The 107,405-nt window shown below is 67.3% G+C and carries 120 protein-coding genes and 1 other RNA gene; 61 read left to right on the top strand and 60 right to left on the bottom strand.

Annotated elements, in window-relative coordinates:
- Window positions 1-153: 153 nt before the first annotated feature.
- The 4 genes from mscL to BZF57_RS21075 all read left to right on the top strand — a co-directional run bounded on the left by mscL (window position 154) and on the right by BZF57_RS21075 (window position 2,138).
- Window positions 154-576 carry a large conductance mechanosensitive channel protein MscL gene (gene mscL / locus BZF57_RS07255; protein WP_086736282.1) on the top strand — a complete coding sequence of 141 codons (423 nt, stop codon included), beginning with the start codon at window positions 154-156 and terminating at the stop codon, window positions 574-576.
- Window positions 577-736: 160 nt separating this feature from the next.
- Window positions 737-1,110, top strand: a transfer-messenger RNA (tmRNA) gene (ssrA, locus tag BZF57_RS07250).
- Between the two features lie 176 nt (window positions 1,111-1,286).
- On the top strand, window positions 1,287-1,760 hold the full coding sequence (locus BZF57_RS07245) for a GNAT family N-acetyltransferase (protein WP_086736280.1): 474 nt from the start codon (window positions 1,287-1,289) through the stop codon (window positions 1,758-1,760).
- 204 nt (window positions 1,761-1,964) lie between these two features.
- On the top strand, window positions 1,965-2,138 hold the full coding sequence (locus BZF57_RS21075) for a hypothetical protein (RefSeq protein WP_156076235.1): 174 nt from the start codon (window positions 1,965-1,967) through the stop codon (window positions 2,136-2,138).
- 14 nt (window positions 2,139-2,152) lie between these two features.
- Here BZF57_RS21075 and BZF57_RS07240 read toward each other — a convergent pair whose 3' ends face one another.
- The 5 genes from BZF57_RS07240 to BZF57_RS07220 all read right to left on the bottom strand — a co-directional run bounded on the left by BZF57_RS07240 (window position 2,153) and on the right by BZF57_RS07220 (window position 6,396).
- Window positions 2,153-2,461, bottom strand: coding sequence for a hypothetical protein (locus BZF57_RS07240; RefSeq protein WP_086736277.1), 309 nt, complete (start codon window positions 2,459-2,461; stop codon window positions 2,153-2,155).
- Window positions 2,462-2,468: 7 nt separating this feature from the next.
- A complete protein-coding gene (locus BZF57_RS07235) occupies window positions 2,469-2,723 on the bottom strand; it encodes a hypothetical protein (protein WP_086736274.1) in 255 nt (84 codons plus the stop codon).
- A gap of 92 nt (window positions 2,724-2,815) precedes the next feature.
- Complete coding sequence (locus BZF57_RS07230) at window positions 2,816-4,063, bottom strand: N-succinylarginine dihydrolase (RefSeq protein WP_086736272.1); 1,248 nt, start codon at window positions 4,061-4,063, stop codon at window positions 2,816-2,818.
- 129 nt (window positions 4,064-4,192) lie between these two features.
- Entirely contained in the window at window positions 4,193-5,209 is a 1,017-nt protein-coding gene (locus BZF57_RS07225; RefSeq protein WP_086736269.1) for an arginine N-succinyltransferase, read from the bottom strand.
- Window positions 5,206-6,396 carry a hydrolase gene (locus tag BZF57_RS07220; protein WP_240505885.1) on the bottom strand — a complete coding sequence of 397 codons (1,191 nt, stop codon included), beginning with the start codon at window positions 6,394-6,396 and terminating at the stop codon, window positions 5,206-5,208. The genes BZF57_RS07225 and BZF57_RS07220 overlap by 4 nt, the downstream gene beginning before the upstream one ends.
- Before the next feature lie 126 nt (window positions 6,397-6,522).
- Here BZF57_RS07220 and BZF57_RS07215 point away from each other — a divergent pair, with 126 nt between their 5' ends.
- Window positions 6,523-8,622, top strand: a complete 2,100-nt coding sequence (locus BZF57_RS07215; RefSeq protein ID WP_086736267.1) for a malate synthase G — start codon at window positions 6,523-6,525, stop codon at window positions 8,620-8,622.
- Here the strand turns inward: BZF57_RS07215 and rsmA are convergent.
- The 4 genes from rsmA to BZF57_RS07195 form a co-directional block, all read right to left on the bottom strand.
- Window positions 8,619-9,440, bottom strand: coding sequence for a 16S rRNA (adenine(1518)-N(6)/adenine(1519)-N(6))-dimethyltransferase RsmA (rsmA, locus tag BZF57_RS07210; protein ID WP_086736265.1), 822 nt, complete (start codon window positions 9,438-9,440; stop codon window positions 8,619-8,621). The genes BZF57_RS07215 and rsmA overlap by 4 nt on opposite strands.
- A gap of 86 nt (window positions 9,441-9,526) precedes the next feature.
- Entirely contained in the window at window positions 9,527-10,549 is a 1,023-nt protein-coding gene (pdxA, locus tag BZF57_RS07205) for a 4-hydroxythreonine-4-phosphate dehydrogenase PdxA (RefSeq protein WP_086736263.1), read from the bottom strand.
- Window positions 10,546-11,913, bottom strand: coding sequence for a peptidylprolyl isomerase (locus BZF57_RS07200; protein ID WP_086736261.1), 1,368 nt, complete (start codon window positions 11,911-11,913; stop codon window positions 10,546-10,548). The genes pdxA and BZF57_RS07200 overlap by 4 nt, the downstream gene beginning before the upstream one ends.
- A gap of 217 nt (window positions 11,914-12,130) precedes the next feature.
- On the bottom strand, window positions 12,131-14,407 hold the full coding sequence (locus BZF57_RS07195; protein WP_086736259.1) for an LPS-assembly protein LptD: 2,277 nt from the start codon (window positions 14,405-14,407) through the stop codon (window positions 12,131-12,133).
- A 136-nt stretch (window positions 14,408-14,543) separates the two neighbouring features.
- Between BZF57_RS07195 and BZF57_RS07190 the strand changes: the two genes are divergently transcribed.
- The 4 genes from BZF57_RS07190 (at window position 14,544) to BZF57_RS07175 (ending at window position 17,225) form a co-directional block, all read left to right on the top strand.
- Entirely contained in the window at window positions 14,544-16,004 is a 1,461-nt protein-coding gene (locus BZF57_RS07190) for a leucyl aminopeptidase (RefSeq protein ID WP_086736257.1), read from the top strand.
- Between the two features lie 12 nt (window positions 16,005-16,016).
- Complete coding sequence (locus BZF57_RS07185; protein WP_086736255.1) at window positions 16,017-16,166, top strand: DUF2256 domain-containing protein; 150 nt, start codon at window positions 16,017-16,019, stop codon at window positions 16,164-16,166.
- A gap of 49 nt (window positions 16,167-16,215) precedes the next feature.
- Window positions 16,216-16,659, top strand: coding sequence for a DNA polymerase III subunit chi (locus BZF57_RS07180; protein ID WP_086736253.1), 444 nt, complete (start codon window positions 16,216-16,218; stop codon window positions 16,657-16,659).
- 71 nt (window positions 16,660-16,730) lie between these two features.
- On the top strand, window positions 16,731-17,225 hold the full coding sequence (locus BZF57_RS07175) for a hypothetical protein (RefSeq protein WP_143738403.1): 495 nt from the start codon (window positions 16,731-16,733) through the stop codon (window positions 17,223-17,225).
- A gap of 3 nt (window positions 17,226-17,228) precedes the next feature.
- Here BZF57_RS07175 and BZF57_RS07170 read toward each other — a convergent pair whose 3' ends face one another.
- Window positions 17,229-17,867 carry a dioxygenase family protein gene (locus tag BZF57_RS07170; RefSeq protein WP_162290958.1) on the bottom strand — a complete coding sequence of 213 codons (639 nt, stop codon included), beginning with the start codon at window positions 17,865-17,867 and terminating at the stop codon, window positions 17,229-17,231.
- Between the two features lie 167 nt (window positions 17,868-18,034).
- Between BZF57_RS07170 and ndk the strand changes: the two genes are divergently transcribed.
- Window positions 18,035-18,457 carry a nucleoside-diphosphate kinase gene (gene ndk, locus BZF57_RS07165; protein WP_086736247.1) on the top strand — a complete coding sequence of 141 codons (423 nt, stop codon included), beginning with the start codon at window positions 18,035-18,037 and terminating at the stop codon, window positions 18,455-18,457.
- A gap of 54 nt (window positions 18,458-18,511) precedes the next feature.
- On the opposite strand, the gene BZF57_RS07160 is transcribed toward ndk, so the two are convergent.
- From BZF57_RS07160 to purM, 4 genes are all read right to left on the bottom strand, one after another.
- Entirely contained in the window at window positions 18,512-19,720 is a 1,209-nt protein-coding gene (locus BZF57_RS07160; RefSeq protein WP_086736245.1) for a sulfotransferase family protein, read from the bottom strand.
- Window positions 19,720-19,980, bottom strand: a complete 261-nt coding sequence (locus tag BZF57_RS07155) for a hypothetical protein (RefSeq protein ID WP_086736243.1) — start codon at window positions 19,978-19,980, stop codon at window positions 19,720-19,722. The genes BZF57_RS07160 and BZF57_RS07155 overlap by 1 nt, the downstream gene beginning before the upstream one ends.
- Window positions 19,981-20,012: 32 nt before the next feature.
- The gene (purN, locus tag BZF57_RS07150; RefSeq protein WP_086737057.1) at window positions 20,013-20,930 is read right to left on the bottom strand and encodes a phosphoribosylglycinamide formyltransferase; all 918 of its coding nucleotides are present in this window, start codon (window positions 20,928-20,930) and stop codon (window positions 20,013-20,015) included.
- A 150-nt stretch (window positions 20,931-21,080) separates the two neighbouring features.
- Complete coding sequence (purM, locus tag BZF57_RS07145; RefSeq protein WP_086737055.1) at window positions 21,081-22,199, bottom strand: phosphoribosylformylglycinamidine cyclo-ligase; 1,119 nt, start codon at window positions 22,197-22,199, stop codon at window positions 21,081-21,083.
- A 68-nt stretch (window positions 22,200-22,267) separates the two neighbouring features.
- Between purM and BZF57_RS07140 the strand changes: the two genes are divergently transcribed.
- Genes BZF57_RS07140 through BZF57_RS07125 form a run of 4 tightly spaced genes read left to right on the top strand, consistent with a single transcriptional unit; the run spans window position 22,268 to window position 25,431 of the window.
- Window positions 22,268-23,557, top strand: a complete 1,290-nt coding sequence (locus BZF57_RS07140) for a hypothetical protein (RefSeq protein ID WP_086736241.1) — start codon at window positions 22,268-22,270, stop codon at window positions 23,555-23,557.
- A 13-nt stretch (window positions 23,558-23,570) separates the two neighbouring features.
- A complete protein-coding gene (locus tag BZF57_RS07135) occupies window positions 23,571-24,224 on the top strand; it encodes a P-loop NTPase family protein (RefSeq protein WP_086736239.1) in 654 nt (217 codons plus the stop codon).
- Between the two features lie 56 nt (window positions 24,225-24,280).
- Entirely contained in the window at window positions 24,281-25,057 is a 777-nt protein-coding gene (epsC, locus tag BZF57_RS07130; RefSeq protein ID WP_240505884.1) for a serine O-acetyltransferase EpsC, read from the top strand.
- 8 nt (window positions 25,058-25,065) lie between these two features.
- Window positions 25,066-25,431, top strand: coding sequence for a DUF2794 domain-containing protein (locus tag BZF57_RS07125; RefSeq protein ID WP_169712936.1), 366 nt, complete (start codon window positions 25,066-25,068; stop codon window positions 25,429-25,431).
- A gap of 15 nt (window positions 25,432-25,446) precedes the next feature.
- Here the strand turns inward: BZF57_RS07125 and BZF57_RS07120 are convergent, their stop codons facing one another.
- From BZF57_RS07120 to BZF57_RS07100, 5 genes are all read right to left on the bottom strand, one after another.
- Window positions 25,447-25,839, bottom strand: a complete 393-nt coding sequence (locus tag BZF57_RS07120; RefSeq protein WP_086736235.1) for a hypothetical protein — start codon at window positions 25,837-25,839, stop codon at window positions 25,447-25,449.
- Between the two features lie 179 nt (window positions 25,840-26,018).
- Window positions 26,019-26,669, bottom strand: a complete 651-nt coding sequence (locus tag BZF57_RS07115; protein WP_240505883.1) for a DUF4328 domain-containing protein — start codon at window positions 26,667-26,669, stop codon at window positions 26,019-26,021.
- 114 nt (window positions 26,670-26,783) lie between these two features.
- Window positions 26,784-27,425, bottom strand: a complete 642-nt coding sequence (locus BZF57_RS07110) for a DUF4328 domain-containing protein (RefSeq protein WP_086736231.1) — start codon at window positions 27,423-27,425, stop codon at window positions 26,784-26,786.
- A 436-nt stretch (window positions 27,426-27,861) separates the two neighbouring features.
- A complete protein-coding gene (locus tag BZF57_RS07105; RefSeq protein ID WP_086736229.1) occupies window positions 27,862-28,791 on the bottom strand; it encodes an SDR family NAD(P)-dependent oxidoreductase in 930 nt (309 codons plus the stop codon).
- A gap of 128 nt (window positions 28,792-28,919) precedes the next feature.
- Window positions 28,920-29,615, bottom strand: coding sequence for an HAD hydrolase-like protein (locus BZF57_RS07100; protein ID WP_086736227.1), 696 nt, complete (start codon window positions 29,613-29,615; stop codon window positions 28,920-28,922).
- A 75-nt stretch (window positions 29,616-29,690) separates the two neighbouring features.
- Here BZF57_RS07100 and glmU point away from each other — a divergent pair, with 75 nt between their 5' ends.
- The 4 genes from glmU to BZF57_RS07080 all read left to right on the top strand — a co-directional run bounded on the left by glmU (window position 29,691) and on the right by BZF57_RS07080 (window position 32,946).
- The gene (glmU, locus tag BZF57_RS07095) at window positions 29,691-31,061 is read left to right on the top strand and encodes a bifunctional UDP-N-acetylglucosamine diphosphorylase/glucosamine-1-phosphate N-acetyltransferase GlmU (protein WP_086736225.1); all 1,371 of its coding nucleotides are present in this window, start codon (window positions 29,691-29,693) and stop codon (window positions 31,059-31,061) included.
- A gap of 4 nt (window positions 31,062-31,065) precedes the next feature.
- Window positions 31,066-31,995, top strand: coding sequence for an alpha/beta hydrolase family protein (locus tag BZF57_RS07090; protein WP_086736223.1), 930 nt, complete (start codon window positions 31,066-31,068; stop codon window positions 31,993-31,995).
- Window positions 31,988-32,263, top strand: coding sequence for an HNH endonuclease (locus BZF57_RS07085; protein ID WP_086736221.1), 276 nt, complete (start codon window positions 31,988-31,990; stop codon window positions 32,261-32,263). The genes BZF57_RS07090 and BZF57_RS07085 overlap by 8 nt, the downstream gene beginning before the upstream one ends.
- Before the next feature lie 86 nt (window positions 32,264-32,349).
- Window positions 32,350-32,946 carry an SOUL family heme-binding protein gene (locus BZF57_RS07080; protein WP_086736219.1) on the top strand — a complete coding sequence of 199 codons (597 nt, stop codon included), beginning with the start codon at window positions 32,350-32,352 and terminating at the stop codon, window positions 32,944-32,946.
- An 11-nt stretch (window positions 32,947-32,957) separates the two neighbouring features.
- On the opposite strand, the gene BZF57_RS07075 is transcribed toward BZF57_RS07080, so the two are convergent.
- Both BZF57_RS07075 and BZF57_RS07070 read right to left on the bottom strand, forming a co-directional pair.
- Complete coding sequence (locus BZF57_RS07075) at window positions 32,958-33,200, bottom strand: DUF1153 domain-containing protein (protein WP_086736216.1); 243 nt, start codon at window positions 33,198-33,200, stop codon at window positions 32,958-32,960.
- Window positions 33,201-33,446: 246 nt separating this feature from the next.
- Window positions 33,447-35,558: a prolyl oligopeptidase family serine peptidase gene (locus BZF57_RS07070; protein ID WP_086736213.1), complete on the bottom strand. Its 2,112-nt coding sequence runs from the start codon at window positions 35,556-35,558 to the stop codon at window positions 33,447-33,449.
- 19 nt (window positions 35,559-35,577) lie between these two features.
- Between BZF57_RS07070 and BZF57_RS20605 the strand changes: the two genes are divergently transcribed.
- A complete protein-coding gene (locus tag BZF57_RS20605) occupies window positions 35,578-35,826 on the top strand; it encodes a hypothetical protein (protein ID WP_143738401.1) in 249 nt (82 codons plus the stop codon).
- A gap of 28 nt (window positions 35,827-35,854) precedes the next feature.
- Here BZF57_RS20605 and BZF57_RS07065 read toward each other — a convergent pair whose 3' ends face one another.
- The 10 genes from BZF57_RS07065 to BZF57_RS07020 form a co-directional block, all read right to left on the bottom strand.
- The gene (locus BZF57_RS07065; protein ID WP_086736210.1) at window positions 35,855-36,352 is read right to left on the bottom strand and encodes a GNAT family N-acetyltransferase; all 498 of its coding nucleotides are present in this window, start codon (window positions 36,350-36,352) and stop codon (window positions 35,855-35,857) included.
- Window positions 36,349-36,606 carry an ATP synthase F1 subunit epsilon gene (locus tag BZF57_RS07060; protein WP_086736207.1) on the bottom strand — a complete coding sequence of 86 codons (258 nt, stop codon included), beginning with the start codon at window positions 36,604-36,606 and terminating at the stop codon, window positions 36,349-36,351. Before BZF57_RS07060 ends, BZF57_RS07065 begins: the two co-directional genes overlap by 4 nt.
- Window positions 36,607-36,622: 16 nt before the next feature.
- Window positions 36,623-37,231 carry a hypothetical protein gene (locus BZF57_RS07055; protein ID WP_086736204.1) on the bottom strand — a complete coding sequence of 203 codons (609 nt, stop codon included), beginning with the start codon at window positions 37,229-37,231 and terminating at the stop codon, window positions 36,623-36,625.
- A gap of 6 nt (window positions 37,232-37,237) precedes the next feature.
- Entirely contained in the window at window positions 37,238-38,692 is a 1,455-nt protein-coding gene (gene atpD / locus BZF57_RS07050) for a F0F1 ATP synthase subunit beta (RefSeq protein WP_086736202.1), read from the bottom strand.
- Between the two features lie 18 nt (window positions 38,693-38,710).
- Entirely contained in the window at window positions 38,711-38,938 is a 228-nt protein-coding gene (locus BZF57_RS07045) for a hypothetical protein (protein ID WP_086736199.1), read from the bottom strand.
- Between the two features lie 62 nt (window positions 38,939-39,000).
- On the bottom strand, window positions 39,001-39,870 hold the full coding sequence (locus tag BZF57_RS07040) for a F0F1 ATP synthase subunit gamma (protein ID WP_086736197.1): 870 nt from the start codon (window positions 39,868-39,870) through the stop codon (window positions 39,001-39,003).
- A 12-nt stretch (window positions 39,871-39,882) separates the two neighbouring features.
- Entirely contained in the window at window positions 39,883-41,412 is a 1,530-nt protein-coding gene (atpA, locus tag BZF57_RS07035; RefSeq protein ID WP_086736195.1) for a F0F1 ATP synthase subunit alpha, read from the bottom strand.
- Window positions 41,413-41,424: 12 nt separating this feature from the next.
- Window positions 41,425-41,979, bottom strand: a complete 555-nt coding sequence (locus tag BZF57_RS07030; protein WP_086736193.1) for a F0F1 ATP synthase subunit delta — start codon at window positions 41,977-41,979, stop codon at window positions 41,425-41,427.
- 170 nt (window positions 41,980-42,149) lie between these two features.
- Window positions 42,150-42,683 carry a hypothetical protein gene (locus BZF57_RS20600; protein ID WP_143738399.1) on the bottom strand — a complete coding sequence of 178 codons (534 nt, stop codon included), beginning with the start codon at window positions 42,681-42,683 and terminating at the stop codon, window positions 42,150-42,152.
- Complete coding sequence (locus BZF57_RS07020; protein ID WP_086736189.1) at window positions 42,680-44,236, bottom strand: S1 family peptidase; 1,557 nt, start codon at window positions 44,234-44,236, stop codon at window positions 42,680-42,682. Before BZF57_RS07020 ends, BZF57_RS20600 begins: the two co-directional genes overlap by 4 nt.
- 122 nt (window positions 44,237-44,358) lie before the next feature.
- On the opposite strand from BZF57_RS07020, the gene BZF57_RS07015 reads away from it, so the two are divergent.
- The 4 genes from BZF57_RS07015 (at window position 44,359) to BZF57_RS07000 (ending at window position 47,533) form a co-directional block, all read left to right on the top strand.
- Window positions 44,359-44,826 carry a DUF1203 domain-containing protein gene (locus tag BZF57_RS07015; protein WP_086736187.1) on the top strand — a complete coding sequence of 156 codons (468 nt, stop codon included), beginning with the start codon at window positions 44,359-44,361 and terminating at the stop codon, window positions 44,824-44,826.
- A 3-nt stretch (window positions 44,827-44,829) separates the two neighbouring features.
- On the top strand, window positions 44,830-45,873 hold the full coding sequence (locus BZF57_RS07010; RefSeq protein ID WP_086736185.1) for a bifunctional transcriptional activator/DNA repair enzyme AdaA: 1,044 nt from the start codon (window positions 44,830-44,832) through the stop codon (window positions 45,871-45,873).
- Window positions 45,874-46,701: 828 nt separating this feature from the next.
- The gene (locus BZF57_RS07005) at window positions 46,702-47,124 is read left to right on the top strand and encodes a hypothetical protein (protein WP_143738397.1); all 423 of its coding nucleotides are present in this window, start codon (window positions 46,702-46,704) and stop codon (window positions 47,122-47,124) included.
- 106 nt (window positions 47,125-47,230) lie between these two features.
- Window positions 47,231-47,533 (top strand): GIY-YIG nuclease family protein, encoded by a 303-nt coding sequence (locus tag BZF57_RS07000; protein ID WP_086736182.1) that lies wholly within the window; start codon window positions 47,231-47,233, stop codon window positions 47,531-47,533.
- A gap of 58 nt (window positions 47,534-47,591) precedes the next feature.
- On the opposite strand, the gene BZF57_RS06995 is transcribed toward BZF57_RS07000, so the two are convergent.
- Complete coding sequence (locus BZF57_RS06995) at window positions 47,592-48,227, bottom strand: glutathione S-transferase family protein (protein ID WP_086736180.1); 636 nt, start codon at window positions 48,225-48,227, stop codon at window positions 47,592-47,594.
- Window positions 48,228-48,327: 100 nt separating this feature from the next.
- On the opposite strand from BZF57_RS06995, the gene BZF57_RS06990 reads away from it, so the two are divergent.
- A complete protein-coding gene (locus tag BZF57_RS06990) occupies window positions 48,328-49,218 on the top strand; it encodes a CPBP family intramembrane glutamic endopeptidase (RefSeq protein WP_086736178.1) in 891 nt (296 codons plus the stop codon).
- Here the strand turns inward: BZF57_RS06990 and BZF57_RS06985 are convergent.
- Both BZF57_RS06985 and BZF57_RS06980 read right to left on the bottom strand, forming a co-directional pair.
- Window positions 49,215-50,771, bottom strand: a complete 1,557-nt coding sequence (locus BZF57_RS06985; protein ID WP_086736176.1) for a cryptochrome/photolyase family protein — start codon at window positions 50,769-50,771, stop codon at window positions 49,215-49,217. The genes BZF57_RS06990 and BZF57_RS06985 overlap by 4 nt on opposite strands.
- Before the next feature lie 39 nt (window positions 50,772-50,810).
- The gene (locus BZF57_RS06980; protein WP_086736174.1) at window positions 50,811-52,979 is read right to left on the bottom strand and encodes a primosomal protein N'; all 2,169 of its coding nucleotides are present in this window, start codon (window positions 52,977-52,979) and stop codon (window positions 50,811-50,813) included.
- A gap of 55 nt (window positions 52,980-53,034) precedes the next feature.
- On the opposite strand from BZF57_RS06980, the gene BZF57_RS06975 reads away from it, so the two are divergent.
- Window positions 53,035-53,736: a DUF4197 domain-containing protein gene (locus BZF57_RS06975; protein ID WP_086736172.1), complete on the top strand. Its 702-nt coding sequence runs from the start codon at window positions 53,035-53,037 to the stop codon at window positions 53,734-53,736.
- A 1-nt stretch (window position 53,737) separates the two neighbouring features.
- On the opposite strand, the gene BZF57_RS06970 is transcribed toward BZF57_RS06975, so the two are convergent.
- Window positions 53,738-54,388 carry a DUF2490 domain-containing protein gene (locus BZF57_RS06970; protein WP_162290957.1) on the bottom strand — a complete coding sequence of 217 codons (651 nt, stop codon included), beginning with the start codon at window positions 54,386-54,388 and terminating at the stop codon, window positions 53,738-53,740.
- Between the two features lie 68 nt (window positions 54,389-54,456).
- Between BZF57_RS06970 and fsa the strand changes: the two genes are divergently transcribed.
- The gene (gene fsa / locus BZF57_RS06965; RefSeq protein WP_086736168.1) at window positions 54,457-55,110 is read left to right on the top strand and encodes a fructose-6-phosphate aldolase; all 654 of its coding nucleotides are present in this window, start codon (window positions 54,457-54,459) and stop codon (window positions 55,108-55,110) included.
- A 5-nt stretch (window positions 55,111-55,115) separates the two neighbouring features.
- On the top strand, window positions 55,116-56,960 hold the full coding sequence (gene cobT, locus BZF57_RS06960; protein WP_086736165.1) for a cobaltochelatase subunit CobT: 1,845 nt from the start codon (window positions 55,116-55,118) through the stop codon (window positions 56,958-56,960).
- Here the strand turns inward: cobT and BZF57_RS06955 are convergent.
- Window positions 56,957-57,406 carry a hypothetical protein gene (locus tag BZF57_RS06955; RefSeq protein WP_086736163.1) on the bottom strand — a complete coding sequence of 150 codons (450 nt, stop codon included), beginning with the start codon at window positions 57,404-57,406 and terminating at the stop codon, window positions 56,957-56,959. The two genes, cobT and BZF57_RS06955, sit on opposite strands and share 4 nt — an antisense overlap.
- A gap of 305 nt (window positions 57,407-57,711) precedes the next feature.
- On the opposite strand from BZF57_RS06955, the gene BZF57_RS06950 reads away from it, so the two are divergent.
- The 4 genes from BZF57_RS06950 to cysS all read left to right on the top strand — a co-directional run bounded on the left by BZF57_RS06950 (window position 57,712) and on the right by cysS (window position 61,310).
- Window positions 57,712-58,314 (top strand): hypothetical protein, encoded by a 603-nt coding sequence (locus tag BZF57_RS06950; protein ID WP_086736161.1) that lies wholly within the window; start codon window positions 57,712-57,714, stop codon window positions 58,312-58,314.
- A gap of 3 nt (window positions 58,315-58,317) precedes the next feature.
- Window positions 58,318-58,815, top strand: coding sequence for a hypothetical protein (locus BZF57_RS06945; protein ID WP_086736158.1), 498 nt, complete (start codon window positions 58,318-58,320; stop codon window positions 58,813-58,815).
- A gap of 165 nt (window positions 58,816-58,980) precedes the next feature.
- Window positions 58,981-59,640: a nitroreductase gene (locus BZF57_RS06940; RefSeq protein WP_086736155.1), complete on the top strand. Its 660-nt coding sequence runs from the start codon at window positions 58,981-58,983 to the stop codon at window positions 59,638-59,640.
- Between the two features lie 152 nt (window positions 59,641-59,792).
- Window positions 59,793-61,310 (top strand): cysteine--tRNA ligase, encoded by a 1,518-nt coding sequence (cysS, locus tag BZF57_RS06935; protein ID WP_086736152.1) that lies wholly within the window; start codon window positions 59,793-59,795, stop codon window positions 61,308-61,310.
- On the opposite strand, the gene BZF57_RS06930 is transcribed toward cysS, so the two are convergent.
- Window positions 61,307-61,909: a 2OG-Fe(II) oxygenase gene (locus BZF57_RS06930; protein WP_086736149.1), complete on the bottom strand. Its 603-nt coding sequence runs from the start codon at window positions 61,907-61,909 to the stop codon at window positions 61,307-61,309. The genes cysS and BZF57_RS06930 overlap by 4 nt on opposite strands.
- Before the next feature lie 98 nt (window positions 61,910-62,007).
- Here BZF57_RS06930 and BZF57_RS06925 point away from each other — a divergent pair, with 98 nt between their 5' ends.
- The 5 genes from BZF57_RS06925 (at window position 62,008) to BZF57_RS06905 (ending at window position 66,911) form a co-directional block, all read left to right on the top strand.
- On the top strand, window positions 62,008-62,364 hold the full coding sequence (locus BZF57_RS06925) for a hypothetical protein (protein ID WP_086736147.1): 357 nt from the start codon (window positions 62,008-62,010) through the stop codon (window positions 62,362-62,364).
- Window positions 62,365-62,374: 10 nt separating this feature from the next.
- Window positions 62,375-63,313, top strand: a complete 939-nt coding sequence (locus BZF57_RS06920) for a D-2-hydroxyacid dehydrogenase (RefSeq protein ID WP_086736145.1) — start codon at window positions 62,375-62,377, stop codon at window positions 63,311-63,313.
- Between the two features lie 113 nt (window positions 63,314-63,426).
- Window positions 63,427-65,082, top strand: coding sequence for an acetolactate synthase large subunit (locus tag BZF57_RS06915; RefSeq protein WP_086736143.1), 1,656 nt, complete (start codon window positions 63,427-63,429; stop codon window positions 65,080-65,082).
- A gap of 41 nt (window positions 65,083-65,123) precedes the next feature.
- On the top strand, window positions 65,124-65,417 hold the full coding sequence (locus BZF57_RS06910) for a GIY-YIG nuclease family protein (RefSeq protein ID WP_086736141.1): 294 nt from the start codon (window positions 65,124-65,126) through the stop codon (window positions 65,415-65,417).
- A gap of 51 nt (window positions 65,418-65,468) precedes the next feature.
- Complete coding sequence (locus BZF57_RS06905; protein WP_086736139.1) at window positions 65,469-66,911, top strand: aldehyde dehydrogenase family protein; 1,443 nt, start codon at window positions 65,469-65,471, stop codon at window positions 66,909-66,911.
- Between the two features lie 149 nt (window positions 66,912-67,060).
- On the opposite strand, the gene BZF57_RS06900 is transcribed toward BZF57_RS06905, so the two are convergent.
- Together BZF57_RS06900 and BZF57_RS06895 are read right to left on the bottom strand one after the other, a co-directional pair.
- Window positions 67,061-67,483 carry a hypothetical protein gene (locus BZF57_RS06900; RefSeq protein WP_240505882.1) on the bottom strand — a complete coding sequence of 141 codons (423 nt, stop codon included), beginning with the start codon at window positions 67,481-67,483 and terminating at the stop codon, window positions 67,061-67,063.
- Window positions 67,483-67,659, bottom strand: coding sequence for a hypothetical protein (locus tag BZF57_RS06895; RefSeq protein WP_420810173.1), 177 nt, complete (start codon window positions 67,657-67,659; stop codon window positions 67,483-67,485). The genes BZF57_RS06900 and BZF57_RS06895 overlap by 1 nt, the downstream gene beginning before the upstream one ends.
- A gap of 166 nt (window positions 67,660-67,825) precedes the next feature.
- Here BZF57_RS06895 and BZF57_RS06890 point away from each other — a divergent pair, with 166 nt between their 5' ends.
- The 3 genes from BZF57_RS06890 to BZF57_RS06880 are packed head-to-tail and all read left to right on the top strand — an operon-like array spanning window position 67,826 to window position 69,663.
- Window positions 67,826-68,506, top strand: a complete 681-nt coding sequence (locus BZF57_RS06890) for a LexA family transcriptional regulator (RefSeq protein ID WP_086736135.1) — start codon at window positions 67,826-67,828, stop codon at window positions 68,504-68,506.
- An 11-nt stretch (window positions 68,507-68,517) separates the two neighbouring features.
- Entirely contained in the window at window positions 68,518-68,961 is a 444-nt protein-coding gene (locus tag BZF57_RS06885; protein ID WP_338029854.1) for a hypothetical protein, read from the top strand.
- A gap of 60 nt (window positions 68,962-69,021) precedes the next feature.
- Window positions 69,022-69,663, top strand: a complete 642-nt coding sequence (locus tag BZF57_RS06880) for an MBL fold metallo-hydrolase (RefSeq protein ID WP_086736133.1) — start codon at window positions 69,022-69,024, stop codon at window positions 69,661-69,663.
- Window positions 69,664-69,789: 126 nt separating this feature from the next.
- Here the strand turns inward: BZF57_RS06880 and BZF57_RS06875 are convergent, their stop codons facing one another.
- The gene (locus BZF57_RS06875; RefSeq protein WP_086736131.1) at window positions 69,790-70,119 is read right to left on the bottom strand and encodes a metalloregulator ArsR/SmtB family transcription factor; all 330 of its coding nucleotides are present in this window, start codon (window positions 70,117-70,119) and stop codon (window positions 69,790-69,792) included.
- Between the two features lie 91 nt (window positions 70,120-70,210).
- Here BZF57_RS06875 and BZF57_RS06870 point away from each other — a divergent pair, with 91 nt between their 5' ends.
- Window positions 70,211-71,128 carry an acyl-CoA desaturase gene (locus BZF57_RS06870; protein WP_086736128.1) on the top strand — a complete coding sequence of 306 codons (918 nt, stop codon included), beginning with the start codon at window positions 70,211-70,213 and terminating at the stop codon, window positions 71,126-71,128.
- Here the strand turns inward: BZF57_RS06870 and BZF57_RS06865 are convergent.
- Window positions 71,125-71,520, bottom strand: coding sequence for an MAPEG family protein (locus BZF57_RS06865; RefSeq protein WP_086736126.1), 396 nt, complete (start codon window positions 71,518-71,520; stop codon window positions 71,125-71,127). The genes BZF57_RS06870 and BZF57_RS06865 overlap by 4 nt on opposite strands.
- Before the next feature lie 222 nt (window positions 71,521-71,742).
- Here BZF57_RS06865 and rpmF point away from each other — a divergent pair, with 222 nt between their 5' ends.
- From rpmF to BZF57_RS06840, 5 genes are all read left to right on the top strand, one after another.
- The gene (gene rpmF / locus BZF57_RS06860) at window positions 71,743-71,919 is read left to right on the top strand and encodes a 50S ribosomal protein L32 (protein WP_086736123.1); all 177 of its coding nucleotides are present in this window, start codon (window positions 71,743-71,745) and stop codon (window positions 71,917-71,919) included.
- Between the two features lie 38 nt (window positions 71,920-71,957).
- Window positions 71,958-73,061: a phosphate acyltransferase PlsX gene (plsX, locus tag BZF57_RS06855; RefSeq protein WP_086736120.1), complete on the top strand. Its 1,104-nt coding sequence runs from the start codon at window positions 71,958-71,960 to the stop codon at window positions 73,059-73,061.
- Window positions 73,058-74,020, top strand: a complete 963-nt coding sequence (locus BZF57_RS06850) for a beta-ketoacyl-ACP synthase III (protein ID WP_086736117.1) — start codon at window positions 73,058-73,060, stop codon at window positions 74,018-74,020. The genes plsX and BZF57_RS06850 overlap by 4 nt, the downstream gene beginning before the upstream one ends.
- Before the next feature lie 140 nt (window positions 74,021-74,160).
- Window positions 74,161-74,460, top strand: coding sequence for an integration host factor subunit alpha (locus tag BZF57_RS06845; RefSeq protein ID WP_017665718.1), 300 nt, complete (start codon window positions 74,161-74,163; stop codon window positions 74,458-74,460).
- Between the two features lie 19 nt (window positions 74,461-74,479).
- Window positions 74,480-74,911 carry a MerR family transcriptional regulator gene (locus BZF57_RS06840; RefSeq protein WP_086736114.1) on the top strand — a complete coding sequence of 144 codons (432 nt, stop codon included), beginning with the start codon at window positions 74,480-74,482 and terminating at the stop codon, window positions 74,909-74,911.
- Window positions 74,912-74,921: 10 nt separating this feature from the next.
- On the opposite strand, the gene BZF57_RS06835 is transcribed toward BZF57_RS06840, so the two are convergent.
- From BZF57_RS06835 to BZF57_RS06815, 5 genes are all read right to left on the bottom strand, one after another.
- Entirely contained in the window at window positions 74,922-75,704 is a 783-nt protein-coding gene (locus BZF57_RS06835) for a nucleotidyltransferase domain-containing protein (protein ID WP_086736112.1), read from the bottom strand.
- A 2-nt stretch (window positions 75,705-75,706) separates the two neighbouring features.
- Entirely contained in the window at window positions 75,707-79,129 is a 3,423-nt protein-coding gene (locus BZF57_RS06830; protein WP_086736110.1) for a chromosome segregation SMC family protein, read from the bottom strand.
- A gap of 31 nt (window positions 79,130-79,160) precedes the next feature.
- Window positions 79,161-79,910 carry a thioredoxin domain-containing protein gene (locus tag BZF57_RS06825; protein ID WP_086736108.1) on the bottom strand — a complete coding sequence of 250 codons (750 nt, stop codon included), beginning with the start codon at window positions 79,908-79,910 and terminating at the stop codon, window positions 79,161-79,163.
- A gap of 107 nt (window positions 79,911-80,017) precedes the next feature.
- The gene (locus tag BZF57_RS06820; protein WP_086736105.1) at window positions 80,018-80,800 is read right to left on the bottom strand and encodes a DsbA family protein; all 783 of its coding nucleotides are present in this window, start codon (window positions 80,798-80,800) and stop codon (window positions 80,018-80,020) included.
- Entirely contained in the window at window positions 80,797-81,336 is a 540-nt protein-coding gene (locus BZF57_RS06815; protein ID WP_240505881.1) for a DUF721 domain-containing protein, read from the bottom strand. The genes BZF57_RS06820 and BZF57_RS06815 overlap by 4 nt, the downstream gene beginning before the upstream one ends.
- Before the next feature lie 29 nt (window positions 81,337-81,365).
- On the opposite strand from BZF57_RS06815, the gene BZF57_RS06810 reads away from it, so the two are divergent.
- On the top strand, window positions 81,366-82,409 hold the full coding sequence (locus BZF57_RS06810; RefSeq protein WP_086736100.1) for an A/G-specific adenine glycosylase: 1,044 nt from the start codon (window positions 81,366-81,368) through the stop codon (window positions 82,407-82,409).
- Here BZF57_RS06810 and BZF57_RS06805 read toward each other — a convergent pair.
- Window positions 82,406-82,627 carry a hypothetical protein gene (locus BZF57_RS06805; protein ID WP_086736098.1) on the bottom strand — a complete coding sequence of 74 codons (222 nt, stop codon included), beginning with the start codon at window positions 82,625-82,627 and terminating at the stop codon, window positions 82,406-82,408. The genes BZF57_RS06810 and BZF57_RS06805 overlap by 4 nt on opposite strands.
- 114 nt (window positions 82,628-82,741) lie before the next feature.
- Here BZF57_RS06805 and BZF57_RS06800 point away from each other — a divergent pair, with 114 nt between their 5' ends.
- The 5 genes from BZF57_RS06800 to BZF57_RS06780 all read left to right on the top strand — a co-directional run bounded on the left by BZF57_RS06800 (window position 82,742) and on the right by BZF57_RS06780 (window position 87,087).
- Window positions 82,742-84,064 (top strand): serine hydrolase domain-containing protein, encoded by a 1,323-nt coding sequence (locus BZF57_RS06800; protein ID WP_086736096.1) that lies wholly within the window; start codon window positions 82,742-82,744, stop codon window positions 84,062-84,064.
- The gene (gene nudC, locus BZF57_RS06795) at window positions 84,064-84,957 is read left to right on the top strand and encodes an NAD(+) diphosphatase (protein WP_206073218.1); all 894 of its coding nucleotides are present in this window, start codon (window positions 84,064-84,066) and stop codon (window positions 84,955-84,957) included. The genes BZF57_RS06800 and nudC overlap by 1 nt, the downstream gene beginning before the upstream one ends.
- Window positions 84,954-85,643, top strand: a complete 690-nt coding sequence (locus BZF57_RS06790) for a DsbA family oxidoreductase (RefSeq protein WP_086736093.1) — start codon at window positions 84,954-84,956, stop codon at window positions 85,641-85,643. Before nudC ends, BZF57_RS06790 begins: the two co-directional genes overlap by 4 nt.
- Before the next feature lie 273 nt (window positions 85,644-85,916).
- On the top strand, window positions 85,917-86,438 hold the full coding sequence (locus BZF57_RS06785) for a hypothetical protein (protein ID WP_086736090.1): 522 nt from the start codon (window positions 85,917-85,919) through the stop codon (window positions 86,436-86,438).
- A gap of 85 nt (window positions 86,439-86,523) precedes the next feature.
- The gene (locus BZF57_RS06780) at window positions 86,524-87,087 is read left to right on the top strand and encodes an HdeD family acid-resistance protein (protein WP_086736087.1); all 564 of its coding nucleotides are present in this window, start codon (window positions 86,524-86,526) and stop codon (window positions 87,085-87,087) included.
- 8 nt (window positions 87,088-87,095) lie between these two features.
- Here BZF57_RS06780 and BZF57_RS06775 read toward each other — a convergent pair whose 3' ends face one another.
- The 5 genes from BZF57_RS06775 to mgtE are packed head-to-tail and all read right to left on the bottom strand — an operon-like array spanning window position 87,096 to window position 91,622.
- Window positions 87,096-87,488 carry a DUF1489 family protein gene (locus tag BZF57_RS06775; RefSeq protein WP_086736084.1) on the bottom strand — a complete coding sequence of 131 codons (393 nt, stop codon included), beginning with the start codon at window positions 87,486-87,488 and terminating at the stop codon, window positions 87,096-87,098.
- Between the two features lie 31 nt (window positions 87,489-87,519).
- Entirely contained in the window at window positions 87,520-88,893 is a 1,374-nt protein-coding gene (locus tag BZF57_RS06770) for an aromatic ring-hydroxylating oxygenase subunit alpha (RefSeq protein WP_086736081.1), read from the bottom strand.
- Window positions 88,890-89,387 (bottom strand): nuclear transport factor 2 family protein, encoded by a 498-nt coding sequence (locus BZF57_RS06765; RefSeq protein WP_086736078.1) that lies wholly within the window; start codon window positions 89,385-89,387, stop codon window positions 88,890-88,892. The genes BZF57_RS06770 and BZF57_RS06765 overlap by 4 nt, the downstream gene beginning before the upstream one ends.
- Window positions 89,384-90,142, bottom strand: a complete 759-nt coding sequence (locus BZF57_RS06760; RefSeq protein WP_086736075.1) for a glucose 1-dehydrogenase — start codon at window positions 90,140-90,142, stop codon at window positions 89,384-89,386. The genes BZF57_RS06765 and BZF57_RS06760 overlap by 4 nt, the downstream gene beginning before the upstream one ends.
- Before the next feature lie 34 nt (window positions 90,143-90,176).
- Window positions 90,177-91,622: a magnesium transporter gene (gene mgtE, locus BZF57_RS06755; RefSeq protein WP_086736073.1), complete on the bottom strand. Its 1,446-nt coding sequence runs from the start codon at window positions 91,620-91,622 to the stop codon at window positions 90,177-90,179.
- Between the two features lie 103 nt (window positions 91,623-91,725).
- Between mgtE and BZF57_RS06750 the strand changes: the two genes are divergently transcribed.
- The 4 genes from BZF57_RS06750 (at window position 91,726) to miaB (ending at window position 95,262) form a co-directional block, all read left to right on the top strand.
- Entirely contained in the window at window positions 91,726-92,187 is a 462-nt protein-coding gene (locus tag BZF57_RS06750; protein WP_086736071.1) for a peptidylprolyl isomerase, read from the top strand.
- Window positions 92,187-92,618 carry a hypothetical protein gene (locus tag BZF57_RS06745; RefSeq protein WP_086736069.1) on the top strand — a complete coding sequence of 144 codons (432 nt, stop codon included), beginning with the start codon at window positions 92,187-92,189 and terminating at the stop codon, window positions 92,616-92,618. The genes BZF57_RS06750 and BZF57_RS06745 overlap by 1 nt, the downstream gene beginning before the upstream one ends.
- A 134-nt stretch (window positions 92,619-92,752) precedes the next feature.
- Window positions 92,753-93,748: an alpha/beta hydrolase gene (locus tag BZF57_RS06740; RefSeq protein ID WP_086736067.1), complete on the top strand. Its 996-nt coding sequence runs from the start codon at window positions 92,753-92,755 to the stop codon at window positions 93,746-93,748.
- Window positions 93,749-93,927: 179 nt separating this feature from the next.
- Window positions 93,928-95,262, top strand: coding sequence for a tRNA (N6-isopentenyl adenosine(37)-C2)-methylthiotransferase MiaB (gene miaB / locus BZF57_RS06735; RefSeq protein ID WP_086736065.1), 1,335 nt, complete (start codon window positions 93,928-93,930; stop codon window positions 95,260-95,262).
- Here miaB and BZF57_RS06730 read toward each other — a convergent pair whose 3' ends face one another.
- The gene (locus tag BZF57_RS06730) at window positions 95,263-96,078 is read right to left on the bottom strand and encodes a hypothetical protein (protein ID WP_086736063.1); all 816 of its coding nucleotides are present in this window, start codon (window positions 96,076-96,078) and stop codon (window positions 95,263-95,265) included.
- A 224-nt stretch (window positions 96,079-96,302) separates the two neighbouring features.
- Here BZF57_RS06730 and BZF57_RS06725 point away from each other — a divergent pair, with 224 nt between their 5' ends.
- The 5 genes from BZF57_RS06725 (at window position 96,303) to BZF57_RS06705 (ending at window position 100,938) form a co-directional block, all read left to right on the top strand.
- Window positions 96,303-97,337, top strand: coding sequence for a PhoH family protein (locus BZF57_RS06725; protein WP_086736061.1), 1,035 nt, complete (start codon window positions 96,303-96,305; stop codon window positions 97,335-97,337).
- A gap of 123 nt (window positions 97,338-97,460) precedes the next feature.
- On the top strand, window positions 97,461-98,480 hold the full coding sequence (locus BZF57_RS06720) for a hypothetical protein (RefSeq protein ID WP_086736059.1): 1,020 nt from the start codon (window positions 97,461-97,463) through the stop codon (window positions 98,478-98,480).
- A gap of 43 nt (window positions 98,481-98,523) precedes the next feature.
- The gene (ybeY, locus tag BZF57_RS06715) at window positions 98,524-99,006 is read left to right on the top strand and encodes an rRNA maturation RNase YbeY (RefSeq protein ID WP_086736057.1); all 483 of its coding nucleotides are present in this window, start codon (window positions 98,524-98,526) and stop codon (window positions 99,004-99,006) included.
- 83 nt (window positions 99,007-99,089) lie between these two features.
- Window positions 99,090-99,959, top strand: a complete 870-nt coding sequence (locus BZF57_RS06710) for a hemolysin family protein (protein WP_420810170.1) — start codon at window positions 99,090-99,092, stop codon at window positions 99,957-99,959.
- A 94-nt stretch (window positions 99,960-100,053) separates the two neighbouring features.
- Complete coding sequence (locus BZF57_RS06705; protein WP_086736053.1) at window positions 100,054-100,938, top strand: LysR substrate-binding domain-containing protein; 885 nt, start codon at window positions 100,054-100,056, stop codon at window positions 100,936-100,938.
- Here the strand turns inward: BZF57_RS06705 and BZF57_RS06700 are convergent.
- The 7 genes from BZF57_RS06700 to BZF57_RS06670 all read right to left on the bottom strand — a co-directional run bounded on the left by BZF57_RS06700 (window position 100,935) and on the right by BZF57_RS06670 (window position 105,270).
- Complete coding sequence (locus BZF57_RS06700) at window positions 100,935-101,795, bottom strand: lysophospholipid acyltransferase family protein (RefSeq protein WP_086736051.1); 861 nt, start codon at window positions 101,793-101,795, stop codon at window positions 100,935-100,937. The two genes, BZF57_RS06705 and BZF57_RS06700, sit on opposite strands and share 4 nt — an antisense overlap.
- Window positions 101,788-102,210, bottom strand: coding sequence for a Fur family transcriptional regulator (locus BZF57_RS06695; protein WP_069311290.1), 423 nt, complete (start codon window positions 102,208-102,210; stop codon window positions 101,788-101,790). The genes BZF57_RS06700 and BZF57_RS06695 overlap by 8 nt, the downstream gene beginning before the upstream one ends.
- Before the next feature lie 153 nt (window positions 102,211-102,363).
- On the bottom strand, window positions 102,364-102,813 hold the full coding sequence (locus tag BZF57_RS06690) for a Ros/MucR family transcriptional regulator (protein WP_086736049.1): 450 nt from the start codon (window positions 102,811-102,813) through the stop codon (window positions 102,364-102,366).
- 116 nt (window positions 102,814-102,929) lie between these two features.
- A complete protein-coding gene (locus tag BZF57_RS06685) occupies window positions 102,930-103,406 on the bottom strand; it encodes a GNAT family N-acetyltransferase (protein ID WP_086736046.1) in 477 nt (158 codons plus the stop codon).
- Entirely contained in the window at window positions 103,403-104,035 is a 633-nt protein-coding gene (gene tsaB / locus BZF57_RS06680) for a tRNA (adenosine(37)-N6)-threonylcarbamoyltransferase complex dimerization subunit type 1 TsaB (RefSeq protein ID WP_086736044.1), read from the bottom strand. Before tsaB ends, BZF57_RS06685 begins: the two co-directional genes overlap by 4 nt.
- 48 nt (window positions 104,036-104,083) lie before the next feature.
- Entirely contained in the window at window positions 104,084-104,692 is a 609-nt protein-coding gene (locus BZF57_RS06675; protein ID WP_086736042.1) for a malonic semialdehyde reductase, read from the bottom strand.
- On the bottom strand, window positions 104,689-105,270 hold the full coding sequence (locus tag BZF57_RS06670) for a NifU family protein (RefSeq protein ID WP_086736040.1): 582 nt from the start codon (window positions 105,268-105,270) through the stop codon (window positions 104,689-104,691). Before BZF57_RS06670 ends, BZF57_RS06675 begins: the two co-directional genes overlap by 4 nt.
- 125 nt (window positions 105,271-105,395) lie before the next feature.
- Here BZF57_RS06670 and BZF57_RS06665 point away from each other — a divergent pair.
- Window positions 105,396-107,405, top strand: a 2,010-nt coding sequence (locus BZF57_RS06665; RefSeq protein ID WP_086736037.1) for a M16 family metallopeptidase, incomplete at its 3' end; no start/stop codon positions are given.

The following is a 107,405-nucleotide window of genomic DNA, read 5'->3' as shown; positions in this document are numbered from 1 at the left end:
GCCAATCCTCCTGAAAGCGGCATCCGCTTCTGTATTGCGCATATAGCACACCACTTGCGCCGTTCAAGCGGTGGACGGAGCCGCGCGCGCGGCTTGGCAGGGGGAAAGGGCGCTGGCAGAACGTGGTAAACGACAAACAAGAAGGGGACGTTCATGCTGTCGGAATTCAGGGCCTTCATCGCCAAAGGCAATGTCATGGACCTCGCGGTCGGGGTGATCATCGGGGCGGCGTTCGGGACGATCGTCAAGTCGCTGACCGACGACATCATCATGCCGCTGGTCGGATGGGTCTTCGGAAGTATCGACTTTTCAGACCGTTACATCATCCTCTCCGGCGATGTGATAGAGGGGGCCCCGCTCGAGGCCGCACGTCAGGTGGGCGCCAATGTGCTGGCGGTGGGGGCCTTCGCCTCGACCATCATCAACTTCCTGATCCTGGCCTTCATCATTTTCCTGATGGTGCGCTATGTGAACAAGGTCACCGCCCAGCTCTCCAAGCCCGAGGAGCCGGCGGCACCGGCCGGGCCGACCGAGATCGAACTGCTCGCCGAAATCCGCGACGCGCTGAAGAAGTGATTGACCAGCCCCCTCGCGCGGCGATGTTTCACGTGAAACCGCCGCGCGAGGGGCAGGCTAAGCCGCGCCGAACAGGGTCTGGACGGCGCCGAGAGGGGTCTGGAGGGGGTCTGGCTCCGGTCTGGCCCCCTGCTGGCGCATGACGCCCCGGCTCCGGCGTCCACTTCACATTCAGGAATGCCGCGCTATATGGGTCGGTGCCGGTTTCGACCGGCTATGACGATAAACTGCTGCGTGCAATAGATGCAACGGACCCGGGGGCAGTACCCGGCGGCTCCACCATCTGCGCCACGGTCGACACGCGTGGACCGCGTGCCGACCGAACGGCTCAGCTGACGGGGCCGAACCAGGATCGACGTGTGTTGAAAAGCGTAGTTTTCGTCCGGGCTGAGTAACCCGTTAAAGGCTCAAAACCAATAAGTGCCAACGACAACGAAGCACTTGCTCTCGCCGCGTAATGTGACGGCCTAGCGGCCTGAATTTACAAAGCTTTGAGCACGGTTCGGACCGAACCGGGTAACAGAATCGGAAACCGGGGGCCCGGGGCGGGCCTAGCAACAGAACCGCCCCACCTTTACCGGAGATTTTTTGCTTACAACCGCATCCATCCGCTGACCTTCTGAACGGTCAGCCTCTGCACCAGCCCGCGCCGGCGCACCGCGTCTTGGCGGCGGGTTTCTGTTAAGCAAAATCTACCGAAAGACTTTCCCATGACACATATTGCCATCCGCCCGCTCGTGCGCGGCGATCTGCCCCGCGTTGCCTATCTGGTCGATGCCAACGCGATGTTTCCCTCCGAAATGCTCGGCGACATGACCGCGGCGTTCTTCGCTGGTGACAGCGACACACATCGCTGGATCGTGGCCGAGCGGGAAGGGAGCGTCGTCGAAGGCGTCGCCTATACCGTCCCCGAACCCCTGACCGAGGGCACCTGGAACACGCTGTGCATCTGCGTCGATCCTGCCGCCCACGGTCGGGGGACGGGGTCTGCGCTGATGGGCCACATCGAGGATCAACTGCGCGGCGAGGGTGCTCGCGTGCTGCTGGTCGAGACCTCGGGCACGCCCGGCTTCGCACGCACCCGCGCCTTCTATGACGGGCTCGGCTACGAGCGCGAGGCGCGGATCCGCGATTACTACACCGCCGGAGACGACAAGATCATCTTCCGCAAGGCGCTGATCTGACCTGAACGGCGCGAAGGGCGGGGCGGGCCGGCGACAAGTAACCGGTCCGCCCCGCTTCGCCGCACGGGGCCTTGCGAAAGCCTGCGCCCCGGCCTGCTGAATCCGCCCGTGTTGCACGCCATCCGCCTGACTTGACTAACCTAAGATACTTAACGAAAGATAGGAAAGGGTCGCAGTCCGCCTTGTCGCCAAGGGGTTCTTTTCATGCTCAGCGAAAACGGAGAAAGCCGCGCCGTCCGAAAGGGATATGTCACGCCCCGGCTGGCGATCTACGGAAGCTTCACGCGAATCACGGCCTCGGGCTCGGGCGCGATGGTCGAGAACGGCGGGGGAATGGGCATGGGCGCGGGATCGCCGCAGCCTAACCGGCGGCCCTGACGGCCGCTGCGGCTCTAGCGCGCGAAACCGTTCACCAGCAGCACGCCCGCCGTCGCGATCGGCCCGGCCAGCAGCGCAAGGCCCGTCGCGCCTTCCCGTCCCCGCCGGTGGCGCAGCACCGCAAGGATCGTCACGGCGAGATAGAAAGCGGGAAAGAACAGCCCGATACGCTTCTGGCCTGCGCGGCAGGCGAGCACTTCGGGTGCGGGAGAGCCCGGGCAATCCCCGAGGTTCACCACGCCCATCATGAAGAAGGCGAGGAAGAACCCGCCGATCAGCGCATAGAAGAACCCGGTTGCGAAGACCGGGCGCGGCTCGCCCACGGGCTGCCTATTCGGCGGGCGCGGTCTGCGCCTCGCGCAGGGCGGCGACTTCGGCTTCGAGCTTGAGGCAATCGAGGATCTTGGCGCCCCCGAGGAACACCGCGCCGGTGGTGGCAAGGAACAGCAGCTTGCCGCCGAAGCCCGGATAATCGTGGAGGTAGATCATGCCCCGCGCGCTCGATCCGAGGGCCAGGGCATAGATGATCAGAAACGCCTCGATCCGCGTCTTGATCACGAACAGCCTTCCCAGCTTGCGCAGCATGGCGTCTCCGAACCCTTGCGCGACCCGCCAGCGCTGAGTCGCTTTAACATTGGGGTAACCTTACGCCTGCCGGGGCTGAGTCGCCAAACGCGTTAACCAAGCTGTGCCAGATCGAGCGCCTCGAGCAGGGCAAGGCGTGCGGCAATCACGCTGTCCGCCAGAGCGGGCGTGCCGATATCGGACGGGTCGATCTGCAAAGGCCAATGCGCGGCGATGACGCTTTCGAGCAGATCGGCCTTGGCCTCGGTCAGCAGGAAGCGCGGGTCTACGTGCGCGGGATTGCACACCACGCGAAGGCGCAGGCAGGCGGGGCCGCCGCCATTCGCCATCGACTGGCGCACGTCGACCGGGATGACCTGCCGGATCGGGCCGTTCCCTGCGAGCATCGTCTCGACCCAGCCCCACACAGCGGGGCTCTCGCGGCATTCCTCGGGCACGATCAGCGCCATGCTGCCATCGGGCAGCGTCAGGAGCTGGGCGTTGAACAGATAGGTGCGGATCGCCTCCTGGAGGCTGACCGCGGAGGAAGGCACCTCGACCACTTCCAAGGCGGGGAAGGCCTTGCGGATCGCGTCATAGGCCCCCTGCTGGTCGGCAAAGGCCTCGGCATGGGTGAAGAGCACGCGGCCGTTCGCCACTGAAACCACGTCATTGTGGAAAGCCCCGGCCGCGATCGCCTCGGGGTTCTGTTCGATGAAAACGGTGCGCTCGGGCGAGAGGCCGTGGGCGCGGGCGACGAGGCGGCTGGCCTGTTCGTGCTGGCGCGCGGGGAAGCGGCCGCCCGGCCTGCCATAGACGAAGACCTCGACGCCCGGGGCATCGTGGCTTTCGCACAGGCGCATATGGTTGGCCGCGCCCTCGTCGCCGAAGGTGGGGGGCACCGCGTCGTGGATCGCGAAGTGCTTCGTGTCGCCGAAAGCGATCCTGAGCTGCGCCTGCGTGTCGGGCCACTCCTGCGCGCGGTGGAGCATGGTGACGAGGTTCGCCGGCGTCAGATGGCAGCGGCCGTCGGCGGTGTCGGGGGCGGGGGAGACCGTCGCGGCATTGGCGGTCCACATAGAGGAGGCCGACCACGGCGCGGCGCGCAGCTGCGGCGGCTCGGTGCCGTCGAGCGCCAGCGCCGCCGTCAGCGCATGGTTGGGGCGGGGGAGCGGCAGGAGGAAGCCCTGCACGCCCAGCCGCGCAAGATTGCCGCGCATCTTCGCCACGCCCTGAAGCGCCGCCGCGCGCGGATAGGACGGATCGCCCGCATGGCTCGCGCTGGCGATGTTGCCGAGGCTCAGCCCGGCGTAGTTGTGCGAGGGGCCGACGATCCCGTCGAAATTGATTTCGGTGAGCATTCTAACCGTCCACTTCGTCATTGCGAGCGACCGTCAGGTCGCGCGGCAATCCATGGTCGAACCGTGCTGCAAGCGGGCGGGCCATGGATCGCCGCGTCGCTGCGCTCCTCGCGATGACGAGGGGAAGTCTTACCGCCCCACGCTCCACACCATGTCGCCCTCGCACACGTCGAGGAGGTCGGCGCTGGCAGAGTCGATCGCGATCCCGCCTTCGCCGTCGAGCACCCGCGCGCCGAAGCAGGCGCGGAAGGTGCCGAGGTGGCCGGTGGCAAGGATCGCGCGCTCGCCTTCGCTCACGTCCAAGGCGGTGACGCGGGCGTTGACCGCGTTCTTCACGCTGGTGACGAGGTCGGTGCGCGCTGTCATCGTCGGGCCGCCGTCGAAGATGTCGACATAGCCCTCGGCGCGGAAGCCTTCCTCCTCCAGCATCCGCATCGCCGCGCGCCCCGTGGGGTGGGGCACGCCGATCACCGAGCGCGCGTCCTCGCTCAGCATGGCGATGTAGACCGGGTGCTTGGGCATGAGGTCGGCGATGAACTGGTTGCCGTTGATGGCGTTGAAGTAATCCGCCTCCTGGAAGCCCATCCCGAAGAAGCGCCCCGCGACCCCGTCCCAGAAGGGCGATCCGCCGCGCTCGTCGATGATGCCGCGCAGCTCGGCGAGGATGCGGTCGGCGAAGCGCGCGCGGTGCATGGCGATGAAGACGTAGCGCGAGCGGGCGAGCAGCAGGCCGAGGCCCCCGGCGCGCTCGCCCGGGTGGAGGAACAGCCCGCCGACCTCGCTCGACCCCTCCAGATCGGTAACGAGGCTGAGCAGCTCCGCGCGCACCGTGCGGTCGAGTTCCTGCGAATACTGGGTCAGCGTGTTGAGGCGGTAGGAGTAGAACGGCCAGCGCTGGCCGACCTGCGTCATCAGCTGGCAGGTGCCGCGCACCGCGCCGGTGCGGGCGTTTTCGAGCACCAGCACGAACTGCTCGTCGGCGAGCGTTTCGTCCTCGCGGGCGAAGGCCTTCTCGGCACGCTCCAGCTTGCCTTTCAGCGCGGCGCGGTCGGGCGGCAGGTTGGTGAACCCGCCCCCTGTGAGCTTGGCCATTTCATACAGCGCCTCGAGATCGGCGGGTCGCGCGGCGCGCAGGCGGAAGGTCAATTGAGGGCTCCTTGAGCAAGGCGCGTGATGACGCGGGCGGAAAGCGCCGCGCGGGTCACGAGGCTGGGGACGATCAGATATTCGTCCGGTGAATGGATCGCGCCGCCGCACACGCCCATGGTGTCGACCACGGGGACCCCGCAGGCGGCGATGTTGTTGCCGTCGCACACCCCGCCGGAGGATTGCCATCGGATGTCCTGCCCGAGCTCCGCGCCGCATTCGCGCACGAGATCGAACAGGGCCTGCGCGCGGGCGTCCACCTTCTTGGGCGGGCGGGTGACGCCGCCGTGGCGGTGAGTCGCGACTTGATGTACGGCCTGAATATCGACCAGCAAGTGATTGAGCGCATGGTCGAACGCCGCCCCCGCCTCGACCGTGCGGGGGCGCACGTTGAAGCGCAGCACCGCGTGATCGGGCACGACATTGTTCGCCGCCCCGCCTTCGAGTTTGGCGGGGTTGATGGTGATCTCCGCCGTCTCCAGCGCCTTCAGCCGCAGGATCAGGTCCGCCGCCGCGACGATGGCGTTGCGCCCCTCGTGCGGGTTGCGGCCGGCATGGGCGCTCTTGCCGGCAAAGGTGATCGAGTAGTTCCCCGTCCCCCCGCGCTCGTGCGCCAGCGTGCCATCGGGCAGCGCCGCAGGCTCGTAGGTCAGCGCGGCGAGCTTGCCCTGCGCGAGTTCTGCGATCAGCGCGGCGCTGGCGAGCGAGCCGGTCTCCTCGTCGGAATTGATCAGCACATCGTATCCCAGCGCCGCCGCATGGCCGCTCGCCTCGAAGGCCATCAGCGCGTGGAGCATCACCGCGATCCCGCCCTTCATGTCGGCCACGCCCGGACCGTTCAATGTCTCGCCGTCGAGCCAGGTCTGGCGCTGGAAGGGGTGATCGGACGGAAACACCGTGTCCATGTGTCCGGTGAGCAGGATCCGCCGGTTCGCCTGAGGGCGTACGCGCACCACCAGATGCTGCCCGTGGGGCTTGTCGAAAGCGCTGCCATCCGCCGCAATCGCGGTCACCGGAGCGGGATCGACCAGCGCCACCGTGCCGGGCAGCACCGCGAAGGCCTCGGCCAGCATGGCGGCCTGCTGCGCCAGCCCGGCGAGATTCGCGGTGCCGGTGTTGAGAGCGCTCCACGCCTGCACCTGCGCCAGCATCGCGGCGCGATCGAATGTGCCTGAGGTCCCGTCCATCCCCACCCTCTAGCCGCGCCAGCGCGCGGGGCCAAGGCGTTGCAATCGCCTCTCCCCTTTGCCATAGGGCGCGGCGTCCTCTCCTCCCCGGGTTCGGCTTTTCGCGCTTACCACACGAGGACTACCATGACTGACATGACCGACCGCGCCGGCGTGAGCATCGACTCGCGGCTCGCGACCTTCCTCGAAAGCGAGGTGCTGGGGCCGCTCGGGCGCGATGTGGACGCCTTCTGGCAGGGCTTTGCCGCGCTGCTCGCGGACTTCGCGCCGCGGAACCGCGCGCTGCTGGAGAAGCGCGAGAGTCTTCAGGCGCAGATCGACGCATGGCACACCGAGCGCGCCGGAAAGCCGCATGACGCGGCCGCCTACAAGGCGTTCCTGACCGAGATCGGCTACCTCGTCCCCGAGCCCGCTGATTTCACCATCGGCACGCAGAACGTCGACCCCGAGATCGCGACGATGGCCGGGCCGCAGCTGGTCGTCCCGATCCTCAACGCGCGCTTCCTGCTCAACGCAGCGAACGCACGCTGGGGGAGCCTCTACGATGCCTTCTACGGCACCGACGCGCTCGATGCGTCCCCGGCGCGGCCGGGCGGCTATGACGAGGTCCGTGGCGCAGCGGTGATCGCGCGCGGGCGGCAATTCCTCGATGCGACCTTCCCGCTCGCGGGCGGGGCAAGCTGGGTCGACCTCGCGGGCCGCGAAGGCATTGCGCTCGCCGATCCGGCGCAGTTCGTCGGCACCACCGACAAGGGCTTGCTGCTCAAAAACAACGGCCTGCACGTCGAAGTTGTGTTCGATTCGAACACGCCGGTGGGCGCCACCGACAAGGCCGGCATCGCAGACATCAATGTCGAAGCCGCGCTCACCACTATCGCCGACTGCGAGGATTCGGTCGCGGCGGTCGATGCCGAGGACAAGCTGCTGGCCTACACCAACTGGCTCGGGATCATCCGCGGGGACCTGTCGGAGAGCTTCGAGAAGGGCGGCAAGACGCTCATCCGCACGCTGGCGGGCGACAAGAGCTACACGGCGAAGGATGGCACCGCGCAGACCCTAAAGGGCCGCAGCCTGATGTTCGTGCGCAATGTCGGCCACCTGATGACCAACCCCGCGATCCGCCTGCCGGACGGCTCCGAAGTGCCCGAGGGCATCATGGACGCGGTCTTCACCAGCGCGATCAGCACGCTCGACGTCGAAGGCCACGGCAAGTTCGGCAACTCGCGCAAGGGCTCGATCTACATCGTGAAGCCCAAGATGCACGGGCCGGAAGAATGCACCTTCACCAATGACTTGTTTGACGCGGTTGAGGATTTGCTCAAACTCCCGCGCCACACGATCAAGGTCGGCGTGATGGACGAGGAGCGCCGCACCTCGGCCAATCTCGCCGCCTGCATCCACGCGGTGAAGGACCGCATCGTCTTCATCAACACCGGCTTCCTCGACCGCACGGGCGACGAGATCCACACCTCGATGCGCGCCGGGCCGATGCTCAGGAAGGGGGCGATGAAGAGCTCTGCGTGGCTCAAGTCCTACGAGGCGCGCAACGTCGCCATCGGCCTCGCGCATGGCCTTTCGGGCAAGGCGCAGATCGGCAAGGGCATGTGGGCCGCGCCCGATCTGATGGGCCAGATGATGGTCGAGAAGGTGGGGCACCTCAAGGCGGGCGCGAACACCGCATGGGTGCCGTCGCCGACGGCCGCGACGCTTCACGCGCTCCACTACCACCAGATCGACGTGTTCGACGTGCAGAAGCACCTGCCCGAACCCGCCGGCCTCGACGACCTTCTGGCGATCCCGCTCGCCGAGGGCGCGAACTGGTCGGAAGAGGAAATCCGCGAGGAGCTCGACAACAACTGCCAGGGCCTGCTCGGCTACGTGGTCCGCTGGATCGATCAGGGCGTTGGTTGCTCCAAGGTGCCCGACATCAACGACGTGGGCCTGATGGAGGACCGCGCGACTTTGCGCATCTCCTCGCAGCACATCGCCAACTGGCTGCTGCACGGGGTTATCACCGAGGCGCAGGTGCTGGATTCGCTGCGGCGGATGGCGGCGAAGGTCGATGCCCAGAACGCGGGCGACGCTTCTTACGTGCCGCTCACCGGCAACGAGAGCGGCGCGGCCTTCAGCGCGGCGAGGGACCTGATCTTCAAGGGCGTGGAACAGCCGAGCGGCTACACCGAACCGCTGCTGCACGCTTGGAGATTGAAGAAGAAGGCGGGCTAGGTCAGCGCCTTCGCCAGCGCGACGAACTCCGCCACGCTGACCGTCTCGGCGCGGCGGGTCTCGTCGATGCCTAGGGTGGCGAGTGCCTCCAGTGCGCCCGGCACGCCCTTCAGGCTCTGGCGCAGCATCTTGCGGCGCTGGCCGAAGGCGGCCTCGGTGAGGCGTTCGAGCATCCTTGCGCTGACCCCCTCGGGCATGGCGACGGGGGTCACGTGGACGATCGCGCTCATCACCTTGGGCGGCGGGGTGAAGGCGCTGCGGTGGACCTTCATCGCGAGCCGCGCCTCGGCGCGCCACTGGGCGAGCACGGCGAGGCGGCCATAGGCGTCCTCTCCGGCCTGCGCGACGATGCGGTCGGCAACCTCGCGCTGGAACATGAGAGTGAGCGATTGCCACAGCGGCGGCCAGCTCTCGCCGCCGAGCCAGCGTACGAACAGCGCGGTGCCAACGTTGTAGGGCAGGTTCGAGAGCACGTGGAACGGCGCGCCGCCCATCAGCTCCGCATGATCGAGCTTGAGCGCATCGCCTTCGATAACAGTGAGTTGGCCGGGGAAGCTCTCGCCCAGTTCAGCAAGGGCCGGAAGGCAGCGTCGGTCCATCTCGATTGCGGTAACGCGCGCGCCCGCGCGCAGCAGCGCCCGCGTCAGCCCGCCGGGCCCGGGGCCGACCTCGAGCACCCGCGCGCCATCGAGGCTCCCCGGCAGCGCGGCGATGCGGGCGAGCAGCTGCTCGTCGAGCAGGAAGTTCTGCCCCAGCGCCTTGGACGCGGCGAGGTTGTGGCGGGCGATGACCTCGCGGATGGGGGGGAGATCAGGCACAGGCCCACCCCGCTGCGACTAGGCGGCAAAGCCGCCAAGTCTCGCTCCCCTCCCGCTTGCGGGAGGGGTCGGGGGTGGGCACGCGATCAGGCACGGGCCGCCGCCCGGGCCGCAGCCATCTCGCTCGCCATGACGATCGCCGCGGCCATTGCGCCCGGGTCGGCGAGGCCCTTGCCCGCGATGTCGAAGGCCGTGCCGTGGTCGGGCGAGGTGCGGATGATGGGAAGGCCGAGCGTGACGTTGACGCCCTCGTCGAACTCGAGGGCCTTCAAGGGGATCAGCGCCTGGTCGTGATACATGCACAGCGCCGCGTCATAGCCCGGGCGCGCGCGCGGCGTGAACAGCGCGTCGCCGGGGACGGGGCCGGTGACGGCGATCCCCTCGGCCGCGAGGGCGGCGATGGCCGGCGCGATGATGCGCGCTTCCTCGTCCCCGAACTGCCCGCCTTCGCCCGCGTGGGGGTTCAGCGCGGCGATGGCGAGGCGGGGCTCGGAGATGCCGAAATCGCGGGTGAGGCCAGCGGCGACGATGCGCGCCTTGTGGACGATCAGCTCGGCCGAGAGCAGCTGCGGCACCTCGGCCAGCGCGACGTGGACGGTGAGCGGGACGGTGCGCAGAGACGGCCCGGCCAGCATCATCACCGCATCGCGATAGGGCCGCGCGCAGGCATCGGCGAGGAATTCGGTCTGGCCGGGATAGTCCCACCCGATGGCAGCGAGCGCGCCCTTGGACACGGGTGCGGTGACCACCGCGCTCGCCACGCCCCCAAGCGCGCACTTGGCGGCAAGCTGGAGCGAGGTGAGGGCAAGGCGCGCGCCTTCGGGCGAGGGGCTGGCAGGGTGCCACGGCCCGTCGAGCAGCGCCAGCACCGGCAGCCCGATGGCGCTGGCAAACAGCGCCTCGGACGGGTCGGCGATGGGGACGATCGGGCAATCGATCTGCAACGCCTCGGCGGCGCGGCGCAGCAACTCGGGCCCGCCGACCACGAAAGCGGGCGGCGGAGTGCGGCGCTGCGCCCGCAGCCGCGTCCATGCGCCGAGGATCACCTCGGGGCCGATCCCCGCCGGATCACCCAGCGTGATGGCGAGAGGCGCGGGCGCGGCCGTCAATTGTATTCGATATAGGCGTCGTTGCGCAGGTCGCGCAGCAGGCGCTGGGCGCGCTTCTGGACGCGTTCCTGCTCGATCTGGTCCATCACCGCCGCAAAGGTCGGAGCGCCCGCATCCTTGGGATCGTCACGCCCGCACAGCATCAGCACGCGCACGCCTTCCTGTATGCCGCCGAAGGGCGGGGTCGTCTGGCCGATCTGGAGGCCGAGGATGATGTTGCGCAGCTGTTCGGGCAGGTTGGCGGCCTTGATCTGGTCGTTCGAGACGACCTCGGCACCGATCGCCTTGGCCCCCGTCTCGACATCGCCGCAGCCCTTGAGCCCGTCGATGAAGGCGCCGAACTGGTTGACCTTGGCTTCGGCCTCGGCCTGGGTCACGCCCTGGGGGAAGCTGATCGAGATCTGCTTGAGGCTGAGCACCGCCTCGTTGGGATCGGCCATCAGCACCTGGCGCTTGTTGATGAGGTAGATGATCGAGAAGCCGCCCGGGATCTCGATCGGGCCCTGGAGCTGGCCGGCCTGCATCGTGCGCACCGCGGCCGCGAGCTGCGGCGGGAGCTGGCCGAGCCGCAGCCAGCCGAGGTCACCGCCGACCACCGCGCTGCTCGCTTCGGAATATTGCCGCGCATAGCCCACGAAGCTGCCGCCCTGCTGGAGCTGCTGCATGATTGCCTGCGCGTTGGCGAGCACCGTGGCGCGGTTTTCGGTGGTGGCCGAGAGGTAGATCTCGCCCACGCGGTATTCGTCGGCGCCCTTGGCCTCGTTCATGCGCTTGAGGAACTCGTTCACCTCTTCGGCCGACACGTTGACGAAGGGGATGATGTTGCGGCGCTGGATGTTCTCCCACGCCACTTCGCCTTCGATCTGGCGCTTGAGCGAGGCGGCCGAGGAGCCGATCGAGGTGAGGTAGGCGTCCATCTTCTTGGGATCGCCGCCGAAGTTCTGCGCGGCGAGCTGCTGGTAGGTCTGCTCGATTTCCTCGCGCTTGGGGCCGATCTCGTCGGCTTCGGCCTTCTGGATCTTGAGCGTCTCGTCGATCAGGTTGCGCAGCACCTGCACCCGCAGGCGGAGCATTTCATCCTCGGGAATGGGCGCGTCCGAGGCCGCCGTCACCAGCGCCACGCGCTGGTCGATATCGGTGCCGGTGATGACGAAGCCGTTGACGATCGCGGTCGCGGTGCGCTTGTCCGGATCGGCCTTGGCGAAAAGGTTGATGTCGGACGGCAGGCCGAAGGGGTTATCGGCGGTCGGCACGGCGACGGTCTGGGCGCCCGCCGTCATGGGCGCGAGCGCCAGACCGACGATGCCGGCCACCGTCAGCACGGTTCCGGTCCTGGCAAAGAGCGCCTTGGTAAACAGCTTCACACTCACTCGTTATGTCCCGCCTTCTGGCCTAGTCGTCCGCGCTGGTTCGCGCGGGGTCAGCTTGCCGATGCGTCGCACCGGCTGAATGGAAGCTGAGTCCCCTCCGATCCCGCGGGGGCGCTCCGCTTCGTTATGGCGTGCCCTTTAACGCCATTTGCGCGTCCTGCCAATTCTTGCAGACGCGAGATCGGGGGGCATCGGCGCAGCGGGCCGGAGGTTACCGGAAGCCGAGGTTCCGCAGGGCAAAGAACAGCTGGAACGCATTGCCGCGCCGCGCGTCGCCCGCGTCGATGAAATCGCGCCGCCAGGTCGCGCCGAACTCGATGCAGTCGTCGGCATAGGCCACGCCGAGGCGCGTGCGGATCGGCTGGAAGCCGTCGGGCTGGAACACCGGGTCTTCCTGCTCGTCGGTGAGGTTGAATACGCCCGAGCCGAACACCGACCACTTGCGCCCGATTGCCACACGCGCGGCGGCACGCACTTCCTCGCGGTCGCGCAAGTCCTCGACCGTGGCGATGTCGCGGTTCAGACGCAGGTAGCCGACCTCGACATAGGTGCGCCGCGAGCCGACGGTCGCGTCGATCTCGTTGCGGCGGATGGCGAAGTTGTCCTTGTCGAGCCGGAAGCGATGGGTGAACTGGACGAGATTGCGGAAGCGCACCTCGGTGCGGCCGACGAAATCGGTGACCTTTTCGGACAGGCCCGTGCCTTCGGGGAACAGGCCGGGGCGGGGTGCCTCCAGCCGGAAGGACTGGCCGATGGTCGACTTGATGCGCCAGCCGGGGCGCTGCAATTCCCAGTCGACCCCCCAGGTCACGCGGCTGCCGTCTTCGACGCGGTCGTAGCCGGGGAAGCGGTTGAGGGCGAAGAGGTTCGAATCCTCGAGATCGATCGCGCGCGCGTCCTCGTTGGGGACGGCGAGGTTGCGGATCTTGGGGGAGGCGACGAATTGCAGGCGCGGCTTGAAGATCTGCGTGCCGCCGAAAGCCTTGCCGACGAAGGGCCATTCGATGTCAAGCGCGGCGGTGGCGATGCCGCGCGTGGTCCAGCCCTCGGTCCCGCGATAGGCCAGCGTGGTGGTCGCGAGGCTGTTGTTGGTGTTGTAGATGTCCCCGCGCACGAGGCCGGTCAGCGTCACCACCTGCCCCATGCCGGTGACGCGCTTCAGATCCCACTGCGCGCCGGCGAAGGCCCGCTGCGTGTCCTGCCCGTCGTTGCGCAGCAGGGCGAGGCTGTTCGCCTGCACCATCAGCGTGCCCCCGAGGATTTGTTCGCCGATGCGCTGGCGATAGTCGATCGCTGGCAGCGCGAGCGGCACCTGTCCCTGATCGGCGTTGAGGCGCAGCGTTTGCGTCGCCCAGCCGGCGATCGAGAAATAGGACCGGTCGGTCACGCGCTCGAGATTGATGGTCGAGCGCAGGCGGTCATCGCGGCTGATATCGTAGCGCCTGAGGAAGGTGCGGTCGCTGGCGAGGCGGACCGATCCGGTCAGGCTCCAGTCGGGCGAGAACTGGAAGCGGCCGTTGGCATCGAGATAGCCGCGCGGGTCGTTGCGCAAGGATTGCCCGCCGGTGAAGTCGGTCGCGCGGTCGGAGAAGGTGGCGTAGCCGCTGACCTGATAGGCGCCCTTCTCGGTCAGGTGCCGCCACTTGGCGCTCGCCATCGGGGCGACGTTGGAGAAGACATAGGTGCCCAGCGTCAGATCGGCATTGTCGGCGACGCGCCAGTAATACTCGCCGCTCAGTTCCAGCCCGTTGACCTGCGTCAGGCGGACATCGGGGACGAGAAAGCCGCTCTCGGCCTTGCCGTCGGTGCGGATCGCGAGGCCGGGCAGCGGCAGGATGCGCGCGCCGAACAGTTCGAGCATCGCGCCTTCGAAACGGACGCGCGATTCCTTCTGGTCGTAGATCACGCGGCGCGCGGTGACGCGCCAGCTCGGGTCCTGTCCGCAGCCCTCGGCATCGGTGACGGGGCAGGCGGAATAGGCCGCATCGGTCAGCACCGCATTGCCATCGGCGCTGCGCATCGCCGAGCGCGCCGCGAGCCGCCCGCCGGCGCGCATCGCGATCAGCAGCTCGCTCATCGCGCCGGTGTCGAATTCCTCGGTAAGCTCGATCTGGTCGGTGAAGAGCTGGTTGCCTGCCTCGTCCACCAGCCGGATGTTGCCGGTGGCGATGATCTTGCCGGTCTTGCGGTCCCAGCTGACCTCGTCGGCGCGCACCGAGCGGTCTTCGGAGCGCAGGATCACGTTGCCGCGCGCGGTGACGACATCGGTCTGGTTGTTGTAGCCGAGCTCGGTCGCCTCGAAGTCGATCTTGCGGGCGGCCTCGCTGGTCGCGACCGGAACCGGGCTAGCCTGCTCCTGCGCGGCAAGCGGGGCGGCGGCGGCGAAGAGGGCAAGCGCGAGGGCGACATGCGACGCCGCCCCCCGCGCCGGGAAGCGCTGGGCAGGGCGCGTGGGCTCACGCGGTGCGTCTGGCAGGCCTCCCGACATGGCCTTGCCTATTGCACCGCTCGCGCCTAATCGCAATCGCCATTGCGCCCCTGCCGGCTGTGGTTCGTCGCGGCGGTGCAGCGCCCTGCCAGCGCCGCCTTTCCTCCCGCGGCGCTTCGTGTTGTTCGGAGTTTCCATGCAGATCCATCTCACCGCCGCCGCCCCCGCCGATATTCGCCTCCACGCGCGGATCGTGAACCAGGGGCAGGCGCTCTCCGGTCTCGATGCCGCGCTGGTCGAAGGCGCGGCCGCCTCGCGTTTCTCGGGCCGGGCGGGGCAGCTGTTCGAGGGCTTCGCCAGCGTCGATGGCGGGGTGAAGCGGATCGCGCTCGCCGGTGCGGGCGAGGCCGACGCCGCCGACCGCCGCGCCAATTGCGAGCGCGCGGGCGCGGCGATCACCGCCAAGTACCTCGTCTCGGGCGAGACCGCGCTGGTGCTCGATCTGGCGGACGCGGGCCTTTCGGCTGACGATGCCGCCGCGGTGCTGCTCGGCCTGCGCCTGCGCGGCTGGCGGCACGACACCTATCGCACGCGGCTTTCGGCCGACAAGCGCCCCTCGCTGACCACGGTCCACGTCACCGGCGCGCCCGAGGGCACCGCCGCCGCGTGGGAGCGTGAGGCGGCGATCGCCAAGGGCGTCGAATTCACCCGCGGCCTCGTGACCGAGCCCGCCAACATCATCTACCCCGCCACTTTCGTCGAAGCCTGCGAAAAGGCCTTCGCGGGCACCGGCGCGGAAATCACCGTGCTGGGCGAAGAGGAAATGGCACAGCTGGGCATGGGCGCGCTGGTCGGCGTGGGCCTCGGTTCGGAGCGCGAATCGAAGCTCCTCGCGATCCGCTGGAACGGCGGCGCGCCGGGCGAGAAGCCGACCGTCTTCGTCGGCAAGGGCGTGACCTTCGACACCGGCGGGATCTCGCTGAAGCCCGGGCCGGGCATGGAAGACATGAAGTGGGACATGGGCGGCGCGGGTGCTGTCGCGGGCGCGATGCTCGCTCTGGTGAGCCGCAAGGCCAAGGGCAACATCATCGGCGTGATGGGCCTCGTCGAGAACATGCCCGACGGCAAGGCGCAGCGTCCCGGCGACATCGTCACCACCATGAGCGGCCAGACGGTCGAGGTGCTGAACACCGACGCGGAAGGCCGCCTGGTGCTGTGCGACGCGCTCCACTGGGCGCAGGAGCAATATGCCCCCGCGCGCATCGTCGACCTCGCCACGCTGACCGGCGCGATGATCATCAGCCTCGGCAACGAATATGGCGGGATGTTCGCCAATGACGACACGCTCGCCGCCCAGCTGACCGCCGCGGGCCAGACCAGCGGCGACAAGCTGTGGCGCATGCCGCTCGGCCCCAATTACGACAAGCTGATCGATTCGCCCGTCGCCGACATGAAGAACATCGGCCCGCGCGAGGGCGGCTCGATCACCGCGGCGCAGTTCCTCCAGCGCTTCGTCAAGGACGGCACCCCCTGGGCGCACCTCGACATCGCGGGGATGGTCTGGTCGAACAAGCCCGGCCACACCTGGGAAAAGGGCGCGACCGGCTACGGCGTGCGCCTGCTCGACCAGTTCGTGCGGGATGTGGTCGAGGGTTAACGCGAGCGCCTCATGCCGAAAATGAGGCGTAAGTCGGATCTGCCGACCAAAACCTGCCTGACTTGCGGGCTGCCCTTCACATGGCGCAAGAAGTGGGAGCGGGATTGGGACAATGTGAAGTATTGTTCCGACCGCTGCCGCAGGGGGAAGAACGCGTCATGAACTCGGCTATCGCTCATCCCATCCTCAAGTAGCGAAGCGGTAGGATGGGATGACAACAAAACTCGATTTCTGGCAGGTCACCGACGATCCGGTCGAGAAGGTCGTGACCCTGATCGCCAAGCGCGCGGTCGGGCAGGGGGAGCGGGTGCTGGTGGTCTCGGCCGATGCCGAACAGCGCGCGAGCATCTCCCGCGCGCTGTGGCAGGCGGGGCCTTCCGAGAGCTTTCTGGCGAATGGCGAGGCCGATAGCCCCGGTGCGGACCGCCAGCCGATCCTGCTTTCCGCCGAGCCTGCCGCCGCCAATGGCGCGAGCCACCTGATCCTTGCCGACGGCACCTTCCGCGACGTCCCCGGCTTTGCCCGCGTGTTCCTGCTCTTCCCCCCTGACCTCGCCCCCGCCGCCCGCACGGCATGGCGCGCGCAGGACGGGCGCGAGGGGGTGGAGCGCGCCTATTTCGCGCAGGAAGAGGGCCGCTGGGTCAAGAAGGGCTGAACCTTCAGGCCCTTGCCCGAATCTGCCCGATGCGAGATGCTCAGCCTTGGTGGCGGGGCGGGGCACACTCCATGCACGACAGGGCTTTGCGGATGGCACTTGCGGCGGCGCTGGCTGCGAGCCTTGCCGCCTGTGACGACGCCGGCGACGCGGCGCAGCCGACCGCCGAGCACACGGTCGATCCCGCCACCGGCGAGACCCGCATGACGATCCACGGCAAGGATGGCCCGGCGACCTTGCACGCAGGGCCCGCCGTTCCGGTCAGCTTGCCGCCGGGCTTCACGCTGCCGCCGGGGGCGCGGGTCACGAGCAATGCGCTCGCCGCGCGGCCGGGCGGGCAGGGCGTACTCCTCTCATTCGAGACGGATGCCCCCGCGCCCGAGGTGATCGCCCACACCCGGCGCGAGGCCGAGGCGGCAGGGTTCCGGATCGAGATCGACCTCGACACCGCCGAAGCGCGCACCATCGCGGGCGTCCGCGCGAAGGACAGGGCGACTGTCTCGCTCACCGTCACGCAAGGCACCCCCGCGACCGCGCAGCTCGCGCTCAGCGCAGGCGGCGGCTAGAGCTTAGCTGTCGCCCAGCACGATGTCCCAGCGGTAGCGGTCAGCCTCCTGCTGCTGCGCCATAGCGGTCACTGCATCCTCGCCGAGTTCGTTGTAGAGCGCGTCCTTGGAATTGGTCGCGTAGTCCTCGGTGAAATACATCTGGGTGATGAGCCGCGCCTGCCGGCCCTTGATGTCGAAGTGGATGTGCGGGGTGCGCCAGCCGATCGGGCTGTCATAGCCCGAGGGCTTGATCGTGCGCACGCGCCACTCGCCGCTCGCGCCGGTCATCAGCCGCGCAAAGCCTTGGAAATTGGGATCGAGCGGGGCAGTCGCCACATCGCCCGGGTGGGCATAGCGGCCCGCGGCATTGCACTGCCACAGTTCGAGCTCGGCCCCGCTGACGGGATTGCCCTTGCGGTCGAGCACGCGGCCCGTCACCTCGATCACGCGGCCGAGCGCGCGGCCGGTCTGACCCCTGATCTGGGTCATGTCGAAATCGTCGTCGCCCGGCCGGATGATCGGATAGAACGGCCCCAGCGGGCCACCTGCTGTCCGCGCCGGTGCCGCCGCACGCGCGATGCTGCCACCGGCGACGAGGCCGACCGCCGTCAACGCGGCACCGGCGAAAAGACGGCGCGAAAGTCTGTGATCGTGGTCCATGATGTCTCCCCCCTCATGCGTCCCCACAGGCGACATACCACGCGGACGGCGGGAGGGGAACCGGGGCGGAGGCAGCCCCGCGCGCAGGTCTTGCCATTCTGCACCGCACCATCTAGGGGCCGCGGCCAAATCCCTCTCCCATAAAAAGACGTTCACAGGAGCATACCATGGCGGTCACCCGCACCTTCTCGATCATCAAGCCCGACGCCACCCGCCGCAACCTCACCGGTGCGGTCACCAAGATGCTGGAAGAGGCTGGCCTGCGCGTCGTCGCTTCCAAGCGCATCCACATGACCCGCGAGCAGGCCGAAGGCTTCTACGCGGTCCACAAGGAGCGCCCCTTCTTCGGTGAGCTCGTCGAATTCATGATGAGCGAGCCAGTGGTGGTGCAGGTGCTCGAAGGCGAAGATGCCGTCGCCCGCAACCGCGAAGTGATGGGCGCGACCAACCCGGCCGACGCTGCCCCCGGCACGATCCGCAAGGAACTCGCGCTCTCGATCGGCGAGAACACCGTCCACGGTTCGGACTCGGAAGAAAACGCCGCGATCGAAATCGCGTACTTCTTCAAGGACGAAGAGATCGTCGGCTGAGGCCTTCCGGTCTGACGAGATTGAAAGGGCCGTCCCGATGGGGCGGCCCTTTTGCTATCCGGTCGCCGAAAACCGCGCCAACTGCTCGGCATGCTGGCGGTGGTGGCCGTCCTCGCTCGCGGCCATGACCTTGTGCATCGCTGCGCGCGCTTCGGGGGTGAGGGGCAGGCCGAGGCCTTCATAGACCCCCGCGATCGCGCTCTCCCAGTTAGCGTTCAGCGCATCGAAGCAGGCGCGCGCCTGCGGGCCGTGCCAGCCCTCCAGCGCCGCAGCCATGCGCGCCTCGCGCAGGGCGATCTTGTGCCGCCAGCGCGCCTCGATCGCCTCGAGGCAGCAGGCGTCCGACTGCATCGCCATCTGGTTCGCCGCGAGGCTGATCGCGCTCTTGAGCACGGCCTCGTGCTCGCGCTCGGCCAGCACCAGACGGGCATCGGGGAACAGCGCGAGGAGCGTCGCCAGATCCTCTGCAAAGGCCGGGACCTTGAGCACGCGGGGGCGATCCGCCAGCCCGCGATGTGTCGCGTCGGTCTGCAGGATGCGCCGGAACTCGCGGTAGACCGGTAGGGGATCGCGCGCCTCGCTCCATGCCGAATAACTCGGGATATGCCACTGGCTCTCGTAGATCGAATGGTGGAGCGCGGCGGAAATCCACGCCAGCTCTTCCTCGACCGCGGCGGGCGCCATCGGGTGGATCGACTGCAGCCACGGGTTGAGCAGGCCGAGCATCGCCAGCTCCATCGCCGCCTTCACCCGGTTCATCCCGAAACGCGCAGGGACAGGGTGATAGGCGTCGCAATAGCGGGTGTGCGAGTGCGCCGGATCGGCGGCGAGCAGGGTGTGGATGCGGGTCGTGCCCGATCGCATATGCCCGATGACGATGATCGGCGCAGGCAGTGGGGTGTCGAGCAGTTCGGGCCGCTCGAGCCACAGCGCGCCGAGGGCGAGGCGGTTCTTCACCACCCGTGCGAGCTGCCCCCATGCCAGCGTGCGCCCGAGCGGGTTGAGCGCAGCCTCCCCCTCGACCGCGGCGAGCATCCGCGCCAGCCGCTCGCGGAAATCGGCGACGTCTTCCTCCGGGCGCCCGCCATGCTCGGCTGCCTCCGCGCGCGCGCCATAGGGCTTGGCGGCCAGCGCCCAGAGCTCGTCGGGACCAAGCTCGGGCGGAGGAAGCCAGCCGCGCTCCCACGCTTTGCCGAGGAAATCGTTGGCTTTCTCGGCAAGTGGCCCGCGGGCGAGCAGGTGATTGCGGGTGGGGGGCGGCATCAGAATTCGATCCCTCGCGATCGGAGCCATCCGCTCAGTCCTTGCGCGGACAGAACGAAGGCCAGCACGGCGAAGCACCAGGGGATCGGTGCGAGAAATCCTTCGCGGATGATCGTGGACCGGTTTTCGATCTTGTGCCGGATTGCAGCTTCGCATTCGCGCGTGCCGGGGTCAGGGCCGTGTCCCTCGCTGTCGGCGCAATCTATCGGTGCGGAATAGGTCTGCCATCCTGACAGCGCAGACAAGCCGAGTGTCAGCATCAGGACAACGGCCAAGGTTAGGAAGGCCCTCTTCAAAACTCGTCCGCCACGTCCATCAGCCGCGTCAGCCGCTTGGGCGCCGCGCCGCGCCAGCTGCGCTCCAGCCATGCGGCGACCGCGTCCCAGTCCACGCCCGGGCGATTGAGGATGATCCCGACCCACCCGCTCGCGCCGTAATAGGCGGGCTTGAAATAGACCTCGGGCTGATCTTCGACCAGCGCGAGGAGCTCGTCCATCGATCCGGTGCGGACCAGGAGCGCGATGTGCGGGGTGCCGTGGTGCTGGTCGGCGAAATAGGCGAAATATTTGCCGGTCTTGTCGCCGCCCACGCGGAAGCCGGGGCTGCCGTGGCTCTCGCGTTCGTCGGTTTCGGGCAGCGCGAGGGCGAGCGCGCGCACGCGAGCCAGCAACGCGGCGGGATCGCGCCAGCGGCTGACATAATCGGCCACGGCGCGCGGGTAGAGCTGGTGCTCTGCGAGTTTTACCCGCGCGGCGAGGGTTTCTGGCGTTTCGCCGGTGGCGATGGCCACCGCGAGCTGGCCGAGGATCGGCCCTTCGTCGAGTGCTGCGGTCACTACATGGACGGTGCAGCCGGCGTGGCTGTCACCGGCCTCGATTGCGCGGCTGTGCGTATCGAGCCCCGGGTATTTGGGTAGCAGCGACGGGTGGATGTTGAGTATGCGGCCTTCCCATCGCGCAACAAATTCCTCCGGCAGAATCCGCATGAAGCCTGCCAGCACGATATAATCCGCGCCGCTTTGATCGATCACCAATTCCAGCGCCGCGAAGAACTGGCTTTTGTCTTTCGGTGTGGGTCTGGGAATACGAACCACCGGGACGCCTTCGGCCTCGGCCAGATCGAGTCCTGTCGCATTGGGCCTGTCGCCCGTGACCAATACCACCTCAAAGGGGCACTCCGGCATGCGGCTGGCATAGACCAGCGCCGCCATATTGGTGCCCGCGCCGGAGATGAGGACGGCGATTTTGGCCTTCACTTCTCCCCTCCCGCTTGCGGGAGGGGTTGGGGGTGGGAATGCGGGGGGGACGATGACTTGCCCACCCCTAACCCCTCCCGCAAGCGGGAGGGGGACTTGCGGGCATCACCCCGCATGCGTCGCGCTCCAGTCGCTCTTGGCGGACCACGTTTCCACCGAGCCGCGCACGGTGCAGCCCTTCTCGCCGCTCTCGATCCGGCCGACGGTGACGACCGTCTCGCCCGCCTCTTCGAGCTTCTCGGTGACCTCGGCGACATTGGCTTCGCTGACGGCGAGCACCATGCCGACCCCGCAGTTGAAGGTGCGGGCCATTTCCTCGGGCTCGATGTTCCCCTGCGCCTGCAGGAAGGCCATCAGGCGCGGCTGGGGCCACAGGTCGGCATCGACATGGGCGTGCGCGCCGTCCGGCAGGATGCGCGGGATATTCTCGAGCAACCCGCCGCCGGTGATATGGGCGAGGGCATTCAGCAACCCCGCGCGGATCAGCGGCAGGAGGCTTGCGACATAGATGCGGGTCGGCGCGATCAGGGCGTCGATCAGCAGTTGCTCCTGATCGAACAGGGCAGGGCGATTGAGCTTCCAGCCCTTGTCCGCCGCGAGCCTGCGCACCAGCGAATAGCCGTTGGAATGGACGCCGCTCGAAGCCAGCCCCAGCAGCACGTCGCCCGGCGCAACCTTTTCGCCCGTCAGCTGCTCGCCGCGCTCCACCGCGCCGACGCAGAAGCCTGCGAGGTCGTAGTCGCCCGGCGCATACATCCCCGGCATTTCCGCCGTCTCGCCCCCGATCAGCGCGCAGCCGGCCTGCTTGCAGCCCTCGGCAATCCCCGCGATCACGCGCTCGGCGACCCCGTTCTCGAGCTTGCCCGTGGCGAAATAGTCGAGGAAGAACAGCGGCTCGGCGCCCTGCACGATGAGATCGTTGACGCACATGGCGACGAGATCGATGCCGACGGTGTCGTGCCGGTCGTGCTCGATCGCGAGCTTCAGCTTGGTGCCCACGCCATCATTGGCGGCGACCAGCAGGGGGTCCTTGTAGCCCGCCGCCTTGGGGTCGAAGAACCCGCCGAAGCCGCCCAACTCGCTGGTCGCACCGGGCCGCGCGGTCGCCTTGGCGAGCGGCGCGATGGCTTTGACCAGCGCATTGCCCGCAGCGATCGACACGCCCGCATCGGCATAGGTGTAGCCCGAGCCTTGCGGCTTGCTCTCGTTTGTCCCCGAAGTCATGCGCAGTCCCATAGCCTTTCGCGCTTGGAATTCCACCCGCCTTTGGGCAAAGGACTTGGGCTTTTCCCATGCGCGTATCGCTTTCCCTTCCCGGCACGTTCGCCACCCCCTCCCGAGCATCGCGGCGCTGGCTGGCCGGTGCGGCGGCGGCGCTGGCGCTGCTGGGGGGCGGCTATGCGCTGGTCGCGCAGGTTGCGGGCGAGCGCGGGATCGCGCCGACTGCCGCCAGCTCCGACATCGAGGTCAAGGGCATCAGCGTCGACGTGCAGGGCAAGAGCGCCGAGGACGCGCGCACCAACGGCTGGCGCGAGGCGCAGCGCAAGGCGTGGGAGAAGCTGAAAGGCCCCAAGCTTTCCGACAGCCAGCTCGACGGGCTGGTCTCGGCGATCGTGATCGAGAAGGAGCGGCTCGGGCCGCGGCGATACATCGCCACGCTCGGCGTGGTGTTCGACCGCCAGCGCGCGGGCGCCTATCTCGGCGGGGCGGCGCAGGCGACGCGCTCGGCACCCTTGCTGCTGATCCCCGTGGTCGAGAGCGGCGGGGCCTACATCACCTTCGAACAGCGCAACCCGTGGCAGCGCGCCTGGGCCGAGTTCAATCCGGGGGCGAGCCGGATCGATTACGTGCGCCTTTCGGGTGCGGGGGGCGATTCGCTGCTGGTCAATTTCGGCCAGACCGGTCGCCACAGCCGCGGCTGGTGGCGCTCGACCCTCGACCAGTATGGCGCGACCGACGTGCTGATGGCCTATGCGCGGCTCGACCACCAGTTCCCTGGCGGGCCGGTGAGCGGCACCTTCACCGCGCGTTACGGCCCCGACAGCCGCCCGCTCGATACCTTCACCCTCAAGGCCGACAACCCCGACGCCGTGCCCGAGATGCTGGCGCAGGCGGTGGAGCGGATGGACCAGATCTTCACCGGCGCGCTCGCCTCGGGCAAGCTCAAGCCCGACCCGAGCCTCAGGATCGGCGCGGGCGGGGCGATTGACCCGGCCATCGAGCGCCTGATCGAAATCGGCCGCGCCGCGCAGGCCCGTCGCGCAGCCGAGGCCGCCATCGCCGCCGGCGCGGTGCCGCGGATCGAGGCGCTGCCCGTCACCGGCGTCGAGCCGGGCGAGGCCGCGGTGCGCAACATCACCGTCCAGTTCGCCACCCCCGATGCGGCCTCTTACGACGCGGCGCTCGGCGCGGTGCGCGGCACGGGCGGCGTGCGGGGGCTCGGCGTCACCAGCACCGCGATCGGCGGCACATCGGTGATGAGCGTGAGCTTTGCCGGATCGCTCGACGAACTCGCCGCCGCTCTCGAAGCGCGCGGGTTCAACGTGCGGCGCGGAGCGAACGCGCTCGCCATCAGCCGCTGAGGGCGCGCAGCCGGTGAGCGAGCCGTCCCAGATCGCCCTGCCGCTATCCGCGCGCGCGCCCGCCGGGGCGGCGCAGCGGATCGTGGTGGGCGATGCCAATGCCGCGGTGATCGAGGCGCTCCAGGCCCCGGAGCGCTGGCCGTTCCATGTCGCCGTGCTGACCGGCCCGCCGCGCTCGGGCAAATCGCTGCTCGGCCGCTGGGCGCAGGGGCTCCACGGCGAGACGCTCGAAGTGATCGACGATGCCGAGACCCTCGACGAGACCGCGCTGTTCCACCGCTGGAACGCGGTGCAGCAGGGCGGTACACGGGAGGGCGGGGCGCTGCTGCTGATCGCCAACCGCGATGGCGAGCACGGGGGATGGCGCATCACGCTCCCCGACCTTGCCTCGCGCATCGGCGGATCGCTCCAGCTCGAAATCGCCGCGCCCGACGACCTCATGGCAGGCGAGCTGATCCTCGCCCATGCCGAGCGGCGCGGGCTCGCCCTGTCCGAGGGTGCGGCCGATTACTGCGTACCGCGCACCACCCGCAGCTTCGCCGCGATCGAGGCGCTGGTCGCCGCAATCGACCGCATATCCCTTGAACGCCAGACACCTGCCACCATGTCTGTGTGGCGCGCGGCGCTCGAGGCCCTCCACGGGCCCGAGCAGCAGCGCCTGCTCTGAAGGTCTGCGCACGCGCGATTGCATCGGCGGCGCATTGGTGGGAAAAGCGAGGGGCGATGTTCGAGCAACTGGTCAGCTATCTGGACTCCGTGCGCGCCCGCGACCCCGCGCCGCGTTCGCGCTGGGAGATCCTGCTCTACCCCGGCGTCTGGGCGCTGGGCTTCCACCGCATCGCGCACTGGCTGTTCGAGGCGCGGATGTATTTCCTCGCTCGGGTGGTGAACCACATCTCGCGCCTGCTGACCGCGATCGACATCCATCCGGGCGCGACCATCGGCAAGAACTTCTTCATCGACCACGGCTTCACCGTGATCGGCGAGACCGCGGAGATCGGCGACAATGTCACGATCTACCAATGCGTCACGCTCGGCGGGACCAATCCGGCCAACGGCAAGGGCGGCAAGCGCCACCCGACGCTTCAGGACAATGTCATCATCGGATCGGGCGCGCAGATCATCGGGCCGATCGTCGTGGGCGAGCGTGCGCGGGTGGGGGCCAATGCGGTCGTCACCGACGATGTGCCCGCGGGCGCGACCATGATCGGCCTCAAGGCCCGCTCGACCCTCGTGCCTGCCGACCAGTGGCTGCGCGAATTCATCCCCTATGGCACCCCTTGCGATGATCCGCCCTGCGACGAACAGGGCCGCTCGAACCGCGACTGCGTGGAGAAGCTCGAGGCCGAGATCGCGGCGATGCGCGAGGAAATGGCGCTGATGAAGGCGATGCTGGCAGAGCGTGAGGCGCCCGAACCGGCGGTCGATCCGCACACCCACCCGCTCGGCCCCAATGTCGAGCCGGCGGTGCGGCTGCGCAAGCGCGCGGCGAAGGACTGAGCGCCGGCATGGCCGTACCCCAAGCCCCGGGACTTCCCGGACAGGTGGTTCCCTTCCCTGCACGCGGTGCCGATCAGGTCGGCTTCGAACGCGCCGAACTGATGCGCATCCTCGATCTCTACGGCCGCATGGTCGCCGCCGGAGAATGGCGCGACTACGCAATGGACTTCACCCGTCAGGCCGCCACCTTCGCCGCCTTCCGCTGCGCCGCCGAACGCCCGCAGGCCCGCGTCGAGAAACGCCCCGCGCTGCGCGGCAAGCAGGGGATGTGGACGCTGTTCGGCGAGCACGGCCAGGTGCTGAAGCGCGGGCACGACCTCGCCAATGTCCTCGCCCCGATGGAGCGGCGGCTGCTCAAGGCGGTCGAGGAGTAGCGGGCGAAAGCCCCCTCAACGCCGCCGGTACAGAAATGCCGCGGTGACGATCGAGGGCATGATCAGCCCCTTGAGGTAGGACAGCGGATGGCGGCCGATGGTGAAGTCTGCCTGCACCATTCCGAAATGCGCCCAGTAATGGGTCGCGATCAGGCTGAGGATGCTCGCCCACATCGTCCACAGCGCCCAGCGCCTGCCAAGCGCTACCAGCGCGAGGCTGGCGATGATCCCCACCCGCAAGGCCGCCTGCACGCCGTTGTAGAGCGCGTCGTCCGTCAGGTGATGCCCGCGCGCATATTCGGCCAGCATCGTGATGTGGTAGAAGATGAAAAGGCCCGCCAGCGCGATGATGACGAGGCGCTGGAGCAGATGCGGCGGGTTCCCGGGCAGGGCAGCAGGGGTGTTCATGGGCCGCGTCTCCCGGCTGCTTGATCGGGTAAGTGCTACGCCTAGTGTATTGCTGTGTCAATACAGCAAGCAGCACTGCCCGGAGCCGTCACGCAAGCAGGGCTCCCCCGCATCGCTGCAAGGGAGCCCTCGTCCGGTACCGGCGCGCACTGTCAGCCCCGGAAGAGCTGCCGTTGCGGCTATTCGAAGATCTGCGCGGCCACGAAGCCGTTGGCCTGTGCGGCGGTGACTTCGCGGATGATCCGCATCAGCAACCAGGCCGAGCCGACCATCGCGACGCTCGATACAAGGCCGATCACCAGCGCCACCTGCACATTGGCGCCGTCGCCCATCAGGCTCACACGGGTGCTGATGTTGCCGGCCAGAACGCCGACGATCCAGAAGCCCCACCAGCCGCTGAGGGTGGCGGGCGGCGGCGCGCTGTAGCTGTCCCCGGTCTGGAAGCTCTCGCGCCACAGCTCCTTCATCGCCTGATAGGGCTTGAACAGGAAAGCGATGGGGATGAAATACCAGCCCACCGCCCAGCCTAGGGTGAACTCCAGACCGGGCAGCGCGGCCGCGTGAAGATTGGCGTGGGCGCGATAGATCCACATCGCCACCGCGATCACCGAACCGATATAGATCACGAAATTGACCAGCAGGATGACCGCATAGATCATGGCCAGCGGCTCTTCCGCGCCATAGGTCAGATCGATCACCCCGGCCAGCTCGAGCACTTCGCCCACCGCCGTGAGCGCGAAAATCGCCATCGTGGCATACATCGCGAACACCGCGATCTTCTCGCGCTGGCGCAGAACGCCAATGCCGGCAACAACACCTTCTTCCTGCATGATCGACCCCTGTTGACGGGGCCATGCACCATAGCGAAACCCCCGCGCAATTCTGCACGGGTGCGTCAGGTTTTCAAGTCATTTGAGGCGTCTGGCCGTGCAGGCCGACGGCGGCTATTCGAACAGGCTCAGATCGATCGAGCCGCTGATCTGGTGATCGGTCACCCGCCGCATCACCTTGATCAGGAAGAAGGCCGAGCCGGCAAAGAGCGCCTGCCCGAACATCTGGATGCCGACGATCACCGGCACCGGTGCGACCACCGCGATCCCGGGCAGGGCATCGACCATCAGCATCGCGGTCGCCAGTGTCATCACCAGTGCCGCAGCGATCCAGCAGCCCCACCAGCTGAACACCTCGTCGACCGATGAAGCGGCGAATTCCTCGGGCTCGCCCGCGCTGCGGTTGGCAAGCTCGCGCATCGCGGTGAAGGGGACGAAGAGGTTGGCGACCGGCACGAAGAAGCTGAAGGTCGCCCAGCCGGGGGAATAGTTCAGCCCGGTGATGCCCGCCCGGCGCAGATTGGCGTGGGCGGTGTAGACCCACATGAGGACGGGGATCACCGACCCCAGAAACACCGCATTGAGTGCGAAGGTCGTAAGGACGAGCAGGCCCGCCAGCGGATTGAGTTCGTTGTAGGGATCGCGGAAGCTGAACCACGCCACCATCACGATCATGCTCAGCACCGCAAGCGCGATCACCATCCACGCGCCGATCGTGCCCAGCAGCGCAAGGATGCGCAGGTTTCCGGTTTGCATGCGAGCCCCCTTCAAGGGCTACCGAACTGCGAAAGCCCTCGACGTATTTCTGCACGAAAGCACACGCGTTTCAAGGGCTTTGCCGGGACTGCGATCGCCTTGCCGCACAGTCCATGCGGGCGAAATGTTCACCGGAAAATCGCGAAGGCGAGCTGACCGTGCCCGCCTTTCCTACACGCCTGCCCGCAGCTAACATCGGCCCCGGCTCTTTCCCATCGTTCTGCCCGGCCTGCGAGGCCGTAGGATGCATCAGGCGTGATTTTGCGCCCGTCTCCCGTGTCCGTCCGCTCGCACGAAGCGGTCATAGAGCGCTGAAAGTGCTGGTGAAATAGCGGATTCATCAAGCGGACACGGTGTCCGCTTTGTCCGCTTGCAAAGTAAAAGGCCCGCCCCCTCGCGGGGACGGGCCTCCTGAATTCCGTTGCGGGAAGCCGGATCAGCCGCGGGCCGAGGTCGGCCCGGTGCCGGTGACCTTCTGCATCGCGCGCAGGATGTTGCCCGACTGCTCGCTGCCCGATTGGGGCGCGATCAGGTTGGTGAAGGAATTGATCTCCTCCCAGCGCGCGGCGAAGCCTTCAAGGGTGCGCTCGCCTTCGGGCAGCCACACGGCGTCGTTCATCACCGTCCACGAGGAATGGTAGCCACCCGCACCCGCGCCGACGATGGCGTTGGTCGGCGCGTCTTCGCTGACGAGGAACAGCGCGGCCGGGACCACGTTCTCGGGCGCGAAGAGCTTGAAGGCTTCCTCGGGGAAGAGGTCTTCGGTCATGCGGGTGCCCGCGACCGGCGAGAGGGTGTTGACGCGCACGTTGTACTTCGCGCCTTCGAGCGCGAGGGTCTTGGTGAGACCGGCAAGGCCGAGCTTCGCCGCGCCGTAGTTGGCCTGGCCGAAATTGCCGAACAGGCCCGTCGACGAGGCGGTCATCAGGATGCGGCCGTAGCCCTGCTCGCGGAAGGTTTCCCAGCAGGCCTTGGTGGCGAAGGCCGAGCCGGTGAGGTGGACCTTGACGACGAATTCGAAGTCGGCCGGCTCCATCTTGGCGAAGGTCTTGTCGCGCAGCACGCCCGCGTTGTTGATGAGGACGTGGACGCCGCCCCACTTTTCCTTGGCCTGGGCGACCATCGCTTCCATCTGGTCGAATTCGGTCACCGAGTGGCCGTTGGCGATGGCTTCACCGCCTGCGGCGAGGATTTCCTCGACCACCTGCTGCGCGGCGTCCGAGGTGCCGGTGCCATCGCGCGAGCCGCCGAGGTCGTTGACGACAACCTTCGCGCCGCGACGCGCGAGTTCGAGCGCATAGGCCTTGCCGAGCCCGCCGCCCGCACCGGTGACGATGGCGACCTTGTCCTTGAAGCTGATGGTCATGATGTCTCTCTCCTGTCCTTGGCCATGCGGCGCGCTTTACGCCCGCGTAAACTGGAATGCGGCGCGCTGCGTGGCACTTTCATGAGCGCCTTGCAACAGCCGAACTGACAGGGGGCTATGCCGTAGGGTCAGGCGGCGGCGGAAAGGCCCCTGAGGGCGGGAATCAGCCCGTCGAACGAATCGATCACCGCGTCCGCGCCGAGCTCGTGCGGGGGGCGGTCGCAATAGCCATAGGCCGCCGCGATCACCGGCACGCCCGCCGCCTTGGCCGCGCCCACGTCGTAGGTCGAATCGCCGAGGAACACGAAGCTGCCGCCCCCCAGCACCGCGCGCGCCTCGAGGACGGGGGCGGGGTGGGGCTTGGCGAGGAACTGCCCGTCCTCTCCCTTGCCCATCGAATCCCCGCCGATCACGGTCTCGAAGGCATCGATCAGGTCGAGCTGGGTGAGGACATTGCGGGCGAAAGCCTCGAACTTGTTGGTCACCACCGCCATCCGCACGCCCTGCGCGGCGAGTGCCTCCAGCGTCTCGCGCACGCCGGGGTAGGGGACGGTGTGGACCGCGTTGTTCTGCTCGTAATAGGCGAGCATCGCCTTGTAGAGCCGCTTGAACTCGTCCTCCGGCAGGCCGCCCTGCGCCTCGACCGCGCGGGCGAGCATGATCTTGGCCCCGCCACCGATCAGGTCCTTGGAAGTCTCGACCGAGACCGCGTTGAAGCCTCCCAGCACCAGCGCATGGTTCACCGCCGCGCCGAGATCGCGGAAGGTGTCGAGCAGGGTGCCGTCGAGGTCGAAGCCGATTGCGCCGAAGGGGATGTCCGTCATGCGCGCGGGGTGGCCGATGCATCATCAAACCGCAAGCATTTGCTGGCAGGCGCTCCATTGCTTACAGGGGCTTCCATGACCACGACGACACATCCCTTCGCCGCCATCATCCTTGCCGCGGGCAAGGGCACCCGCATGAAGAGCGACACCCACAAGGTGCTCCACAAGATCGCCGGGCTGCCCATGCTAGAACACCTGATGGCGAGCGTCGCGGAACTCGGGCCGGAGCGCACCGCGGTGGTCGTGGGCGCAGGGCGCGAGCAGATCGAGAAGGCGGTGGAGGGGCGCGCGACGACCTGCCTTCAGGAGCCGCAGCTCGGCACCGGTCATGCGGTGCAGCAGGCCGAGGGCGCGCTGGAAGGCTTCGCGGGCGACGTGCTGGTGCTCTACGGCGACGTGCCTTTCGTGAAGGCGGGCACCATGCGCGCCATGCTCGAACGGCTCCACGGCGCGGATAGCCCGGCGGTGGTGGTGCTCGGCTTCGAGCCCGAAGACCCGCTCGCCTATGGCCGCGTGATCGCCGACGATGCGGGCGGCATCCTCAAGATGGTCGAATTCAAGGATGCGGACGAGGGCGAACGCGCCTGCCGGTTGTGCAACTCCGGGCTGCTGGCGGCGCGCGCGCAAGACCTGTTCGCGCTGCTGGCACGGGTCGGCAACGACAATGCACAAGGCGAGTACTACCTCCCCGACATCGTCAACATCGCGATTCGAGACGGGCGGCCTTGCGCGGTGATCGTGGCGGAAAGCGCCGATGAGGTTGCCGGGATCAACTCCCGCGCCGAACTCGCCGCCGCCGAAGCCCGCTGGCAGGCCGCGCGCCGCCTTCAGGCGATGGACGAAGGCGCGACCCTGATTGCGCCCGACACCGTGTTCTTCGCCCACGACACGGTGCTCGGCCGCGATGTCACGATCGAGCCCAATGTCTTCTTCGGCCCCGGCGTTCGCGTGGCGGACAAGGTGCTGATCCGCGCCAACAGCCACATCGAGGGCGCTTCGCTGGCGAGCGGCGTCAAGGTCGGCCCCTTCGCCCGCCTGCGCCCCGGCACGGTGCTTGAGGAGGACAGCTTCGTCGGCAATTTCGTCGAAGTGAAGAACGCGGTGATGCACAAGGGCGCCAAGGCGAGCCACCTCACCTATCTGGGTGACGCCACCATCGGCGCGGGCGCGAATATCGGGGCAGGGACCATCACCTGCAATTATGACGGCTACTTCAAGTACAAGACCGTGATCGGCGAGCGCGCCTTCATCGGCTCGAACTCCGCGCTGGTCGCCCCCGTCACCATCGGCGCCGACGCCATCGTCGCGGCAGGCTCCACCGTGAGCCGCGACGTCGCCCCCGGAGAGCTGCGCATGGTCCGCGCCGAGCAGCTGGTGAAGGACGGCTGGGCCGACCGTTTTCATGATACGATGAAGAAGAAAAAGGCAGCCGAGAAGAAGGGGTGAGGGGATGATGGCAGGTTTCGGAAAGACGCTGCTGGCGCTGGCGGCGGCGGCCGGATTGCTCGGCGTGGCGGCAGCGCAAACGGCGAGTGCGCCGCAGACCCTCGCCGAGGCGCGCGCGGGCCAGACGGCCAATCTCGGCACCAAGGCGCGCCAGCGGGACAAACCCGAAACCCCGCCCGTCAGCTGGATGAAGCTCGTCGGCTATCCCGGCCCGCTCGGCACCATGGCAGGTTATCTCGCCGGTGTGCCCGAGACCGAAGGGCGACGCCCGGCGATCATCTGGATCAGCGGTGGCAATACCGCGATCGGCGATTTCTGGACGCCCCAGCCGCGCGCCAACGACCAGTCCGCTTCCGCCTTTCGCGAGGCGGGGATGGTGGTGTTCTATCCGGCGGTGCGCGGTCTGAACGGCAATCCCGGGCAGATCGAGAGCTATTTCGGCGAGCTCGACGATCTGGTCGCCGCGACGCGATGGCTCAAGGCGCAGCCTTTCGTCGACCCCGAGCGCGTCTATCTCGGCGGGCATAGCAGCGGCGGCACGCTCGCGCTGCTGGCGTCGGAATATGCCTCCGAATGGGCGGGCGTGGTCGCTTTCGGCCCGGTGACCGATCCGCAGCTTTACGGCAACGGCCTATGGGGCGTGCAGCCGGTCGGCGCGAAGGACAAGGCCGGCCAGCGGCTGCGCGCGCCGATCCACTGGCTGGCATCGATCACTGCGCCCACGCTGGTGCTGGAGGGGCGTGACGGCAACGCGGTCGATATCGCCGAATTCAGCAAGGCGAACGCCAACCCGCAGGCGCGCTTCCATGTGGTCGAGGGCTGCTCGCATTTCTCGATCCTGCGCCCCGGCAGCGAGCTGGTTGCCGCCGCGATGAAGGACGAAAGCTTTGCCGATCTGCTGAAGCGCGACGGTTTCGAGCTCGCCTGTGAGTGACGATCCCCAGACCCTCACCTGCTGGCTGTGCGAGCGCCCCCTGGGCGACATTGTCCAGTGGCATCACCCCGTGCCGAAGTCCAAGAAGGGCAAGGTGAAGGTGCCGATCCACCCGATCTGCCACAAGACGATCCACGCCAACTTCACCAATAATGAATTGGCGCGCATCGGCGAGGATGCGGAGAAGATCCGCGAGCATCCCGCGATCGCCAAGTTCGTCGCGTGGATCGCCAACAAGCCCGCCGATTTCGACGCGCCGACCCGATAAGTTGACGCGCCAGACCGACGAACGCCGGAACGCAGCGCCGGTCTGTAACGTAACAATGGCAGGAACCTGACCAAAGGAGACTGCCGATGAAAGCCGCCCGATGGATCGCCGCAGGCGCAGGCCTTGCTGCCGTGGGGGCGGCGGCGGCCTATGCCCAGTATCGCCAGACCGAGCAGCCCGATTTCAAGCTCGTCCGCGCCGATGAGGACTTCGAGCTGCGCGACTATCCCGCACTCGTCGTCGCCGAGGTCAGCAACGCCGGCACCCGCGAAAGCGCCAGCGGGCCGAGCTTCCGCCGCCTTGCCGCCTACATCTTCGGTCAGGACCGCCCCGAAGGCGGCGAGAAGATCGCCATGACCGCGCCCGTGTTGCAGGACGAGACCCGCCCAGGCCAGTGGCGGATGCGCTTCGTGATGCCCTCGAAATACACGCTCGCGACCCTGCCGCCTGCGCCTGCCGACATCACGCTCACCGAGACCCCGGCGCGGCGCATGGCCGCGATCCGTTTCTCGGGCAATGGTTCGGGCCGTGATCTGGCGCTGATGGAAGCGCGGCTGCGCGACTGGATGATGGCGCAGCGCCTGATGCCCGCGGGCGAGGCCGAATACGCCTTCTACGACGCGCCGATGGTGCCCGGCCCCCTGCGCCGCAACGAGGTGCTGATCCCCGTCGCGGCGCAATAGGCCAGCCGGCCTCAGGCGTCCTGGGTGCGCTCCACTTCGCCGCCACCGGCGAGGTAATCGGCTTCCCACTGCTCGAACTCGCTACGGCTCAGCAGATAGCGCTCGCGCGCCTCGTGGAAGCTGATCGCACGGTCGCGCACGGCCCGCACCACTTCGTCCTTGCGGGCCTTGGACCAGTGGACACGGTGGGTTCTGGGAAGCTGGTAATAGCTCTTGATCGCGTCGGCGATCGAGATGTTACGGTCATAGGCCATCGGTGATGCTCCTCGTCGCTGGTGTCATCGCCCCCGATGGCTTGAGTGTTGACGGGCAGCCCTAACGAGTTGCTGCCAGACATGGTTAAGCAGGCATTGATGAACTACTCCGTGCCGCGCACGCGACGAACCGAAGGCAAAGTGTCGGGCCGCTTTACAGGCAGCTGCGTTGCCTCACGGAGTTAACGCAAAAGGGGCGGCTCCCGCGAGGGAACCGCCCCTTGTTTGAGGCTCTTGAGAAGCGGCTTACTTCGCCGGCCGCTCGTCCATCAGGCGCTTCATCAGATAGATGAACTGGAGCGCCTGGAGCTTCGCACGCTGGTCGTTGTCGACCCCGCCCGAGTGGCCGCCGGTGGTGTCCTCGAAGTAGTAGTAGGGCTGGCCCAAAGCCTTGAGCTTCGCCGCCGCCTTGCGCGCGTGGGCGGGGTGAGTGCGGTCATCCGCGGTCGAGGCCCACAGGAACGGCTCGGGATATTCCACACCCGCGACGATCTTCTGGTAGGGCGAATAGCCCTCGATCCACTTGCGCTGTTCGGGGATGCGCGGATCGCCGTACTCGCCGATCCACGAGGCCCCGCGGCCGATCAGGTGATAGCGCAGCATGTCGAACAGCGGGATCTGCACGATTGCCGCGCCCAGGAGGTCGGGGCGCTGGGTGAAGAAGGTGCCGACCAAGAGGCCGCCCTGCGAGCCGCCCTGGATGCCGAGATGTTCGGGCTTGGTGAAGCCGCGCTTGATCAGATCCTCGCCCACCGCGATGAAATCGTCCCAGGTGCGCTGCTTGTTTTCGCGGATCGCGGTCTGGTGCCACTGCGGGCCGAACTCGCCCCCGCCGCGCAGGTTGGCGAGCACATAGGCCCCGCCGTTCTCGACCCACAGCTTGCCCGTCGAGCCGAGATAGGCAGGCAGGCGCGGCACCTGGAAGCCGCCGTAGCCGGTCAGCAGCGTCGCGGTCGAACCGTCGGTTTTCATGCCCTTGGGCTTGACGATGAAGTAGGGGATCTTGGTCCCGTCCTTGCTGACCGCCTCGTATTGCTCGACGCTGGCGCCTGCGGGATCGAAATAGGCCGGGCTCGTCTTCAGCACCGCCGGCGGTGTGGTCCCGTCGGTGTAATAGAGCGTGGTGGGCTCGAGGAAGCCGCTCACGGTGTACATGATCTGGTCGGTCTCGTCCGAGGACGCGGCGATCCCGATCGTGGCGTTGTCGGGCAGGGCCACCTGCGTGCTCGACCACTTGCCGTCGGCGAACTTGAACTTCAGCACCTTGCCGACGACGTTGTCGAGCAGCGCGACATAGAGCCCGCCGCCGGTGACGGTGCTGCCCTGCTTGGTCTGGCGATATCCCGGGGCCCACACCAGCGACTTCTTCGCGCCGTTGGGGTTGGCCTTCCATTCCGCTAGATCGACTGCGACGAGGCTGTCGGCGGGGAAGGTCTGGCCGTCCACCGTCCAGTCGACATCGGGCGAGAACAGCATATGACCGTCGGCAATGCCGACCGGGCTCGCCTTGGTGGGCAGGTCGAGCTGGAGCCACTGGCCGTCCTTCCAGACATACCACAGCCGCTCGTGGAAGCTGATCCCGCGATAGGCGATGCGGGCGTGGATTACGCTGTCATTGTCGCGCAGCAGCGCCGCGCCCGAGGAGACGTCCTTGGCATCGCCGCGGAAGATTTCGGGCGCGTCCTCGATTCTGGTGCCGCGCTTCCATTCGCGGGTGGTGAAGGGGTATTCGCTCTCGGTGAGGGTGCCCTCGCCGAAGTTGCGGCCGACTAGCAGGGTGTTCTCGTCCACCCACTCGATGCCGCCCTGGCTCTTCTGGTCGAGCACGAAGCCGCCTTCGACGAAGGACTTCGTCGTCATGTCGAACTCGCGCATGATGGTGGCGTCCTCGCCCCCGTCCGAGAGCGCGATCATGCACTTGTTCAGCGCGGGCGGCAGGCAGGTCGAGCCCTGGTAGACCCACTCCTTGCCCTCGGCCTTGGCGAGCGCGTCAACGTCGAGGATCACCTCCCACTTGGGGCTGTCGGTGCGATAGCTTTCCAGCGTGGTGCGGCGCAGGACGCCCTTGGGGTTCGCCTTGTCCTGCCAGAAATTGTAGAGCCCGTCGGGGCGGAAGCTGACGAAGGGGATGCGGTCGTTGCTGTCGAAGATCGCCAGCGCATCGGCCTTGAGCTTGGCGTAGCGCGGATCGGCCTCGAAGGCGGCGAGGGTGCGCGCGTTTTCCTTGGCGACCCAGTCCAGCGCCTCGGGGCTGCGGGCTTCTTCGAGGAAGATGTAGGGATCCTGCTCGGGGCCGGGGATACCGGGCACGGGGGTTTCGTCGGCGGCCGCTGCGCCGGTGGTGCTAGCGATGGTCATTGCGAGAGCCAGTGCGAAAGTGGAGACAAGTTTCAAGCGTCCTCTCCTCAGGAGCGATTTCGAGCGCACGCCAGTGCGCGGCTCGGAAGTCGCGTCAGATAACAAAGAAAGCGATATCCCGCTTTCTGAAATGCTGGCGCTTGTTCTGGCGGGAGAGGGGCGGAAAGGGAAGGGGATACAACGAAAAAGGGCGGACCAGGCGGCATGCTCTGCATTGTCCGGTTCCGCTCGGCAATCCGCGCAGGCAGGCGGCGGCAATGAACCGTGACGTGATCCCGCAGTCCCTTGCAGGACGATCAGCCGAGCGCCTTCGTGAGATAGCGGACGGTTTTGCCGGGGCCGAGGGCTGCATTACCCGCCTCGACAAAACCCATCGCCGCGTGAAAAGCGTCGGATCCAGGGTTGGGCGGCATGGAATTGACCTCGCAAGCGACCAGGCTGTGCCCGGCTTGGCGAGCGAGATCGAACAGCTGCGCATAGAGCTGTCGCGCCAGCCCGAGCCCGCGCGCCTGTTCGTCGACAATGATCCGGTCGATATAGACGAACCGCGAGAACCGCTCCCTGAACCAGAGGAAGTTGGGGCTGTCGTAACTGGCGCTCTGGTCAAATGTCAGCAGCAGCGCCTGCGCTTCGGGTACATGCAGCGCCGCGAAGGCACGTTTGACCATCTCCTCGAACCGCGCTGCTTCAAGCCAGGACGTTTCGACCGCACTGCGATTGTTCAGCGCCAGAAGGCTTTCGAGGAGGCTCTGGTCGCGACCCAGAACTTCAGGATCGAGCGTGTGCCCGATCATGCTTCCACGTGTTCGGCGAGGACCGTGAGGCCCTTCTCGTTCACCTCGGCAAAGCCGCCGCGCACCTGGATGATTTCCGGCGCGGCATTGGCGCTGGCGAAGACCTGCACCGCACCGTCGCGGATCGTGCTCATGAAGGGCGCGTGGCCTTCCAGCACACCGAATTCGCCCTCGGTCCCGGGGACGACCACCATGTGGACTTCCTGCGAGCGGACGAGCTTGGCGGGAGTGACGAGTTCGAAGTGGAGGGGCATGTTGGTGTTCCTGTCTTCAATCCGATGCGAGCCGCTGGAATTGCCAGCTCATCTGGACGCCTTTCCTGTCGGCATCCTTGCCTAAACCTTCAATGACCAGCCTCATGCCATCCTTGACGAGGCTCGCCGACCAGAACGGCGCGGCAGTGTCAGCGATCGGCCGCTCTATCGCCCAGCCATCCTGCTCCATCTTCGCCATCGACCGGTCGCGCAGCGCCAGATGATCGGTCACTCCGGTCACCATGACATCGCATGCGTCCGTCCGGGGGTAGGACACCACCCAGACCTTGCCCGAGAACGCGAAGTAATCGAACAGCACCGGGTCGACATCCGTCCGCCGCGCCGCCGGCTGGGTCGCAGCATATCGCGCAACCGGCGGCGGCAGGTCCGACGTGGTCAGGCCCACGAACTTCGCCTGACCGGTCGCCTTCAGCTGCCTAACAGCAGCGGGAGGGATCGGCTGGTAGTAGTCCACCCCTACGGGAATGGTGACCGTCCCGTCGACACCCGAGGCATCGAACGCGCAATATGCCAGCGCCTGCTCAAGCCAAACTCCGGCGTCCGGTGTCTGCGCCGCGTCGGGTGCAGACAGAGCCAGTGCCGGCAGGAGCAGGCGGGCAATCACCGCGCCTTACGCCTCCTCGGCCATCTTCTTGGCCTTCTCGACCGCCTGGTCGATGCCGCCAACCATGTAGAAGGCCTGTTCGGGCAGGTGGTCGTATTCGCCGTCGACGACCGCCTTGAAGCTCTTCACGGTGTCCTCGATCTGCACGAACACGCCCGGGATGCCGGTGAAGACTTCCGCGACGTGGAACGGCTGCGAGAGGAACTTCTGGATCTTGCGCGCGCGGGCGACGGTCAGCTTGTCCTCTTCCGAGAGCTCGTCCATCCCGAGGATCGCGATGATGTCCTGCAGGCTCTTGTACTTCTGCAGGATTTCCTGAACGCGGCGGGCGGTTTCGTAGTGCTCGGCACCGACGACGCGGGGTTCGAGAACGCGGCTGGTCGAGTCCAGCGGGTCGACCGCCGGGTAGATGCCGAGTTCCGAGATCGCGCGGCTGAGCGTGGTGGTCGCGTCAAGGTGCGCGAAGGAGGTCGCGGGCGCCGGGTCGGTCAAGTCGTCCGCGGGGACGTAGATCGCCTGCACCGAGGTGATCGAGCCCTTGGTGGTCGAGGTGATGCGCTCCTGCAGCTTGCCCATGTCGGTCGCGAGGGTCGGCTGGTAGCCCACCGCCGAAGGAATACGGCCGAGCAGCGCCGACACTTCCGAGCCCGCCTGGGTGAAGCGGAAGATGTTGTCGACGAAGAACAGCACGTCCTGGCCTTCCACGTCGCGGAAATACTCCGCCATGGTCAGGCCCGAGAGCGCGACGCGAGCACGGGCGCCCGGGGGCTCGTTCATCTGGCCGAAGACGAGCGCCACCTTGGAACCTTCCGGGGTGGCAACGCCGTTGGCATCCTTCTTGATGACTTCGGCGTCGAGGAATTCGTGGTAGAGGTCGTTGCCTTCGCGGGTGCGCTCACCCACGCCGGCGAACACCGACACGCCGCCGTGTCCCTTGGCGATGTTGTTGATCAGTTCCTGGATCAGCACGGTCTTGCCGACGCCCGCGCCGCCGAACAGGCCGATCTTGCCGCCCTTGGCGTAGGGCGCGAGCAGGTCGATCACCTTGATGCCCGTCACGAGGATTGCGGCGTCGGTGGCCTGGTCGACGAAGGCCGGGGCCTCGGCATGGATCGGCATGGCCTTTTCCGCGCCGATCGGGCCGAGTTCGTCGATCGGCTCCCCAATCACGTTCATGATGCGCCCAAGAACCTTCGGGCCGACCGGCACCGAGATCTGCGCACCGGTGTTGATCACTTCGCTGCCACGCACGAGACCTTCGGTTGCGTCCATCGCGATGGTGCGCACGGTGTTCTCGCCAAGGTGCTGAGCGACTTCGAGCACCAGCGTCTTGTCGCCATTCTTGGTTTCGAGCGCGGTGAGGATCGCGGGCAGTTCACCTTCGAACTGCACGTCGACGACGGCGCCGATGACCTGCGAGATCGTGCCGTTGGTGGTCTGGTTGAGAGCGGCGGTGGCCATTTCTAACTTCCTATGGCTTCACTGCACTTGGCAGTGGTGGGGTATGTCAATCAGGACGAACTTGTCGCCGTCGGCGGCGATAAAGGTCTGCTGCGGAACACCTTCAAGACTCCCGTCACGGAGACGGTAATTGCAAGAGAACTCCGAAGGATCATCCGTTGCTCGGCACTGGGCGTCATAAACGACCGGCTTGCCAGCACAGACAGACAGAGCTTGCTGCACTTCTTGCAAGCCGGGTGCATCCATGGCGGCGCTGCCTTGTGCAACGCATGCCGTCGAAGCGAGAACAAGAAGGGCTGCCAGATGCCTCACAGTGCCTCCGCGCCCGCGATAATTTCGATGAGTTCGGTGGTGATCGCGGCCTGACGGCTGCGGTTGTACTGGATCGTGAGCTTCTGGATCAGCTCGCCTGCGTTGCGCGTGGCGTTGTCCATCGCGGTCATCGAGGCGCCCTGTTCCGAAGCCTCGCGCTCGAGCAGCGCGCCGAACAGCTGGGTGCGCACATAGCGCGGCAGCAGCTCTTCGAGGATTTCCTCCTCGCCCGGCTCGTACTGCACCACGGCGTCGGCCGCGGGGGCTTCGGCGGGGGCGGGGACGGGGATCAGCTGCTTGACGGTCGGATCCTGCGCCAGCGCCGACTTGAAGGTCGGGTAGATCAGGTGCGCGATGTCGAACTGGCCCGCGTCGAACATGGCGATCAGCTCGTTGGCGATCGCTTCCGCCTCGTCGAAGCCCGGGGTCTTGACCGTGCTGGTGTCGAAGCCGGTGCCGATCAGGTTCGGGAACTCGCGCTTGAGCGGCGCGCGGCCCTTCTTGCCGACGAGGTAGAACTCGACGCTCTTGCCCGCCGCCTGAAGCTCGCGCGCCTTGGCCTTCGCGGCCTTGACGAGGTTCGAGTTGAGACCGCCGCACAGGCCCTTGTCGGTGTTGACCACCACCAGAAGGTGCTTCTGGTCAGCGCCGGTGCCGGCCAGCAGGCGCGGCGCGGCCGAGCCCGAGACCTTGCTGGCGAGCGAGGCCATCACCGCAGACAGGCGCGTGGCATAGGGCCGGCCGGCCTCGGCCGCAGCCTGGGCACGGCGCAGCTTGGCCGCCGCGACCATCTGCTTGGCCTTGGTGATCTTCTGGGTCGACTTGACCGAGTTGATCCGGCCCTTGAGTTCCTTGAGTGAGGGCACGTCAGGGCGTCCTTACGCGAACTGCTTGCCGAAGGCTTCGAGCGCGGCCTTGGTCTTGTCCGCGACTTCGCCTTCGAACTTCTTCGAGGTGCGGATTTCGGCCAGCACGCTGCCGTGTTCGCGGCGCATGAAGTCGAGCATCTGCGCTTCGTATTCATTCACGCGGTTCACCGGGATCCCGTCAAGGAAGCCGTTGGTGCCGGCGTAGATCGACACGGTCTGCTCTTCGAACGGCATCGGCGAGAACTGCTTCTGCTTGAGCAGCTCGGTCAGACGCGCACCGCGGTTCAGCAGCTTCTGCGTGGCGGCATCGAGGTCCGAGCCGAACTGCGCGAAGGCCGCCATTTCGCGGTACTGCGCAAGGTCGAGCTTCATCGAGCCCGAAACCTTCTTCATCGCCTTGGTCTGGGCGGCACCGCCGACGCGGCTCACCGAGAGGCCGACGTTAATGGCGGGGCGGATGCCCTGATAGAACAGGCCGGTTTCGAGGAAGATCTGGCCGTCGGTGATCGAGATCACGTTGGTCGGGATGTAGGCCGACACGTCGCCCGCCTGGGTCTCGATGATCGGCAGCGCGGTGAGCGAGCCGTGGCCGTTTTCCTCGTTCATCTTCGCCGCGCGCTCAAGCAGGCGCGAGTGCAGATAGAACACGTCGCCGGGGTAAGCTTCGCGGCCCGGAGGACGACGCAGCAGCAGCGACATCTGGCGATAGGCGACGGCCTGCTTGGAAAGGTCGTCATAGACGATCACGGCGTGCATGCCGTTGTCGCGGAAGAACTCGCCCATCGCGCAGCCGGTGTAGGGCGCGAGGTACTGGAGCGGCGCGGGCTCCGAAGCGGTCGCGGCAACGACGATGGTGTATTCCATCGCGCCGTTTTCTTCGAGCTGCTTGACGATCTGCGCCACGGTCGAACGCTTCTGGCCGACGGCGACATAGACGCAGTAAAGCTTCTTGCCCTCATCGTCGCCCTGGTTGGCTTCCTTTTGGTTGATGAAGGTGTCGATCGCGACGGCGGTCTTGCCGGTCTGACGGTCGCCGATGATCAGCTCGCGCTGGCCGCGGCCGACGGGGACGAGCGCGTCGATCGCCTTGAGGCCGGTCTGGACGGGTTCCGAGACGGATTCGCGCGGGATGATGCCCGGCGCCTTGACTTCGACGCGGCTGCGCTTGTCGGCCACGATCGGGCCCTTGCCGTCGATCGGGTTGCCGAGCGCGTCCACGACGCGGCCGAGCAGGCCCTTGCCGACCGGCACGTCGACGATGGTGCCGGTGCGCTTGACGACATCGCCTTCCTTGATCTCGGCGTCCGAGCCGAAGATCACGACGCCGACGTTGTCGGCTTCGAGGTTGAGCGCCATGCCCTGCACCCCGTTGGCGAACTCCACCATCTCGCCGGCCTGCACCTGGTCGAGCCCGTGGATGCGGGCGATCCCGTCACCCACCGACAGCACGGTGCCGGTTTCGCTGACTTCGGCCTCGGTGCCGAAATTGGCGATCTGGTCCTTGATGACCTTCGAGATTTCTGCGGCGCGGATTTCCATTTTTCGTGTCCTTTAAGCCTGCATGGCTTTGGCGAGCGAGTTGAGACGGGTGCGGATCGAGGCATCGATGCGCTGCGATCCGATGGTGACGACGAGGCCGCCGAGCAGGTCGGGATCGACCGAGGCGGTGAGCATGACAGTGCGGCCTTCGCGCGCGGTCAGCTTGGTCTTGAGCGCGGCGAGCTGGTCGTCGCTGAGCGGGTGGGCACTGGTGACGGTCGCGGTCACTTCGCCGCGCTGGGCAGCGGCAATCGCCTTGAAGGCGCTGATGATCGCGGGCAGCTTGCCGAGGCGGCGGTTGGCTGCGAGCACGCCGAGGAAATTGGTGGTCAGCGGGCTGAGCTTCAGCTTCTTCGCGACCGCCGCCATCGCCTTGCCCTGCGCATCGCGGGCAAGCTCGGGGTTGGTGGTCAGCGCCGCCAGATCGGCCGATTCGGCGAGCGCAGCGCCCAGCGTCTCGAGATCCTTCTCGACCGCGGTCACCTTGCCATTCTCGGCAGCCAGATCGAACAGGGCCGAGGCATAGCGTCCAGCCAGGCTAGCCTTGATACCGGCGGAAATATCCACGCGCGTCTCGTCCTCTCGGAAAACTCGTAAAGGGGTCTTGCTTGAGCCTTGGCGTAAGAGCGAGCGCAAGGGCTGCCCGCAAGGTTGGCGCGCGCCTAGCAATTGATTCCCGATCCTGCAAGCCGCGAGGCTGGGGAATTGTGCAGGTGCGAAGCGGGGAGGTGATCGCCTCAGCCCGCGCAGCCGCCCTGCACGGCAGGAGCACTGACTTTCTCGCCGGCCTTCAGGCGTCGCAGGATGTTTTCGGCTGCGGCATTCGCTCTCTTGTTCGCGCGCGTCTGGCTGGCGTCGTCCAATTCGAGAAATTCGCCCTCGGCATTGAGCGCCGCGGTGTACGCCGCCTCGATCGCGCGTGCTTCGTCCCTCGTACAGATGTCCGAGCCATATTCGGTCACGATGCATTCCACGCCCGCATAGGTGGGGATGCAATCCTCCGAAGGCGCCCATAGGCACATGACGGTCGTCTGGGTGACGTCCTTGTCCGCCATGGCTGCATTGTAATCTTGCCAGCAGGCGTTGCGTCCCGCCTCTCCTTTTTCTCGAGCGCAACGACAGGCCGACGTAGCGAGGGCTTGCAAATGGGCGACCTCTTTCTTCGCGGCAGCAGTGGCTTGGGCATCGACGGCGCGCACTCCAAGCCAGCCTCCGCCCAGTATCAGCCCGAGAACCACGGCAATCAGGGCGAGGCGGCGAGCGCGCTTCACTTGCCTGCGCCCTTGGCCGTGCAGCTATAGACGAGCCGCTCGTTGGGCCGCTCGGGCAATTGCGCGATCAGGGCCGATTGCTGCTCGCCCAGCGTGCGCGCCGCGTCGCTCACCCCGCATGCCGGGGGCGTGTAGGCCGAGCGGGCGGCGCGCGCGGCGGCGAGGGCGTCCTGCCCCAGCAGATAGCGGTCGGTGCGCAGGGTGCGGGTTTCGGGATCGTAGGTGTTCACCGCGACCGCCGCGTCCTCGTCGGCGGCGAAGACCCGCTGCCATTCGCCCGCCTGGCCGAGCCCGTATTGCGTGCGCCCGTTGACGCAGCCGTCGGCCGACCATTCGAAGGCGACGTCGTCCGTCTTGGCCGAGGTGACGCGGCTGCGCTCGGGCACGAGAGTGCAGATCAGCGCGCCTTCCGAGGCGCCCGCAGCGCCGGCAGGGGCGGGGGCATCCTTGCCCTCGGCCTTGGCCAGCGCGGCGGCGACCCGCTCCTCGATCTGGGCGAGGCCCGGGCGGGTGAACCACAATATCAGCGCCGCCGCCAGCGAAGCGGCCGCAAGCGCAGCGGCGATGCGGGTGTGGGTGCGCCGCGCCTCGTTGCTCTTCCACACCAGCGCCGCATAGCCCCCCCCGATCGCCGCGATCAGCGCTATCAGCGCCAGCGCCATGCGGTTCTCGCGCTCGCCCAGCACCTCCATCTGCGCGGTGAGCTGCGCCTTCTCGCGCACTTCGCGCAGGGTCTCGCTGCGCTGTTCGAGCGCCGCACGGGCCTGGCTCTGCTGGGCTTCGAGGCGCTGGCGTTCCTCGGCGTTCAATTCGTCGATCGAGCGGCAGGGCAAGGCATTGGTGACCGGCTCCACCCCGTTCTTGCGCAGGAAGGGGGCAAGCTCGCGCAGGGAGACCGCGAAGTAGAATTCCGCGTCCCCGCTCTCGGCGTCCGAGCTGAAGGAGTTGACCCCGATCACCCGCCCGCACGGATCGAGCAGCGGCCCGCCCGAATTGCCGCGGGCAATTGGCGCGGTGTGGAGGATGGTGTCGAACTGCCGCGAAGGCCGCTCGCCCGACAGGAAGCCGCGCGACTTGACCGGCGGCTGGGCGCGGAAGATGTCGCCCATGTCGAGGCCCTGCGCCAGATCGACATTCATGGGATAGCCGACCGCCGAGACCTCGCCGAGATCGCTGCTGACGCTCCCCGCCAGCGCCAGCGGGGGCAGGCGGAGGCTGCCCTTGGCGATTTCGAGCAGGGCGAGGTCGTTCCTCGGGCTCACCGCCACCACCCGCGCAAAGGCGCCGCCTTCGCCTTCGGACGGGACGATCCCGATCCGCAGCGTATCGTCCTGCACCGCCTCGGCCACGACATGGGCGTTGGTGACGATCCGCGTGGGCGTGACGGCAAAGCCGGTGCCGTGGCTGACGGGAGTGGGCTGGCCGTTCTCGCTGCCGATGATCACCACCCGCACCACGCCGCGCGAGGCCGCATCGACATCGCCCGGATCGGCCGAGGCGGGGAGGGCGAGGAGGGTCAGGAGCAGGGCAAGCGCGCCGAGAAGCCGGGTCATGGCGCGGGTTATAGCCGCTTTTTCCGCCAGAGCGAGATCGGGCGCGACATTGAACGCAAGGATGCCGGATGCACCGGCCGGCCTGCGGGTCTAACCCGGGCGGCACAACCGGAGGAACCGCGATGGACTACCTGATCGAGGGGATCGACCCCGCCCCCTATGCCCACCTGTTCGGGCTCGACGATGCCGCTCTTGCCGCGCACGGCGCGGTGCGGATGGTGGCGGACAAGGCGCCGGGCTACCCTTGCCGGGTGAGCCTCGAGGATGCCGCCCCGGGCACGGCGATGCTGCTGGTGAACCACACGAGCCGCACGGACGCGGGGCCTTACCGCGCCTCGCACGCGATCTTCGTCACCGAGGGCGCCGAGCTCCCTGCGCGCTTCCGCAACACCCTGCCGCCCGTATTCGGCCCGCGGGTGCTGTCCTTGCGCGGCTTCGATGCCGGGGGCATGATGGTCGACGCGCGGCTGGCCCAGCCGGGCGAGGCCGAGGCGGCGCTGCTGGCTCTCTTAGCGGACGAGCGCATCGCCGAGGTCGATGTCCACAACGCGGTGCGCGGCTGCTTTGCAGCGCGGGCGCGGCGGGCATAAGGAATGTTTCACGTGAAACATTACGAGAACATCACCGACGAGGAGCGCTGGCAGATTGCGCTCGCAAAGGACCGCCGATTCGACGGGGCCTTCGTCACCGGCGTCCATTCGACCGGCATCTATTGCCGCCCCTCCTGCCCGGCCCGCGCGCCGCTGAGACGCAACGTTCGCTTCTATGCGACCCCCCAAGCGGCGGCCGAGGCGGGGCTGAGGCCGTGCAAGCGGTGCTCGCCGAACACCCAGAGCGCCGAAGAGGCCTGCGTGCTCGCCGCGATTGCCGCGATCCGCGATTCCGGGCCGATGACGCTGGATCAGCTCGCCGATCTGACCGGCTATGCCCCGACCCACTTCCAGCGCCTGTTCAAGCGCACCGTGGGCCTGTCGCCCGCCGCCTTCGCCCGGGCCCTGCGCGAAGAGCGCGTGAAAGCGGCGCTTGGCAGGGGTCTGGGAGTGACCGAAGCCCTGTCTGAGGCGGGCTACGGGGGGTCTGAGCAGTTCTATGCGGAAACGAAAGGCAGGCTGGGAATGAAGCCGGGAGACTGGAGCCGGGGCGGGGCGGGCAAGCGGGTGCATTGGGCGATCCTGCCGACCTCGCTCGGGGAGATGCTGGTCGCTGCGACCGAGGTCGGCGTGTGCTGCCTCGCTTTCGGCGAGGGCGAGGCGGAATTGCGCGCCCGCTTCCCGCGCGCCGAGCTGGTGCCTGCGGGCGAGGACTTCCGCGGTCTGTTCGCGAGGGTGGTCGAAGCGGTCGAGCAACCCGGCCCCGGCAGCGCGGCAATCCCGCTCGACGTCAAGGGCACCGCCTTCCAGCAGCGCGTCTGGGAAGAACTGCGCCGCATCCCCCACGGCGAGACCCGCTCCTATGGCGAGCTCGCCGCGGCGCTCGGCAACCCCAAGGCGAGCCGCGCGGTCGGCGGCGCGAACGGGGCGAATCATGTCGCGGTGCTGATCCCCTGCCACAGGGTGATCGCCGCCGACGGCACGCTGGGCGGCTATGCCTATGGGCTGGAGATCAAGGCGGAGTTGCTCAGGCGCGAGGGGCGGTGAGGGCTGGCGCGGCCGCCGGATACTAGGGAAGATCGGGCCTGATATGCTCGCGCAATAGCTGCGGGCAGAGAAACTCCGACGTGAACATCCGGTCCCACCACGGCAAGGGTTGACGAGCGGATAGATCATCGCACCCTCGGCGAAATAGGCCGCGTCCAGCAGCCGGCTGCGGGCCTGCTCGAACGGCATTCCACGCACCTCGTCGATGCCCTCGATCAAAGCCTTTATCCGATCGATGTCCTCCGGTTCCTTGCCGTAGTCGAGAAGGAAGGCCTCCGCCTCGGCATGCCAGTTCAGCCGGTGAAGCTCGTCATCGCCGATTTCGCCGGCAAGCCACCGTTCCGCAGCTCTCAAACCATTGCGCAGACCATCCTGCGGGATGAGGTTCTGTTGCTTCCAGCAGCAGGCGATCAGGAACCGATGAATGTCGCGGACCCGGGACCTGAGAAATCGTGGTTGCGCAGCGTGGAGCTTGGCCAGCATGTCGCTGGCGGATTGCGAGTTGAGCCACTCGTCCTTGGTCATGTCGGGCCGCCAGGCGGTATGCTTGCGCGGTCTGCGCCCCCTTGCGTGCCACAACCGTGCATGGCGTTTGCGGATCATTCAACACCTTGGGCAGATTGCCATTTGTGGCCCTGCTCCGATCGCGATCTTCAAGCGAAGACAGCGGGGCCCCCGGCTCGGCGGCCGGGGCGGGGCAGATTTTTCCGCTTCGTCATTACGAGCCGAAGCCGAAGCAAGCCACGGCCCGTGGTCTCTGCCTGCCGGACGGTTCGGGCAGGGGGCACGCGATTGCCTTTGCAGTCGCTTTCGCATAGCCTTCAAAACATGCGATTTCCCGACCGCCTGCGACCCTGGTTCATGCTGATCGCGTTGCTGCCCGCGATGCTTGTGGTCAACTACACCGCACCGCTTGATACTACAGCCGCGATCCTGCTGCTCCTCTACGGCATCACGATCGGCGAGATCAACGAGCGGCTGTACCCGCGTGCCGCCCGCGAAAACCTCGACAAGGTCGGCCCATCGCTGCCGTGGAACCGGATGGGCGCGGGCGACAAGCTCGAATACTTCCTTCCGGGGATCGCTATTACCGCGATGGGCGCGCTTATGCTTTCGGTCGTATGGATGGCCCGGGGTGAAGGCTTCCGGTACTGGACCATACTCGCGGCCGGGCTGTTCGTCACGGCAGCCGGCCTATGGGAACTGCGCCGCCGCTGGCACCGACGCTGGGCCGCGCTGGAAGTCGAGTGAGGTTCAGGCGGCCCCGCGTTCTGGGGGTGACGCGTATTGAACTCTGTACCGAAACTCTCGTCGCCCCGGGCTTGACCCGGGGTCCCGCTTTCTTTTCAATCACCTGATGGATCGCGAGACATTTGGCGGCTGGGTCTACATCATGGCCGATCGTTACCGCGGAACGATGTATGTCGGCGTTACTTCCGACATTGCTGCGCGGGTTAGCCAGCATCGCTCGGGTGCAGGCTCGGATTTCTGCGCGCGCTATGGGCTCACACGGCTGGTATGGGCAGAGCTGTGCGGCTCCATCGACGCCGCCATCGCGCACGAGAAACGCGTGAAGCGCTGGCGGCGCGAATGGAAGTTTGCACTGATCGAAAAGGCCAACCCGGATTGGGATGACCTATTCGACCATTTGCTTGGCTGAAGAAGCGGGGCCCCGGATCAAGTCCGGGGCGACGGTTACTTGAGGTTTGGACTTCCCCTCAATCCAGCTTCGGCGGCATCCCCGGCTCGCACTTGGCCATCGCGCGCTGGTAGGCTGGGCGTTCGCCGATGCGCTTCAGGTATGCCTGGAGATTGGGCAGGTGGTCGATCTCCATGCCGCTCATGGCGCGGCTGGTGGTGAGCTGGAAGCCCATCATGATGTCGGCCGTGGTGAGCTGCGCGCCGCCGAAATAGTCGGCCTCGCCCAGGCGCTTCTCGACGATGGCCCAGCCCTTCTGGACGCGGTCTGCCACAAAAGCGGGCAGCTCGCTCGCGCCCATGAACTGCGCCACCAGCGCCATCATGCCGTTGGTCATGAAGGTCGCGTTGGCCCAGTGGTAGTAGAACAGGTGGTCGGCGAAATCGGGGTGATCCGCGCCCGGCACCAGCGGCGTGCCGGGGGCATATTTGGCGACGATATAGTCGATGATCGCCCCGCTCTCGCCCAGCACGAAATCGCCATCGGTGATCACCGGCGCGATGCCCATCGGGTGCAGCGCCTTGTATTCGTCGGGCGCGAGGCGGTTGTCGGTGCGGCGGTTGTAGAGCTTGAGATCGTAGTCGATCCCCAGTTCCTCGGCGAGCCAGACAATGCGTTCGGATTGCGACAGGCGCAGGTGGTGGATGGTCAGCATGGTATAGGCTCTCCGTCGATTATTGTGCGGCAAGACCTAGCCAAGCCAGCGCGCTCGCGCCATCCCTTGGGGCACACAAAACAAGGGGGCATCGCCGATCATGGACACTGTAACTGCCGCCCAGCTGCCGCTGTGGAAGCGTATCTGGAACTTTCCGCTGGTGGCGATGCTCGCCGCGATAGCGGTGACGGTGGCTGTTCTGGCGGTGATGAACCTCATCGGCGATCTGCTGCGCGGCGTGCTCGACCGCGATGTCCGGGGCGCGCTGATGGTGCTCGCGACGATGGCTGCACTTATCGCCGCGCAAAAGCTGGTGCTGCGGCGATTGGGGGAGCGGAAGCACGACGATCTGCCGCTTGCGGGCGCGGCGCGCGGGCTGGCTGTCGGGACAGGAGTGGCCTTCGTGCTGTTCAGCGCGATCGTGGGCATTGCGGCACTGCTCGGCGCCTATTCCATCGTCGGCTGGGGCGGCATGAGCAACTGGCTGATGCTGTTGTTCACCGCCGGCTTGCAGGCCGCCTTCTTCGAGGAGCTTCTGTTCCGCGGCATCCTATTCCGCTGGATCGAGGAGTTCGGCGGAAGCTGGGCGGCGCTGCTGGTCACCTCGGCCCTGTTCGGCCTCGCGCATATCGGCAACGACAACGCGACATGGTTCTCCTCCTTCACCATTGCGGTCGAGGCCGGGCTGATGCTCGGCGGGGCCTATATGCTGACGCGCAGCCTGTGGGTGGCGATCGGCCTGCACTTCGGGTGGAACATGACGCAGGGGCTGATCTGGGACGTGCCGGTCTCGGGCAATGATGTCGACGGACTGGTCGATGCGCGGCTGGCGGGCGATCCGCTGGTCTCGGGCGGGGCCTTCGGGCTCGAGGCCTCGGTGATCGCGCTGGTGGTCGCGGGCGGCTTCGGCGTGTGGCTGATCTGGCGCGCCGCGCAGAAGGGCGAGGTGATGGCCCCCTGGTGGGTGCGCCGCCGCGCCGTCTCGGGCTAGTTCCGCGCCCAGCCGGGGCGGGCGGGCTCGAGGCTGTCGAGGAACCGCTCCGCGCTCTCCAGATACTCCCGCTGCTTGGCCTCGCCCATCTTGTCCCACGTGGCATAGATGCGCCCGATGCGGTGGTTGTTTTCGAGCCGCGCGCGGTTCCGGTCCATGAAGTGCCAGTAGAGGGGCCCAAAGGGGCACGCCCTCGGCCCGGTCTTCTCGGCGACCTTGTAGCGGCAGCCCTTGCAGTAGTCGGACATCTTGTTGATGTAATTGCCGCTCGCCGCATAGGGCTTGGTCGCGAGCCTGCCGCCATCGGCATAGAGCACCATGCCCGCCACGTTGGGCAGTTCGACCCATTCGAAGGCATCGGCATAGACTGCGAGATACCAGTCGGCGACCTGCGCCGGGTCGATCCCCGCAATCAGGCAGAAATTGCCGAGCACCATCAACCGCTGGATGTGGTGCGCGTAGGCATCCTCGCGGGTGGTGCGGATGCAGTCCGAAAGGCAGCGCATGTCGGTCGCGCCCGTCCAGAAGAACTCCGGCAGCGGTCGCGTCGCGCCCAATTCGTTGGCAGCCGCGAGCCCGGGCATCTGGTGCCAGTAGAACCCCCGCACATATTCGCGCCACCCGATGATCTGGCGGATGAAGCCCTCTACGGAATTGAGCGGAGCCCTGCCTGATTTATAGGCAGCCTCGGCCGCGCGGCACAGCTCCAGCGGATCGAGCAGCCCGATATTGAGGCTGGTCGAGAGCATCGAGTGGTAGAGATCGTCCGACCCGTGGACCATCGCGTCCTGATAGGGGCCGAACAGGCTGAGGCGGCGCGCGAAAAAGGCCTCGGCAGCCTCCAGCGCTTCGGCGCGGGTGACCGGCCAGCCGAAAGGTTCGAGATCGCCGAAGTGGTCGGCGAAGCGCTCGCCCACCAGCGCGATGACCGCCTGCGTGATCGCATCGGGAGCGAATTTCGGAGCTGGCGGGGCGCGCAAGCCTTCCTTGGGCGGCTCGCGGTTTTCCGCATCCAGGTTCCAGACACCGCCGACCGGCTTGTCGCCCTGCATCAGCAGCCCGGTCTTACGCCGCATCTCGCGATAAAAATACTCCATCGTCAGGTGCTTGCGACCTTCCGCGAACTTGCGGAACTCGGCGTGGGTGGCGACAAAGCGGGTGTCGGGCAAGATCGAGACGGGGCAGGGGAAGCGGCCTTCCCATTCGAGCATGGCCTCGTGCACCCGCCACTCGCCGCTTTCGGTGACGCGCACTTCGGACGGCGCGTGGCGCTCCACCGCGCGCGCGACCTCGCCGGTGAAGCTGCCGGAGTTGTCCGCGTCGTCGAGGCGCACGTAATCGACCTGCCAGCCCTCGGCGCGAAGCTCATCGGCGAAGTGGCGCATCGCCGAGAAGATCAGCACGATCTTCTGCTTATGGTGCTTCACATAGGTCGCCTCGTCCCACACCTCCATCATCAGCACGACGGTGCTTGCGGGGTCGAGACCCTCAAGGCTGCTCAGGTTGCGCGACAGCTGGTCGCCGAGGATCGGCACGAGAACGGGACGGGTCATGCGGAGGGATACGCACTGCCCAGTGCTTTGGTTTCGAGGTCAGACGAAGGAATAGGGGTCCACATCCACCCCCACGCGCACGCCGGGGGCGAAATTCACCGCGCCGATCCAGTCACGCAGCATCGCCTGCAAGTTCGCACTCCGCCGCGCGTTGACGAGGAAACGGTAGCGGTAGCGCCCGCGCAGCAGCGCCAGCGGGGCGGGGGCAGGGCCGAGGATCTGGACATCGGCGAGGCGCGGGCGGACATCGCCCAACCGCGCGGCGGCCTCGCGCGCTTCCTTTTCGTCCTCGGAACTGAGGATAATCGCCGCCCAGCGCCCGAACGGCGGTGCGCCGGCGTCGCGGCGGCCTTGGGTTTCAGCCTCGTAAAAGGCGTCACGGTCGCCATTGGCGAGGGCCGCGATCACGGGGGCATCGGGGTGGCGGGTCTGGATCAGCACTTCGCCCGGCTTGGCCCCGCGTCCTGCGCGGCCTGCGACCTGTGCAATCTGCGAGAAGGTCCGCTCGCCCGCGCGCAGGTCCCCGCCTTCGAGGCCCAAGTCGGCGTCGACGACACCCACGAGGGTCAATTCGGGGAAGTGAAACCCCTTGGTGACGAGTTGCGTGCCGATGATGATGTCGATCGCCTTGGCCTCGGCCATCGCGATGAACTCCGCCGCACGGTCGGGGGTGTTGAGGGTGTCGCTGGTCGCTACCGCCGTGCGCGCGCCGGGGAACAGGTCGGCGACCTCGGCCGCGATCCGCTCCACGCCGGGGCCGCAGGCGACGAGGCAGTCGCGCTCGCCGCATTCGGGGCAGGCCTCGGGCACGCGGGTCTCGAAGCCGCAGTGGTGGCAGGCGAGCCGCGCCGAGAGCCGGTGCTCGACCAGCCACGCGCTGCACGAGGGGCATTTGAAGCGGTGGCCGCAATTCCTGCAAAGCGTCAGCGGCGCATAGCCGCGGCGGTTGAGGAACAGCAGTGACTGCTCGCCCTTGTCGAGCCGGTCGCGCAAGGCTTCCACCAGCGGCCCTGCGAGCCAGCGCTGGCTGCCCGGTTTCTCCTCGGTGAGGTTGACGAGGCGCACCGTCGGGAGCGTCGCCCCGCCGAAGCGAGCGGGCAGATCGAGCTTGGTGTAGATGCCCTGCGCCGCCATGTGCAGGCTTTCGAGCGCGGGCGTGGCGCTGGCGAGGATCACCGGCACGCCTTCGAACCTTGCGCGCATCACCGACACGTCGCGCGCGTTGTAGCGCACGCCGTCATCCTGCTTGAAGCTGATCTCGTGTGCTTCGTCGACGACGATGAGGCCGAGATTGGCATAGGGCAGGAACAGCGCCGAACGCGCGCCGACCACGACCTGCGCGCTGCCATCGGCAATCGCGCGCCACGCCCGGCGGCGTTCGGTCGATTTCAGGGAGGAATGCCACAGCACCGGCTTGGCCCCGAAGCGCGCCTCGAACCGTGCGAGGAAGTTCTCGGTCAGCGCGATTTCGGGGAGGAGCACCAGCACCTGCCGCCCCATCCGCAGCGCGGCAGCGACGGGTTCGAAATAGGTCTCGGTCTTGCCCGATCCGGTCACCCCGTCGAGCAGGAAGGGCGCGAAGCTGCGCGCCTTCACCGCCTCGACCAGCGTGGCGGCAACCTCGGCCTGCGCCTGCGACAGGTCGGGCTGGTGGAAGCCGGGATCGGCTGGCGGGTAGGGGCGGTCGATATTGACCGTCACCGGCCCCAGCAGCCCCGCACCCGCCATGCCGCGCAGCACGCCCTCCGATACCCCGGCAATCGCCGCCAGCTCGCGCATCGTGCCCTGCTGCCCGGCGAGCTTCTCGAGCGCGGTCTTGCGCTGCGCGGTCAGGCGTCCCGCGGCCTGTGCGCCCGAGAGCCGGTATTCGGTCATCGTCGCCGGCCCGCCGAGCGCCCCGCCGCTCGCCAGCGCCATGCGCGCGACGCTTGCGAGGGGCGCGCAGTAATAGTCGGCGGTCCACTCGATCAGCCGCCGCAGCGGGTCGGGCAGCGGGGGGACGGGCAGCACCTCGAGGATCGGGCGCAGCCGCTCGAAGGCGATTTCGTCCCCCGGCAGTCGGCCTTCGTCCCAGACGATCCCCATCACCTTGCGCGGCCCCAGCGGGGCGACCACCACGCTCCCCGCAGGTGCGCTCATGCCGTCGGGCAGGCGGTAGTCGAGCGCGCCCAGCGCAGCGTTGAGGACAAGGAGGCGGACGCGGTTCATCGTGGGGTTATATGGAGACGGGCATAGGCCGAGGGCAAGATTGGAGACTGGACCAATGACCGCAATTGTCACGAACACGCTCGCGACCCGCCGCAACCTGCTCGCCGGAGTCGCGGGCGGCGCCACGTTGCTGCTGCTCCCCGGCTGCGCCACCACCGGCGGCGGGTTCAGCCTGGTCGAGGCGGTGCGCCGCCTTCTGCTGCTTGCGAGCGAGAACGCCTTCGCGCGTCTCACCGCGCCCGGTGGCTTCTGGGACGAGCAGGTCGCGCGGATCGGTCTGAACAATGTCCTCGGCGCGCGCGGCGATGTGCTCTCGCGCATCCTCACCTCGCAGCTTTTCAAGGACCGGCTGGAGGAGCGCTTCGCCACTTTCGCGATCGACGCGAGCTTCCGCGCCGCGCCGGTGGTGACCGATGCGGTGCGGGTGATCGGGTTCGAGAACGCCATCGCGCTGGTGCGCGGCGGGCCGGATGCGGCGAGCCTCTACCTCAGGCAGGAAGTCGGCACGGCGCTGCTCGATGCGATGGTGCCCGAACTGGGCGAGGCGATCCGGCTCAGCCGCGATCCGCTGGTCGGTCAGGCGCTCGGCGCGCTGACGGGCGTGGATGTCGCAGGGGTCGCGGACCGCTTCGGCCGCCAGATCGACGATGCCATTTGGGGCGAGATCGGCCGCGAGGAGGCCGCTATCCGCGCCAACCCCGAGGCGACGCGCGATCCGGTGCTGATCGGCGTGTTCGGGCTCGGCAGCCGGATCTGATCTAGAAGCGGTAGTTGATCGCCACCTGCGGCACGTGGCTGATCCCGTCGGCGCGGGCGGCGCGGGGGGAATACCACAGCAGGTAGCCCGGCTGCACCTCGAACCCGCCACCCACATCGAAGGCGGCGGCGGCGAGGAAGCGCACCTGCTCGGTCCCGTCCGGATCGCGTGCGGCGCTGCGCGGGTTGATGACGCCGAACCATTCGACCGAGTCTATCAGCTCGACCTTTTCCAAGACCTCGCTGGTGTATTGCACCCGCTGGCGGATGCGCCATTCGGTGCGTTCGGCCCCGGGGATCATGCGTTGCTCGAGCCGGGTGCGCACGTCCCAGCCGTTGTTGATGTAGCGGAGCTGCTGGTGCGGGCGGAACTCGGTCTGCCCGTCGGTCTCGAACACCGAGGCACCGCCGCCGATCCTCAGGCCATCGGCCACTTCCTTCTCCACCGTGACGCGGAAAATCTGCTGGTCGGGCCCGATCTGCGATTCGCGCAGGCGGTAGGAGGTGTCGATGGTGAGGTAGACGTCCTCGTCCAGCTTGCCCCGCACGAAGCCGGCAAGCCAGAATTGGGTATCTTCGTCGGCCGCTAGCGCACTCGATGGTTGCCAAGCGGCAAGCATGGCGGCAAGCAGCGTCGCAAATCGCATCGGCATCCGTGTCATGCTCGCCTTTTGGCCTGTGCACCCTCGCCGGCCAACGCACAAAAGCTTGGAGTGACCTCATGAAATTCTTCGTCGACACCGCCGAGATCGACGCGATCCGCGATCTGGCCGCCACGGGCCTGCTCGACGGGGTGACCACCAATCCCTCGCTGATCGCCAAGTCGGGGCGCGACTTCAAGGAAGTGACCGCCGAGATCTGCGCGATCGTCGATGGCCCCGTCAGCGCCGAAGTGGTCGCGCTCGACCACGCGACGATGATGAAGGAGGCCGAAGTCCTCCGCAAGATCGCCGACAATGTGTGCATCAAGGTGCCGCTGACGGTCGATGGCCTCAAGACCTGCAAGGCGCTCTCGTCCGAGGGCACGATGGTCAACGTCACGCTGTGCTTCTCGGCCAACCAGGCGCTGCTGGCGGCCAAGGCAGGCGCGACTTTCATCTCGCCCTTCGTCGGCCGGCATGACGATAACGGCTTTGACGGGATGGACCTCATCGAGGACATCCGCCTCATCTACGACAACTACAACTTCGCCACCGAAATCCTCGTCGCGAGCGTGCGCCACACCACGCACGTGCTTCAGGCCGCCAAGATCGGCGCCGATGTCATGACCGCGCCGCCCAAGGTGATCCACGACCTGTTCAAGCACGTCCTCACCGACAAGGGGATTGAGGGCTTCATGGCTGACTGGGCCAAGACCGGGCAGTCGATCCTCTAAGCGCGATGGCCGACCAGTCCCCGCTCGATCTGTTCAAGCAGGCGCTCACCGGAGCGAGCCGCGCGATCGCGCGCGATGCCGAGGTCGAGGTCGCGTGGAGCGCGGATGTGCCGGGCGCGGCGGGCAACCGCTTCCGCGTGCCGCTGCCGGGGCGCGATCTGCCGGCCGATCAGGTGACCGAGGCGCGCGGCTTTGCCGACAGCTTCGCCTTGAAGCTGCGCCACCACGACGCGGCGCTCCACGCCAAGTCCGCGCCGCCCGAGCCGATTGCGCGCGCCTGCTACGACGCGATCGAGCAGGTGCGTTACGAAGCCTTGGGCGCGAACCGCTTCGGCGGGATCAAGGCCAATCTCGACGCCGCGACGGAGATGCGCACCGCCTCCGACAAGATCGTGCGCGCGCAGAATTCCTCCGAGGTGCCCTTGCAGACCGCGCTCGCCCTGCTGGTGCGCGAGGCGCTGACGGGCGAGGCGGTGCCGGCCAAGGCACAGGGCGGGATCGAGCTGGTGCGCGATTTCCTCGAGGAGAAAGTCGGCGGGGATTTCGCCGGCCTCGCCGCAAAGATCGGGGATCAGGAAGCCTTCCAGAAACTCGCGCTCGACATGCTGCGCGAGCTCGATTTGACCCGCCCGACCGACGCGCCCGACGAAAGCGACACCGACGACGCGGATGACGACGACGCGCCGAGCGACGAGGATCAGGGCGACGACGATTCCTCGAGCGAGGGCGATCCGCAGTCGGCGGAAATGGCCGGCGACATGGCCGAAGGCGAGGGCGAGGGGGAGGAATCCTCCGACAGCCAGACCGACAGCGACATGTCCGAAGGCGAGCCGAGCGAGGATGGCGATGCCTCCAACGCCCCCGTCCGCCCCAACCGCCCGCAGGCCGAAGTCCCCGCGAGCGTCGATTACAAGGCCTTCACCACCCGTTTCGACGAGGAAGTCGCCGCGCCCGACCTGTGCGATTCGGAGGAACTCGACCGGCTGCGCGCCTATCTCGACAGCCAGCTGACCGGCCTTCAGGGTGTGGTGACGCGTCTCGCCAACCGCTTGCAGCGGCGGCTGATGGCGCAGCAGAACCGCAGCTGGGACTTCGACCAGGAAGAGGGCGTCCTCGATGCCGCGCGGCTTGCCCGCGTGATCATCTCGCCAGGCACCGCATTGAGCTACAAGGTCGAGCGCGACGTCGAGTTCAAGGACACGATCGTCACTCTGCTGATAGACAATTCGGGCTCGATGCGCGGGCGACCGATCTCCATCGCAGCGATCAGCGCCGACATCCTTGCGCGCACGCTCGAGCGCTGCGGGGTCAAGACCGAGATCCTCGGCTTCACCACCCGCGCGTGGAAGGGCGGGCAGAGCCGCGAGGCCTGGCTCGCCGATGGCAAGCCGCAGAACCCCGGCCGTCTCAATGACTTGCGGCACATCATCTACAAGCAGGCCGACGAGCCATGGCGCCGCGCGCGCCGCAATCTCGGGCTGATGATGCGCGAGGGGCTGCTCAAGGAAAACATCGACGGCGAGGCGCTGATCTGGGCGCACAGCCGCTTGCTCTACCGCCCCGAGGAACGCCGCATCCTGATGGTCATCAGCGACGGCGCGCCGGTCGACGATTCGACGCTGTCGGTGAACTCGGCGGGCTATCTCGAAGCGCACCTGCGCGGCGTGATCGAGTGGATCGAAAAGGTCTCCCCTGTCCAGCTGGTCGCCATCGGCATCGGCCACGATGTCACGCGCTACTATCGCCGCGCAGTGACGATCATGGACGTCGAGCAACTCGGCGGCACGATCATGGAGCAGCTCGCGGAGTTGTTCGAGGACGAGAAGGGCGTGAAGGGGCGGGGGCGTTAGCTATCGGCGTGAACGAGCGTTGCTTCTCCATCCTTGAAGCAGACGGTGTAGAGGAACCCCTCTGACTCCAGCTCGAACGACATATCCCAGTCCACGGGTTCGCGGCCAACGGTATTCATGCCGAAGCCGGTGAGCTTCAATTCGTTGAATTTCTTTTCGTGACCAAAACCTTGGAGCGTTTCTCGCAGTTTCGGTTCAGCCTTGGCCTTCCAACCATTGATGTCCGCAAGGATCGCCTGCCATGACGTGACAAGCTCTTCCGACGGGCCTTCCGCCGTTCCGTCGATCGTCATATTTAGCGGACCGATGGGCGTGTCGAAATCTTCGTAAGTCTGCCAGTAGATGCTGCCATCATGGCTTTTGTACGAGGCCATTATCCCGAAGATGGGATGCACGAGTTCAGGCTCGCGGGGTTTGGATTTGAAGAGGTGCGACAGCCAGTTCATGCATTGAAATTGCTACAAATAAATTGAGGAATTGTGAATGAACGTCACCGAAGCCGTCACCACCCGCCGCGCCGTGACGATCATGGACGTTTAGCAGCTCGGCGGCACGATCATGGAGCAGTTCGCCGAACTGTTCGAGGACGAGAAGGGCGGCAAGAAGCGGTGAGTGCTTCCCGCCACACGGCCCCGGATCTCATCTGCCCCATGTAAAACCCCATTGACCGCAGGCCCCGCTTCTAGGATGTCTTGGCGCTCACCCAGTTGAGGGGCAGGGTCGCTTGATTTCACCGCTATTCGCGCTGCTTATGCAGCCCGCCGTCGTCGCCGCTGAGCCGGCTCCCGTGGCTGCCGAGGCTCCGGTCGAGGCCGCAGCGCCTGCCGCCGAGACGCCCGCACCCGCGCCCGCAGGGCTGCTGCTTCCCAAGACCACGCCGCTCATCATCGCGATCGACAAGGAGCTCGGCTCCAAGATCAGCGTGACCGGCGAGACCTTCCCGATCCGCCTTGTCGAAGCCGTGTCGGTCGACGGGGTCGAGGTGCTGCCCGCCGGGATCACCGGGCAGGGCGAGGTCGTCCATGCCAAGAAGGCGGGACTCGCGGGCGCTGCTGGCGAGCTGGTGCTGGCCGCGCGCTATCTCGATCTCAATGGCCGCCGGATCGAGCTGCGCAGCTTCCGCTTCATGGAGGCGGGCGAGAGCTCGCTCGGCAAGGGGCAGGACAACACCGGCGTCTCCAACATAACGACCGCGGTCGCAGGGCCGATCGGGTTCTTCATCGGCGGGGGCAACACCAATGTCCTGCCGGGCACCGTCGCCAACGCCAAGACCCGCAATGACGAGCTTTTCGAGCTGCCCGCTGCAGAGGCGCCCGCACCTGCCGAACAACCGGTTCAAAACGAGGGAGGATAATCCATGAAGAAGCTGCTTACTGCTGCCGTGCTCGCCGCGACTGCGCCGCTCGCGCTGACCGGCGCCGCGCCTGCCGCGATGGCCGAGGAAGCCGCCGCCGAGCTCAAGATCCCGCCGCCGCCGCCGGGCAAGGGCCAAGTGCTGTTCTACCGCACCGGCGGTCTCAGCGGCGCCGCGCTCGGCTGCGCGGTGTTCGACGTGGGCGCGGAGGACAAGCTCTCCTCGCTCGGCGCGGGCAAGTATTTCATCCTCGTCTCCGATCCCGGCCCGCGCAGCTTCACCGTGAAGTCGCTCGAGACCAAGGACGCGCTCACCCTCGAGATCGAGGAAGGCGAGACCCAGTTCGTGCGCTGCAAGATCAAGACCGGCTTCATGTCGGGCCGCGCCGACATCGGCCCGAGCACCGAGACCGAGTTCCGCGCCAAGCACAAGAACCCCAAGCTGGTCGATGCCGAGGACATGTCCCCGGCGGTCAAGGCCACCAACTACCCGGGCCAGTAATCCCGCAGACGTCTGCCGGGGCGGCATCCTTCACAAAGGCGCCGCCCCGCCACGGCCTCGCATTTTCGCGAGGGCCGCAAAAAGAGGTTGCGATTCGCAACTTATCTGATGCATGCCACGGGTCGCACGATGTCTGCAGCCTGCGGACCAGTCTGAGAGACCAGCATGAACGTCACCGAAGCCGTCACCTCCCGCCGTTCGATCCGCGCCTTTCTCGACAAGCCGGTCGATCTCGAAACGCTCACCCGCGTGATGGACAAGGCGCGCTGGGCGGCCTCGGGGTGCAACTACCAGCCGTGGGAAGCGAGCATCGTCACGGGGCAGGCCCTGAAGGACCTGCAAGCCAAGATGCTCGCCGATGGCCCCAAGGCCGCCGAATACGACTGGGCCGCTCCGGGGCAGGAAGCCGCCTACAAGGCGCGGCTCGATGCGGTCTCGGCGGGCATGTTCGGCGCTATGGGCATCGCCCGCGACGACGGCGCGGGGCGCATGGCGGCGATGGGCCGCAACACCACCAGCTTCGATGCGCCCGCGGTGCTGTTCGTCTATTTCCCGCGCCTGATGAAGGAGCCGCAGTGGTCGGACGTCGGCATGTGGCTCCAGACCGTCGCCCTGCTGCTGCGCGAGGAGGGGCTCGATTCCTGCTTCCAGGAATACATGGCGATCTTCGCGCACACGATCCGCGAGTTCCTCGGCCTCGATCACGAGCGCTACATGTTCTTCTGCGGCATGGCGATCGGCTACCGCGATCCGGACGCGCCAGTGAACAACTTCGAGCGCCAGCGCGTGCCGCTGGAAGAGCACGTGAAGTTCATCGGGTTCTGACCGGCCTCGTCATTGCGTGGAGCCGAAGGCGACGCGGCAATCCATGAACCGACGGCTGCGCTTGTCGACTGCCTCGTCCATGGATTGCTTCGCCAGCGGCTCGCAATGACGAGGGAATTGACGGCGCGTGCTCTGCTGGCCAAAGCGCCAGCATGACCGATACGCCGCTCAAGCTGTTCAACTCGCTCACCCGCCAAGTCGAGGTGTTCGAGCCCGTCCATCCGGGCGAGGCGCGCGTCTATACCTGCGGGCCGACGGTCTACAACTACCCCCACATCGGCAATATGCGCGCCTATGTCTTCGCCGATGTGCTGGGGCGGACGCTGAGCTGGAAGGGCTTGAAGCTCACCCACGTCATCAACATCACCGATGTGGGCCACCTCACCGACGATGCCGACGCGGGTGAGGACAAGATGGAGAAGATGGCGGCGCAGCAGGCGCAGTCGATCTGGGACATCGCCGAGCATTACAAGCAGGCCTATTGGGCCGATGTGCGCGCGCTCAACATCCGCCAGCCGGCGCAGTGGACGGTCGCGACTGACTACGTCCCGCAGATGATCGAGTTCGCGAAGGGCATTGCCGACAAGCACTGCTACGAGCTTGAAAGCGGGCTCTATTTCGATGTCTCGACCGTCGCCGATTACGGGCGGCTGGCGCGCGCGCAGACCGAAGAGGGCGAGGGCCGGATCGAGGCGGTAGAGGGCAAGCGCAACGCCGCCGACTTCGCGATCTGGCGCAAGACTCCGGCGGGCGAGACGCGGCAGATGGAATGGGATTCGCCGTGGGGCAGGGGTGCGCCCGGCTGGCACCTCGAATGCTCGGTGATGAGCGGCGAGGTGCTGGGCTTCCCCTTCGACATCCACACCGGCGGGATCGACCATCGCGAGATCCACCACCCCAACGAGATCGCGCAGAATCAGGCCTATTGCTGCACCAACGGCCTTGATGATCCGAGGAATTCGGGCGCGAAGATCTGGATGCACAACAACTTCCTCGTCGAGCGTTCGGGGAAGATGTCGAAGTCCTCGGGCGAGTTCCTGCGGCTGCAATTGCTGATCGACAAGGGCTACCACCCGCTCGCCTACCGGATGATGTGCCTGCAGGCGCATTACCGTTCCGAGCTGGAGTTCAGCTGGGAGGGCCTCGGCGCGGCGCTGACGCGGCTGAAGCGGATGGTAATGGCGGTTGAACAGCTCAAAGCCCGTCATGCTGAACTCGTTTCAGCATCCATCGAGCCTCAGGCTCCGGCGCTCTCGGAAGGATGGACCCTGAAACAAGTTCAGGGTGACGATTGGGGTAAGCTGGCGCCGGCCCTCGAGAAGTTCGACGCGGCGATTGCCGACGATCTCAACACGGCCGTGGCCCTTACCGCGCTCGACGATGTGCTGGCGGCCAAGAAGGTCGACATTGCAAAGAAGACCGAACTTGCCGCTGCAATGGATGCCGTTCTCGGCCTGAACCTCTTCGGCCTCACCCGCGCCGACCTGCGCATCCGCCCCAAGTCCGCGACCATCACCGAGGACGAAATCGAAGCCGCGCTCGCTCGCCGCAAGGAGGCGCGCGCGGCCCAGGACTTTGCCGCCTCCGACGCGATCCGCGATGAACTCGCGGCGCAGGGCGTCGAAGTGATGGACGGCGATCCGCTCGGCTGGGAGTGGAAGCTCGGCTAGCCCTCGGGGCGCCGCAGCCACGAGACCAGCGCGAAGCGCGCGTCGGCGAAGCGGTTGCCGGGGACGGCTACCCGCGCGATCTCGTGCGGGGCGAAGGAGGGGAAGGCCACCAGCCGGTCGTGCCGCGGCTCGATCACCTGCCGAGCGTCGCCCATCATCGCATACATCACCAGCTCGCCGCCGCTGAAGGCGCGCGGGGTGCGGTGGCAGTAATAGACCAGCGAGACCGAGCGCTGGTCCCGCACTGCCCCGTCGGCCCGGCCCGTCAGCGTATCGATATGGCGCGGCAGGTGCTGCCCGTCGCGGTGGGCGGCCATGTGGAGCTCGCTCGGCTGGCGCGCGAACTGGCTGGTGCCGACCTCGGCCGCGATCCGGTCGTAAGCCGCATCCAGCGCGGCGTGGAAGGGCGCGATCACGGGGCCGAATTCGCCCGTGAAGGACACATTGTCGCGGAAGCCCTGATCGATGGTGTTGCGCGCATCGTTGGTGTGCACCCGCGCAGGCGCGAAGCGCGCCTCGTTCGCCAGCGCGAAATCGACGAGCGCTGCGGAGGCCTCCGGCCCCAGAAAATCGTCGATGATACAGACAGGAAACAGCACGGAGGCGAGAATGCGGGGCGGGGGCGGGGGGTGTCAAGCATCCGGCTGCTTCTGCGCGTCACTCTTGCCAATGGGGCAGGTCATGCTAGAAAAGTTGCATGATGCAACCTATCCTGTGGCTTACCCTTGCCGCGATCCATGCCATGCCCGCGCTGGCGTTCTTCCGTCCCGCAACGCTGACGAGCCTTTACCGCTTGCAGCCGGACAATCCGCTGTTCCTGCTCATGCACCACCGTGCGGGGCTGTTCGTGGCGGTGTTCGCCGCCTGCATCTGGGCCGCCTTCGTGCCCGAGGGACGCAAACTCGCGGTGCTCGTGGTCGGAATCAGCATGGTGAGTTTCCTCGCGCTCTACTGGCAGGCCGGATCGCCTCCGGCCTTGCGCAAGATCGCAAATGTGGACCTTGCGGGCCTGCCTGTTCTTGCAGGGGTGGCGTGGCTCGCTTTCCGGCAGTAAGTCCGTCCCCATGACCATACTCGCCGTCTCCGGCCTGATCCGCCCGATGCTCGAACCGCGCCTGCCGCAAGGCCTCGACGTGCGCTGGTTCATGTCCGCCGAAGAAGCCATCGACGCCGTCGCCGAGGCCGAGATCGGCTGGTTCGACATGAACGACAAGGAAGCGATGGCCGCGACGCTGGTGGCGGCGAAGAAGCTCAAGTGGCTCAATTCGATCTACGCCGGGCTCGATTTCCTGCCGATGGACGTGCTGATCGAGCGCGGGATCACCGTCACCAACGGGGCCGGGATCAACGCCATCACCATCGCCGAATATGTCGTGATGGGGATGCTCACCATCGCCAAGGGCTACCGCGAGGTGGTGCGCGCACAGGACCGGCACGAATGGCTGTTCGACAGTCCGGGCAAGCGAGAGCTGGCCGGATCGAAGGCGCTGCTGCTCGGCTACGGCGCGATCGGCAAGCTGATCGAACCGCGCCTCAGGGCCTTCGATGTGGATGTCACCGTGGTCCGCCGCAGCGGGGGCGAGGGCACGCTCGGCCCCGAGGAGTGGCGCGACCGCCTTGGCGATTTCGACTGGGTGATCCTCGCTGTGCCCGCCACGTCCGAGACCGACGGCATGATCGGCGCGGCCGAGCTGGCGGCGATGAAGCCCGATGCGGTGATCGTCAACATCGCCCGCGGGGCGGTGATCGACCAGCCGGCGCTGGTGGCGGCATTGCAGGCGAAACAGATCGCGGGCGCCTTCCTCGATGTCACGACCCCCGAGCCGCTGCCTTCCGACGACGTGCTCTGGACGCTGCCCAACGCGCATATCTCGATGCACCTGTCGGGCCGCGCGCAGGACAAGATGTTTGTCCGTAGCGGCGAGCGTTTTCTCGACAATCTCGGGAAATATCTGCGCGGCGAGCCGGTCGCGCCGGTGTTCGATCCGCGGCTCGGCTACTGATCGCCGCGCGCTTGCGCGGGGCCGCTTTTCTGCAATACTCCCGACCTAGGGACGGGCTAATCCGCGCGCGCCGATCCGCCGCGGGCCGCGCCGCATAGGGGGAAATTGCAGATATGAGCGAGTTGAAGAAGGCATCGGACCTGTTCATCGAGTGCCTCGAGGCCGAGGGCGTCGAATACATCTTCGGCGTGCCGGGTGAAGAGAACCTCGATTTCCTCGAAAGCCTCTCGCACTCGAAGAAGATCAAGCTGATCCTCACCCGCCACGAACAGGGCGCGGGCTTCATGGCGGCGACCTATGGCCGCCACACCGGCAAGACAGGGGTGTTTCTCGCGACGCTCGGTCCGGGCGCGACAAACATGGTGACCGCGGTCGCCTATTCGCAGCTCGGCGGGATGCCGACGCTGGCGATCACCGGGCAGAAGCCGATCAAGAAATCGAAGCAGGGGCGCTTCCAGATCCTCGATGTCGTGGCGATGATGAGCCCGATCACGAAGTACGCCCACCAGCTCGCCAGCGCCGACAACATCCCGAGCCGGGTGCGCGAGGCGATCCGGCTGGCCGAGGAGGAAAAGCCGGGCGCGGTGCATCTCGAATTCCCCGAGGATATCGCGGAGGAGAAGACCACCAGCCGGCCGCTCGCGGCGAGCCTCGCGCGGCGCCCTTCCGCCGAGGCCAAGGCCGTGCGCCAGGCGGTGCTCGCGCTCGAGCAGGCCAAGGCGCCGGTGCTGGTGATCGGCGCGGGCGCGAACCGCAAGATGACCGGTCGCATGTTGCGCCAGCTGATCGACAAGACCGGCATCCCCTTCCTCACCACCCAGATGGGCAAGGGCGTGGTCGACGAGCGCCATCCGCTGTTCCTCGGCTGCGCGGCGCTTTCGGCGGGCGATTTCGTCCACCGCGCGATCCAGGATGCCGATTGCATCGTCAACATCGGCCACGACGTGATCGAGAAGCCGCCCTTCTTCATGCAGCCCGGCGGGCCGACCGTGATCCACGTCTCGACCCGCACGGCCGAGGTCGATCCGGTCTACTTTCCGCAGGTCGAGGTGATCGGCGACATCGCCAACGCGATCTGGCAGATCAAGGAAGACATCGTGCCGCAGGGCAAGTGGGACTTCCGGCGGATGCTGGAATACCGCGCCGCCGAGGTCGCCCACACCGACAGCCTCGCCGCCGACACCCGCTTCCCGATCTTCCCGCCGCATCTGGTGGCGCAGGTTCGCGGCGCGATGCCGGAAGACGGGATCATCTGCCTCGACAACGGGGTCTACAAGATCTGGTTCGCGCGGGGTTACACCGCTTACCTCCCCAACACCGTGCTGCTCGACAACGCGCTGGCGACGATGGGCGCGGGCCTGCCGAGCGCGATGATGAGCGCGATGCTCTATCCCGAGCGCAAGGTCATGGCGATCTGCGGCGATGGCGGTTTCATGATGAACTCGCAGGAGATGGAGACCGCGGTGCGCCTCGGCCTCAATATCACCGTGCTGATCCTGCGCGACGATGCCTACGGGATGATCCGGTGGAAGCAGGCCAACATGGGCTTTGCCGATTTCGGCCTGACCTATGGCAACCCCGACTTCGTGAAATACGCCGAAAGCTACGGCGCGATCGGGCACCGCGTGACCTCGGCCGAGCACCTCACCGACCTGCTGCAGCACTGCCTCGCCACGCCGGGGGTGCATCTGATCGATTGCCCGGTTGACTATACCGAGAACGACCAGATCCTGAACCGCGACATCAAGCGGCTGAGCGCGGAGCTCTGATTATATGTCATCCCCGCGAAAGCGGGGACCCAGGGGCGGCGATGGAAAAAGTCTACTTCGTCTACATCCTCGCAAGCGATCGCAACGGAACGCTCTACGTCGGGATCACGTCCGACATTGCTGCGAGGGTGTGGCAGCATCGAACCGGTGCCGTGCCGGGGTTCACCAGCCGGTACGGCGTCCACCGGCTTGTCCATATGGAGGCTTTCTCGGACGTCGACGAGGCGATCCTGCGGGAAAAGCGGATCAAGAAATGGCGACGGGCGTGGAAGCTCGAGCTGATCGAGCGGGACAATCCGCAATGGCTTGATCTGTATGAGCGGATCAATGCCTGACGCTTGCCGCTCTGGGTCCCCGCTTTCGCGGGGATGACAATAAGTTGGAGAATGCGCGTGCAGCTCAAGTCCACCTACCCCCTCTACCTCAACAACAAGGCGGTCCAGCCCAACACCGATCTGGAGGTGACCGACAAGTACACCGGCGAGGTCGCCTTCCGCACGGCGCTGGCGACGCCCGATGTGATCGAGGCGGCCATCGCGGGCGCGGTGCGGGCGGTCGAGCCGATGGCGCGGCTCGCCAGTTTCGAGAAGCAGGATGTGCTGATGCACTGCGTCCGCCGCTTTCGCGAACGCTTCGACGAGCTCGCCTATGCCCTGTGCGTCGAGGCGGGCAAGCCGATCAAGGATGCCGAGGGCGAGGTCACGCGCCTGATCGACACCTTCCGCATCGCCGCCGAGGAAGCGGTGCGGAACTACGGCGAGGTCCAGCCGCTCGACATTTCGGCGCGGGCCAAGGGCTATATGGGAATGTGGAAGCGCGTCCCCATCGGGCCGTGCAGCTTCATTTCGCCGTTCAACTTCCCGCTGAACCTCGCCGCCCACAAGATCGCGCCGGCGATCGCGGTCGGCTGCCCCTTCGTGATGAAGCCCGCCTCCAAGACGCCGCTCGGCGCGATCATCATGGGCGAGGTGCTGGCCGAGTGCGACATCCTGCCCGAGGGTGCGTTCAGCATCCTCCCCGCCAGCCGCGACGGCGCGGACCTGTTCACCGAGGACGAGCGGCTGAAGCTGCTCTCCTTCACCGGATCGCCCGGGGTGGGCTGGGACTTGAAGGCCAAGGCGGGCAAGAAGAAGGTCGTGCTCGAACTCGGCGGTAATGCGGCGGTGATCATCGACCGCGACGCCGACCTTGCCGATGCGCTGGAGCGGGTGATCTTCGGGGCCTTCTACCAGTCGGGCCAGTCCTGCATCGGGGTGCAGCGCATCCTGATCCACGCCGAGGTCTATGACCGCTTCAAGGTGATGCTGGTCGAACGCGCGGGCAAGCTCGTCGCGGGCGATCCCAAGGACCGCGCCACCTTCATCGGCCCGATGATCTCGGACGGCGAGGCCAAGCGCCTCAAGGGCTGGATCGACGAGGCGGTGGCCGCCGGCGCGACCCTGCTGTGCGGCGGGGGTCTCAGCCGCGGCAACATGCTGGAAGCGACGCTGCTCGAAGGCGTGCCGGAGGACGCGAAGGCGAAGAACGAGGAAGCCTTCGGGCCGCTGGCCATCCTCCAGAAGTTCGACCACTTCGACGAAGCGCTGGAGGAGGTGAACAACTCCAAGTTCGGGCTGCAGGCGGGCATCTTCACCCGCGACCTGTTCCAGATGTTCGCCGCCTGGGACCGGCTCGAAGTGGGCGGCGTCGTTATCAACGACGTGCCCAGCTACCGGGTCGACAACATGCCCTATGGCGGGGTGAAGGACTCAGGGCTGGGCCGCGAAGGCATCCGCTTCGCGATGGAGGACATGAGCGAGATCCGGAATCTGGTGATCAGGCGGACATAGTCACCCCTCCTCTTGGGAGGAGGGGCAGCGAGACTTGGTCCGGCACTTGCCGGGCCTAGTCGCAGCGGGGTGGTGCCTGTTTCCGGGCGCAGCGCTTCGCGCCGCGCAACCACCCCCAGCCCCCTCCTTTGAAAAGGAGGGGGCTCCTTCTACCCCTCCTCCAGCAGCAGCAGCACCGCAGTCACCTCGAGCCGCTCCATCGCGCCGAAGCGGTGGTCGACCTTGGCGATGGTCGCGTCGGCGACGAGCTGGCCGGGGAGGGTGAATTCGTGGTCGGGCAGCTGCTCGATCAGCTCCTCGCCCGCCGCGACCGCTTCGGGGCCGCAGAATTCCATCACCACCTCGTGGCGCGTGCCCGAGAAGGTGATCGAGGCCCAGCACTTCTCCTCGTGCGACAGAACCGTGCCATCGCCGCCGGTGATCAGCAGCAGCGCGGCACGCACCCGGTCGGCGAGCGTCCGGCGCGGGCGCTGGAAGCGGGTGAGGCCGAGCAGCGGCGCGGACTTCACCTCGATCTGGTCGAACCCGGCGTTGAGGTGGGCGTAAGGGTCGCGGAAACTTTCGGTCAGCATCAGGCCATCTCCCCGGCTTTGGCATGGGTCTCTTCGGCTGCGGCCCCGGCGCTGTAGCCCTGCATCCAAGCCCGCGTGCGCAGTTCGGTGTCGCGGCGCGGGGTGCGGCCCAGACGCAGGTCGAGCACGAAGCGCGGATCGTGGGCGGCGAGCCGCCCGAACCTGGTGGCGGGCATGGCATGCGCCCTGAGGAATGTTTCGATGGACCGAAGCAGCATGGTTTTGCGTCCCTGTTGGTTGCTGATTGGGGCGAGTCGCACCGGACGAATCGCCCGATGTTCCTGATTTGTTTCACTACATTTCCTACTTGTCTAGGAAAAATCCTTCACGTAGGATGATTGCATGTCGGAAAACCCTCTCCCGCTCCGTGAAACCCCCGATGGACCGCGCGCGCGGTTGCTTGCGCTGGCGCAGGCAAGAGGGGTGAGCCTCGCCGCGTTATCCGAGTTGCTCGGGCGTAATCCGTCCTATCTCCAGCAATTCATTCGCAAAGGTAGTCCGCGTAAGCTCGAGGAGCAGGACCGCGCGACGCTCGCCCGTTTTCTCGGTGTGGGCGAGGAGGAGCTGCGCGAGCCGCAGGAAAATTCCTATGTGAAACCACCTAGGCGGCGGAACGAGGGCGAGTGGGTCGAGGTGCCCCGGCTCGATATCGGCGCGGCTGCCGGGGCAGGGCGGGTGCCGGGCGGCGAGGCGGCCTTCGACGCCTTCCGCTTTTCGCGCCGCTGGCTCGAGGAACAGGGCCTCGGCCGCGCGCAGCTTTCCGCAATTCGCGTGGAGGGGGATTCGATGGAGCCGCTCCTCAACGACGGCGACGAAATCCTCGTCGACCGCGCCCCGCGCGCCTTCCGCGACGGCATCCACGTCGTCCGCCTCGGCGACACGCTGATGGTGAAGCGCGTCGCGAGCGCCGGGCCGGGGCGGGTGGCGCTGTTGTCGCAGAACTTCGCCTACCCGCCGGTCGAGGTCGCGGCCGAGGAGGTCGAGATCATCGGGCGGGTTGTGTGGAAGGGGGGGCGGGTCTAGCAGCGTCGGCCATGACCGGTCTCGTCAGCGACATCGCCATGGCCGACCACGCCAAACAGGTGCAGGCGGCGCGTTTGCCCAAAGCCGAATGGACCCATGAAGGCCATTTCGCCTACGCCCTCTGGTGCCTGCGCCATGCGCCCGACAGCGCGACGCCGGAGGCGATGCGCGAGACCATCATGGCGCTCAACGATGCGCACGGAACGCCCAACACCGATAGCGCGGGCTACCACCACACCATCACCATCGCCTCGCTCCACGCCGCACGGCTGGTGCTTGAGGCGCGTCCTGGCGCGCCGCTCGGCGACATCCTTGCGGCGCTGATGGCGGGACGGTTTGGGCGTTCGGACTGGATCCTCGATCACTGGTCGCGCGAGGTGCTGTTCAGCCCCGCAGCGCGGCGCGACTGGATAGCGCCCGACCGCGCCCCACTCCCCACCGCGCACTTTGGGTGATTGCATTTGGCCCGAGCGGGCGGCATTTGCGTGAGCATGACCGACCAGCCCCAACTCCCCATGCGCGCCGCGATCATTCCGGTGACGCCGCTCCAGCAGAACTGTTCGCTCATCTGGTGCACGAAGACGATGAAGGGCGCGCTGGTCGATCCGGGCGGGGATCTGGACAAGCTCAAGGAAGGCGTTGCCAAGGCGGGCGTCACGCTCGAAAAGTTGCTCGTCACCCACGGGCACCTCGACCATTGCGGGCAGACGGGGATGCTGGCCGAGGAGCTGGGTCTGCCCATCGAAGGCCCGCACGAGGATGACCGCTTCTGGATCGACCAATTGGACGATGATGGCCCGCGCTGGGGGATGGTGGCCAAGAGCTTCACGCCCACCCGCTGGCTCAAGCACGGCGACACGGTGAGCGTGGGCGAACTCACCCTCGATGTGATCCACTGCCCCGGCCACACGCCCGGCCACGTGGTGTTCTTCCACGAGCCCAGCCGCTTCGCCATCGTCGGCGACGTGCTGTTCCAGGGCTCGATCGGCCGCACGGACTTCCCGCGCGGCAACCATCAGGATCTGATCGACTCCATAACCCAGCGCCTCTGGCCGCTTGGCGAGGACGTGATGTTCATCCCTGGCCACGGCCCGACCAGCACCTTCGGCCGCGAGCGCAAGACCAATGCGTTCGTGAGCGATTATATGTTGTCTTGATTGCGAAGGCGCCTCCGCGCCTTCGTCCTCGGTGTTGTTCCCTCCGCTTCGCTGCGGGGCACCTGCGGCTCGCGCCGTGCGCTCGCGGCCCGTCCTTTGGCGGGCCGATGCCAACGCTAGCGGCGATCAGTTCTCGCCCTCGCCGCCGCCCTTCGCCGCTTCGCTCAGCGCCTTGCTTTCCTTCTTGAGCGGGCGCGAGACCGGGCAGACTTCCTGCACATAGGAATTGAGCGTGTTCGCGAGGTTCTCGCGCACCAGCCGGTAGTGCACGAACTGGCCGCGCTTCTCGCTCTCCACCAGCCCCGCGTTCTCGAGCACCGAGAGATGCTGCGAGACAGCGGGCTTCGAGATGTCGAACCGCTCGGCGATCTGGCCCGCGGTCAGCTCGGATTCCGAGAGATAGGCAAGGATCTTCCGGCGGACGGTGGAGGCGAGGGCTTCGAACACTTTCTGCATGGGCCAAGCGTATAAGGGCTTGCTTAAATGCTTTCCAGTGCTAGTCATCAATTAAGTGATACGTTAATTATCTACGCAATGGAGAGCGGTCATGGGGCAGGCAGAAGCGCGGGACCGGTGCGAGGTGAACTGGATCGTCGACACGCCCGGGGCCGATCCGATCAGCGGGCGCGTGCGCTGGGATGCAGGGCACAGCTTGTGGAACGGCGGGATGTTGCTCGGCGCTCTGGGGCTGACGCCGTTCTTCACCACACCGGCCGCCGTCATCGTTGGGATCGGCCTGACGGGCGCGATGCTGTTGCTCGGCCATTCGGTCGGCTTTCACCGCCTGCTGATCCACGGCAGCTTCCGCACGACGCCGGAATGGCGCGCCTTTCTGGTCTGGTGCGGCACCGTGGCGGGGATGAGCGGGCCGCTGTGGATCGTGCGCACCCACGACCTGCGCGACTGGGCGCAGCGCCAGCCGCTGTGTCACGATTATCTCGCCCATCGCCGCCCCATGCTGGTCGACGCGTGGTGGCAGCTTCACTGCCGGCTCGATCTCGACCATCCGCCGCGCTTCGATCTGGCGCGGCTCGAGGCCGATCCTTTCATCCGCTGGCTCGAGAAGACCTGGATGCTCCAGCAGCTGCCGGTGGCAGGCGTGCTCTATCTCATGGGCGGCTGGCCCTTCGTGGTGTGGGGCGTCTTCGTGCGCGTCGCGCTGACGGTCCACGGACATTGGCTGGTCGGCCATCTGGCCCACCGCCGCGGACCGCAGAGCTGGCAGGTCGCCGATGCCGGGGTGCAGGCGCATGACGTGCCCTGGGCGGGCCTGTTGACCATGGGCGAGGCCTGGCACAACAATCACCATGCCTATCCGGGCAGCGCGCGGATCGGCCTTCATGCGGGCCAGAGCGACTGGGGCTACCGCTTCATCGCCCTTCTCGAGAGGGCGGGGCTCGCCTGGGACATTTGCCTCCCCTCGGACATGCCCGAGCGGGCGGGCAAGCTGGTCAAGGTTGCCTAGAGCACCTTGGCGGCGATCAGCACCGCGACCACCGCAAGGCCCAGCTGCACCAGCATGGTGACGGCGGTGCCGATGGTCCGGCCCATGCCCCACTTGCCCCCGTCCATGCCGAAGCCGTGCGCCACGCGGGCGAGGAAATAGGCCGCTGCGACATAGGCCAGCCACCAGCTGCCCTTGCCGGCGAGCTCGATCGCGGCGACCAGTATCAGCACGAAGGCGGTGTTCTCGACATAGTTGAGCTGCGCGCGCATCCGGCGCTGGAGGCTCTCCTTGCCACCGTCGCCGACGCTGATCTGGAGCGCGTTGCGCAGCGCGCCGATGCGCAGTCCCAGCCAGATGTTGAGCACGGCAGCCGCCGCCGCGGCGGCGAGCGTCACAGGAAGCACGGTCATGGTATGAGATCCCCTCGCGATTGTGACGCATAGCTAGGCGGGGCGGACGCTGCTTGCAACGCGCGAATTTTCCGCTATAGCGCGCGCCTTCCCGCCGCTGCTGGCCAAGGAAAGCGCGCAAGTCTCGTGCTTGTGTGCGCACTCTCCTTGCCGTAAGGGCGGCCATCGAGAATCACAGCGCCCCCGGCGCGCACGTTGTTTATTTGAGGAAATGGTGCCGCCATGGCTGTCCCCAAGAGAAAAGTATCGCCTTCCCGTCGTGGCATGCGTCGTTCGCACGATGCGCTGAAGGTCGAAGCCTTCCACGAATGCCCGAACTGCGGCGAGCTCAAGCGCCCGCACAACATCTGCGGCCACTGCGGCCACTATAACGGGCGTCAGGTCGTCGCTGTCGGCTAAGTGCCGCTGGCTCACACCATAGACCGGAGATCTGCACGATGAACCTCCCGCGTATCGCTGTCGATGCGATGGGCGGCGATGAAGGCGTGCGCGTCATGGTCGAAGGCGCGGCGCTCGCCCGCCGCCAGCACGAGAAGTTCAAGTTCCTGCTGGTGGGTGACAGCGCGCGCATCGAGGCCGCGCTCGACAATCACCCGAACCTGCGCGCGGCCTCCGAAATCCTCCATTGCGACGATGTGGTGGGCGGTGACGAGCTGCCGAGCAAGGCGATCCGCCGCGCCAAGACCACCTCGATGGGCCTTGCGGTCAACGCGGTGAAGACCGGCGAGGCCGGTGCCGCGGTGAGCGCGGGCAACACCGGCGCGCTGATGGCGATGAGTAAGCTCGCGCTGCGCACTATGCCGGGGATCGATCGCCCCGCGCTCGCGGCGATCATGCCGACGCTGCAATCGCACGACGTGGTGATGCTCGATCTCGGCGCCAACACCGAGGCGGACGCGAGGAACCTCGTCCAATACGCCGTCATGGGCGCGGCCTATTCGCGGATCGTCAACGGCTTCGACAAGCCGGTCGTCCGCCTGCTCAACATCGGCACCGAAGAGATCAAGGGCACAGAAGAGCTGCGCGATGCCGCCGCGATGCTGACCGCCGCTTCGGCTGGCGGCGGGCTGGCGCTGCAGTTCGACGGCTTCGTCGAGAGCGACAAGATCAACCGCGGGGAGACCCATGTGGTCGTGACCGACGGTTTCTCGGGCAATATCGCGCTGAAGGCGATCGAAGGCTCGGCGCGCTTCGTGACCGATCTGCTGCGCCAGGCCTTCACCTCCTCGCTGCGTTCCAAGATCGGCTTCTTGGTCTCGCGCCCGGCGACCGAACTGCTGAAGCACCACCTCGATCCCAACAACCACAATGGCGCGGTGTTCCTCGGCCTCAACGGTGTGGTTGTGAAGAGCCACGGCAGCGCGACCGCCAAGGGCGTGGCCCATGCCGTCGCCGTGACCGCGCGCCTGCTCGAGAACAAGCTCACCGAGCGGATCGCGCAGGACCTTGCCCAGCTGGGCGAGGATACGCTGCGCAAGAACGTCCGCAGCGCCGCCACCGCCGCGCCGCAGCCTGCGGGCGACAGCGAGGCGACTGCGTGAGCGGTTCGCGGGTGCTCGGCACCGGTTCGGCCCTGCCGCGCCGGATCGTGACCAACGCCGAACTGGCGGAGCAGGTCGACACCTCGGACGAGTGGATCACCGCGCGCACCGGCATCCGCCAGCGCCACATTGCCTCTGACGACGAGACCACCGCGACCCTCGCCACCGCCGCCGCGCGCGCCGCGCTCGAGGATGCCGGGATCGCGGCCGACAGCATCGGGCTGATCGTCCTCGCCACCGCCACGCCCGACAACACCTTCCCCGCCACCGCCACCAAGGTGCAGGCCGCGCTGGGCTGCACGGGCGGGATCGCCTTCGATGTCGCCGCGGTGTGCTCGGGCTTCCTCTATGCGCTCGCCACGGCCGATTCGCTGCTGCGCACCGGCATGGCGAAACGCGCGCTGGTGATCGGGGCCGAGACCTTCAGCCGCATCCTCGACTGGGAGGACCGCACCACCTGCGTCCTGTTCGGCGACGGGGCGGGAGCGGTGGTGCTGGAGGCCGGCACGGGCGACGAGACGCAGGGCATCCTCGGCACAAAGCTCCACGCCGACGGCAACCAGCACGATCTGCTTTATGTCGATGGCGGGCCTTCGACCACGCAGACCGTCGGCCATGTGCGCATGCGCGGGCAGGAAGTGTTCCGCCACGCGGTGGTGAACCTGTCCGATGTGCTCAAGGAAGTGCTTGAAGATACAGGGACAAGCGCCGACCAGCTCGACTGGGTCGTGCCGCACCAGGCCAATGCGCGGATCCTCGATGCGACCGCGAGGAAGCTCGGCATCGCGCCCGAGAAGGTGATCGTCACCGTCGATCGCCACGCCAACACCTCGGCCGCCTCGGTGCCGCTTGCGCTCGATGTCGCGCGCAAGGACGGGCGGATCAAACCGGGCGATCTGGTGATGCTCGAAGCGATGGGCGGCGGCTTCACCTGGGGTGCAAGCCTGATCCGGATGTGAGCGGAGCGGGGCAGCACCTGTCTCTTTTGCTAACACAAGTGCGGAAATCACCACAAACCGCACAGCATCGCTTTGCAATCGTGCCGAAAAATCGTAAGCCGTAGTCCTTCTTTCGGGTCGCGCCGCGAAGGAGAATTCGCATGATGCGTTCTGTTGGCACTTTGACCCGCGCCGATCTGGCAGAAACCATCAACCGCAAGATGGGCTTCAGCCGCGCGGAATCGCTCGATCTGGTCGAGGCGATCCTCGCCAAGATGAGCGACGCGCTCGCCAAGGGTGAGAACGTCAAGATTTCGGGCTTCGGCAGCTTCGTGCTGCGCGACAAGAATGAACGGATCGGCCGCAATCCCAAGACCGGGATCGAAGTGCCGATCACCCCCCGCCGGGTGATGACCTTCCGGGCCAGCCAGCTGCTCAAGGAACGTATCGCCAAGGGCTGATGCAATGAGGTGAGGCTAGATGACCGCATTCGATGACGGCAAGGACGAGGGCGCGCTGCGCACCATCGGCGAAGTCAGCGAGGCGCTGGGCATCCGGCCTCACGTACTGCGCTACTGGGAAGCGCAGTTCCCGCTGCTCAAGCCGCTGAAGCGCAGCGGCGGGCGGCGCTATTACCGCCCCGGCGATGTCGAGCTGGTCCAGACGATCGACCGGCTGGTGAACCGCGAGGGCTATACCCTCAAGGGTGCCGAGGCCGTGCTGCGCGCCGCCGCCAAGTCCCCCCTCGACCGCCGCAAGGACGACCGCCGCTCGGGCGACCGCAGGGTCGATGCCGAAACGGGTGAAGGCCCGGGTGTGCGGCTGATGGTCAGCGAAGGCCCGGACATGGCCGAAGTGATCGCGGGGCTGAAAGCCGTGCGCGCAAGGCTTGCGGCGGCGCTGGAGGCCTAGGCTCGCCGCCTCACACTCCGAGCAGATCGAAGAACAGCGCCTGTGCCTCGGCAGCAAAGTCGGAGCTGGCGGCACGCTCCCGCACCTCGCCTGCGCGGCCCAATTCGTCGGCAATCAGCGCTTCGATGTCAGGTGAACGATCCGAGGGCGCGGCTTCCTTGCTCTCGGCCTTGATCGCCACGAGCGCCTCGATCTGCTCGGCGAGCGGCGCCGGAAGGTCGGTCACTGCCATCAGATCCTGAAGCCGCATCGGCGGCCGAACCGCAGGGTTGATCCGCAACGCCCGCACATTCAGAGCCGGACGCAAGGCGTAGAAATAGCGCTTCACCGAGGGCGACCCGCCGTCCTCGAGCCAACGCTTCACCGCCCCCGCGCCAAGGCTCGCATAATGCCGCGCGTAGCCTGCCGGATCGAAGTGGCGGTCGGCCAGATCGGCCAGCCGGGCGATGCTGGGATCATCCTGCTGATACCGGATCGGCGAATTGATCCACTCTCCCACAACCGCATTGTGTTTGAGCAGCAGGCCAAGCGCTTTGCGGATATCCCAGCCGTTCACATCGAACAGATCGAGGATCGGGCGCTCGACGACGTCGCGCGGAGGCTTGAGCGCGATGTAATCGCGCAAGGGCCGGACATAGATGAAGCGCGCGTCATAGTCGCTGTCGGGCGAGGGAAAGCCCCAGGCGCGCGATCCGGATTCCACCGCCATCAGGATGCGGATGCCGTCTTCCTCGCTGACGCGTTTCAGGCGGCGCTCGATCTCGGCGCGGGCCTCGGGTTCTATCTCGGACATGCCTACTCCGCCGCCAGCAGCGCGGCCTCGCCCAGATCGACGCTGACGAGGCGCGATACGCCCTTTTCCGCCATCGTCACCCCGAACAGACGGTGCATCCGGCTCATCGTCACGGCGTTGTGGGTCACGATCAGGTAGCGGGTGGTGGTGGTGCGGACCATCGATTCGAGCAGGTCGCAAAAGCGCTCGACATTGGCATCGTCGAGCGGCGCGTCGACTTCGTCGAGCACGCAGATCGGCGCGGGGTTGGTGAGGAACAGCGCGAAGATCAGCGCGGTCGCCGTCAGCGCCTGCTCGCCGCCCGACAGCAGCGACAAGGATTGCAGCCGCTTGCCCGGCGGCTGGGCGTAGATTTCGAGGCCTGCCTCCAGCGGATCGTCCGAATCGACCAGCGCCAAGTGTGCCTGCCCGCCTTCGAAGAGCCGCGTGAACAGCACGCGGAAGTGGCCGTCGACCGCCTCGAAGGCCGCGCGCAGCCGCTCGCGGCCCTCGCGGTTGAGGTTCCCGATCGAACCGCGCAGGCGGGCGATGGCCTCGACCAGTTCGGCCTGCTCTTCGGCACTCGAGCCATGCTCGGCTTCGATCCGCGACAACTCGTCGGCGGCGACGAGGTTGACCGGGCCGATGCGTTCGCGCGCGGCCGTGAGTTTCTCCAGCTCGACGGATTCGTCGGCGGCGGGGGCGAGGTCGTTCTCGTCGAAGCCGAAGCGTTCGCCCAGCAGGGGCGGGGGGCACTGGAAGCGCTCGCCCGAGATGCGGGCCATTTCGGCACGGCGCAGTTCCTCGTTCTCGGCCCGCGCGGCGAGGCTGGCGCGACTTTCGCGGGCCTGCGCGAGCACTTCGGTGACCGCGGCGAGCGCGGCATCGGCGGCGCGCTGGCGGGTGTCGGCCTCGCGCATCACGGCATCGGCCTTGGCGAGTTCCTCGGCAAGCCGCGTGCGGGTCGCCTCGCCCGCCTCGATCTCGGCGGTGAGCGCGGCGGGCTTGGCGGCGTGGACAGCGTGCTCCTCGGCGATTTCGGCGAGGCGGCGGGTGGTCTCGGCCATGCGCCGCTCGGCATCGGAGGAGCGCGCCTGCCATCCGGCGTGGTCGGCCTGCTGCCCGGCGAGCCGCTCGCGCGCCACTGCGAGCGCCTGATCCTGCGCGGCGAGGTCGGCGAGGGCGGCCTGCACCGCGGCGCGGGCGGCGGCGTTCTTCCCCTGCGCGGCTTCGAGCGCGGCGCGTCCGGCATCGCGGGCGGGCAGCTTCTCGCGCGCGGCCTTGGCGGTGGCGACTTCGCCCTGAGCCGCCGCGATCTGCGTGTCGATGTCGGACGCGCTGGCGGCGAGTTCGGCGAGACGCGCGGCGAGGCGTTCCTTCGCGGCTTCGGCCTGGTCGAGCCGGCGCAGCGCCTGCCGCTCGGCCTCGATCGCGCCCGCGATGCTGCGTTCCTGCGCGACGAGGCCGGTCTGGAGCGCGGAGAGTTCCTCGCGCACCGCCTTGTCCTCGGCTTCGGCCCGCGCCGCGGCTTCGCGCAAGGGGGGAAGGGCGGCTTCGAGTTCGGCAAAACGGTTGGCAGCTTCGAGCTGGGCGGCCTCGGCAGCGCCCTCGCCGCGGGCGACGAAGCCGTCCCAGCGGCGCAAGTGCCCGGCGCGGGTGACGAGCCATTCGCCCGGCGCGAGCGCGCGGCCATCATCCTCGTCAACGCAATGCACCAGCGCGAGGCGGGCGGCGAGTTCATCGGGGCATTGCGAGAGGCGCCCCGCAAGGCTGTCGGCGACCGGCTTGGGCGCCGCAGCCCCCGTCCAGAAGCGGCCGTCGGGCGTTCCGGCGGGTGCGCCCAGCGGCGACTTCCCGTCGCGCCCCAGCACGGCGGCGATCGCGCGTTCGTATCCGGGGGAGACGGTGACGCGGTCGAGCGGGGTCGCCATGCCCTGCCGCCCCGCCTCGCGCTTGGCACGGGCCTCACGGTCACGGGCGAGCGCGGTGTGCTCGCGCTCGACCCCGGCGAGTTCGGCGCGCGCGGCGGCGAGGGTGGTGGCGGCTTCGTCACGCGCGGTCTGGAGTTCGCCCTTGCGGGCCTGATCTTCGGCAAGCTTCGTGCGAAGGCGGGCGAGGTTGTCGGCCGCTTCGTCCGCCGCCTCGCGCGCGGCGATGACGTCGGCCTCGGGATCGCCGGCGCTCTGCAATTCGGCGCGGGTGCGGGCGATGCGGGCGGCTTCGCCCTCGATCCGGGCGAGGCGCGCTTCGGCCTGTTCGACGGCAGCTTCGGCGACGCGCCATTCGGCCTCGACCCCCGCCTGATCGGCGGTGGCCTTGGCGAGCGCGAGTTCGGCGGCGCGGCTGGCGCGTTCCTTGTCCTCGGCCTGTTCGGCGATGCGCGGGCGCGCGGCTTCGGCTGCGGCGAGGGCTTCGCGGCTCGCCGCCAGCTCTTGGGTCAGCCGTGCCAGCGCCTCGACCGCGGCGTTGGTGAGGCGGTCGGCGTCCGAGCGGTCCTCCTCCAGCCGCTTCTGCTGGCGGGCGAGATCGGCGAGGCGGGTTTCGGCGGCTTCGAGCTTTTCCGCGAGCGCTGCCATGCGATGCCCGTGGGCGCTGGCATCGTCGCGCCGGTCGGCAAGCTCGTCGCGCGCATCGGCGAGGGCCTGCGCGGCGGCGGCCTGTTCCTTCTGGGCGACCTCGACCCGGCCCTGCGCCTCGGCGACCTGCGCGCTCGCTTCCTCGGCGGCGGCGCGCGCGGCCTTGGCGGCGGCAGCGGCCTCGCGCCAGCGGGCGAAAAGCAGGCGCGCTTCGGCGGCCTGGATGCGGTTGGTGAGCTCGGTATAGCGCTCGGCCTGCTTGGCCTGCCGCTTGAGGCTGGCGATCTGCGCGTCGAGCCCCGCCATCAGATCCTCGAGCCGCGCGAGGTTGGCTTCGGCCGCGCGAAGCTTGCTCTCGGCATGCTTGCGCCGGACGTGGAGCCCGGCGATCCCCGCGGCCTCTTCCAGCATCGCCCGGCGCTCGGCCGGACGGGCGGCGATGACCTGCGCGATCTTGCCCTGGCTGACGAGGGCGGGGGAGTGCGCGCCGGTCGCCGCATCGGCGAAGGTCAGCGCCACGTCCTTGGCGCGCACGTCGCGCCCGTTGACGCGGTAGGCGCTGCCCGCCCCGCGCTCGATCCGGCGGGTGACGATCAGCTCGTCGCCGCGGTCATCCTCGGCATGGAGCACGACTTCGGCGAAATCGCGCGGCGGGCGGCTGGAGGTGCCCGCGAAGATCACGTCCTCCATTCCGCCCGACCGCATCGACTTGGCCGAGGTCTCCCCCATGACCCAGCGGATCGCTTCGAGAAGGTTGGATTTGCCGCAGCCGTTGGGGCCGACGACGCCGGTCAGCCCGGGCTCGATGCGCAGTTCCGCCGGCTCGACGAAGCTCTTGAACCCGCTGAGCTTGAGCCGGTGGATCTGCATCGGACTGCCGGAGCGCCCCCGCCCGCGTGCCTCAGCGCGCGCCGGCGCGCTGGAGCTGGGGCTCGATCACGCTCCACGCGGTCCCCTCGAGGCGCTTGCCGTTGAGGAAGAAGGTGGGGGTGCCGGAGACCTTGTCCTTGGTGTTGTTGGCCTCGACCTGCTTGACCAGCGCCTCGATCTTGGCGGCGTCCGACAGGCAGGTGCGCGCCTGATCGGCGCTGAGGCCGCGGGCGGCGAAGAAGTCGATCAGGCCGGTCGCCTGCGCGATCGCGACGAAGCGCTGGTTGATCGGCAGCTGGCCCGCCGCTTCGACCGCCTGCGGATTGCCCTGGAGGCCCTGGAACACCGCCGGCAGGTTCGCCCAGACCTGTTCGGACAGGGGCTGGAACTGCTCCTTGGCGCCACACTGGGTCAGCCCGGCGAGCACCACGTCGAAGGGATTGAGGAAGGTTTCGCGCTGTTCGAAGGCGACGATGCCCTTCTCGACATACTTGTCCTTGAGCGGCTGCTTTCCGGTCTCCGAGAACTCGGCGCAGTGCGAGCAGGTGTGCGAGGCATATTCGACCAGCTTCAGCGGCGCATCGGGGTTGCCGATCATGTAGCCGCCCTCGGGGGTGACGGTGACGGTGTCGGTCCACTTGGTCCCGGCCGGTGCCGCAATCGCGGGCAGGGCCTCGCCGGCGGGCGCGGCGCCATCGCCGGTCGCATCACCGCCGCAGGCAGCGAGCATCAGCGGGGCGAGCGCGATCAGGGGGAGCGAGAGCAGGCGGTTCACGGTCATTGTCGGCGATCCTCGGGTCTTCAAAGGGGGGAAGGATAGAGCCTCACCGTCGCTTGCAGCAAGTTCGGGCAGGGCGGGGGGCTGTGAAGAATGCGAATAACTCGGGCCTAGCGTGTCCCGGCGGGGGCGCCGTCCGCTGGCGCGGCGGCGAATCTGGCCGAGAGCACGGGGTAGAGCGCCTCCCACGCGTGGACATCGGCGAGCAGCTTGCCGTCGAGCGCGAAGCTGGGGGTGCTGTTGACGCCGAATTCGGTCGCGTCCGCCTCGTCATTGGCGAGCAATGCCTTGGCGGCGGCATCGTTCGAGACGCAGGCGTCGAGCTCCGCGCGCGACTGGCCGCGCTGGACGAGCAGATCGGTGAGGCCGAGCGCGCTAGCGGCGTTCATCCGCCCCGCCTTGTCGCCGCGCTGCCAGATCTGCTGCTGGCTCACCGGCGCATTGCGCGCCTTGCCGAGCCACACTGCCTGGTTGAGCATCAGCGTCTGGTGGCGCGCCTTGAACTGCGCCGGATCGCCGCATTGCACCAGCAGGGTCGCGGCCAGATCGATCCCGTTGCGGATCACCGGGCGCACCTCCAGCGTGATCTTGCCCGGCTGGAGCAGCACGATCTCGAGCGGCGGCTCCCCGCGCGCGGCGAAATCGGCGCAGTGCGGACAGGTGTAGCTGATGAACTCGATGAGCTTCGTATCCGCCTCGGGATTGCCGATCACGTAGCCGCGCTGGGTGCGGGCGACGGTGGCGCTCCAGTTGCCGGGGTTTTCCTTGGGGCTGAAGCTGCTGCCGGGCTGGGCGAGGCTCTGCTGGGCCTGCGGCTGGCTCTGCGCGGCCACGGGGCCGATCGCGAACGCCAGTGCGGCGGCAGCAGCGGACAGGAGGAGGGGCTTGATCATGACGGGTCGCCTTCGGAGGGGGGCGCAGTTTCGCTGTTCGAGAGGCTGCGCGCGAGCGATTCGAGCACGGTGCGCAGCTCCGGGTCGCCGATATCGCGCAAGCTGTCGCCCAATTCCAGCGGGATCGGCTTCAGCGACGGCGGCGGCTTGGGCGCGCTCTTGTCCTCCGGCGGCTGAACCGCGCCTTGCCGCAGCTTGACGCGGGCAACCGCGCGGTAGCCGAAGAAGCGGTTCACCCGCTCGATGATCTCCGGGATGACCTGCTCGATCAGCGGGGCATGGGCGGGGACGACCACCAGCTGGAGAATGCCCTCGGCCTTCTCGCCGGGCGGGAAACGGATCGCCTCGGGGCTGCACACGCGGGCGTGCTTGGGGCCGACGATCTCGGGCCAGCGGGTGACGACCGAGCTCTGCACGAAGCCGAAGCGGCGAAAGGCGGTGCGGCCGATTTCGGGCATGAGATCGCCGATGGCGCGCGCACCCTGCCCGCGCGGGCGGGTGTAGGGTTTGGGGGTGGAGGACTTACCGCTTTTCATGGCTCGCCCCGCCATGCCATAGGCGGCGCGTGACTGCCAGCATCTCCGATCACCTGCTCGCGTGGTATGACCGCAACGCGCGCGATCTGCCGTGGCGCCTGCCGCCGGGGAGCGCGCTGCCCGATGATCCGGCGTGGCCCTACCGCGTGTGGCTGTCCGAGGTGATGCTCCAGCAGACCACGGTGGCCGCGGTGAAGCCGTACTTCGCCAAGTTCACCGGGATCTGGCCGACGGTCGAGGCGCTTGCGGCGGCCAGCGACGATGACGTCATGGCGGCATGGGCAGGGCTCGGCTACTATTCGCGCGCCCGCAACCTGTTGAAATGCGCGCGCGCCGTGGCGGAGCGGGGCGGGTTTCCTTCGAACGAGGCGGAACTGCGCGCGCTCCCCGGCCTCGGCGATTACACTGCCGCCGCAGTCGCCGCGATTGCCTTCGGCCAGCGCGCGGTGGTGGTCGATGCCAATGTCGAGCGGGTGGTGGCGCGGCTCTTCGCGATCGAGGAACCGCTGCCCAAGGCGAGAAAGGCGATCCGCGCGGCGGCGGACACGATCACGCCGTACACCCGTGCGGGCGATTTCGCACAGGCGATGATGGACCTGGGCTCCCACGTCTGCACCAGCCGCGCGCCGCGCTGCCTGCTGTGCCCGCTCGCCGAAGCCTGCGCGGGCCGCAAGCAGGGCGAACCCGAGCGTCTGCCGGTCAAGCCGCCCAAGAAGGCCGTCCCCGAGCGGCGCGGGACGGCCTTTTGGCTCACGCGGGGTGAAGGTGCGGAGGTGTGGCTTGTCACCCGTCCCGGCGAGGGGATGCTCGGCGGCATGCGCGCGCTGCCCGACGATGGCTGGACCGCGCGCAAGGATGGCTCGGGTGAAGCCCCGCTTGCGGGAGAATGGCGCACGCTCGGCGCGGTGCGGCACGGGTTCACCCATGCCAGCCTGACGCTGGAAGTCCGCGCGCTCGAAACAGGGCAAGCCCCGCACGGCGAGGGCCAGTGGTGGCCTGTCGCGTCGATTGGAGAGGCGGGCCTCGCTACACTCTTCGCCAAGGCAGCGCAGCTGGCGCAGGCCGAAGCCTAGAACACCCCGCCGCCAAGGCTCAGCCGCACGCCCGCGATCAGCAGGACGACGAGGCAGAAATTGCGCCCCCCGTCCTTCGACGAGAGCGCGCCGAGCACGATCCCGACAACGATCAGCGGCAGGGCAAGCCAGTTGCCCCAGCCGAAGAACGGGATCTGCGAAGGGATGACGATGACGAGGCTGACAAGGCCGACGAGATAGGCAAGCAGATTGAGCATGTGTCTTATATGGATAACTCACCTCGCCATTGCAACAGTCTGCGGGCGATTGACGGGGCCTACGCCCTGCCGCAGACAGTCGCGCAAAAATAGCCTTCCGGAGATTCTGCCCCCATGCCCCTTCACGATCTTGCCGCCGCCCGGCTCTCGCGCCGCTCGCTGATTCGCTCCGGCGCGCTGTTTGCCGGGGGTGCAGCGCTCGGCGGCTTGCCCTTTGGCCGCATGGCCTTCGCCCATGACGTGAGCGAGGACTGGGCCAATATCGCCGCACTGTCGGACAAGTATCTCTCCAGCCGCAAACTGGCGAACCTGTTCCTGACCTTCGGCTGGGGGCAGGAGGATCACGCCCACACCGTCGGCGGCGGCACGCTCGCGCTCGGCAAGCCGGCCGAAGTGGACATGAATTCGCTCTACCGGATCTATTCGATGTCGAAGCCGATCACCGGCATGGCGACGATGATCCTGATCGACGAGGGCAAGCTCGGCCTCGACCAGCCGGTTGCCGAGATCCTGCCCTCGTTCCGCAACATGCGCGTGCTGGTGAACCCCGAAGGCCCGCTCGACGAGACCGTGCCGGCCGACCGGCCAATCACGATCCGCCAGCTGCTGACCCACACGTCGGGCCTCGGCTATCAGATCATCAGCAAGGGGCCGCTGCAGAAGGCCTATGTTGACGCCGGCCTCGTCGGCGCGCCGCTCACCAAGCTGCCGCTGCCGACCATCCCCAAGGTCACCCCCGCGCCGAGCCTTGCCGATTTCGCCGAGCGTCTGGCCGAGCTGCCGCTGATGTATCAGCCTGCCACGAAGTGGAGCTATTCCTGCTCGCTCGACCTGCTCGGCCGGGTGATCGAGGTGGCGAGCGGGATGGAGTTCGAGGCCTTCCTCAAGGCGCGCATCTTCGACCCCTGCGGCATGACCAGCACCTGGTTCCAGGTGCCCGCGAGCGAGGCTGCGCGCCTCACCGACAATTACGGGATCGTCGGCGGCACGCCGTTCCCGCTCGACCCGGCGGCGAGTTCCGCCTTCCTCGATGCGCCCACGGTGAAGAACGGCGGCGGCGGTCTCGTGTCGAGCCCGAAGGACTATGACCGCTTCCTCAGGATGCTGCTCGGCTACGGCACGCTCGACGGCAAGTTCGTGATGAGCGAGGAAGCGGTGCGCGTGGGCACCTCGAACCTCATCCCCGCCACGGTCGACCTCAAGGGCACCTGGATCGAGGGCGAGGGCCACGGCGCGGGCGGGCGTTCCAAGGGCGCGCAGTTCGGCTGGGGCGGGGCGGCAGGCACGCTCGGCGCGGTCGATTTCGACCTCAAGCTGCGCGCGGGCCTGTGGACCCAGTACATGCCGGCCGAGGCCTATCCGATCCGCGACGAATATCTCGCCGCGATGGAAAAGGACCTCGAAGCGATGCGCGCCAAGAAGAAGGCCGCCGCCTGATGCACGGCGCCGCCCCTACGCCCGGCATGGCCTTCGCCGGATCGCCGCTCGACCGGGCCGATCACATCCGGGTGGATGACGAGGCGCTCGCCGGCCTGATGAACTGGCGCGCCAAGGTGCTGCTGATGGACGGACTGCTGCCCGGCGTCGACGACATGGGTGGGCTGGTCTGGGGCTCGCTCGCCGACGTGCCGGAGAATGCCGAGCTGGTGTTCCTCGGCATGATGGACGGCAAGGCCCATTTCGTCCCCGTGCCGGGTGAGGGCGCCGATGGCCCGGCCTATGCCATGCCGCGCGCGTGGCAGCTTATGACCCAGCTCTCGCCGCCCGATCTCGCGATCTACGGCGGGGCGCGCAGCCTTGCCGACTGGCACGCGCGCCACCGCTTCTGCGCGCGCTGCGGTTCGGCGACCAAGCTCGTCAAGGGCGGCTGGCAGCGCCACTGCGACAATTGCGGCGCGGACCACTTCCCGCGCACCGATCCGGTGACGATCATGCTGGTCGAGCACGAGGACAAGCTCCTGCTCGGCCGCCAGCCGCGCTTCCCGCCCAAGATGTATTCCGCGCTCGCGGGCTTCGTCGAACCCGGCGAGACGATCGAGGAAGCAGTCGCGCGCGAGATCCACGAGGAAGCAGGCGTGCGGGTGCGTGATGTCCGCTACATCGCAAGCCAGCCCTGGCCCTTCCCGAGCCAGCTGATGATCGGCTGCACCTCGGTCGCCGACGATCCGACGCTCAACATCGACACCACCGAGCTCGAGGACGCGCGCTGGTTCACCCGCGCCGAGCTGGAAGAGGCACGTGCGGCGGGGGAGAAGGGCACCGACCTGCTCTATTTCCCGCGCCCCTTCGCGATTGCGCATCACCTCGTGTGCTGGTGGCTCGACCGGTGAGCGGGCCGCAGACCCTCACCATCGACATCTACTCCGATGTCATGTGCCCGTGGTGCCTGATCGGCTACGGCCAGCTGACCAAGGCGCTGAAGGAGCTCGAAGGCGAGATCGCAGGCGTGATCCGCTGGCGGCCGTTCGAGCTCAATCCCCAGATGCCGCCCGAGGGCGAGGAGCAGGAAGCGCATCTCCAGCGCAAATACGGCCGCCCGGCGGAAGAGGGCGCGCGCATTCGCGGGCAGATGAAGGCGATTGCCGAGGGGGCAGGCGTCTCGCTTTCTTGGGAAGGCGAGGGCGAGGCCCCGCCCGCGATGATGTGGAACACCCGCGATTGCCACAAGCTGCTCGCCCTCGCGCTGGAGCAGGCGGGGCCGGAGGTGCAGACCGCCTTGAAGCTCGCGCTGTTCCGCGCCCATTTCAACGAGCGGCGCAATCTCGGCGACCGCGCTGTGCTGCTCGACATTGCGGCCTCGGTCGGCCTCCACCGCGAGGCAGCCAAGGCGGCGCTTGACGATCCCGACCTTGAAGCGCGCGTGCTCGCGGAAGAGGCGCAGGCGTGGGACATGAACATCTCGGGCGTGCCTGCAATGATCGTCGACAACAGGTTCCTGATCCCCGGCGCGCAGGCGCCCGAGGTCTATGTGAATGTCCTGCGCCGCGTGGCCGAAAAGGCACGGGCGGCGGGCTGAGGCTCAACGTCACCTCGATCGTCACCCTGAACTTGCTTCAGGGTCCATCACGCCGCGAGCACCGACGACGCTGACGGATTGATGGATGCTGAAACACGTTCAGCATGACGGGGAAGAGATTGGGGCAGCAGCGCGGCCACCCGCCCCGAAACCGCGTCGCACGGGGGCGCATCAGCCACCCATGTCAGCGCCGCGCCCGGCGCACCCCTGCAAGGAAGAGCCACGCGATCCGGCACCACAGGCCGGACGCCCCATTCCAGCAGGAGAACACCCATGTCCAAGGTTTCCGCGATTTTCGACAGCCACGCCGAGGCGGAGCGCGCCGTCAGCGACCTTCGCATGATGGGGATCGGCGACAATGACATGTCGGTCATCGCCCACCACAAGGGCACCACCACTGCGCGCAGCGGCGATGGCGAGGTGACCGACGAGGATCACCGCAATGTGCTGCGCGGCGTGCTCGGCGGGGGCGCGCTCGGCGCGGGCCTCGGCGTCGCCGCGCTCGCGATCCCGGGCGTCGGTCCGCTCGCCGCAGCCGGTGCCATCGCCGCGACCGCCGTTCCCGAAGCGATCGGCGTCGGCGCGGTGCTCGGCGCGATCGGCGGCACGCTCAACGAAACCCTCACCAAGCACGGCGTGAGCGAGGAAGACGCGACCTATTACAACGACCGCATCAAGAACGGCGGCGTGGTGGTGACGGTCGAGGATATCGGCCTCGACGAGGAGAAGATCCGCGAAGTGCTCTACCGCAACGGGGGCCACAACGCGGGCAACGCACGCGCCGTCGGGTTCTGAGCCGCACCACGTTGACACAGCGCCGGGCGGGACGACACGCGTCCTGCCCGGCGCATTGTCGCGCCCGTTCCGGGAGAATTGACGAATGGCGGCCTACCCCAAGGCACAATACAATATTGCCCGCGCCCCCCGCTCGGCCGGGCAGGACGGCTTCATCCTGCTGGGCATCCTGCTGGTGGCGGTGGGCCTGCTGGCGCTGGCTTTCCCGCTGGTGGCGGCACTTTCGGTCAATCTGGTCGCGGGTATCGCGCTGATGGCGGGAGGCTTCGCGACGCTCGCCCATGCCTTCCGCGCGCGGCGCTGGCGGGGTTTCACGCTCCAGATCGTGCTTGGGCTGCTTTATCTGGTGGGCGGGGTGATCGTGATCCTCGATCCCTTCGCCGGGCTGATCGCGCTGACGGCGCTGCTGGGCGCGGTCTTCGCCGCCGACGGTGCGGCGCGGGTGATGCTCGCGCTGCGCATCCGCCCCGACCGCGCCTGGGGCCTGTTCCTTGCCTCGGGCCTGCTGTCTCTGCTGCTCGGCGTGCTGGTGCTCGCGGGCCTGCCGGGCGGCTGGTCGGTCGCCTTCCTCGGCATCATCGTCGGGATCAACATGATCCTCACCGGCGCCAGCTTCCTGTGCTGCACCGGCGGGCGCAGAGGGGTTTAGGGCGGCGTCTAGACGAGGCCGAGCCGCTCCAGCTTCATCGCCAGTTTGCCGGGGAGGGCATCGCCGATGTCTTCGCCCTCGGCGACGTCCTTCGGGGCCTTGTCCTCGGTGAGATAGCGCCAGCCCTGATGCGCGCGCTTGGGCTGGGTGTGGACGCGGATCAGCTTGGGCTCGAGCACGATGTCCCAGCGCCCGTCCTGCGTCTTCTCGAAGCCGAGGATCGGCGAGCGCGCCACGATCGCGTGGTTGATGATCCAGTAGAGCGATCCGCCCACGCATTCCTCGTGCCGCGTCGGGCGGTTGCGGGTGGTGAGCGCGATGGCGCCGCGCCCCTCATACCAGCTTTCGAGATGCGCATAGCTTTTCGCCCCGAAGGCGATCTTGGTCAGGTGAAGCGGCATGCTCCGGCTTTCCGGCACCGGGGCGCGCAAGTCAACGGCTGAGGTATTCGTCGAGCGTCAGATGCAGCCGCCTTATGCGCGCTTCCTGATAATTGCCGAGCGTCTGCGCGCCTTTCCGCGATGCCTTTGCCCCGTCGCGCTGCAATTTGAGGTTCTCGGTATCCTGATCGAGAATCTCGGCGAGCGCGAAGCCCGGGACGGTGGTGTAGCTGTCCTCCACCCCGAGGCGGATCGGCGTGGCAGGCGCAGGGCGCTCGCCGCTCGCAGGGAGGGGTTGCAGGACGAGAATCTCGTGCAGGCACGCGTCCGGCCCCAGCGGGCGGAAGCGGTAGCACAGGCGGATGCCGATGCCGGGGAAGAAGAAGGCATTGGGGAAGAGGAAGTATTCGATCGAATCCATCATCTCGGTGGTGGAGACGCCCGACAGATCGGTGCCGAAGGCCGCGCCGAGTTCCTCGCGCAGCAGCTTGGCGTGTTCGGCGCGGGCCTTGGCCCCCTGCGGCAGGGCAGCCGGATCGCGCCCGAGCTTGCCGAACAATGTCGCCTCGCTCACCTCCTGTCGCAGGTGCGGCGAGGGCACCCCGACCGCGTGGATGAAGCGCGACACGTGGCGTCCGAAAATGTCGTACTGCGCATTGGCATCGGCAGCGGTGTAGACCGCCTGCGCGTGGGTCTCGAGCACGTGGAAGGCCTCGAGGAACGCCTCCATCGCCATCTTCCAGTTGGCCGGCAGCACCTTCTCGGTGTGGAGCGCGACGTAGCGGTCGTGCATCGGCCAGAGCTTGAAATGCTCCGGCATCACTTCGAGTTGTTCGGCGAGCGGCGGCGGGTTTTCGCCCATGTGGATGAAGACGAACCCGCCCCAAGTGTCGCAGGCGACTTCGTCGAGGCCGAAATTCTCGTCGGTGATATGCGGGAAGTCCCAGCGGCAGGGGACTTCGCGCAAGGTGCCGTCGAGGTTCCAGCTCATCCCGTGGAACGGGCAGCGGATGTTGGCGCGGCGCACGCCCCGCGAGCCTTCGGCGGCGAACTTCATCCCCCGGTGCGGGCAGGAATTGACGAAAGCGCGGATCGCCATGTCGGCTCCGCGCACCACCAGCACCGAGTGGTGGCCGACGTCATAGACATAGCGGTCGCCGGGCGCGGGGATATGCTCCTCGCGGCAGGCCCATTGCCACACGTTCGGCCACAGGCGCTCCATCTCGAGATCGTGGAACGCGGGGTCGGTGTAGCGGGCGAAGGGCAGGTCTTTGTCGCCGAGGAAGGTGTAGCTCTGCGCGCGCATGGCGGCGGGGGGATTGTCCCCGTCGGCATCGAGGATGTCCTGCATCGAAGGCCCCGGACAGCGCGCCTCACCCGGGGCGAGCGAGGGGTCGGCGGGGGCGGTGAGGTCGGGCCGGCTCACCGCATCGCCTCGCGGTGGTAGAGCGGGTCGGCGGGCTTGCGCTCGCCCATGATGAAAGGGGTGACGGCGACCATCGCGTCGGTGGCCGGATCATCGCGCACCCAGTCGACCAGCTCCGAGCGGTAGGCGATCTTCCAGATGCCGTCGCGGCGCTCGTAGCGGTCGACGTAACGTCCGGCGATGAACAGGTCGCGAGGGTCGCCGCTGTCATCGAAGACGCGGTGATAGGCCTGGTAATAGACCTCGCCATAGGCCTCGTGCGCGCCGGTGAAGTCGATCAGGTGCTGGCCGACGAAGTGGTGGTTGCGCTGGTGCGCCTTGAGCATCTCCATGCAGAAGGCCGCGAAGTCGGCGGGGGAGCCGGAGAACACCCCGTATTCGCACCGCGCCTCCGGCCAGAACTGCGCCTCCAGCAGCGCGCCGTCGAGCCGGTCGAGCCCGCGCATGTAGTGTGCGGCGAGGTCGATAATGGCGAAGCGGTCGTCCGCGCTCATGCGATGCTGAGGCCCCCGTCGACAATGAATGGCGCGCCGGTGGCGAACTTGCTCTCGTCGCTCGCAAGATAGACCACGAGATGCGCGATATCCTCGACCTCGCCCATGCGGCCGATGGGCTGGGCGACCGAAAACGCCGCGCGGGTCGCGTCGGGATCGGGGGTGCCCGCGATCACGCTCTCGACATTGGGGGTGAGGATCGTGCCGGGCTGGACCGAGTTGACCCGCACCCCGTTCTTCTCGCGCGCACAATAGAGCGCGATCGACTTGGTGAGCGTCACCACCGCGGCCTTGGCGGAGTTGTAGGCGGCCAGATCGGGCGAGGGTTTGTTGCCCGCGGCGCTCGAGAAATTGACGATGGAGCCCCCGCCGCCCTTCGCCATCAGCGGGATCGCCGCCTTGCAGCCCATGAAGATCGAGTCGACGTCGACGGTGTAGCAGCGGCGGAAATCCTCCGGCGAGATGTCGGCGATGCTCCCGAAGACGGTGATGGCGGCATTGTTGACCAGCACGTCCAGCCGGCCATGCGAGGCCTCGACCTCGGCGATCACCTCCTGCCAGCGCGCCCAGTCGGTGACGTCCTGCCGGATATAGCCACAGCCAAGCTCGGCCGCCGTCGCGCGTCCAGCCGCCTCGTCGATATCGGTGATGATGACCGTAGCGCCCTCGGCGATCAGTGCTTTCGCGGCGGCCTTGCCCAAGCCCATCGCACCGCCCGTCAGCAGCACAACCTTGCCGCTCACCCGTCCTGCCATTGCTCTCTCCCATTATCGTTGGGAGAGAGGGCTATCAGCCGGCCAGACCCATCGCCACTGCCAAACCTAAGAAGGCGAAGAAGCCCATCGAATCGGTGATCATGGTCACGAACACGCTGCTGGCGACCGCCGGGTCCTGATCCAGCCGCTCGAAGATCACCGGCACCAGCACGCCCGCAAGGCCCGCGATACCGATGTTGATGATCATCGCCATCGCGATCACCACGCCCATCATCGGGGTGAACAGGAAGCCCGCCGCCAACCCGATCAACACCGCGATGGTGCCGCCGTTCAAAAGCGCCACCCTGAACTCGCGCCACAGGATGCGGCGGGTATTGGAGCGGGTCAGCTGGTTGGTCGCAATCGCGCGCACCGCCACGGCCATCGTCTGCGTCCCCGCATTGCCGCCGATGCTCGCGACGATCGGCATGAGCACCGCGAGTGCCACCAGCTGCTCGATCGCCGCGCCGAAAAAGGCGATGATCGAGGAAGCCACCACCGCCGTCCCGAGGTTCGCCACCAGCCAGCGCACGCGCGCGGCATAGGCCTCGCGGATCGGCTCGTTGATGTCGCCGTCGCCCGCACCGCTCAAAAGCAGCGCGTCCTCGCCCGCCTCTTCGGAGATGATGTGGACGATGTCGTCGACCGTCATCTGCCCGACCAGCCGCCCGCTCTCGTCCACCACCGCGGCTGAGATCAGCGCGTATTTCTGGAACATCAGCGCGGCCTCTTCCTGATCCATCGTCACAGGGATCAGGGTCTGGTCGCGCTTCATCACGTCGGTCAGCTTTACCCCGCGCGGGGTGGTGAGGATCCACGAGAGCGCGCAGGTGCCGACCGGATGGTGCCGCTCGTCGATCACGAAGACTTCGAAGAAGTCATGCTCCAGATCGCCGTCTTCGCGCAGGTAATCGATGAGATCGCCGACCGTGAGATGCTCGGGCACCGCCACGAAATGGCGGCTCATCAGGCGGCCCGCGGTCTCCTCGGGATAGGCGAGCGCGCTGGAAACCGCCTCGCGCGTCTCCGGCTCGAGCTCGGCCATGACCGCTCGCTGGTCGGCCTCGTCGAGGTCTTCGATCAGCTGCACCGCATCGTCGGTGTCGAGCTGTTCGGCGATGGTGGCAACCGCCTGCGCGGGCAGGGCCTCCATCAGGTCCTCGCGCACGTAATCGTTGAGTTCCGCGATCACGTCGCTGGTCATCAGGTCGGTGATGGTGCGGGCGAGCAGCGCGCGTTCCGACCGCTCCAGCAGCTCGATCAGGTCGGCGATGTCGGCGGCGTGGAGCGGCTCGACGAGGTCATAGACCGCGCCCTTGTCTCCCGCCTCGAGCGCCTCGTGCACCGCACTGACGAAGCTGGGCTTGAGCCGGTTCTCCTCGTCGTGCCGTTCATCGTCGACGCGGTCGTCCGGGCGCACCGCGACCTCTGCGGGATCGCCCGCCAGAAGCTCGTCTTCGAGGATGCGCTCGTCGGCCATGTGGGCGGTTTAGGCGGGGAGAAGGCAAAAGCAAGCGCAGAGGGTGACAGGGCCGGATTGGGTGCTAAAAGCGCGAGCAAATTCACGCAGGAGATACCCCGAAATGGCCGAAACCCTCACCTTCACCCTCGATAACGGCACCGGCGAGACCGGCGATGTCGTCATCAAGCTGCGCCCCGATCTCGCCCCCGGCCACGTCGCGCGCATCACCGAACTGGCGCAGGAAGGCTTCTACGACGGTGTGATCTTCCACCGCGTGATCGCCGGCTTCATGGTGCAGGGCGGCGACCCGACCGGCACCGGCATGGGCGGCAGCGACAAGCCCGACCTCGCGGCCGAATTCAACGCCGAGCCCCACGTCGAAGGCGTGTGCTCGATGGCCCGCGCGCAGAACCCCAACAGCGCCAACTCGCAGTTCTTCATCTGCCTCGACGACGCGCGCTTCCTCGACAAGCAGTACACCGTGTGGGGCCAGGTGATCAGCGGCATGGAACACGTCCACGCCATCCCCAAGGGCGAACCGCCGCGCGCGCCCGGCAAGATCGTCAAGGCGACGGTGGGGTAATGCCCCGCAAGCGCCAGCGTTCGCCCGGCGAGAAGAAGGCGCTGTCCTATGCCAAGGACCGGCGCAACGGCTATCGGGCGAACGACAAGGCGTCGCGCAAGGCGATCCCCTTGCGAAAGGCCAAATCGCACCGCGCCGACCGCCGCAAGGCGGCCGGCGCGCTTGCGGCTTATGAAGCACTTGGCGAGGACGCGGCGGCGTTGACCGAGAACGCCCTCGTCAAGGATATCGGGCGGATCAAGCGCTGGGCGAAATGCCCGGACCGGCCGCTCGCAGAGCATATCGCCGACCAGCAGGTTCACCGCGCCCACCGCGAGGGCCGCAAGCAGTGGGTCCGGCTGCAACTGGAACTGGCACAGAAGCGCGGGCATTCCGGCTTCAGCTGGCAGTGGCAGGGCGATCCGCAAGCCTCGCGCTTCGATTCCCGGTGATCGAGCCGCTGCCGGTATGAACCCAGCCGCACCGCCCTCGGACCGAGCGGATCGGGCGCGCGATTGAACGGCTGGCGGATATGGGCTAGCGCCAGCGCGCACATGACCATTCCTGCACCCCTGAACCGCCGCAAATGATGCCGCGGCCTCTGCGCCTGATACTGATCTCGCTGCTCGGCCTCGCTCTGTCGGCCTGCGCCACGCTTCCCGATATCTCGCAATCGCGTTCGCCCTGCCGCAACGAGCCGGGCGGGTGGTGTCCCTTCGTGCGCGAGGCGGCGAAGGAAGCGTGGCCCTATGCGGTCGCAGCGACCAATGCCTATGCCGATACGGACGCCTTCGCAAAGCTCGGCTCGCGGCTCCGGAAGATCGGCCGTCTGCCCATCTCCGAAAGCGATCGGAAGACCGGCTTCGATTACGAGGTCTTCGCGGAATATGCCCCCGGCAGCAACCCTTCGGCAGACCGCAAGCCCATCGTCCGCATTCTCGCCTTCCGCGGGACTGACGTGAAGGTCGGCGAGGGGCTGACCGACGTGTTCTATGGCACCTTGCGCGACGATCAGATCGCACTCGCGCTGGACGCCTTCAAGAACGAGACCAAGCGCTTCAAGGATGATGTCCCGTGGATCGTCGCCGGGCACTCGCTCGGCGGTGCGCTCGCGATCGAGGTGTCGGCGCGGCACAAGGACGTGCGGGCCTATATGTTCAATGTCTCGCCCTTCTACCGCGCGGACGGGACCGAGAACGACATCAACCGGCTGGTGATCAACGAGCGCGGCGAGCTGCTGCGCAAGCTGCCGCGCCTGATGGTCGAGCCGGCGGCCGAAGTTTTCACGCTCAACTGCCAGCCCAATGCCGATGCGCTGAAGAAGTACAAGGTGCGCGCGCTCGCCAACTGCATCACGTGGATCGCGGCCTATGACGACGCGGATGCGCTGGAGATGGTGCGGGCCAACAATGTGCCCAAGCCGCCGGTCGAATGCGGCTCCGATGACAAGGTGCATCCCGGCCGCCAGAAAGCGCCGGTTGCGGCCTGCGTCCACATCGCCAAGCCGGACGAGAAGGATGGCGGGAAGGGCAAAGACAAGGCCGAAGCTGGTGATGGTGACGGAGACGGGAAAGACCGCTGATGCTCCCCCGCGCCAGGCGGGTGTCGCGGGGTGCCAGAACCCCTCCAGACCCCCGCCAGAGCCCTCTTGACCCCTGCCAGACCCCCGCTAGCCCCCTCTTGTGACGCGGTTTCACGTGAAACATCGCTGCTGCGCGGGCGTTGAACGCGGGGCCGCTTGGCGCTAAGGGCGCACCGCCCATGAAACCGCAAACGCCCCCCAAGACCTACAGGGTCAAGAGCTTCGGCTGCCAGATGAACGTCTATGACGGCGAGCGCATGGCCGAGCTGCTGGGCGAGCGCGGCATCGCCCCCGCGCCGGAGGGCGAGGAGGCCGATCTCGTCATCCTCAACACCTGCCATATCCGTGAAAAGGCTGCGGAAAAGGTCTATTCCGACATCGGCCGGCTGGTGCTGGCGGGCAAGGAAGCGGGCAAGCAGCCGATGATCGCGGTGGCCGGCTGCGTCGCCCAGGCCGAGGGCGAGGAGATCATGGCGCGCGCGCCCGCGGTGAGCATCGTCGTCGGCCCGCAGGCCTATCACCGTCTGCCGGAAATGCTTGATAAGGCACAGAAAGGCGAGCGCGCGACCGATACGGACATGCCCGCGATCGCCAAGTTCGATGCCCTACCGGCACGCAAGAAGCGCGGGCCGAGCGCCTTCCTGACGGTGCAGGAAGGGTGCGACAAGTTCTGCACCTATTGCGTGGTGCCCTATACCCGCGGCGCGGAAATTTCGCGACCTTTCAAGCATCTGGTCGATGAAGCGCACAAGCTGGTCGAGGCCGGCGCGAAGGAGATCACGCTGCTCGGCCAGAACGTCAACGCATGGCGCGGCGAGGACGACAAGGGGCGCCAGGTGGGCCTCGGCGGGCTGATCCGGGTGCTGGCCGGGATCGATGGGCTGGAGCGCATCCGCTACACCACCAGCCACCCCAACGACATGGACGAAGACCTTATCGCCGCGCATGGCGAAGTGGCCAAGCTCATGCCCTATCTGCACCTCCCCGTGCAGGCCGGAAACGACCGTATCCTCAAGGCCATGAACCGCCAGCACACGGCGGACAGCTATCTGAAACTGATAGAGAAATTCCGCGCCGCGCGGCCCGATATCGCGCTTTCGGGGGACTTCATCGTCGGCTTCCCGGGCGAGACCGAGGCAGAGTTCCAGGACACGCTCGGCATCGTCGACGAAGTGCGCTACGCGGCCTGTTTCAGCTTCAAGTATTCGCCCCGTCCGGGCACCCCCGCGGCGAGCATGGAGGGCCAGATCGCGCCCGAGGTGATGGCTGAAAGACTCCAACGTCTCCAACAGCGCATCGGCGCGCACCAGTATGCCTTCAATCAGGCGAGCGTGGGCAGGACCTGCACCGTCCTCGTCGAGCGCACCGGACGGCATCCCGGCCAGTGGCTCGGCAAGTCGCCCTGGCTCCAGAGCGTGTGGTTCGAAGCCCCCGCCGCGATCGGCGATCTGGTCGAAGTCGAACTGGCAGAAGCCGGGCCTAACTCGCTGAAGGGGCTGGTGAAAGCCGGCTGACTACTTCGCCGCGACCCGCGCGACCTCGTTCAGGACCTCTTCGGCAAAGGCGGTGCGGGGCATCTTGTAGAGCGTGCGAAGATAGGTGCGGTCGAAAGGAGTCATCTCGGTCGGGGCCGTCTGCGGGGCGGCGAAGAGCGAGAGGATGGTGCGCGGCGCGGCGGGATGGTCCGCGGCAACTTCGCCCGTCGGAGCGAGCAGGCGCAGGGTGACATAATCGGCCAGCTGCACCGGCGAGAACCCGGCCACCGCCTTGCTGTCGACCACCACCATCGTCGTCACCAGATCCTCGGGCGTGCGCAGGTAGGAGCGTTCCTTGGTCCAGTTGTCCCCGCTCCCCGCAACCCCGACGAAGGCATCGCCCTCGCCAAGGCGCGGGGTCCATTCGACGGCCTGGAACACATAGGCCGGATCGCGCGCGGCGAGGGCGGCGTCGATCTCCTTCTCGCTCATCCGGCGGAAGAGCTTGCGGCCATCCTCGCGCACGCCCTGAAGCTGGGTGCGGGCGTCATCGGTGAAATTGACCAGAGCGTTGGCGCTGCAGCCTTCCTGCCGCATGCGGATACCCGCGGCGCGGGCGTTATCGACGATCCGCTCGGCGACGGTGCGCGCGAAGGCCTCGTCCTCGGCGGCGACGACGAGACACAGCGCACTGCGCAGCTTGGCGAGCGGGCGGCGGGCCTCGGGATCGCCGGCCACGGTGCGGGCCAGCGCGGCGGCGTCGGCAGGGGGAGGCGGGGTCTCGGCCAGAGCCTGTGCGGTGGACGCAAACGCGGCGGCGGCAAGGGCAAGCGGAATGACACGATGCTTCGGCATGGGCGACTCCTTTATGAGGCAAAATCAACATTTTGTCCCTGAACGGCAGGTTAACCGGACCACGGATTGCGACGAGCCGAAATCCGCCGCAACGCAGCGATCGTGGCACTTCGGTGACTTTCCCCCACCATCTCGCCGCACCCGGCTTGCCAAGGCGCGCTTGCGGCTTAGGCTTGCGACTCAAGGGCAAAGGATCGTCCTTTGGCCTTCAAGCAAAGGACCTTATGGGCCGACGACCCTCCCGTGCCGGGCACCCGGCGCTCTCGCCCGATCCGCGTGGCATCCCCGCACAGCGCCGCGCGCGTGTCGATCTCACTTTCGAGAACCAGGCGCTGCTCGGCCCCCTGTTCGGGCAGTTCGACGCCAATCTGGTGCAGGTCGAGAACCGGCTCGGGGTCTATATCCACGCTCGCGGGCATCAGGTGGTGATCGAAGGCCCGGAGGACGACGTCGCCCGGGCGCGGGAAACCCTGAAGACCATGTACGACCGTCTGGCCCGCGGCGAGGCGCTGGACAGCGGCGCGGTCGAGAGCCTGATCGCGATGTCGGCCGAACCGACCTTGGAAGGCATCATCTCGGGCGACGACGGCGCGCCGCCGATCATGATCCGCACGCGCAAGAAAACCATCGTGCCGCGCTCGGCGACGCAGATCGAATATATGCGCAGCCTCGCCAAGGACGACATCATCTTCGCCCTCGGCCCGGCTGGCACTGGCAAGACCTATATCGCGGTAGCGCAGGCGGTGAGCCAGCTCATCACCGGGAGCGTCCAGCGCCTGATCCTCTCGCGCCCTGCGGTCGAGGCGGGGGAGAAGCTCGGCTTCCTCCCCGGCGACATGAAGGAGAAGGTCGATCCCTATCTGCGCCCGCTCTATGACGCGCTGAACGACTGCATGCCGCCCGAACAGGTCGAGCGGCGGCTGGCGAATGGCGAAATCGAGATCGCACCGATCGCCTTCATGCGCGGGCGCACGCTTGCCGACAGCTTCATCATCCTCGACGAGGCGCAGAACACCACGCGCGAGCAGATGAAGATGTTCCTCACCCGCTTCGGGCAGAACAGCCGCATGGTGATCTGCGGCGACCCGCGGCAGGTCGACATCCCCGGCGGCCCGCGCATGAGCGGATTGAACGATGCGGTCGAGCGGCTGGAGGGTGTCGAGGGCTTCGGCACGATCCGCTTCTCCGCCGCCGACGTGGTCCGCCACCCGATCGTGGGCCGCATCGTCGAGGCCTACGAGGGCAAGGACGAGGACTGATCCGTCACGCGGCGCGCGAAGGGCACAGTTCGTCGCAGCCGCTCGGGGTGCGTCATCCAGCGGCATCAAAAACCTAACCCAGATCAAAGACCTGCATTGGCAAGTCTCTGACAAAGCTCGCCAATGGCGAGTGCCGAGCAGATTGCGGCCAATCCCGAATGGCTTCCCTACCGGCTCGACACCCGTCGGCGCGCGGTGCAATTCGTGCGCTTTACCCGCGCCGCATTCGACGATCGCACCTTCCTTGCCGACCAGCGCGGCGAGGCCGAGGCATGGCTGCCGATCGACGCAGTCCTTGCGATGCGCGCCGAGACCCTGCCGCCGCGCTTCATCTTCCATTCGGGCTTCTGCGGCTCGACCCTGCTGCTGCGCGCGCTGTGCGGATCGCAGCGGGCGCTGGGGCTGAACGAGCCTGGCATCCTCAACGATCTGGCGCGCGAGGGCGATCCCGATCCGGCGCTGCTTGCCGCTCTCACCACCCTGCTGTTCCGCCCGCACCGCGGCCGCGAGGCGGTGATCGTCAAGCCGAGCAACTATCCCGGCCGCCTGATCCCGATGATCCTGCGCCAGAGCCCCAATGCGCGCGCGGTGATCATTACAAACCGGCTCGAGGCCTATCTGCAATCCATCGCGCGCAAGGGCCTGTTGGGGCGGCAATGGGGACGGCAGGCGCTGCTCGTCGCTGCGACCTATGCGGGCGACATCGCGCCTCTGAAGGGGCAATTGAACGCGCTGACCGATCTTCAGGTGGCGGCCCTCGGCTGGCTACTGATGCAGAACTGGTTCGACCGCGTCAGCGTGCCCGAGGTCGGGTCGCGGCTGTCAGTGCTCCATGCCGAGAGCCTGACCGGCAACAGGGCCGCGACGCTGGCGGCGGCCAGCGCGCATTTGCGCCTCGACCTGCCACCCGGCGATATCGCGCGGATCGTCGCCGGCCCCGCCTTTGCCGAGGATGCCAAGACCGGCACAGATTACGCCACACTGCGCGCGGCAGACGTGGTGCGCTCCGAAACCCCCGTCATCACCGAGGAAATCGCCGAGGTCGCGCAGTGGATCGGACAGCTTGCCGCCGCCTCCGGCCTTGCGGTGCCGGTGCCCGAGACGCTGGGGCAGCGCGACCTCGCACCGCTCGCGGCTGACTGAGCCCCGTTCCGCGCGGACGCAAACCGCGCTAAGGGCGCTCCCCATGGAGCTCGAGATCGACATCGAAGACTGGCCAGCCGGCGAATGGGAAGCGCTCGCCGCGCGCGCTGCGCAAGCGGCGGGGGAAGGCGAACCGCTGCTCGCCAACCCGCGCCTTGCGGTGAGTCTGCTGTTCACTTCGGACGACGAGGTCCACACGCTCAATCGCGAATGGCGCCAGCGCGACAAGCCGACCAACGTCCTGTCCTTCCCGATGCTCGAACGCGAGGAACTGGAAGACCTCGCCCCGGATGGCCCGCCCGAACTGCTCGGCGACATAGCGCTCGCCTATGCCACCTGCGCGCGGGAGGCGGCGGAGAAGGGCATCACGCTCGAAGCCCATGCCGCGCATCTGATCGTCCACGGCCTGCTGCATCTCGCCGGTCACGACCACGTCGATTCCGACGAGCAGGCCGAGGCTATGGAGGGGCTGGAGACCCGCATACTTGCCAAACTGGGCATCGCTGACCCATATGGCGACAGGTAGCAACAGGAGCCACTTGCAAGGCCATGGCCGATTCCCATTCGCCCGCATCTCAATCGGGAGACGCGGACAGTAGCAGCGGACTGATGTCTGCGCTTCGCAAGATGCTTGGCCTCGAAGCGGCGCGCAGCTTGCGCGAGCAGCTCGAGGAAGCGATCGACGAGCACGAGGACGAGAACGGCGTCTCCGGCGGGGACGAGAGTTCCAGCACCGGCGGCGACCTGTCGCGGGTGGAGCGCCAGATGCTGCGCAACCTGCTCCACTTCTCCGAACATGATGCCGACGATGTCGCCGTGCCGCGCGGGGAGATCATCGCGGTCGAGGCCTCGATCAGCTGGGAAGAGATGGTCGCCGCCTTCAGCGAGCACGGCCATTCGCGCATGCCGGTCTACCGCGAGACGCTCGATCAGGTGATCGGGATGATCCACATCAAGGATGTGTTCCCCTTCCTCGCCAACGGCACCCCGCCGCCGGCTGACTGGACCACGCTGATGCGCCAGCCGCTCTACGTGCCGCAGGCGCGCGGGGCGCTCGACGTGCTGGCCGACATGCGCACCCAGCGCGTCCACCTCGCGATCGTGCTCGACGAATTCTCGGGCACCGACGGGCTCATCACCATCGAGGATCTGGTCGAGGAAATCGTCGGCGAGATCGAGGACGAGCATGACGAGACCCCGCAGGAACTGATCACGCCGATCGGCGAGGGCATGTGGGATCTCGACGCCCGCGCCGAGCTGGACGACATCGCCGAAAAGATCGACCCGCGCCTTGCCGAGGTCGAGGAGGCGGTCGACACCATCGGCGGTCTCGCCTTCGTGCTGGCCGAGGCGGTGCCATCGGTCGGCACGGTGCTGGAACATCCGAGCGGCTGGCGCATTGAAGTGACGGCCGGCGACGAAACCCACGTCACGCGCCTGCGCCTTCATCCCCCCGTGACCGAGGAAGAGGTGCAGTAGGCGCAACTTTTCGCCTCTGCCCACAATTTTTCTTCGATTTTTTGCATCCAACGGCGCGCCCGGGCGTATCTTCTGGCACTGAGGAGATATGAGAATGCCCGCACGCCGCCTGCCGCCTCTTCGCGCTCTCGAAGCCTTCATGCGCACCGTGCGTCTGGGCTCTGCCCGCGCGGCGGCCGAGGAGATCGGCCTCAGCCCTTCGGCGCTGTCGCGGCGGATCAGCAATCTGGAAGAATTCGTCGGCAAGAAGCTGTTCACCCGCGCACGGCAGTCGATGCAACTGACCGACGAGGGTCAGGCCTTCTACGAGGCGGTGAACCCGCACATGGAAGCGCTCGCCCGCGCGGTGGAAAGCCAGTCGGACAATATTGCGCTGCTGCGCCTCAGGCTCGGGGTGCTGCCGATGTTCGGCAGCCAGCGCCTGTTTCCGCGCCTCGGCGAGCTGCGCAAGCGCCACCCACTGCTCCACATCGACATCGACACCGCGCCGCATCTCGAAGACCGGGTCGGCGACACACTCGATGCGGCGATCATCCTGTCGCGCGGGCCGGCGAGCGGGCTGCATGCGGTGCGGCTCGATCACAACCTCGTCCATGCGATCTGCTCGCGCGAGACGGCGCGCGCGATCGGCCCCGACATCACGCCCGAGGTGATGGCCAAGCAGACCTTCCTGATCCACAACGAGCTGCCCGAAAGCTTCATGGCGTGGAAGAAGGCGAACGGTCTCGACACGATGGATCCGGCCGCGATCGACCACTACGATTCCGGCGCGCTGATGCTGGAAGCCGCCGCCCAGGGCCTCGGCATCGCGATCATGCACGACGACCACCTGCGCCGCGCCAATGACAACCGCCTGATCAACCTCCCCGGCGTGCCGGTGGAGAGCCCCTATTCCTACTGGTTTGTGTGCAAGCCGGTCGCGCTGGAAAGCCGCCCGGTGCGGATCTTCCACGACTGGCTGGTCAGAGCCGGGCTCTAGTCTGCGCTTTCGTTCTTCGGCTCGTAGCGCACCGGGGCAACGGTGTGCGCGAAGGGGCGCAGCGGCTTTCCGAGGATGTCGACCAGCGCCTCTTCGATCCGGCGGCGCGATTCCTGGCCGATCGCCTTGCGGCCCTTGAACTCCTCGGGGCTGAAAGGCTCAAGGAAGAATAGCCGCAACCGGAAGGTGCCCTTGCGCGACAGCACGCGCTTGGCGTTGTTGACGCCGCCTTCCTGCCCAATCCACCCGATCCACTCGGCAACCGGTCCGTAGTCGATGATTACCGGCTGGACGAGCACGCCCGGCGGGGGAGGCTCGAGCACCGAGAGCATCGAGGTCTTGAACGGCAGCAGCGATTGCCCGTCGGTGGTGGTACCTTCGGGGAAGACCGTGACCGACCAGTTGTCGACCAGCGCTTCCTTGAGCGCATTGATCTGCTCGGCCACGCCCATCCGGTGCTCGCGCTTGACGAAGACCGTGCGGTTGAGGCTCGCGAGCCAGCCGACCACAGGGGCATCGGCCAGCTCGGCCTTGGCAACGAAAGCCGTTCCGCTCGCGCCCGCAAGTGCGAGGATATCGAGCCACGAGACGTGGTTGGCGACGAAGAACACATCGCGCTTGAGGTGCGTCCCGTGCGTCTCCACCCGCGCGCCGCACACCCGCGCGGCAAAGCGCAGGAACAGCATCGGGAAGGGCGATCCGTAAGAGACGACGCGGTAGAGGTAGTGCAGCGGCACGAACACCAGCAGCAACGCAATCAGCCCGGCGGCACGCAGGGCGATCCGCATCCAGCCGGCGAGGCTGACCGGCGTGCTGAGCCCCTGCGCGGCCGCCTCGCGCAGCTCTGCCTCAGTCATTGCGGGAGAGACGGACGCCGTAGAGCTCCATGCGGTGATCGACCAGGCGATACCCGAGCCGCTCGGCAATCTGGCGCTGCAGCGCCTCGACCTCGGGATCGACGAATTCGACGACCTTGCCGGTCTCGACGTCGATCAGGTGATCGTGATGCGCTTCGGGCACCGGCTCGTAACGCGAGCGGCCGTCGCCGAAATCGTGACGGTCGAGGATGCCCGCTTCCTCGAACAGGCGCACGGTGCGGTAGACCGTGGCGATCGAGATGCGCGGATCGACCGCAGCGGCGCGGCTGTGGAGCAGCTCCACATCGGGATGGTCGTCGCTCTCCGACAGCACCTTGGCAATCACGCGGCGCTGTTCGGTGATGCGCAGGCCCTTCTCGGCGCAGAGTTGTTCGAGATCGATCTTCTGGGTCACGCAAAAGCTCCATCGCCCGGTGCGATCGCACTTTCAGCTGCGACCGCCCAAAAGCATAACAGCCCCATCCCTACAGGGACGAGGCTGCTTGCTCAAGCTGGCTTGCCGCCCTCTCAACAGAGGCGGCCGACAGCGGATTGCGAGGCCCGGAGATCAGGCCTTCTTGGTGCGGCGCGTGGTCTTGGCGACCGTGGTGCCGGGCTTGCGGCCCAGACCGATCTTCTTGGCAAGATCGCGGCGCTTTTCGGCATAGTTGGGCGCGACCATGGGATAGTCGGCCGGCAGGCCCCAGCGCGCGCGGTATTCTTCCGGGCTCATGTTGTAATTGGTGCGAAGATAGCGCTTGAGCATCTTCAGCTTCTTGCCGTCTTCAAGGCACACGATGTAATCGGGCTTGACCGAATTGCGCACGGCCACAGCAGGCTGCGGCTTGGCTTCTTCGACAACGGGCGTTTCGCCGAGGTTGGCAAGTGCGGCATAGACGTTGGTGATCAGACTCGGCAGATCAGCCACGGCGACATCATTGTTACTGACGTGCGCTGCGACAATGTCGCTCGTCAGCGTGATAAGCGTTTCTTTCATATCGATTTCCAAACCTTGCATGAGTCCCTCTCAAGCGTCTTTTTCGGCGCGCCTGTAATTGCGCCATGGCGCAAGAGAATACTCTTGGCAACTAGGTTGCTTTGCTTGTTCACCGGAATGCGATGAACCGCTGTAAACTAGATTGATCTTCCGAAAGTAATTGCATCAATCCGCTCGCCATTAGCCATCCGGTAATAGTTACGGCGCTCGCCGATCGGTTCGAATCCGAATTTGCGGTACAGATGGATCGCCGGATTGCCGCGGCGCATTTCCAGAAAGATCTTCGCCGTGCCGCGATTGCGGGCGGCGGCGAAGAGCAGCTCGAGCAGCGCCGCGCCCACACCGCGGCCGCGCGCGTCGGGCGTGACGGCAATGAGCAGCAGCTCCTCCTCGTCGAGCACGTGGCGGGTGAGGACGAAGCCGGCCGGGGCGGGCGCGTTGTCGGGGGCCTCCGCGATCGGTCGGCCCGCGGCATCCACCACCAGGGCATGGGTGCTCGACAGGGTCAGGGCGTCGGCCACCTGCCGGCGGTTCCACGCCTCGCCATAGGCCGGATCGAAGGCCGCCTCCATCACCGCCATGATCCGGTCGAGGAGGGCGGGCGAGACGCTCATGCCGGGACGCGCGCAGCCATCGGGGTGGCATCGGGCCCGCGCCCGTAGATCGGAGCGAGGGCGGGAGTAAGCAGCGCGGGCGGCAGATGCAGCACGGCGCGGGCATCGGGGAGAAGGTCGAGGACGGTGGCAGGCAGTGCCGGATCGAGCTCCGCCATTGCTGCGGCGCGGTTGCCCGCGACCAGCGCGGCGCGCGGGCGGCTGCGCGCGGCCTCGGGGGTGATCGAGACCGTCTCGCCCTGCGGCAATCCGTCAGCGCCGAAATCCGCCACGAACCACTCGCCGTGCCCGCCATTGGTCGAGACCGTGAGCGGCGTGCCGGGATGGGCCTGCTGCGCCTGCGCCGCGACCAGTGCGAGGGTGGGATAGCCGAGCACCTCGGCCCCCCAGGCGAAACCGAGCGCGCGGGCGGTAGCAAGGCCGATGCGCACGCCGGTGAAGCTGCCCGGGCCGAGGCTGACGAGGATGCGCTCGCTCCGCCCCTTGTCGGGCAGCGCGCCGATCATCGGCACCAGCGCTTCGGCATGGCCGCGCGCCATAGCGCGGTGGTCGGACGCGATCAGGTCATCGCCCTCGAACAGGGCGATGCTGCACGCTTCGGAGGCGGTTTCGATCGCGAGCATCCGCATGGTCCCGCCCTGCCTCAGGCCGAGGGCCCGCGCAAGCGGCGATGCGCGTCAGGCGATGCGGTTGAAGGTGGCGAATTCGGGGCGGGGCGAGCGGCCGAAGATGCTCGCGGGATCGCCATAGCCGACCGAGCAGATGAAGTTCACGCGGTGGCGCGGCTCGTCGGCGAAGAAGGCGGCGTTGACGGCGGCGGGATCAAAGCCCGACATCGGCCCGCAATCGAGCCCCAGCGCGCGCGCGGCGAGCATCAGATAAGCGCCCTGAAGCGAGGAGTTGCGGAAGGCCCCTTCCTCGCGGCTCGCCTCGTTGCCCTCGAACCAGCTCTTGGCATCGGTGTGGGGGAACAGCCAGGGCAGTTCCTCGTGGAAATCGATGTCGTAGCCGATCACCGCGGTGACGGGCGCGGCAAGGACCTTGGCCTTGTTGCCCTCCATCACGCATTCGGCGAGCTTTGCCTTGGCCTCGGCCGACTTGACCCACACGATGCGCACCGGCTGCATATTGGCCGAGGTGGGCGCCATCTTCATCAGGTCCCAGATCGCGTGGAGCTGTTCGTCGCTCACCGGCTTGTCGAGCCAGCCATTGTAGCTGCGCGCCTCGTTGAACAGCTGGTCGAGCGCCTGGGCCGAAAGCGGCTGGTCGTGGAACTGGACGGTCATGCCGCGCGCACCTCGGTCACTTCGGGGACGTAATGCTTGAGCAGGCCTTCGATCCCGTGCTTGAGCGTCGCGGTGCTCGACGGGCAGCCCGAGCACGAGCCTTGCAAGGTGAGGTAGACCACCCCGTCACGGAAGCCGCGGTAGGCGATGTCGCCGCCATCACCAGCCACGGCGGGGCGCACGCGGGTTTCGAGCAGTTCGTTGATCGCGGCGATGACTTCGGCGTCCTCGGGGCGCTCCTCGACCGCCATCTCTTCCTCGGGCGGGGGAACGGCGATGCCGCTCGCGGTGCCGGGGGTGAACAGCGGGGCCTCGGAGACGAAATGGTCGAGCAGGATCGCGATCACCTGCGGCCGCAGGGCGCCCCAGTCGGCGCCCGGCGCGGCGGTGACGGAAACGAAGTCCGCCCCGAAAAACACGTTCACCACCTCGCCCGTATCGAAGATCGCCTGCGCAAGCGGGCTCGCCTCGGCGGCTTCGGGGGTGGCGAATTCACGGCTGCCGGCCGCCATGACGGTCTGGCCGGGCAGGAACTTGAGCGCCGCAGGGTTGGGCGTGGTTTCGGTCTCGATGAACATGGGTGTGCAAGTAGGGCGCATGGGCGCGCGCGGCAAGGGGCCGGGCGGGCGGACGGCGCGAAGCAAGCGTAGCAATGGAAAAGCATTCACTATCGCTTCAGACTTTGGCTCCCTATAGTTGTCGCATGACGTCTCCTTCCCGCGCCACCCGCGCGCTCGCCCTTCTGCTTGCCCCCTTCGCGCTGGTCCAGCCGCTGCTTGCCGAGCAGGTCGCGCCCCCGCCGCCCAAGGTCGAGGTCAAGCCCGTCGTCCCGGCCACTGTGCCGACCCCGAAGGCGCTCCAGACGGGCAAGACCGTGCCGTGGCTCTACAAGGGCTCGGACGTGCCGGTCGATGGCCAGTGGCTGTTCGGCCAGATGAAGAACGGGCTGCGCTATGCCGTGCGCCGCAACGGCGTGCCGCCGCGGCAGGTCTCGATCCGGGTGCGGATCGATGCCGGCTCGCTCTATGAGCAGGACAGCGAACAAGGCTTTGCGCACCTGCTGGAGCACCTGCTGTTCCGCGAGAGCAAGTATCTGGGCAAGGCCGAAGCGATCTCGGCATGGCAGCGGCTTGGCGCGACCTTCGGCAGCGATGCCAATGCCGAAACCTCGCCTACGCACACCGCTTACAAGCTCGACATTCCCAACATCGACCAGGCCAAGCTCGAAGAGAGCTTCAAGCTCCTGTCGGGCATGATCCGCGAGCCGGTGCTGAGCGATGCCAACGTCGCGGCCGAACGCCCGATCGTGCTCGCCGAAAAGCGCGAGCGGGGCGGGGCGGGGCTGCGCATGGCGGACCTGACGCGCCAGACCTTCTTCCACGGCCAGCGCCTTTCGGTGCGCAACCCGATCGGCACGGATGCGACGCTGGGCGCGGCCAATGGCAAGGCGGTGCAGGCCTTCTACGACCGCTGGTACCGGCCCGAGAACACCGTGATCGTAGTCGCCGGCGATGCCGATCCGATCGTGCTCGCAGGGCTCGTCGAACAATGGTTCGGCGACTGGAAGGGCAGCGGCAAGCCCGGTGTCGCGCCCAACTTCGGCGATCCCGTCGCGCCTGCCGGAGCGGTGACGCCTGCCTCCGGCCCCTCGGCACCCATCGGCGAGCTTGCCGTGGGGGTCGAGCCCGATCTGCCGCGCAGCCTCACCTACGCGATCATGCGCCCGTGGCGGCAGGTGCAGGACACCATTGCCTATAACGAGGGCCTGCTGACCGATGCCGTCGCGCAGGCGATCATCAACCGCCGCCTCGAAAGCCGCGCGCGCGGGGGCGGCAGCTTCCTTTACGCGCAGGTCCAGCAGGACGATGTCTCGCGCTCGGCCGATGCGACCTTCGTGACCTTCGCGCCGCTCACCGGTGACTGGAAGGCTGCGCTCGCCGATGTCCGCAGCGTCATCGCCGACGCGCTCACCAATCCGCCCACGCAGGAAGAGATCGACCGCGAATATGCCCAGTTCGAGGTGAGCTTCGTCAACCAGGTCGAGCAGGAAAGCGTCCAGTCGGGCAGCGAGCTTGCCAACAATGTCGTCAACGCGGTCGACATCCGCGAGACCGTCGCCGCGCCCAAGGTGGTGCTCGACGTGTTCCGGGGCATGAAGCCGCGCCTGACGCCCGATGCCGTGCTCGCCCGTACCAAGGCGCTGTTCGAGGGTACGGTGACCCGCTCGGTCTATGTCACCCCTGCCGCGGGCGAGGCCGATGTCGATTCCCTGCGGCTGGCGCTCGCGAGCGAGGCGCAGGTCGACGGCTCGGCGCGGCTGGCGGCGCAGACCATTTCCTTTGCCGACCTGCCCCCTGTCGGCTCGCCCGGCGCGATCGTGAAGCAGGCGCCGCTCGGTGTGCTGGAGGTCAAGCAGGTCGACTTCGCCAATGGCGTGAAGGCGCTGCTGTGGGCCAATGATGCCGAACCCGGCCGCGTCACCGTGCGCGTGCGCTTCGGCGCGGGGATGCGGGCGTTCGACGACAAGAACGCCGTCTATGCCTCGCTCGGCGAGGCGGCGCTGGTCGGGTCGGGGCTGGGCGAGCTCGGCCAGAACGAGATCGACCGGCTGGCCACGGGCCGCAAGCTCGGCTTCGATTTCGGGATCGACGATGCGGTCTTCACTTTCACCGCGCAGACCCGCTCGGAGGATGTGAACGACCAGCTCTACCTC

This window comes from Erythrobacter colymbi (assembly GCF_002155685.1).
In the GTDB taxonomy this organism is placed as follows: Bacteria; Pseudomonadota; Alphaproteobacteria; order Sphingomonadales; family Sphingomonadaceae; genus Erythrobacter; species Erythrobacter colymbi.
The sequence above is the reverse complement of the archived record's forward strand: the minus strand, read 5'-3'. Positions and strand labels throughout refer to the sequence as shown.

Excerpts from the sequence above, each read along its gene's own strand:
- mscL (WP_086736282.1), top strand. The coding sequence starts at position 154 with ATGCTGTCGGAATTCAGGGCCTTCATCGCCAAAGGCAATGTCATGGAC.
- BZF57_RS07245 (WP_086736280.1), top strand. The coding sequence starts at position 1,287 with ATGACACATATTGCCATCCGCCCGCTCGTGCGCGGCGATCTGCCCCGC.
- BZF57_RS21075 (WP_156076235.1), top strand. The coding sequence starts at position 1,965 with ATGCTCAGCGAAAACGGAGAAAGCCGCGCCGTCCGAAAGGGATATGTC.
- BZF57_RS07235 (WP_086736274.1), bottom strand. The coding sequence starts at position 2,723 with ATGCTGCGCAAGCTGGGAAGGCTGTTCGTGATCAAGACGCGGATCGAG.
- BZF57_RS07230 (WP_086736272.1), bottom strand. The coding sequence starts at position 4,063 with ATGCTCACCGAAATCAATTTCGACGGGATCGTCGGCCCCTCGCACAAC.
- BZF57_RS07220 (WP_240505885.1), bottom strand. The coding sequence starts at position 6,396 with ATGGACGGGACCTCAGGCACATTCGATCGCGCCGCGATGCTGGCGCAG.
- BZF57_RS07215 (WP_086736267.1), top strand. The coding sequence starts at position 6,523 with ATGACTGACATGACCGACCGCGCCGGCGTGAGCATCGACTCGCGGCTC.
- BZF57_RS07195 (WP_086736259.1), bottom strand. The coding sequence starts at position 14,407 with ATGTCGGGAGGCCTGCCAGACGCACCGCGTGAGCCCACGCGCCCTGCC.
- BZF57_RS07190 (WP_086736257.1), top strand. The coding sequence starts at position 14,544 with ATGCAGATCCATCTCACCGCCGCCGCCCCCGCCGATATTCGCCTCCAC.
- BZF57_RS07185 (WP_086736255.1), top strand. The coding sequence starts at position 16,017 with ATGCCGAAAATGAGGCGTAAGTCGGATCTGCCGACCAAAACCTGCCTG.
- BZF57_RS07180 (WP_086736253.1), top strand. The coding sequence starts at position 16,216 with ATGACAACAAAACTCGATTTCTGGCAGGTCACCGACGATCCGGTCGAG.
- BZF57_RS07175 (WP_143738403.1), top strand. The coding sequence starts at position 16,731 with ATGCACGACAGGGCTTTGCGGATGGCACTTGCGGCGGCGCTGGCTGCG.
- BZF57_RS07170 (WP_162290958.1), bottom strand. The coding sequence starts at position 17,867 with ATGGACCACGATCACAGACTTTCGCGCCGTCTTTTCGCCGGTGCCGCG.
- ndk (WP_086736247.1), top strand. The coding sequence starts at position 18,035 with ATGGCGGTCACCCGCACCTTCTCGATCATCAAGCCCGACGCCACCCGC.
- BZF57_RS07160 (WP_086736245.1), bottom strand. The coding sequence starts at position 19,720 with ATGCCGCCCCCCACCCGCAATCACCTGCTCGCCCGCGGGCCACTTGCC.
- BZF57_RS07155 (WP_086736243.1), bottom strand. The coding sequence starts at position 19,980 with ATGCTGACACTCGGCTTGTCTGCGCTGTCAGGATGGCAGACCTATTCC.
- purN (WP_086737057.1), bottom strand. The coding sequence starts at position 20,930 with ATGGCGGCGCTGGTCTATGCCAGCCGCATGCCGGAGTGCCCCTTTGAG.
- purM (WP_086737055.1), bottom strand. The coding sequence starts at position 22,199 with ATGACTTCGGGGACAAACGAGAGCAAGCCGCAAGGCTCGGGCTACACC.
- BZF57_RS07140 (WP_086736241.1), top strand. The coding sequence starts at position 22,268 with ATGCGCGTATCGCTTTCCCTTCCCGGCACGTTCGCCACCCCCTCCCGA.
- epsC (WP_240505884.1), top strand. The coding sequence starts at position 24,281 with ATGTTCGAGCAACTGGTCAGCTATCTGGACTCCGTGCGCGCCCGCGAC.
- BZF57_RS07125 (WP_169712936.1), top strand. The coding sequence starts at position 25,066 with ATGGCCGTACCCCAAGCCCCGGGACTTCCCGGACAGGTGGTTCCCTTC.
- BZF57_RS07120 (WP_086736235.1), bottom strand. The coding sequence starts at position 25,839 with ATGAACACCCCTGCTGCCCTGCCCGGGAACCCGCCGCATCTGCTCCAG.
- BZF57_RS07115 (WP_240505883.1), bottom strand. The coding sequence starts at position 26,669 with ATGCAGGAAGAAGGTGTTGTTGCCGGCATTGGCGTTCTGCGCCAGCGC.
- BZF57_RS07110 (WP_086736231.1), bottom strand. The coding sequence starts at position 27,425 with ATGCAAACCGGAAACCTGCGCATCCTTGCGCTGCTGGGCACGATCGGC.
- BZF57_RS07105 (WP_086736229.1), bottom strand. The coding sequence starts at position 28,791 with ATGACCATCAGCTTCAAGGACAAGGTCGCCATCGTCACCGGTGCGGGC.
- BZF57_RS07100 (WP_086736227.1), bottom strand. The coding sequence starts at position 29,615 with ATGACGGACATCCCCTTCGGCGCAATCGGCTTCGACCTCGACGGCACC.
- glmU (WP_086736225.1), top strand. The coding sequence starts at position 29,691 with ATGACCACGACGACACATCCCTTCGCCGCCATCATCCTTGCCGCGGGC.
- BZF57_RS07090 (WP_086736223.1), top strand. The coding sequence starts at position 31,066 with ATGATGGCAGGTTTCGGAAAGACGCTGCTGGCGCTGGCGGCGGCGGCC.
- BZF57_RS07080 (WP_086736219.1), top strand. The coding sequence starts at position 32,350 with ATGAAAGCCGCCCGATGGATCGCCGCAGGCGCAGGCCTTGCTGCCGTG.
- BZF57_RS07075 (WP_086736216.1), bottom strand. The coding sequence starts at position 33,200 with ATGGCCTATGACCGTAACATCTCGATCGCCGACGCGATCAAGAGCTAT.
- BZF57_RS07070 (WP_086736213.1), bottom strand. The coding sequence starts at position 35,558 with ATGACCATCGCTAGCACCACCGGCGCAGCGGCCGCCGACGAAACCCCC.
- BZF57_RS07065 (WP_086736210.1), bottom strand. The coding sequence starts at position 36,352 with ATGATCGGGCACACGCTCGATCCTGAAGTTCTGGGTCGCGACCAGAGC.
- BZF57_RS07060 (WP_086736207.1), bottom strand. The coding sequence starts at position 36,606 with ATGCCCCTCCACTTCGAACTCGTCACTCCCGCCAAGCTCGTCCGCTCG.
- atpD (WP_086736202.1), bottom strand. The coding sequence starts at position 38,692 with ATGGCCACCGCCGCTCTCAACCAGACCACCAACGGCACGATCTCGCAG.
- BZF57_RS07045 (WP_086736199.1), bottom strand. The coding sequence starts at position 38,938 with ATGGATGCACCCGGCTTGCAAGAAGTGCAGCAAGCTCTGTCTGTCTGT.
- atpA (WP_086736195.1), bottom strand. The coding sequence starts at position 41,412 with ATGGAAATCCGCGCCGCAGAAATCTCGAAGGTCATCAAGGACCAGATC.
- BZF57_RS07020 (WP_086736189.1), bottom strand. The coding sequence starts at position 44,236 with ATGACCCGGCTTCTCGGCGCGCTTGCCCTGCTCCTGACCCTCCTCGCC.
- BZF57_RS07015 (WP_086736187.1), top strand. The coding sequence starts at position 44,359 with ATGGACTACCTGATCGAGGGGATCGACCCCGCCCCCTATGCCCACCTG.
- BZF57_RS07010 (WP_086736185.1), top strand. The coding sequence starts at position 44,830 with ATGTTTCACGTGAAACATTACGAGAACATCACCGACGAGGAGCGCTGG.
- BZF57_RS07005 (WP_143738397.1), top strand. The coding sequence starts at position 46,702 with ATGCGATTTCCCGACCGCCTGCGACCCTGGTTCATGCTGATCGCGTTG.
- BZF57_RS07000 (WP_086736182.1), top strand. The coding sequence starts at position 47,231 with ATGGATCGCGAGACATTTGGCGGCTGGGTCTACATCATGGCCGATCGT.
- BZF57_RS06995 (WP_086736180.1), bottom strand. The coding sequence starts at position 48,227 with ATGCTGACCATCCACCACCTGCGCCTGTCGCAATCCGAACGCATTGTC.
- BZF57_RS06990 (WP_086736178.1), top strand. The coding sequence starts at position 48,328 with ATGGACACTGTAACTGCCGCCCAGCTGCCGCTGTGGAAGCGTATCTGG.
- BZF57_RS06985 (WP_086736176.1), bottom strand. The coding sequence starts at position 50,771 with ATGACCCGTCCCGTTCTCGTGCCGATCCTCGGCGACCAGCTGTCGCGC.
- BZF57_RS06980 (WP_086736174.1), bottom strand. The coding sequence starts at position 52,979 with ATGAACCGCGTCCGCCTCCTTGTCCTCAACGCTGCGCTGGGCGCGCTC.
- BZF57_RS06975 (WP_086736172.1), top strand. The coding sequence starts at position 53,035 with ATGACCGCAATTGTCACGAACACGCTCGCGACCCGCCGCAACCTGCTC.
- BZF57_RS06970 (WP_162290957.1), bottom strand. The coding sequence starts at position 54,388 with ATGCCGATGCGATTTGCGACGCTGCTTGCCGCCATGCTTGCCGCTTGG.
- fsa (WP_086736168.1), top strand. The coding sequence starts at position 54,457 with ATGAAATTCTTCGTCGACACCGCCGAGATCGACGCGATCCGCGATCTG.
- cobT (WP_086736165.1), top strand. The coding sequence starts at position 55,116 with ATGGCCGACCAGTCCCCGCTCGATCTGTTCAAGCAGGCGCTCACCGGA.
- BZF57_RS06955 (WP_086736163.1), bottom strand. The coding sequence starts at position 57,406 with ATGAACTGGCTGTCGCACCTCTTCAAATCCAAACCCCGCGAGCCTGAA.
- BZF57_RS06950 (WP_086736161.1), top strand. The coding sequence starts at position 57,712 with ATGCAGCCCGCCGTCGTCGCCGCTGAGCCGGCTCCCGTGGCTGCCGAG.
- BZF57_RS06945 (WP_086736158.1), top strand. The coding sequence starts at position 58,318 with ATGAAGAAGCTGCTTACTGCTGCCGTGCTCGCCGCGACTGCGCCGCTC.
- BZF57_RS06940 (WP_086736155.1), top strand. The coding sequence starts at position 58,981 with ATGAACGTCACCGAAGCCGTCACCTCCCGCCGTTCGATCCGCGCCTTT.
- cysS (WP_086736152.1), top strand. The coding sequence starts at position 59,793 with ATGACCGATACGCCGCTCAAGCTGTTCAACTCGCTCACCCGCCAAGTC.
- BZF57_RS06925 (WP_086736147.1), top strand. The coding sequence starts at position 62,008 with ATGATGCAACCTATCCTGTGGCTTACCCTTGCCGCGATCCATGCCATG.
- BZF57_RS06920 (WP_086736145.1), top strand. The coding sequence starts at position 62,375 with ATGACCATACTCGCCGTCTCCGGCCTGATCCGCCCGATGCTCGAACCG.
- BZF57_RS06915 (WP_086736143.1), top strand. The coding sequence starts at position 63,427 with ATGAGCGAGTTGAAGAAGGCATCGGACCTGTTCATCGAGTGCCTCGAG.
- BZF57_RS06910 (WP_086736141.1), top strand. The coding sequence starts at position 65,124 with ATGGAAAAAGTCTACTTCGTCTACATCCTCGCAAGCGATCGCAACGGA.
- BZF57_RS06905 (WP_086736139.1), top strand. The coding sequence starts at position 65,469 with ATGCGCGTGCAGCTCAAGTCCACCTACCCCCTCTACCTCAACAACAAG.
- BZF57_RS06900 (WP_240505882.1), bottom strand. The coding sequence starts at position 67,483 with ATGCTGACCGAAAGTTTCCGCGACCCTTACGCCCACCTCAACGCCGGG.
- BZF57_RS06895 (WP_420810173.1), bottom strand. The coding sequence starts at position 67,659 with ATGCCCGCCACCAGGTTCGGGCGGCTCGCCGCCCACGATCCGCGCTTC.
- BZF57_RS06890 (WP_086736135.1), top strand. The coding sequence starts at position 67,826 with ATGTCGGAAAACCCTCTCCCGCTCCGTGAAACCCCCGATGGACCGCGC.
- BZF57_RS06885 (WP_338029854.1), top strand. The coding sequence starts at position 68,518 with ATGACCGGTCTCGTCAGCGACATCGCCATGGCCGACCACGCCAAACAG.
- BZF57_RS06880 (WP_086736133.1), top strand. The coding sequence starts at position 69,022 with ATGCGCGCCGCGATCATTCCGGTGACGCCGCTCCAGCAGAACTGTTCG.
- BZF57_RS06875 (WP_086736131.1), bottom strand. The coding sequence starts at position 70,119 with ATGCAGAAAGTGTTCGAAGCCCTCGCCTCCACCGTCCGCCGGAAGATC.
- BZF57_RS06870 (WP_086736128.1), top strand. The coding sequence starts at position 70,211 with ATGGGGCAGGCAGAAGCGCGGGACCGGTGCGAGGTGAACTGGATCGTC.
- BZF57_RS06865 (WP_086736126.1), bottom strand. The coding sequence starts at position 71,520 with ATGACCGTGCTTCCTGTGACGCTCGCCGCCGCGGCGGCGGCTGCCGTG.
- rpmF (WP_086736123.1), top strand. The coding sequence starts at position 71,743 with ATGGCTGTCCCCAAGAGAAAAGTATCGCCTTCCCGTCGTGGCATGCGT.
- plsX (WP_086736120.1), top strand. The coding sequence starts at position 71,958 with ATGAACCTCCCGCGTATCGCTGTCGATGCGATGGGCGGCGATGAAGGC.
- BZF57_RS06845 (WP_017665718.1), top strand. The coding sequence starts at position 74,161 with ATGATGCGTTCTGTTGGCACTTTGACCCGCGCCGATCTGGCAGAAACC.
- BZF57_RS06840 (WP_086736114.1), top strand. The coding sequence starts at position 74,480 with ATGACCGCATTCGATGACGGCAAGGACGAGGGCGCGCTGCGCACCATC.
- BZF57_RS06835 (WP_086736112.1), bottom strand. The coding sequence starts at position 75,704 with ATGTCCGAGATAGAACCCGAGGCCCGCGCCGAGATCGAGCGCCGCCTG.
- BZF57_RS06830 (WP_086736110.1), bottom strand. The coding sequence starts at position 79,129 with ATGCAGATCCACCGGCTCAAGCTCAGCGGGTTCAAGAGCTTCGTCGAG.
- BZF57_RS06825 (WP_086736108.1), bottom strand. The coding sequence starts at position 79,910 with ATGACCGTGAACCGCCTGCTCTCGCTCCCCCTGATCGCGCTCGCCCCG.
- BZF57_RS06820 (WP_086736105.1), bottom strand. The coding sequence starts at position 80,800 with ATGATCAAGCCCCTCCTCCTGTCCGCTGCTGCCGCCGCACTGGCGTTC.
- BZF57_RS06815 (WP_240505881.1), bottom strand. The coding sequence starts at position 81,336 with ATGAAAAGCGGTAAGTCCTCCACCCCCAAACCCTACACCCGCCCGCGC.
- BZF57_RS06805 (WP_086736098.1), bottom strand. The coding sequence starts at position 82,627 with ATGCTCAATCTGCTTGCCTATCTCGTCGGCCTTGTCAGCCTCGTCATC.
- BZF57_RS06800 (WP_086736096.1), top strand. The coding sequence starts at position 82,742 with ATGCCCCTTCACGATCTTGCCGCCGCCCGGCTCTCGCGCCGCTCGCTG.
- nudC (WP_206073218.1), top strand. The coding sequence starts at position 84,064 with ATGCACGGCGCCGCCCCTACGCCCGGCATGGCCTTCGCCGGATCGCCG.
- BZF57_RS06785 (WP_086736090.1), top strand. The coding sequence starts at position 85,917 with ATGTCCAAGGTTTCCGCGATTTTCGACAGCCACGCCGAGGCGGAGCGC.
- BZF57_RS06780 (WP_086736087.1), top strand. The coding sequence starts at position 86,524 with ATGGCGGCCTACCCCAAGGCACAATACAATATTGCCCGCGCCCCCCGC.
- BZF57_RS06775 (WP_086736084.1), bottom strand. The coding sequence starts at position 87,488 with ATGCCGCTTCACCTGACCAAGATCGCCTTCGGGGCGAAAAGCTATGCG.
- BZF57_RS06765 (WP_086736078.1), bottom strand. The coding sequence starts at position 89,387 with ATGAGCGCGGACGACCGCTTCGCCATTATCGACCTCGCCGCACACTAC.
- BZF57_RS06760 (WP_086736075.1), bottom strand. The coding sequence starts at position 90,142 with ATGGCAGGACGGGTGAGCGGCAAGGTTGTGCTGCTGACGGGCGGTGCG.
- mgtE (WP_086736073.1), bottom strand. The coding sequence starts at position 91,622 with ATGGCCGACGAGCGCATCCTCGAAGACGAGCTTCTGGCGGGCGATCCC.
- BZF57_RS06750 (WP_086736071.1), top strand. The coding sequence starts at position 91,726 with ATGGCCGAAACCCTCACCTTCACCCTCGATAACGGCACCGGCGAGACC.
- BZF57_RS06745 (WP_086736069.1), top strand. The coding sequence starts at position 92,187 with ATGCCCCGCAAGCGCCAGCGTTCGCCCGGCGAGAAGAAGGCGCTGTCC.
- BZF57_RS06740 (WP_086736067.1), top strand. The coding sequence starts at position 92,753 with ATGATGCCGCGGCCTCTGCGCCTGATACTGATCTCGCTGCTCGGCCTC.
- miaB (WP_086736065.1), top strand. The coding sequence starts at position 93,928 with ATGAAACCGCAAACGCCCCCCAAGACCTACAGGGTCAAGAGCTTCGGC.
- BZF57_RS06730 (WP_086736063.1), bottom strand. The coding sequence starts at position 96,078 with ATGCCGAAGCATCGTGTCATTCCGCTTGCCCTTGCCGCCGCCGCGTTT.
- BZF57_RS06725 (WP_086736061.1), top strand. The coding sequence starts at position 96,303 with ATGGGCCGACGACCCTCCCGTGCCGGGCACCCGGCGCTCTCGCCCGAT.
- BZF57_RS06720 (WP_086736059.1), top strand. The coding sequence starts at position 97,461 with ATGGCGAGTGCCGAGCAGATTGCGGCCAATCCCGAATGGCTTCCCTAC.
- ybeY (WP_086736057.1), top strand. The coding sequence starts at position 98,524 with ATGGAGCTCGAGATCGACATCGAAGACTGGCCAGCCGGCGAATGGGAA.
- BZF57_RS06710 (WP_420810170.1), top strand. The coding sequence starts at position 99,090 with ATGTCTGCGCTTCGCAAGATGCTTGGCCTCGAAGCGGCGCGCAGCTTG.
- BZF57_RS06705 (WP_086736053.1), top strand. The coding sequence starts at position 100,054 with ATGCCCGCACGCCGCCTGCCGCCTCTTCGCGCTCTCGAAGCCTTCATG.
- BZF57_RS06700 (WP_086736051.1), bottom strand. The coding sequence starts at position 101,795 with ATGACTGAGGCAGAGCTGCGCGAGGCGGCCGCGCAGGGGCTCAGCACG.
- BZF57_RS06690 (WP_086736049.1), bottom strand. The coding sequence starts at position 102,813 with ATGCAAGGTTTGGAAATCGATATGAAAGAAACGCTTATCACGCTGACG.
- BZF57_RS06685 (WP_086736046.1), bottom strand. The coding sequence starts at position 103,406 with ATGAGCGTCTCGCCCGCCCTCCTCGACCGGATCATGGCGGTGATGGAG.
- tsaB (WP_086736044.1), bottom strand. The coding sequence starts at position 104,035 with ATGCGGATGCTCGCGATCGAAACCGCCTCCGAAGCGTGCAGCATCGCC.
- BZF57_RS06675 (WP_086736042.1), bottom strand. The coding sequence starts at position 104,692 with ATGACCGTCCAGTTCCACGACCAGCCGCTTTCGGCCCAGGCGCTCGAC.
- BZF57_RS06670 (WP_086736040.1), bottom strand. The coding sequence starts at position 105,270 with ATGTTCATCGAGACCGAAACCACGCCCAACCCTGCGGCGCTCAAGTTC.